Annotated in this window: 102 protein-coding genes (2 of these 102 cut by a window edge); 75 read left to right on the forward strand and 27 right to left on the reverse strand. The window is 68.1% G+C overall.

What is annotated here, in order from left to right; all coding sequences use genetic code 11:
* Positions 1–386, reverse strand: partial view of a sirohydrochlorin chelatase gene (locus DTO57_RS00575; RefSeq protein ID WP_114116291.1) — the 5' portion only. The gene continues 277 nt to the left of window position 1, outside the view; only the first 386 of its 663 coding nucleotides appear in the window; the start codon lies at positions 384–386; the stop codon falls past the left edge of the window.
* A gap of 9 nt (positions 387–395) precedes the next feature.
* On the reverse strand, positions 396–2306 hold the full coding sequence (locus DTO57_RS00580; protein ID WP_114116292.1) for a DUF6020 family protein: 1911 nt from the start codon (positions 2304–2306) through the stop codon (positions 396–398).
* A gap of 153 nt (positions 2307–2459) precedes the next feature.
* Between DTO57_RS00580 and DTO57_RS00585 the strand changes: the two genes are divergently transcribed.
* Complete coding sequence (locus tag DTO57_RS00585) at positions 2460–2924, forward strand: GtrA family protein (RefSeq protein WP_114116293.1); 465 nt, start codon at positions 2460–2462, stop codon at positions 2922–2924.
* Here DTO57_RS00585 and DTO57_RS00590 read toward each other — a convergent pair.
* Both DTO57_RS00590 and DTO57_RS00595 read right to left on the reverse strand, forming a co-directional pair.
* Positions 2910–3863 (reverse strand): glycosyltransferase, encoded by a 954-nt coding sequence (locus DTO57_RS00590; protein ID WP_114116294.1) that lies wholly within the window; start codon positions 3861–3863, stop codon positions 2910–2912. The genes DTO57_RS00585 and DTO57_RS00590 overlap by 15 nt on opposite strands.
* A gap of 182 nt (positions 3864–4045) precedes the next feature.
* Positions 4046–6622, reverse strand: coding sequence for a DEAD/DEAH box helicase (locus DTO57_RS00595; RefSeq protein WP_162785604.1), 2577 nt, complete (start codon positions 6620–6622; stop codon positions 4046–4048).
* Between the two features lie 145 nt (positions 6623–6767).
* Between DTO57_RS00595 and DTO57_RS00600 the strand changes: the two genes are divergently transcribed.
* Complete coding sequence (locus tag DTO57_RS00600) at positions 6768–7034, forward strand: GlsB/YeaQ/YmgE family stress response membrane protein (protein WP_114116296.1); 267 nt, start codon at positions 6768–6770, stop codon at positions 7032–7034.
* 54 nt (positions 7035–7088) lie between these two features.
* Here DTO57_RS00600 and DTO57_RS00605 read toward each other — a convergent pair whose 3' ends face one another.
* Genes DTO57_RS00605 through DTO57_RS00620 form a run of 4 tightly spaced genes read right to left on the reverse strand, consistent with a single transcriptional unit; the run spans position 7089 to position 10484 of the window.
* Positions 7089–8153 (reverse strand): magnesium and cobalt transport protein CorA, encoded by a 1065-nt coding sequence (locus tag DTO57_RS00605; RefSeq protein ID WP_229730350.1) that lies wholly within the window; start codon positions 8151–8153, stop codon positions 7089–7091.
* Positions 8154–8199: 46 nt separating this feature from the next.
* Complete coding sequence (locus tag DTO57_RS00610) at positions 8200–9279, reverse strand: PLP-dependent cysteine synthase family protein (RefSeq protein WP_114116298.1); 1080 nt, start codon at positions 9277–9279, stop codon at positions 8200–8202.
* Positions 9276–10193 carry a methyltransferase family protein gene (locus DTO57_RS00615; RefSeq protein ID WP_114116299.1) on the reverse strand — a complete coding sequence of 306 codons (918 nt, stop codon included), beginning with the start codon at positions 10191–10193 and terminating at the stop codon, positions 9276–9278. Before DTO57_RS00615 ends, DTO57_RS00610 begins: the two co-directional genes overlap by 4 nt.
* Before the next feature lie 24 nt (positions 10194–10217).
* On the reverse strand, positions 10218–10484 hold the full coding sequence (locus DTO57_RS00620) for a helix-turn-helix domain-containing protein (protein ID WP_114116300.1): 267 nt from the start codon (positions 10482–10484) through the stop codon (positions 10218–10220).
* A 70-nt stretch (positions 10485–10554) separates the two neighbouring features.
* Here DTO57_RS00620 and DTO57_RS00625 point away from each other — a divergent pair, with 70 nt between their 5' ends.
* From DTO57_RS00625 to DTO57_RS00635, 3 genes are all read left to right on the forward strand, one after another.
* Positions 10555–15591, forward strand: a complete 5037-nt coding sequence (locus DTO57_RS00625; RefSeq protein ID WP_162785605.1) for a DEAD/DEAH box helicase — start codon at positions 10555–10557, stop codon at positions 15589–15591.
* Between the two features lie 119 nt (positions 15592–15710).
* Positions 15711–16964 (forward strand): exonuclease domain-containing protein, encoded by a 1254-nt coding sequence (locus tag DTO57_RS00630; protein WP_114116301.1) that lies wholly within the window; start codon positions 15711–15713, stop codon positions 16962–16964.
* Positions 16965–17102: 138 nt separating this feature from the next.
* Complete coding sequence (locus tag DTO57_RS00635) at positions 17103–18614, forward strand: HNH endonuclease signature motif containing protein (RefSeq protein ID WP_114116302.1); 1512 nt, start codon at positions 17103–17105, stop codon at positions 18612–18614.
* Positions 18615–18624: 10 nt separating this feature from the next.
* Here DTO57_RS00635 and DTO57_RS00640 read toward each other — a convergent pair whose 3' ends face one another.
* Complete coding sequence (locus DTO57_RS00640) at positions 18625–19092, reverse strand: GNAT family N-acetyltransferase (protein WP_114116303.1); 468 nt, start codon at positions 19090–19092, stop codon at positions 18625–18627.
* Positions 19093–19121: 29 nt separating this feature from the next.
* A complete protein-coding gene (locus tag DTO57_RS00645) occupies positions 19122–19766 on the reverse strand; it encodes a TetR/AcrR family transcriptional regulator (protein ID WP_114116304.1) in 645 nt (214 codons plus the stop codon).
* 135 nt (positions 19767–19901) lie between these two features.
* Between DTO57_RS00645 and DTO57_RS00650 the strand changes: the two genes are divergently transcribed.
* The 6 genes from DTO57_RS00650 to DTO57_RS00675 are packed head-to-tail and all read left to right on the forward strand — an operon-like array spanning position 19902 to position 27584.
* Positions 19902–21440 carry an ABC transporter substrate-binding protein gene (locus tag DTO57_RS00650; protein ID WP_162785606.1) on the forward strand — a complete coding sequence of 513 codons (1539 nt, stop codon included), beginning with the start codon at positions 19902–19904 and terminating at the stop codon, positions 21438–21440.
* A 55-nt stretch (positions 21441–21495) separates the two neighbouring features.
* Complete coding sequence (locus tag DTO57_RS00655; protein ID WP_114116306.1) at positions 21496–22437, forward strand: ABC transporter permease; 942 nt, start codon at positions 21496–21498, stop codon at positions 22435–22437.
* Positions 22434–24185, forward strand: a complete 1752-nt coding sequence (locus DTO57_RS00660) for a dipeptide/oligopeptide/nickel ABC transporter permease/ATP-binding protein (protein WP_114116307.1) — start codon at positions 22434–22436, stop codon at positions 24183–24185. The genes DTO57_RS00655 and DTO57_RS00660 overlap by 4 nt, the downstream gene beginning before the upstream one ends.
* Positions 24182–25009, forward strand: a complete 828-nt coding sequence (locus DTO57_RS00665) for an ATP-binding cassette domain-containing protein (RefSeq protein ID WP_114116308.1) — start codon at positions 24182–24184, stop codon at positions 25007–25009. The genes DTO57_RS00660 and DTO57_RS00665 overlap by 4 nt, the downstream gene beginning before the upstream one ends.
* 14 nt (positions 25010–25023) lie before the next feature.
* Positions 25024–26157 (forward strand): serine hydrolase domain-containing protein, encoded by a 1134-nt coding sequence (locus tag DTO57_RS00670; RefSeq protein ID WP_114116309.1) that lies wholly within the window; start codon positions 25024–25026, stop codon positions 26155–26157.
* Positions 26154–27584: a DUF1593 domain-containing protein gene (locus DTO57_RS00675; RefSeq protein ID WP_187346600.1), complete on the forward strand. Its 1431-nt coding sequence runs from the start codon at positions 26154–26156 to the stop codon at positions 27582–27584. Before DTO57_RS00670 ends, DTO57_RS00675 begins: the two co-directional genes overlap by 4 nt.
* 64 nt (positions 27585–27648) lie before the next feature.
* Here the strand turns inward: DTO57_RS00675 and DTO57_RS00680 are convergent, their stop codons facing one another.
* Positions 27649–30156, reverse strand: coding sequence for a rhamnogalacturonan lyase (locus DTO57_RS00680; protein ID WP_162785607.1), 2508 nt, complete (start codon positions 30154–30156; stop codon positions 27649–27651).
* Positions 30157–30374: 218 nt separating this feature from the next.
* Here DTO57_RS00680 and DTO57_RS00685 point away from each other — a divergent pair, with 218 nt between their 5' ends.
* The 6 genes from DTO57_RS00685 (at position 30375) to DTO57_RS00710 (ending at position 35556) form a co-directional block, all read left to right on the forward strand.
* Positions 30375–30977: a hypothetical protein gene (locus DTO57_RS00685; protein ID WP_114116311.1), complete on the forward strand. Its 603-nt coding sequence runs from the start codon at positions 30375–30377 to the stop codon at positions 30975–30977.
* A 75-nt stretch (positions 30978–31052) separates the two neighbouring features.
* The gene (locus tag DTO57_RS00690; protein WP_114116312.1) at positions 31053–32528 is read left to right on the forward strand and encodes an MFS transporter; all 1476 of its coding nucleotides are present in this window, start codon (positions 31053–31055) and stop codon (positions 32526–32528) included.
* Entirely contained in the window at positions 32521–33087 is a 567-nt protein-coding gene (locus DTO57_RS00695; RefSeq protein WP_114116313.1) for a TetR/AcrR family transcriptional regulator, read from the forward strand. Before DTO57_RS00690 ends, DTO57_RS00695 begins: the two co-directional genes overlap by 8 nt.
* Positions 33084–33695 carry a flavin reductase family protein gene (locus DTO57_RS00700; RefSeq protein ID WP_114116314.1) on the forward strand — a complete coding sequence of 204 codons (612 nt, stop codon included), beginning with the start codon at positions 33084–33086 and terminating at the stop codon, positions 33693–33695. The genes DTO57_RS00695 and DTO57_RS00700 overlap by 4 nt, the downstream gene beginning before the upstream one ends.
* 149 nt (positions 33696–33844) lie before the next feature.
* Complete coding sequence (locus DTO57_RS00705; RefSeq protein WP_162785608.1) at positions 33845–34570, forward strand: hypothetical protein; 726 nt, start codon at positions 33845–33847, stop codon at positions 34568–34570.
* Complete coding sequence (locus DTO57_RS00710; protein ID WP_162785609.1) at positions 34546–35556, forward strand: hypothetical protein; 1011 nt, start codon at positions 34546–34548, stop codon at positions 35554–35556. The genes DTO57_RS00705 and DTO57_RS00710 overlap by 25 nt, the downstream gene beginning before the upstream one ends.
* A 222-nt stretch (positions 35557–35778) precedes the next feature.
* On the opposite strand, the gene pgi is transcribed toward DTO57_RS00710, so the two are convergent.
* On the reverse strand, positions 35779–37437 hold the full coding sequence (gene pgi / locus DTO57_RS00715; RefSeq protein WP_114116317.1) for a glucose-6-phosphate isomerase: 1659 nt from the start codon (positions 37435–37437) through the stop codon (positions 35779–35781).
* Positions 37438–37582: 145 nt separating this feature from the next.
* Here pgi and DTO57_RS00720 point away from each other — a divergent pair, with 145 nt between their 5' ends.
* From DTO57_RS00720 to pepN, 3 genes are all read left to right on the forward strand, one after another.
* On the forward strand, positions 37583–38095 hold the full coding sequence (locus DTO57_RS00720) for a flavin reductase family protein (protein WP_114116318.1): 513 nt from the start codon (positions 37583–37585) through the stop codon (positions 38093–38095).
* A 126-nt stretch (positions 38096–38221) separates the two neighbouring features.
* Positions 38222–39322: a fatty acid desaturase family protein gene (locus tag DTO57_RS00725; RefSeq protein WP_373285632.1), complete on the forward strand. Its 1101-nt coding sequence runs from the start codon at positions 38222–38224 to the stop codon at positions 39320–39322.
* Positions 39323–39354: 32 nt separating this feature from the next.
* The gene (gene pepN, locus DTO57_RS00730; protein WP_114116320.1) at positions 39355–41844 is read left to right on the forward strand and encodes an aminopeptidase N; all 2490 of its coding nucleotides are present in this window, start codon (positions 39355–39357) and stop codon (positions 41842–41844) included.
* Between the two features lie 201 nt (positions 41845–42045).
* Here pepN and DTO57_RS00735 read toward each other — a convergent pair whose 3' ends face one another.
* Positions 42046–42642, reverse strand: coding sequence for a TetR/AcrR family transcriptional regulator (locus DTO57_RS00735; RefSeq protein ID WP_162785610.1), 597 nt, complete (start codon positions 42640–42642; stop codon positions 42046–42048).
* An 87-nt stretch (positions 42643–42729) separates the two neighbouring features.
* On the opposite strand from DTO57_RS00735, the gene DTO57_RS00740 reads away from it, so the two are divergent.
* From DTO57_RS00740 to DTO57_RS00775, 8 genes are all read left to right on the forward strand, one after another.
* Positions 42730–44370, forward strand: coding sequence for an ATP-binding cassette domain-containing protein (locus DTO57_RS00740; RefSeq protein WP_162785611.1), 1641 nt, complete (start codon positions 42730–42732; stop codon positions 44368–44370).
* Positions 44367–45986: an ATP-binding cassette domain-containing protein gene (locus DTO57_RS00745; protein WP_114116323.1), complete on the forward strand. Its 1620-nt coding sequence runs from the start codon at positions 44367–44369 to the stop codon at positions 45984–45986. Before DTO57_RS00740 ends, DTO57_RS00745 begins: the two co-directional genes overlap by 4 nt.
* Positions 45987–46034: 48 nt before the next feature.
* Positions 46035–46976 carry a cell division ATP-binding protein FtsE gene (ftsE, locus tag DTO57_RS00750; RefSeq protein WP_114116324.1) on the forward strand — a complete coding sequence of 314 codons (942 nt, stop codon included), beginning with the start codon at positions 46035–46037 and terminating at the stop codon, positions 46974–46976.
* A complete protein-coding gene (gene ftsX / locus DTO57_RS00755) occupies positions 46973–47884 on the forward strand; it encodes a permease-like cell division protein FtsX (RefSeq protein WP_114116325.1) in 912 nt (303 codons plus the stop codon). Before ftsE ends, ftsX begins: the two co-directional genes overlap by 4 nt.
* A 50-nt stretch (positions 47885–47934) precedes the next feature.
* Entirely contained in the window at positions 47935–48411 is a 477-nt protein-coding gene (smpB, locus tag DTO57_RS00760) for an SsrA-binding protein SmpB (protein ID WP_114116326.1), read from the forward strand.
* A 54-nt stretch (positions 48412–48465) separates the two neighbouring features.
* Complete coding sequence (locus DTO57_RS00765; protein ID WP_114116327.1) at positions 48466–48930, forward strand: prepilin peptidase; 465 nt, start codon at positions 48466–48468, stop codon at positions 48928–48930.
* A 10-nt stretch (positions 48931–48940) separates the two neighbouring features.
* Positions 48941–49981 (forward strand): YihY/virulence factor BrkB family protein, encoded by a 1041-nt coding sequence (locus DTO57_RS00770; protein WP_114116328.1) that lies wholly within the window; start codon positions 48941–48943, stop codon positions 49979–49981.
* A 631-nt stretch (positions 49982–50612) separates the two neighbouring features.
* Entirely contained in the window at positions 50613–51212 is a 600-nt protein-coding gene (locus DTO57_RS00775; RefSeq protein ID WP_114116329.1) for a CYTH domain-containing protein, read from the forward strand.
* A 335-nt stretch (positions 51213–51547) separates the two neighbouring features.
* Here DTO57_RS00775 and lpdA read toward each other — a convergent pair whose 3' ends face one another.
* Both lpdA and DTO57_RS00785 read right to left on the reverse strand, forming a co-directional pair.
* Entirely contained in the window at positions 51548–52945 is a 1398-nt protein-coding gene (gene lpdA, locus DTO57_RS00780) for a dihydrolipoyl dehydrogenase (RefSeq protein WP_114116330.1), read from the reverse strand.
* Between the two features lie 54 nt (positions 52946–52999).
* Positions 53000–53773 carry a copper resistance CopC family protein gene (locus tag DTO57_RS00785; protein WP_114116331.1) on the reverse strand — a complete coding sequence of 258 codons (774 nt, stop codon included), beginning with the start codon at positions 53771–53773 and terminating at the stop codon, positions 53000–53002.
* A 203-nt stretch (positions 53774–53976) separates the two neighbouring features.
* Here DTO57_RS00785 and DTO57_RS00790 point away from each other — a divergent pair, with 203 nt between their 5' ends.
* The 3 genes from DTO57_RS00790 (at position 53977) to DTO57_RS00800 (ending at position 55768) form a co-directional block, all read left to right on the forward strand.
* Positions 53977–54417, forward strand: coding sequence for an FHA domain-containing protein (locus DTO57_RS00790; protein WP_244909098.1), 441 nt, complete (start codon positions 53977–53979; stop codon positions 54415–54417).
* A complete protein-coding gene (ftsR, locus tag DTO57_RS00795) occupies positions 54417–55115 on the forward strand; it encodes a transcriptional regulator FtsR (protein ID WP_114116333.1) in 699 nt (232 codons plus the stop codon). The genes DTO57_RS00790 and ftsR overlap by 1 nt, the downstream gene beginning before the upstream one ends.
* Before the next feature lie 110 nt (positions 55116–55225).
* Positions 55226–55768, forward strand: a complete 543-nt coding sequence (locus DTO57_RS00800; protein WP_114116334.1) for a MerR family transcriptional regulator — start codon at positions 55226–55228, stop codon at positions 55766–55768.
* 172 nt (positions 55769–55940) lie between these two features.
* On the opposite strand, the gene DTO57_RS00805 is transcribed toward DTO57_RS00800, so the two are convergent.
* Entirely contained in the window at positions 55941–56756 is an 816-nt protein-coding gene (locus tag DTO57_RS00805; RefSeq protein WP_114116335.1) for a ParA family protein, read from the reverse strand.
* 154 nt (positions 56757–56910) lie between these two features.
* On the opposite strand from DTO57_RS00805, the gene DTO57_RS14605 reads away from it, so the two are divergent.
* Positions 56911–59163: a MinD/ParA family ATP-binding protein gene (locus tag DTO57_RS14605; RefSeq protein ID WP_229730349.1), complete on the forward strand. Its 2253-nt coding sequence runs from the start codon at positions 56911–56913 to the stop codon at positions 59161–59163.
* A complete protein-coding gene (gene def, locus DTO57_RS00815; RefSeq protein WP_114116336.1) occupies positions 59160–59651 on the forward strand; it encodes a peptide deformylase in 492 nt (163 codons plus the stop codon). The genes DTO57_RS14605 and def overlap by 4 nt, the downstream gene beginning before the upstream one ends.
* 49 nt (positions 59652–59700) lie before the next feature.
* Here the strand turns inward: def and DTO57_RS00820 are convergent, their stop codons facing one another.
* Positions 59701–61530: an AMP-dependent synthetase/ligase gene (locus tag DTO57_RS00820; RefSeq protein ID WP_114116337.1), complete on the reverse strand. Its 1830-nt coding sequence runs from the start codon at positions 61528–61530 to the stop codon at positions 59701–59703.
* 180 nt (positions 61531–61710) lie between these two features.
* Here DTO57_RS00820 and DTO57_RS00825 point away from each other — a divergent pair, with 180 nt between their 5' ends.
* Positions 61711–62391 carry a lysophospholipid acyltransferase family protein gene (locus DTO57_RS00825; protein WP_114116338.1) on the forward strand — a complete coding sequence of 227 codons (681 nt, stop codon included), beginning with the start codon at positions 61711–61713 and terminating at the stop codon, positions 62389–62391.
* A gap of 43 nt (positions 62392–62434) precedes the next feature.
* On the forward strand, positions 62435–63772 hold the full coding sequence (locus DTO57_RS00830) for a class II 3-deoxy-7-phosphoheptulonate synthase (protein WP_114116339.1): 1338 nt from the start codon (positions 62435–62437) through the stop codon (positions 63770–63772).
* A 70-nt stretch (positions 63773–63842) separates the two neighbouring features.
* Here DTO57_RS00830 and pknB read toward each other — a convergent pair whose 3' ends face one another.
* Entirely contained in the window at positions 63843–65861 is a 2019-nt protein-coding gene (gene pknB, locus DTO57_RS00835; protein WP_114116340.1) for a Stk1 family PASTA domain-containing Ser/Thr kinase, read from the reverse strand.
* A 106-nt stretch (positions 65862–65967) separates the two neighbouring features.
* Here pknB and DTO57_RS00840 point away from each other — a divergent pair, with 106 nt between their 5' ends.
* Entirely contained in the window at positions 65968–66300 is a 333-nt protein-coding gene (locus DTO57_RS00840) for an Rv2175c family DNA-binding protein (RefSeq protein WP_114116341.1), read from the forward strand.
* Positions 66301–66402: 102 nt separating this feature from the next.
* Here the strand turns inward: DTO57_RS00840 and DTO57_RS00845 are convergent, their stop codons facing one another.
* Positions 66403–67497 (reverse strand): polyprenyl synthetase family protein, encoded by a 1095-nt coding sequence (locus tag DTO57_RS00845; RefSeq protein ID WP_229730348.1) that lies wholly within the window; start codon positions 67495–67497, stop codon positions 66403–66405.
* 69 nt (positions 67498–67566) lie between these two features.
* Here DTO57_RS00845 and DTO57_RS00850 point away from each other — a divergent pair, with 69 nt between their 5' ends.
* The 24 genes from DTO57_RS00850 to DTO57_RS00965 all read left to right on the forward strand — a co-directional run bounded on the left by DTO57_RS00850 (position 67567) and on the right by DTO57_RS00965 (position 93267).
* A complete protein-coding gene (locus DTO57_RS00850) occupies positions 67567–67944 on the forward strand; it encodes a DUF3040 domain-containing protein (protein WP_114116342.1) in 378 nt (125 codons plus the stop codon).
* Positions 67945–68198: 254 nt separating this feature from the next.
* A complete protein-coding gene (mraZ, locus tag DTO57_RS00855; RefSeq protein ID WP_114116343.1) occupies positions 68199–68630 on the forward strand; it encodes a division/cell wall cluster transcriptional repressor MraZ in 432 nt (143 codons plus the stop codon).
* Between the two features lie 103 nt (positions 68631–68733).
* Positions 68734–69678 (forward strand): 16S rRNA (cytosine(1402)-N(4))-methyltransferase RsmH, encoded by a 945-nt coding sequence (gene rsmH, locus DTO57_RS00860; RefSeq protein ID WP_114116344.1) that lies wholly within the window; start codon positions 68734–68736, stop codon positions 69676–69678.
* Positions 69675–70241 carry a cell division protein FtsL gene (gene ftsL / locus DTO57_RS00865; RefSeq protein WP_114116345.1) on the forward strand — a complete coding sequence of 189 codons (567 nt, stop codon included), beginning with the start codon at positions 69675–69677 and terminating at the stop codon, positions 70239–70241. The genes rsmH and ftsL overlap by 4 nt, the downstream gene beginning before the upstream one ends.
* A gap of 21 nt (positions 70242–70262) precedes the next feature.
* The gene (locus DTO57_RS00870; RefSeq protein WP_114116346.1) at positions 70263–72059 is read left to right on the forward strand and encodes a peptidoglycan D,D-transpeptidase FtsI family protein; all 1797 of its coding nucleotides are present in this window, start codon (positions 70263–70265) and stop codon (positions 72057–72059) included.
* Positions 72060–72087: 28 nt separating this feature from the next.
* The gene (locus DTO57_RS00875) at positions 72088–73500 is read left to right on the forward strand and encodes a UDP-N-acetylmuramoyl-tripeptide--D-alanyl-D-alanine ligase (protein WP_114116347.1); all 1413 of its coding nucleotides are present in this window, start codon (positions 72088–72090) and stop codon (positions 73498–73500) included.
* A complete protein-coding gene (gene mraY, locus DTO57_RS00880; RefSeq protein ID WP_114116348.1) occupies positions 73497–74615 on the forward strand; it encodes a phospho-N-acetylmuramoyl-pentapeptide-transferase in 1119 nt (372 codons plus the stop codon). The genes DTO57_RS00875 and mraY overlap by 4 nt, the downstream gene beginning before the upstream one ends.
* Positions 74612–75727 (forward strand): Mur ligase family protein, encoded by a 1116-nt coding sequence (locus DTO57_RS00885; protein ID WP_114116349.1) that lies wholly within the window; start codon positions 74612–74614, stop codon positions 75725–75727. The genes mraY and DTO57_RS00885 overlap by 4 nt, the downstream gene beginning before the upstream one ends.
* Positions 75699–76901: an FtsW/RodA/SpoVE family cell cycle protein gene (locus tag DTO57_RS00890; RefSeq protein ID WP_114116350.1), complete on the forward strand. Its 1203-nt coding sequence runs from the start codon at positions 75699–75701 to the stop codon at positions 76899–76901. Before DTO57_RS00885 ends, DTO57_RS00890 begins: the two co-directional genes overlap by 29 nt.
* A 9-nt stretch (positions 76902–76910) precedes the next feature.
* Positions 76911–77993, forward strand: a complete 1083-nt coding sequence (locus DTO57_RS00895; RefSeq protein ID WP_114116351.1) for a UDP-N-acetylglucosamine--N-acetylmuramyl-(pentapeptide) pyrophosphoryl-undecaprenol N-acetylglucosamine transferase — start codon at positions 76911–76913, stop codon at positions 77991–77993.
* Positions 77990–79378: a UDP-N-acetylmuramate--L-alanine ligase gene (gene murC / locus DTO57_RS00900; RefSeq protein WP_114116352.1), complete on the forward strand. Its 1389-nt coding sequence runs from the start codon at positions 77990–77992 to the stop codon at positions 79376–79378. Before DTO57_RS00895 ends, murC begins: the two co-directional genes overlap by 4 nt.
* A gap of 3 nt (positions 79379–79381) precedes the next feature.
* Positions 79382–80386: a cell division protein FtsQ/DivIB gene (locus tag DTO57_RS00905; protein ID WP_114116353.1), complete on the forward strand. Its 1005-nt coding sequence runs from the start codon at positions 79382–79384 to the stop codon at positions 80384–80386.
* A gap of 168 nt (positions 80387–80554) precedes the next feature.
* Positions 80555–81712 (forward strand): cell division protein FtsZ, encoded by a 1158-nt coding sequence (gene ftsZ / locus DTO57_RS00910; protein WP_114116354.1) that lies wholly within the window; start codon positions 80555–80557, stop codon positions 81710–81712.
* A complete protein-coding gene (locus DTO57_RS00915) occupies positions 81712–82386 on the forward strand; it encodes a YggS family pyridoxal phosphate-dependent enzyme (protein WP_114116355.1) in 675 nt (224 codons plus the stop codon). Before ftsZ ends, DTO57_RS00915 begins: the two co-directional genes overlap by 1 nt.
* A 38-nt stretch (positions 82387–82424) precedes the next feature.
* Positions 82425–82907 (forward strand): cell division protein SepF, encoded by a 483-nt coding sequence (locus DTO57_RS00920; RefSeq protein WP_114116356.1) that lies wholly within the window; start codon positions 82425–82427, stop codon positions 82905–82907.
* A 71-nt stretch (positions 82908–82978) separates the two neighbouring features.
* Positions 82979–83284, forward strand: coding sequence for a YggT family protein (locus DTO57_RS00925; protein WP_114116357.1), 306 nt, complete (start codon positions 82979–82981; stop codon positions 83282–83284).
* 38 nt (positions 83285–83322) lie between these two features.
* The gene (locus DTO57_RS00930; protein WP_114116358.1) at positions 83323–83922 is read left to right on the forward strand and encodes a DivIVA domain-containing protein; all 600 of its coding nucleotides are present in this window, start codon (positions 83323–83325) and stop codon (positions 83920–83922) included.
* An 11-nt stretch (positions 83923–83933) separates the two neighbouring features.
* A complete protein-coding gene (gene lspA / locus DTO57_RS00935) occupies positions 83934–84494 on the forward strand; it encodes a signal peptidase II (protein WP_229730347.1) in 561 nt (186 codons plus the stop codon).
* Complete coding sequence (locus DTO57_RS00940) at positions 84487–85416, forward strand: RluA family pseudouridine synthase (RefSeq protein ID WP_114116359.1); 930 nt, start codon at positions 84487–84489, stop codon at positions 85414–85416. The genes lspA and DTO57_RS00940 overlap by 8 nt, the downstream gene beginning before the upstream one ends.
* A 57-nt stretch (positions 85417–85473) precedes the next feature.
* Positions 85474–88986 carry a DNA polymerase III subunit alpha gene (gene dnaE, locus DTO57_RS00945; RefSeq protein ID WP_114116360.1) on the forward strand — a complete coding sequence of 1171 codons (3513 nt, stop codon included), beginning with the start codon at positions 85474–85476 and terminating at the stop codon, positions 88984–88986.
* Positions 88987–89059: 73 nt separating this feature from the next.
* Positions 89060–90310, forward strand: a complete 1251-nt coding sequence (locus DTO57_RS00950; protein WP_114116361.1) for a hypothetical protein — start codon at positions 89060–89062, stop codon at positions 90308–90310.
* A 135-nt stretch (positions 90311–90445) separates the two neighbouring features.
* Positions 90446–91747, forward strand: coding sequence for a histidinol dehydrogenase (hisD, locus tag DTO57_RS00955; protein ID WP_114116362.1), 1302 nt, complete (start codon positions 90446–90448; stop codon positions 91745–91747).
* Between the two features lie 34 nt (positions 91748–91781).
* Positions 91782–92243 (forward strand): transcriptional regulator NrdR, encoded by a 462-nt coding sequence (nrdR, locus tag DTO57_RS00960; protein ID WP_114116363.1) that lies wholly within the window; start codon positions 91782–91784, stop codon positions 92241–92243.
* Positions 92244–92250: 7 nt separating this feature from the next.
* Positions 92251–93267: a quinone-dependent dihydroorotate dehydrogenase gene (locus tag DTO57_RS00965; RefSeq protein ID WP_114117233.1), complete on the forward strand. Its 1017-nt coding sequence runs from the start codon at positions 92251–92253 to the stop codon at positions 93265–93267.
* A gap of 171 nt (positions 93268–93438) precedes the next feature.
* Here DTO57_RS00965 and DTO57_RS00970 read toward each other — a convergent pair whose 3' ends face one another.
* Positions 93439–94002 carry a DUF3043 domain-containing protein gene (locus tag DTO57_RS00970; RefSeq protein WP_114116364.1) on the reverse strand — a complete coding sequence of 188 codons (564 nt, stop codon included), beginning with the start codon at positions 94000–94002 and terminating at the stop codon, positions 93439–93441.
* A 48-nt stretch (positions 94003–94050) separates the two neighbouring features.
* On the opposite strand from DTO57_RS00970, the gene DTO57_RS00975 reads away from it, so the two are divergent.
* The 6 genes from DTO57_RS00975 to DTO57_RS01000 all read left to right on the forward strand — a co-directional run bounded on the left by DTO57_RS00975 (position 94051) and on the right by DTO57_RS01000 (position 99553).
* Positions 94051–95475 (forward strand): dipeptidase, encoded by a 1425-nt coding sequence (locus DTO57_RS00975; RefSeq protein WP_114116365.1) that lies wholly within the window; start codon positions 94051–94053, stop codon positions 95473–95475.
* Positions 95476–95533: 58 nt separating this feature from the next.
* On the forward strand, positions 95534–95899 hold the full coding sequence (erpA, locus tag DTO57_RS00980) for an iron-sulfur cluster insertion protein ErpA (RefSeq protein ID WP_114116366.1): 366 nt from the start codon (positions 95534–95536) through the stop codon (positions 95897–95899).
* Positions 95900–96058: 159 nt separating this feature from the next.
* Complete coding sequence (ctaC, locus tag DTO57_RS00985) at positions 96059–96970, forward strand: aa3-type cytochrome oxidase subunit II (protein ID WP_114116367.1); 912 nt, start codon at positions 96059–96061, stop codon at positions 96968–96970.
* 2 nt (positions 96971–96972) lie between these two features.
* A complete protein-coding gene (gene ctaD, locus DTO57_RS00990; RefSeq protein WP_114116368.1) occupies positions 96973–98691 on the forward strand; it encodes an aa3-type cytochrome oxidase subunit I in 1719 nt (572 codons plus the stop codon).
* The gene (ctaF, locus tag DTO57_RS00995; RefSeq protein WP_114116369.1) at positions 98692–99117 is read left to right on the forward strand and encodes an aa3-type cytochrome oxidase subunit IV; all 426 of its coding nucleotides are present in this window, start codon (positions 98692–98694) and stop codon (positions 99115–99117) included.
* A gap of 100 nt (positions 99118–99217) precedes the next feature.
* The gene (locus tag DTO57_RS01000; protein WP_114116370.1) at positions 99218–99553 is read left to right on the forward strand and encodes a DUF6804 family protein; all 336 of its coding nucleotides are present in this window, start codon (positions 99218–99220) and stop codon (positions 99551–99553) included.
* A 1264-nt stretch (positions 99554–100817) separates the two neighbouring features.
* Here the strand turns inward: DTO57_RS01000 and qcrB are convergent.
* The 4 genes from qcrB to ctaE are packed head-to-tail and all read right to left on the reverse strand — an operon-like array spanning position 100818 to position 105081.
* The gene (gene qcrB / locus DTO57_RS01005; protein ID WP_114116371.1) at positions 100818–102491 is read right to left on the reverse strand and encodes a cytochrome bc1 complex cytochrome b subunit; all 1674 of its coding nucleotides are present in this window, start codon (positions 102489–102491) and stop codon (positions 100818–100820) included.
* Complete coding sequence (qcrA, locus tag DTO57_RS01010; protein WP_114116372.1) at positions 102488–103546, reverse strand: cytochrome bc1 complex Rieske iron-sulfur subunit; 1059 nt, start codon at positions 103544–103546, stop codon at positions 102488–102490. Before qcrA ends, qcrB begins: the two co-directional genes overlap by 4 nt.
* A gap of 35 nt (positions 103547–103581) precedes the next feature.
* Entirely contained in the window at positions 103582–104391 is an 810-nt protein-coding gene (qcrC, locus tag DTO57_RS01015) for a cytochrome bc1 complex diheme cytochrome c subunit (protein WP_114116373.1), read from the reverse strand.
* A 21-nt stretch (positions 104392–104412) separates the two neighbouring features.
* Positions 104413–105081, reverse strand: coding sequence for an aa3-type cytochrome oxidase subunit III (gene ctaE / locus DTO57_RS01020; protein WP_114116374.1), 669 nt, complete (start codon positions 105079–105081; stop codon positions 104413–104415).
* A 176-nt stretch (positions 105082–105257) separates the two neighbouring features.
* On the opposite strand from ctaE, the gene trpD reads away from it, so the two are divergent.
* Genes trpD through ilvA form a run of 3 tightly spaced genes read left to right on the forward strand, consistent with a single transcriptional unit; the run spans position 105258 to position 108214 of the window.
* Complete coding sequence (trpD, locus tag DTO57_RS01025) at positions 105258–106319, forward strand: anthranilate phosphoribosyltransferase (RefSeq protein ID WP_114116375.1); 1062 nt, start codon at positions 105258–105260, stop codon at positions 106317–106319.
* Positions 106320–106376: 57 nt separating this feature from the next.
* On the forward strand, positions 106377–106943 hold the full coding sequence (locus DTO57_RS01030) for a LemA family protein (RefSeq protein WP_114116376.1): 567 nt from the start codon (positions 106377–106379) through the stop codon (positions 106941–106943).
* Positions 106944–106972: 29 nt separating this feature from the next.
* A complete protein-coding gene (gene ilvA, locus DTO57_RS01035; RefSeq protein ID WP_114116377.1) occupies positions 106973–108214 on the forward strand; it encodes a threonine ammonia-lyase in 1242 nt (413 codons plus the stop codon).
* 64 nt (positions 108215–108278) lie between these two features.
* On the opposite strand, the gene greA is transcribed toward ilvA, so the two are convergent.
* Both greA and DTO57_RS01045 read right to left on the reverse strand, forming a co-directional pair.
* Positions 108279–108764, reverse strand: coding sequence for a transcription elongation factor GreA (greA, locus tag DTO57_RS01040; RefSeq protein WP_114116378.1), 486 nt, complete (start codon positions 108762–108764; stop codon positions 108279–108281).
* Between the two features lie 53 nt (positions 108765–108817).
* A complete protein-coding gene (locus DTO57_RS01045) occupies positions 108818–109210 on the reverse strand; it encodes a DUF4307 domain-containing protein (RefSeq protein ID WP_162785612.1) in 393 nt (130 codons plus the stop codon).
* An 83-nt stretch (positions 109211–109293) separates the two neighbouring features.
* On the opposite strand from DTO57_RS01045, the gene DTO57_RS01050 reads away from it, so the two are divergent.
* Positions 109294–109527: a hypothetical protein gene (locus DTO57_RS01050; RefSeq protein WP_114116380.1), complete on the forward strand. Its 234-nt coding sequence runs from the start codon at positions 109294–109296 to the stop codon at positions 109525–109527.
* Here DTO57_RS01050 and trhA read toward each other — a convergent pair.
* Entirely contained in the window at positions 109514–110203 is a 690-nt protein-coding gene (gene trhA, locus DTO57_RS01055) for a PAQR family membrane homeostasis protein TrhA (protein WP_114117234.1), read from the reverse strand. The genes DTO57_RS01050 and trhA overlap by 14 nt on opposite strands.
* A gap of 101 nt (positions 110204–110304) precedes the next feature.
* On the opposite strand from trhA, the gene DTO57_RS01060 reads away from it, so the two are divergent.
* The 5 genes from DTO57_RS01060 to DTO57_RS01080 form a co-directional block, all read left to right on the forward strand.
* Entirely contained in the window at positions 110305–111123 is an 819-nt protein-coding gene (locus DTO57_RS01060) for an isoprenyl transferase (protein ID WP_114116381.1), read from the forward strand.
* 143 nt (positions 111124–111266) lie between these two features.
* Positions 111267–112610: an RNA 5'-3' helicase PhoH2 gene (gene phoH2 / locus DTO57_RS01065; protein ID WP_229730375.1), complete on the forward strand. Its 1344-nt coding sequence runs from the start codon at positions 111267–111269 to the stop codon at positions 112608–112610.
* A 110-nt stretch (positions 112611–112720) separates the two neighbouring features.
* Entirely contained in the window at positions 112721–113614 is an 894-nt protein-coding gene (locus tag DTO57_RS01070) for a MetQ/NlpA family ABC transporter substrate-binding protein (RefSeq protein ID WP_114116383.1), read from the forward strand.
* A gap of 75 nt (positions 113615–113689) precedes the next feature.
* Positions 113690–114718, forward strand: coding sequence for a methionine ABC transporter ATP-binding protein (locus DTO57_RS01075; RefSeq protein WP_114116384.1), 1029 nt, complete (start codon positions 113690–113692; stop codon positions 114716–114718).
* Positions 114718–115343, forward strand: the 5' portion of a protein-coding gene (locus DTO57_RS01080; protein ID WP_114116385.1) for a methionine ABC transporter permease. It continues 43 nt past the right edge of the window; only the first 626 of its 669 coding nucleotides appear in the window; its start codon is at positions 114718–114720; its stop codon lies off the right edge, out of view. The genes DTO57_RS01075 and DTO57_RS01080 overlap by 1 nt, the downstream gene beginning before the upstream one ends.

A 115343-nucleotide genomic window follows, 5' to 3' on the forward strand; every position in this document is an offset into this window, starting at 1 on the left:
GCGAGCGAGCGCGGATCCCGGGATCCGGCGACCGCGAGGACGACGCTCTCCGCGCCCTCGGGGAGCCGGTCGGCGAGCACCTCCGCGAGCCGCGGATCCGGGCCGAGCGGGTCGGCGATCCGCGTCTGCGGGCGGGTCTTCGCGATGCCGTGCAGGTCGTGGTGCACGTGGAAGCCGCTCGACAGCAGCAGCGGCACGATCACGAGGGGCCCGTCGATCGTCGGGGCGAGTACGGCTGCGTCGGGCTGCTGCACGTCGACGAACGCCTCGCGCACGTCGACGTCGGGAAGCGCCTCTCGCACGCGCGCGACGAGGGCGGCGATCGCGGCGGCGCCGTGGGTATTCGCGGTGCCGTGCGAGACGGCGAGCAGAACGGGGCGGGGCATGTAGCGACTCTAATCGCGCGTGGGCCCGCCCTGATCCGCCGACGCCTCCGCCCGAGGCAACACCGCAGCTCCCACCGCGATCGGCAGCGCCGCGACGAACACGAGCATGTACCGCATGCCTCCCGACACGGGGCCGGCGAGGAACGTCAGCATAAGTACCCCGATCGGAATATAGAGCGCCAGGCGGCGCCACGCGCGCTTGCGCGCGATCACAACCAGGGCCAGCAGCCACAGCCACGTCACCGTGCCGGGCGACATCGCCTGGCCGAGAACCGGTACGTCGAGCGACGCCTTCGTGTTGAAGTAGCCGACGAGGTGGTTGTCGTGCAGGTAGCGCTGCACGCCGGTGCGCTCGTCGTCGCGGTCGGGGATGTCGAGCGTGATGGTGCGGACGTCGTTGTGCGATTCGGCGACGAGCCCGTCGTACGACGGGGCGCCGGGGGCCCAGTAGCCGACCGTGTTGCCGAGGGTCGCGACGATCGCCGAGGCGGGGTACTCGCCGACCATGCGCGCCCAGCCGCTCAGGAACTCGCCGGTGGTGAAGTTCGGCCACTTGTCGCGGGCGTCGAGCTTGATCGGATCCGCGAACTGAGGGATGTAGTGATCGCCCACGTCGTCGACGTCCCACTTCGTGAAGATCGAGTCGACGAACGCGCGATCCTCGTCCGAGAGCTCGTCGTGGTGGTCGAGCGAGATGCGCGCGATCTGCTGCAGCGGGATCGACCACATCTCGGTCTTCGGGCCGGGCCCGATATTCATCACCGCGGCGAGCGGGCTCATGTAAGCGACGATCGCGACGACGATCGCGGCAGACGTCGCGAGCAGCTTCTTCCAGTGGCGCCGCAGCGGGATGAACAGCAGCGGTAGCGCGAGCAGGATGACGTAGATACCGTTGCTGCGCAGCACGGCGACGGCGATGGCCGAGGCGCCGAGCGTCCACCACATCCACCGCGAGGTCTTCTCGCCGCGCGCGAGGTCGACGATCGTGACGGCGAGCACGAGGAACGCCGACATGAACGGAATGTCTTTCACGACCGTGATTGACGACAGAGACAGGATCGGCACGAGCGCGATCCACGCGAGCGCCGCGCCCCAGACGCGCCGGTCGATGCCCCAGGCTGCCATGCGCACGAGTACGAACGTGAACGCGGCGGTGCTCGTGAGCATCTGCAGGGTCGCGGCGAAGGCAAGGGCGGCCTGGTCGCTCCAGCCGAAGAACTGCCAGAGCCCGTTCCAGCCAGCGATGAGCAGCGAGTGCCCGACGGGCTCATATGCGTCCCACGGCATGATGCCGCGGGCGTACGACAGGCTGCGGTACGTATCGAAGAAGATCAGCCCCGGCCACCAGATCACGAGGTACGGGATCCGCGCGAGCGCGATGACTCCGAAGGTCGCGCCGATGAGGCCCCAGCGGGCGCGCCCGCGGCCGGATCCGAGCGTCGCGAGGCGGCCGGTGGCCGGCGCCGCGAGGGATCGATCGGTGACGACGAGCACGAGCGCGACGAGCATCGTCGCGGCGTAGGCGACGCCGAGAAGGTGCACCGCACCCCATGCCGACGGGTGCAGCACGAGGGCGAGGTCGGCCTCGCGGCGCGTGAGCGAGAGGCCCGCGAGCTCCGCGATCGCGAAGAGCACGCCGAACGGAATCCCCCACGCGAACACGGGCCGCGCCGAGCGGCCCGCGGCCGCGAGAAGCCAGGATCCGCCCGCCCAGAGGGCGGCGAACGACGCGACCGCGGCGATCGAGTTGCCGTCGAACGCCTGGAACAGCGGCAGCGGATCTGTGCCCGCCGCGAACGACGCGACGGTCGCGAGCGCGCCGAGCGCGGCAACGATGTGATGCCAGCGCGGCCCCGCGTTCGAGCGGGTTCGGGTGGGGCGCTGCCCGTCGGTGTGAGCGGGCTCTGCGCGCAAGGTCATAAATGCATACTAGGTGAGGCCGGCCTGCGGATATGCCGGTTTCCGCGCGCCACGCCGCATCGACGAAAGCCCGAGTTTCGCCCGATAAACTTCAGGCACGAAACGGGGAGGTCCGCACGCACGCGCACCGTCCGCAGCGAGAACGGGGACCCCATGTCACAGAACACGCGCCTGAAGAAACTGCGCCAGGCGAGCGCGTTCCTCGTCATCGGCGGACTGGCCTTCGTCGTCGACGCCCTGACCTACAACCTGCTGGTGTTCTGGGTCGATGGCCGTGGCCCCATGTTCGACGCCCCGGTGCCGGCGAAGATCATCGCGATCGTCGTCGCCTCGATCGTCACCTACATCGGCAACCGGTACTGGACCTTCAACGACCGACACCTGCCGCCGAAGCTCTCGCGCTACGTGCTCTTCGTGGTGTTTAACCTCATCGCGATGGGCCTGCAGCTCGGCTGCCTGTGGTTCTCCCGCTACGTGCTCGGCCTCGACAGCGTGCTCGCCGACAACATCTCGGGCACGATCATCGGCCAGATCCTCGCGACGGCGTTCCGCTTCTTTACCTACGACCGCTTCGTCTTCCCCCACGAGGAGAAAACGCCGGTGTCAGAGAACGCGTGAGCGCGCCTCGCTCGGCGCGCTGAGCTGCAGGTAGAGCAGGCGGCTCATCTCGCGGCGCGCCTTCAGCACGCCGTCGAGCACGAGGCCCACGGCCCACGCCAGGGCGCCCAGGATGCCGAAGGTGACCGACAAAACGGCGGTCGGGAAGCGCGGCACGAGACCCGTGTGGGCAAACTCGATGACGAGCGGCAGTCCCAGAACGAAACCGACCAGCAGTAGCACGCTGCCGATGATGCCGTAGAAGAAAAGCGGGCGCTCGTGGCGCATGAGCTGCACCACGAGGTTCAGGATCCGGAAGCCATCGTGGTAGGTGCGGAGCTTGCTCTCGCTGCCCACCGGGCGATCCTTGAACCCGACCTCGACCTCGGCCTGCGGCACGCGCAGGCTCATGACGTGCACCGTCAGCTCGGTCTCGATCTCGAACTCGCGCGACGCGGCGGGGAAGCTCTTCACGAAGCGGCGCGACATGACGCGGTAGCCGCTCAGCATGTCGCTGACCTCGTCGCCGAAGACATTGCCGACGAGCCAGTTGAAGCCGCGGTTGCCGAGCTCGTGGCCGGCGCGGTACGCCGTCGCCGTCGGGTCGACCTCGGTGCGCACGCCGAGCACGTGGTCGTAGGGACCCTCGCGCAGGGTGCGGATCATCTCGGGGAGCGCCGCGGCGTCGTACGTGTCGTCGCCGTCGATCATCACGTAGATGTCGGCGTCGATGTCGGCGAAGGCGCGGCGCACGACGTTGCCCTTGCCCTTGCGCTTCTCGGTGCGCACGATCGCGCCGGCCGCGGCCGCGACCTCAGCGGTGCGGTCTGAGCTGTTGTTGTCGTAGACGTAGATCGCCATCTCGGGGACGGCTGTGCGGAGATCGGCGATGACCTGCCCGATCGCGATCTCCTCGTTGTAGCAGGGAACGATTGCCGCAATTTCGTGCGAGGTCGGCATCGGTGTGGAGTCCTTTTGCGCAGATACCCATGACGGTCTTATGAGCCGTTAATGCCGATGTTATAGGAATCGTGGCTGGGAATTCGACGCCCGTATATGGGTCTCATGTGCGGTTGCTATCGCGCGGATCTCACCGGGATAGGCGACACCGAACGGCGGTCGCCTGCAGGATGAGGAGTCTGTCAGACGGACTCGACCGCGATCTGCCGCACCTCGAACCCATCGCGGCCCTCGAGCGCGGCGATCGCCCGCATGCCGGGTGACGGGTGGGTGCGCACAAACGACCAATCGCCGATCACGTAGAGCGTGTTCTTCGCGCGCGTGAGCGCGACGTTCAGCAGCTTTGCGGCGGCGACGGCGTGCGGGGATCCGGCGAGGTCGGCGGCGGCGACCCAGCGCGGGCGGTCGTCTTGCATGAGGTCGACGATGACGGTGCCGAACTCGCGCCCCTGGAAGCGGTGCGAGGTGCCCGCCTCGAGGATGACGCCGGCCTCGCGTGCGCGTCGCTCGACGGCCGCGGCCTGTGCGGCATACGGGGTGACGAAGCCGACGTCGCCGTCGATCTGCGCGGCGAGCTCGACGGCCGCCGCGGCGGTCTCGGGGCAGGCCCAGCTCGTGCCCGCGCGCTCGAGCGTTCCCGAGATGTCGAGGAAGACGATGCGGCCCGGGGCGTCGTTCGCCGAGCGCAGGAGGCCGTCGTAGCAGAAGTCGTTCACGGCGTCGGCGACGAGCGTGGGGAAGCGGTACTGCAGCGAGAGCGCAACACAACGCGGGTGGGCCTCGGCGCTCGCGCGGTCGGTGATGCCTGCGACCTCGAAGATGTCCTTCGGCGGCGCGCCCTCCGCGATCGGCGCGTTCTGCAGGAAGTCGCCGACCACCGCGAGGGTCGTGTCGGCCTTCGCCGCGGCGTAGACGATCGTGTGCGGCTCGGCGCTCGCTGCCTCATCGACGATGACGACGTCGAAGCGGCGCCCGCGCAGGATCGGGGTGAACGCGAGCGCCGTCAGCGTCGTCGCGACGCCCGGTGCGTGCGCGAGCAGGTTCCGGTGCGTGTGGCGGAACTCCTCGTCGAGGTTCTCCTTCGCGCGGGTGAGGGCGGCCTGCTCGGCATCGAGGTTCTGGATTCGCGTGAGCAGGCGATCGTATTCGCCCATCGCCTGCCACAGGCGGGTATTGCGCAGCGCGCGGAACTCGTCGAGCCGCGAGACAGCGTCGCCGGCGGCCTCGCGTAGCAACGCTGCCTCGTGCGAGAGCGCCTGCACGCGGTTGATGCGAGCCTGGCGCAGCCGCTTCTTCTCGTTGATGCGCTCCTGCAGCTTGTCGCGCGCGGCCTCCTCCTCGCGGATCCCGGCGACGCGCGTGTCGAAGCGGCGCAACCGCTGCGCGATCTGGGCGAGCATGTCGTCGGCCCGGCGCACCTCGGCCTCCGCGGTCGAGCGCGCAGCGGTCAGGTCGCGCACGATGAGGCGCGCCTCATCGATGTCGCGGCGCCGCTCGCGAGCGACCCACGGCAGGCGGGATCCGGGGCGCGACTCGACCTCGTCTGACGACGAGCGCGCTTGCGCGAGCGCGGGACCGATCTGGTCGAGGATCTGCGCCTGGCGTTCGCGGTGCGCGGCGAGGCGCTTGCAGGCCGCGTCGAGCCCGCGTGCCTCGGCCTCGATCGCCTCGAGCGCCGTCTCGAGGCCCTCGAAGTGCGACGCCTGCTGTGTGAGGGCGAGGATCTCGCGGTCGGTCACGACGGTCGCGTCGCGCAGCTCCTCGATATGGGTGAGCACCTCGTCGAGCTTCGCGAGCTGCGACTCGGCGTCGCGGGCGTGGCGCAGCCGGTCGAAACCGACCTCGGATCCGGTGAGGTAGGCGTGCAGTTCGCGCTCGCGCGCGCGATCGGCGTGCTCGGCGTTGACGGCGAGGGCGCTATCGATCTCGCCGGCGCGCTCCGAGAGACCCATCGCGATGCCCGCAGCCTTGCCCGAGAGGAAGAATGGATGCTCGCGCACGTCCGCGCGCACGCGCTCTGTCGTGGATCCGCTGTACCGCACCACCTGGCCCGGCGCGAGCTCGTCGGACGGCAGCGCCGCGAGCGCCGTGTCGACGGCCGCGTTCGTGTGCGAGACGAGCAGCACGCTCTGGCCGCGCGCGATCGCCTCGCGCACCGCGCGGGCGATCACGGTGGTCTTGCCGGTGCCGGGCGGGCCCCAGACGAACCACCCGCCGGGCGACGTCAGGGCGCCGAGCGCGCGGGCCTGCTCGGCGTTGAGAGACGGATCCGCCGCCGGCGCGATCGAGGCCGGCTCCGATGAGAAGAGGTCGGCGACGCGCGGGCCGCGATCCATCTCGCCGAGCGCCTCGCGCCAGCGCACGGCGAGATCCATCGCGACGGGCTCGGCGCGGAAGACGTTGACGGTGCGGGTGTGGGTGAGCGCTCGCCGGGTCTCGTCCGACACCGACAGGATCAGCACGCCCGTCGTCGGGTTATAGGCGTGATACTCGGCGACGTGCCGGTGGGCCTCGTCGCTCTGCTCGGCAGAGTCGACGAGGTAGAAGTGCGACTGCTTCCAGTAGATGCCGCGCGGGGCTCCGACGTCGACGGTGATGCCGCGGCCGAACGGATCCCACGCGATGGGACGCTCGGAAATGAGGGCGCCGCGCGTCTTCCGGATCTCGTGATCGAGGTTTTCCTGCGCGGCGGCGACCGCTCGGCGCCGGATCTCTTCCCAGGAGAGCGGCATCGAGAAGAGCTCCACGTCGCCAGTCATCACCATTCGACTCTACTGGGGTATGTCGCCCGCACCGCGTAGACGGTCACCGTTTCGTAAAGGGGGTTCCGCTGAAAACCGAGTTCTCATAGTGTGGGTTTCCCAACCGTACGAGCTTTCTCGTCCGAGAAGAGAGGAACACATCATGGGATTCTTGGGTTTTCTGCTTCTGGGTTTGATTGCCGGCGCGATCGCCAAGGCCATCCTCCCGGGTAAGCAGGGTGGCGGCTGGATCGCGACCCTCGTGCTCGGCGTCATCGGTGCGGTCATCGGTGGCTGGCTGGGCAGCATCATCTTCAACACCGGCGTGAACGAGTTCTTCTCGTTGTCGAGCTGGCTGCTCGCGATCGGCGGCTCGCTGATCGTGCTCCTCATCTGGGGCGCGATCACCGGGCGCAAGAAGGCCGACTAATTACAGCGAGCGAGTGGCCCGCGGGGAATCATCCCCGCGGGCCACTTTTTCGCGCTAGAGCCATTTCTTCCACTTAAAGACGAGGTAGAGGCACCCCGTGAGCAGCAGCATGAGGCCGATCGCGAACGGATAGCCGAACTCCCAATCGAGCTCGGGCATATTACGGAAGTTCATGCCGTAGATCGCCGCGACGAGAGACGGGACGAAGAAGATGGCCGCCCATCCCGAGATCTTCTTCATGTCTTCGTTCTGGCGCTGCGCGACGAGCGTCGAGTTGACGTCGAGGATCTGCGAGAGCGCCGCGCGATACTCGGCGACCCGAGAATTGGCGCGGGCGAGGTGGTCGGACACGTCCTGCAGATAGGTCTGCAGGCGCTCGTCGACCCCATACTTGCGGAAGCCGGCGCGCAGCGAGTCGATGACCTCGTCGAGCGCAGCCGTCGTCTGTTGCATCTCGATGACCTCGAGGTTCAGGCGGTAGATGCGCTCGGTCACCGAGCGCTCGCCGCTGAACACCTGCCGCTCGATCTGTTCCTTATCGATCGCGATGCCCTGCAACACCGGGATGTAGCCGTCGACGATCGCGTCGATCAGCCGGTAGACCACGGCCTCGGGGCCGCGGCGGAGGAACTCGTCGTCGCTCAAGAGCGCGCGGTCGTGTTCGTCGGCGACGAGCAGGTTCACGCCGTCGGATCCGTCGATCCAGCGCCCGTCCTGGCACAGCACCGCGACGGCGCCGTGCTTCACGAGCACGTGAAACTCGGCGAAGTCGACCTCCTCGGTCTCGTCGACATAGTGCGCCGAGCGGATCACGAGGAACATCACGTCGCCATACCGCTCGAGCTTCGGCCGCTGGCCGGCGTGCACGAGGTCTTCGACGAGCACGGGGTGCAGCTCCCACGCCGACGCGAGCTCGGCGATCTCCTCCGGGGTCGGGGCCGCATAGAGGAAGAGCGCCATGCGGCCCTCGCCGGCGGCCGCGAACGCGAGCCCGTCCGCGACGCTCGCTCCCGGATCCGGTATCGATGCGCGACCGTCGGCGACGTAGCGCGTGAGCCGGGTGGATCCGGTGGGCACCTCCGCGGCGCGGTTCGCGCGGCGGAAAGCGTTGCGGGGCATGGACATAATGCCTCCTCTCGACCTCTCGACTACGAGCGTATCCGCGTTACGCGAGATCCCACTCGCCCGTGGCGAGGAAGCGGTCGATGCGCGCGCGTTCGGGGGCGAGATCGAGGCCCTGCGAGGTGATCCACTCGTCGTTGTAGTGGGTGGCCTCGTAGCGCGCGCCGCCGTCGCAGATGAGGGTGACGACGCTGCCGCGCTCGCCGGCGGCGAGCATGCGCGCGATCAGCTGGAACGCGCCGACGAGGTTCGTACCCGTGGATCCGCCGGCCCAGTGCCGGGTGCGCTCGCGCAGCACGCGGATCGCCGCGAGCGACGCCGCGTCTCTCACAGGAAGGACCTCGTCGATGACGTCGCCGATGAACGAGGGCTCGACGCGTGGGCGGCCGATGCCCTCGATGCGGCTCGGCTTGCCGGTCGTGTAGTCGGTGCGGCCCGACTTCCAGCCCTCGTAATAGGCCGAGTTCTCCGGATCCACGACCGCGACCCGCGTCTCGTGGCGGCGGTATCGCACGTAGCGGCCGAAGGTCGCGCTCGTGCCGCCCGTTCCCGCGCCGACGACGATCCACGTCGGGATGGGGAAGCGCTCGGCGACGAGCTGCGCGAAGACGCTCTCGGCGATGTTGTTGTTGCCGCGCCAATCGGTCGCGCGCTCGGCGAGGGTGAACTGGTCGAGGTAGTAGCCCGAGCACTCCGACGCCAGGCGCTCGGCCTCGGCATAGATCTGCGTCGGGTCGTCGACGTAGTGGCAGCGCCCGCCGTAGAACTCGATGAAGCGGATCTTCTCGGCGCTCGTCGACCGCGGCACCACCGTTACGAAGTCGAGCCCCAGCATCTGGGCGAAGTACGCCTCCGACACGGCGGTGGATCCGCTCGACGCCTCGATGAGCGTCGTGCCCTTGCGGATGCGGCCGTTCACGAGGCCATACAGAATGAGCGAGCGCGCCAGTCGGTGCTTCAGCGACCCCGTCGGATGAACCGACTCGTCCTTCAAATAGAGGTCGATGCCCCACTCGGGCGGCAGCGGAAACACGTGCAGGTGCGTGTCGGCGCTGCGATTCGCGTCGGCCTCAAGCACGCGAATCGCATCGCGGCACCACTCGCGCGGATCAGGGGTCGTCATGTGTCCACGATACGGGGCCAGACGTGGCGCGGCACCCAACAGCTCACGCGGTCGCGGTACGCGACGAAGGCGTCACCGAAGCGCTCTTCGAGGTCGCCCTCCTCGATGGGGCGGATGAGCCAGTTCCACACGAGCGAGCCGCAGAGTGCCCACACCACCACGAGCCAGGATCCGAGCAGCAGCCCGACCGCCGCGCCCTGCGCGATACCGGCGACCGCCATCGGGTTGCGAACGAAGCGGTAGGGTCCCGCGATCACGAGGCGCCGCGCGGTGGCCGATGGCAGGGGAGTGCCGTCGCCGCGCGACGCCATCGTTGCGCCCGACCAGAGGCCGAGGGCGCTCGCCGCGCCGAGCACCACGAGTCCGGCGATGCGCACGGCCGCGGGCACGGGCAGGTCGACCTGCCAGCGGCGCTCGAACCAGGTGAGGACCACCGGGATCACGACGAGGAACAAGCCCCAGAACACCGTGATCTGCCCCGCGGTCGCGAGCAGGTTGCGCGCCCGCGTCGCCGGCCGCGCCTCGCGCATCCCGAGCGGGCCGAGCAGGATCCAGTGCGCGGGGAACGAGCCGCGCGCGATCACGATCGCCGCGATAGCGGATCCGATGGTCGCCGCGATCATCGCGAGCGCGCCCCAGCCCGCCTGCGTCGTGACCGTCGCGTAGGCGGCCATCGCGAGCGTGACGAGGGTCGTCCACCCGGCCGCGACCCAGGCGGCCCAGGCGATGTTGCACGCCGCGAGCGCCGACGCGCCGACGAAGAGCGGTAGATCGGCGAGCGCGATGGGGAGGGCGGGGAGGCCGCCGAGCGTGAGCTCGCGGACGAGCGGGACGGTGGCCACGAGGATCCACCAGACCGCGCCCGCGAGCGCCTGCAGCGCAAAGTAGGCGCGCGCGACGGGCGGTTGTTGCATGGGATCACCCTATGCGGGCGGCGACTACCGGGTGACGCGCGTGAGGTGGGTGTCGAACATCTCGGGCGTGAGCTCGTCGATGAGCTCGCCCGGGGCGACCTCGAGTGCCGTCGCGATGCGCACGAGCGAGCGCACATTCATCATGGCTCGGCCTGATTCATAGGAGCGAATGTTCGACGAATCGATGTCGGCGGCGACCGCCAGCTGATCCTGCGTCATGCCCTGCCGAGCGCGGAAATGAGCGATCCGCGTGCCGACAAAGGCGGCGGCAGCGGAAGGAACGCGGGGCATCCCTCAAGCGTTATAGGCACCGGAAGTTTGCACCAGGGTAGAGATGCCCGGGTACTTGTACACTCGGGGCATGCGCAAGATTTCGGCGACCGATTCTCACCGCTCCGACTCGCCGGCACCGAAGCGCGGACCGCGCTTCGAGCCGTCGGAGACCGAGGCCGCTTTGCCCTTCGATGCACTGCTGGAGGAGTTCCGCGCTCTCTCCGACAGCGAGCGGATGAAGGGCAACTATCTCGAGCAGGTGGCGCGCCACTTCCTGACGATCGACCCGTTGTGGGCCGACCAGCTCGGAGCCGTGTGGCTCTGGAAGGACTGGCCCGGGCGCGGATCGCGTCCTGACACCGGCATCGATCTCGTCGCCGAGACGCAGACGGGTGGCCTCCTGGCGGTGCAGGTGAAGTTCTTCGCGGCGGATCACCGAGTGCAGAAGAGTGATCTCGACTCGTTCTTCGAGGCGATGGGTAAGGAGCCCTTCACCGAGGGCCTCGTGATCGACACGACCTCGGGGGATTGGTCGGTCAACGCGCTCGAAGCGTTGAAGAACCGGACGAAGCCGGTGCGGCGCGTGGGGCTGGATGAGCTCCGTCACAGCCAGATCGACTGGTCGAGCTACACCCTCACCACGCCGGCCAAGGCGCCGGTGCGCCATGAGCGCAAGATGCCGCGCACGCACCAGCACGACGCGATTACTGCTGTGATGGAAGCCTTCTCGGCGGTGGGCGACGACGCCATCGACCGCGGCAAGCTGATCATGGCCTGCGGCACGGGAAAGACCTTCACCGCGCTGAAGCTCGCCGAGCGGTGGACGCGCGAGCGCGCCAGCGGTGCGTCGACGATCCTCTTCATGGTGCCGTCGCTGGCGCTCTTGCAGCAGTCGCTCACCGAATGGAGCGCCGAGCGCGACCCTGAACTCGACTTCCAGGCCTTCGCCGTCGGAAGCGACGCGAACGTTGGGCGCGTCAAGAATGGCGACATCACGAGCGTAATGCTCGAGGACCTGGGCGCGCCGGCGACCACGGACGGCGCCAAGCTGGCCGAGTATCTGGACGCGCGGGCTGAGGTCGACGAGGGCATGACCGTCGTGTTCTCGACGTACCAATCGATCGACGCGGTCGCCGAGGCTCAGCAATTGGGCGGCGCACCGACGTTTGATCTCGTGATCTGTGATGAGGCGCACCGCACGACGGGCGTGACGCTCGCGGACGAGGATGAGTCGCACTTCGTCAAGATTCACGACGATGCCGTCATCTCGGCCGAGAAGCGTGTCTACATGACGGCGACGCCCCGCATCTTTGCGCCCGAGGTGAAAAACACCGCGCGTGAAAAAGACGCGGTGCTCGTGTCGATGGACGACGAGTCCCTCTTCGGGCCCGTCCTCTACCGGATCGGTTTCGACGAGGCCGTGCGGAAGCAGCTCCTGACCGACTACAAGGTCGTCGTTCTCGGAGTGAGCGAAGACCAGGTGATCGAGGGGCTTCAGCGCGAGCTGAGCGAAGACGGTCACGAGTTGCAGATCGGCGATGTCGCGAAGCTCGTCGGCTGCTATAACGCGCTCGCGAAGCGCGGGGGACAGCAGATCGAGGGCGACTTCGGTGCCGACTCCTCGCCGATGCGCCGGGCTGTCGCATTCGCACGCGATATCAAGACGTCGAAGAAGATCTCGAGCGACTTCGAGGCGTTGGTCGACGAGCACCTGTCCGACTGGACAAACGACGACTCCACCGACGACCTGACGGTGCAGAGCAGGCACGTCGACGGCACGATGAATGCCGCCCAGCGCGGCGAGCTACTCGACTGGCTGAAGGCAGAAGAGACCGCGGATCGGCACGGTCGCCCCGTGGCGCGCGTGCTGACCAACGCGCGGTGCCTCAGCGAGGGCGTGGACGTGCCGAGCCTCGATGCCGTGCTCTTCCTGCACCCGCGCAAGAGCCAGGTTGATGTTGTGCAGGCGGTTGGACGCGTGATGCGCCGTTCCGAGGGCAAACGCGTCGGATACATCGTGCTGCCGATCGCCATCCCTGCTGGCGTGACGCCCGAGGAAGCGCTGAACGACAACGAACGGTACAAGGTCGTGTGGCAGGTGCTCCAGGCGCTCCGTGCGCACGACGAGCGCCTCGACGCCGCGATCAACCAGGCGAAGTTGACCGGCACCCTGCCCGAGCAGGTCACGATCACCTCGCTCGACCTCACCTCAACGAAGGGAACCGGCGGCCACGGAATCGGCACCGACGGCGGATCCGAGGGCGGGCCCGAGGGCGGCGACGGTACATCGGCACCGACGTCGCCCAGCCGTCCGCAGGCGCTGTTCTCGATGGGCGATGCCTCGCAGTGGAAGGACGCCGTCTACGCCAAGCTCGTCGCCAAGGTTGGCGACCGCATGTACTGGGACGACTGGGCGGCCGACATTGCCGACATCGCCAAGCGATTCATCGCGCTGATCCGCGCGCACGTCGATGCGCCCGACGCCGACCGGGCACCGTTCGAGCAGTTCCTGACGGCGCTCCGCGCGACGGTCAACCCCGAGGTGAGCGACGGCGAGGCCGTCGAGATGCTCGCACAACACCTCATCACGAAGCCGATCTTCGAGGCGATGTTCCCCGAGGGCACGTTCACTCAAGACAACCCCGTGTCGTTGTCGCTCGAGAAGGTGCTCGACACCTTCCATGACAACGCCGCCTTCGCGCGCGAACGCGAGCCGCTCGAGGCGTTCTACACGCGCGTCACCGAGCGGATCCGCGGACTCACGACGGTGTCGGCGAAGCAGCAGATGCTGGTCACGCTCTACGACAAGTTCTTCTCGAAGGCGTTCCCGATGCTCGCCGATCAGATGGGCATCGTCTTCACGCCTGTCGAGGTGGTCGACTACATCCTGCGCAGCGCGGACGATGTGTTGAACCTGCACTTCGGGAAGCGGCTGAGCGACGAGGGCGTAAACATTCTCGAACCGTTCGTTGGAACGGGAACCTTTGTCACGAGGCTCATGCAGATTGGGCTGATCAAGCCCGAGGATCTGACGCGCAAGTACTCGCGCGAGCTGTTCGCGAATGAGATCGTGCTGCTGAGCTACTACATCGCGGCGGTCAACATCGAGAGCGTCTATCGCGAGCTCTGCGCCGAGCATGGCGAGGAGCCTGTCGAGGGCGGATTCCCGGGGATCAGCCTCACCGACACCTTCGCGATGGACGAGCGCGATAGCCAGGTGTCCGGACTTGGATTCGGCGAGAACACTGAGCGCGTGGCGCGCCAGCAGGAGACGCCGCTGCATGTTGTGGTGATGAACCCGCCGTACCGATCGGGTCAGTCGAGCGCGAATGACGCGAGCCAGAATGCGAAGTACCCGGGGCTCGACGCTCGGATTCGAGCGAGCTACGTCGAGCGCTCGACGGGCACGAATAAGAACGGGCTCTATGACTCGTACTACCGCGCATTGCGCTGGGCCACCGATCGAATTGACGAGGGCGTTATCGCGTTCGTGTCGAACTCCGGATTTGTGGACGGCGGTACCGCTGAGGGCGTGCGGCTGAGCTGGATGGATGAGTTCAGCGACATCATTGTGTACAACCTGCGCGGGAACGCCCGCACTATGGGAGAGCGTCGCCGAAGAGAAGCGGGAAACGTCTTCGGAGAGGGATCGCAGACTGGTGTCGCAATCACGCTGTTGGTGAAGACCGGCGAGCCTGCTGGTCAAGCTCGAGTCCACTACCGTGACGTGGGCGACTTCCTGAGTGGGGAAGAGAAACTCGAGCGGTTGCACGATGAGGGGTCGGTAACCGGTACTGAGTTCGAAGCTATTACGCCCAACGAGGCAGGTGACTGGATTCACCAGCGGGATGAACGCTTTGCGGCGTTTGTGCCGCTCGGTGACAAGGCGACGAAGGGCAGGGACTCCACTGCGGGCGTATTTAGAGAGTTCTCAAACGGCCTAAAAACTAACCGTGATTCGTGGACATTTGGTTTCAGTCGCCCCAAGCTTGAGGCCAATATTCGCCGGCATGTCGATCACCTCAACGCCGAACGCGAACGTGTGTATGCCCTTCGCGAAGCAGGCGCGACAGAACTCGTCGAGAACCTCATTGTCAGAGACGACGCGCTGGGGTCGTGGTCGCGTCCCAATATCGCTGACCTTAAGAAGAACGTGCCGACGGTGTTTGATCCCGCCGGATTCCGTTCCGCCGCATACCGGCCATTCATGCGACAGTACGTGTATTTCGATCGGACCGCGAAGCTGAATGAGATGCTCTACCTGACGCCCAAAATGTGGCCAATGGCAGCGCACGAAAACGTCGCGCTCGCGGTCGGCATGGACGGCCGAAAGCCCAGCCCGCCGCTGATCGTCGATCGCCTCGCCGACCTCCACGTGAACGGTGACGCGCAACTCTTCCCGCGCTACATCTGGGAACCCGTCGTCGACGGCACCGCTGGCGGCCTCGACTTCTCCTCGCTGAGCGACGAGTCCGGCGAGGTCGTGAACGGCTATCGCCGCGTCGACAACATCACCGACGCGACGCTCGCCACCTATCGCAAGGTGCACGGCGACGAGGTCACGAAGGATGACATCTTCTACGGCATCTACGCGTTGCTGCACCACCCGACCTACCGCGAGACCTACGCGGCCGATCTGCAGAAGATGCTTCCGCGGATCCCTCAGGTGACGGGCTTCCTCGACTATGCCCGCATCGGGCGGGCGCTCGCCGAACTTCACCTGCGCTACGAGGATGCTCCGGCGGATCCGGGCGTGCAAGAAGAATGGTCGCTCGAGCCGCCTGCCGACGAGCTCGAGCGCTACCGCATCGAGAAGCTGGCGTGGGGTGCACGCAAGGATCGCACGAGCCTGCGATACAACGCGCACCTGACGCTGACGGGGATCCCTGAAGAAGAGGCGCTCTACACGGTCGGCGGTCGAAGCCCGCTCGACTGGATCCTGGATCGATACCAGGTGAAGATCGATAAGAAGAGCGGCATAGTCAACGATCCGAACGACTGGCTGCGCGAACAGAACGCTCCGCGGTACGTCGTCGACCTCATCAAGAGTCTCGTCACGGTGAGTCTCTCCACGCAGCGATTGATTGAGGAGTTACCGGACTTCACTGTCATCGACGGGTACTAATACACGGGTACTTGTCTTTTTTCGGGTGCTCCGGTAGGCCGATATGGTGGTGGTGATGCGCAACGAACGCGCATCGCCACCACCGCCTTCGTCTACGAGGGTGTTCGATCGGAGCTTCCATGTCGTTTGCCGTGATTGACCTCGAGACGACGGGTTTCTCGCCCGCCCGCGGCGACAAGATCGTCGAGATCGGTGTTGTTCTTGTCGATGACGCAGGTGTGATTGAGCACGAGTGGGGAACGCTCATCAATCCGCGGCGCGACGTGGGGCCGACGCACGTGCACGGAATCCGCGCAAGCGATGTTGTCGCCGCGCCGCTGTTCGCCGATGTTGCGGCGCACGTTGCGACGCTGCTGAGTGGCCGCACTCTCGTGGCTCACAATCAGGCGTTCGACGTGCGCTTCTTGCGCTCGGAACTAGCCGCCGCCGGGATCCAGATTCCCGCGGACTATTCCGCACTGTGCACCATGGTGTGGTCGAAGCGCGAGTTCGGTGCGGCAAAGCTCGGTGACGTGTGTGACGTGCTCGAGATCGAGAACGCGAACGCTCACGCTGCACTGGATGACGCTCGCGCGGCGGCCGAGATTGTTGCGACGTTGATCCGCCTGGTCGGCGACGACCGCACATGGGGTAGCGACGTCAGCCGGGCGCGTTTTCCTCACGCGCTTGACGGATCCGGTGCCGCGGCCGACGTTGTTTCGCGCACTGCGGCGCCAAAAGGAGACGGGGGCTATATCGACACGGCCGAACTTCCGCTCTGGCAACGCGTAACGGTCGTCTCCGACGCTCGAGACGTTAGTGCGACGGTTTACCTGGAGCTGCTGGCGAAGGTGATGGAAGACGGCCTGATCTCGCGATCGGAGTTCTGGCAGCTCTCGTCGATGGCTGAGGTCGCGCAGATTGCGCCTCACCGCCTGCCCGAGTTGCACCGCATGTATCTCGACGCCGCAGTTGCCGAGGCGGCGGCCGATGGCCGTGTGACCGACGCGGAACTGCGAGAGCTTGAGCAGATCGCCACCATCCTCGACCTCGAGATGCCCGCCGGCATCGCGGCGAGCCAGGCGCCGGTCTCGGTCTTTCGACCGCTGGAGCCGGCCGAGATCGGCCCCACGGGGCGAACCTTCGAGCTCGCAGTCGGCTGCCGCGTGGCGCTCACGGGCACGCTTAATCTGCCGCGCGAGGAGTGGGCGAGCAGGATCTCAGCCGCGGGTATGACCACCGGTAGCGTGACGAAGACGTGCGTCGTGCTCGTCGCGGCGGATCCGGCCAGCCAGTCGGGCAAGGCGAAGACGGCCGGGAAGCACGGGATCCCGGTCGTAACCGAGGCCGAGTTTGCGCGGTCGTTCGAGGAGTTCCTTCTGGCCGGAGCCTGATGCGTTTCGCGGGTTGTTGTGCCAGAAAAGAGTGCGATCTCGCGGAGATGAGTGAGATCTCGTCGGGAAAGTGATGAATCGAAAGAATATTCGAGTCTCGATCTTGTCTGATTCGAAGTTTCTTACTAAAATGAGTGTATGGCAACGACGTCTGGCACCCCACGCGACACGCACTCGTTCAGCGAGCGCGCGTCGAAGGTGGCCTCGTTGCTGGCGGGCCTCCTCGAAGATTTCGAGGGCCTGCCCGAGGCTGAGGTTGTTCACGCTCTGGGCCCGCTGGAAGACGTCGGGCGCAGGGCCGACGCGCTCCGGGTGCGGGCCGCGGGCGAGATCGACGCGCGTTCCGGTCGCGATCGCGAGTCGTCCCTCGCCCGCCGGTACGACTTCGCCTCGGCCGTGGGGCTGCTCGAACACGTCACCCACGTCGCGCCTGCAGAGCTCCGGGCGCGGATCCGCCTCGATCGGCTCACGCGACCCGAGACCTCGCTCACGGGGGAGGAGCTCCCGCCGGATTACCCGGTGGTCGCGGCCGCCCTCCGTGCGGGCGTGCTGGGCGTCGACGTCGCCACCCATCTAACCGACACGTTCGAGCGCGCATCGCGCGTGGCCGTGATTGATCCGGTCGAGGCCGCGACCGCCGAACGCGAGATCGTGAACGCCACCGTCGCGGGCTTCTACGGTACTGGGCCCCTCGCCGACTCCGACGACGCTCTGCCGCAGACGTTCGATGACTACCGTGCGATCGAGGGTGCGTGGATCGAGTTCCTCACGCGCAACGGCCTCGAGCCGGCGGCCGAGGAGGTCGCGAGGCGCCGCATGTTCTCCGTCGGCCGCGTCCGCCCCGACGGCCTCGCACACATCTTCGGCCGCGTCACGCCCGAGGTCGCGGGCGCCATGACGCGGCTGCTCGACGCCTACACGGGGTCGACCGCCTCCACCGGATCCCCGGTGACATTTCGCACATTGCCCGACCAGACTGAGCCGGGCGAACCGTGGGCCGATAATGAGCTGGTGCACGACCCGCGCACGATGCCGCAGATCCGGCACGACGCGCTGATGTCGATGATCCAGGCCGCCGCCGCGTCGGCCGACGCGCCCACGATCGGTGGTGCCGCGCCGACGCTCGTCGTCACGGTCGATGCCGAACATCTCGTCAGCGACGGCGGTGTCGCCGACATCGACGGCATCGACATCTCCGTTCCCGCCAGCGTCGCCCACCGCATCGCCTGCACCGGCGCGGTGCAGAAGGTGGTCTTCGGTGCCGACGGTCAGATCATGGCCCTCGGCACCCCGCAGCGCCTCTTTACATCCCACCAGCGCCGGGCGATCGCCGCCCGCGATGGTGGATGCATCATCCCCGGTTGCCACATTCCGGCCGCGTGGTGCGAGATCCACCACGTCGAGGAGCACTCCAAGGGCGGCCCGACGCACACCGATAACGGTGTGCTTCTCTGCTGGGCCCACCACCACGACATCGATTCGTCGGGGTGGGAGATCCGGATGCGCGATGGGGTCCCATACGTGAAGGCCCCGCACTGGATGGATCAGCGAGACCAGTATCGGCCGGTCGTGAACCGGCGGTCGATCCGCAAGAAGGTGCGGCGGCGAGCCGAGATCGCGGATCCACCGGCGCCGGTGCGCAGGGTGTGACCCTGCGCAGCTAGAGCTGCTTCCGCATCTTCACCGTCGTGGTCTCGAACCCGATGGACTCGTAGAGCCTGCGCGCCGCATTGTTGTGCCCGAACACGCTCAGCCCCAGCGTCTTGGCGCCCGCGCCGCGGGCATGCTCCTCCGCGAGCCGCATCGCCGCGCGCCCATATCCCTTACCGCGGTGCTCCGGCTCGACCACAACATCCCACACCCACCACGAGGTCGCGTCACCCGAATTGTCGCGGCCGATCCAGAGGTAACCGACGGCGCCGTCCACCTCGTGGACGAGATCGAACACCGCGTTCTCCGTGGTTACGGATCCGCCCGGGAAAGCGCGCTCGAGCGACTCTCTCGCGTGCCGATCGGCCGCCTCCGGATCCTCACCCGCGGCGATCAGATCGGCCGTGTACTCCGCATGGCAACGCTGCCGCCACGCGGGGAAGCGCTGCGTGTCAAGAGGGACGAGAGCGGTCGTCATGAAACCAGTCTGACAGCGCGGGGCGCGAATTACTCGTGACGCGCACCGAGCCGCTCGAGCATCCCCTCGTAGAGATGCTCGGCGCTCGCCTCGAGATCCATCGTCGGGTCGATGAGCCACTGCAGGCCGAGACCGTCCATCATGGCGATGTAGCCGCGCGCCTCGTGTTCGATCTCCGCCTCGGTGAGGGGGCGGAGATCGCCGTCTTCGCACGCGTCGCGGAACGCCTGGCTGAGGTCCTCGAGCAGGTGGGCGTATCGGGTAGTGATGAACTCGTGCGCGGGGTGTGACGGATCCGTCGACTCGCTCGCCGTGCTCAGCAGTAGCTGCACGAGACCGCGGTTGTGCACGTTGACGTGCGTAACGGCGGCGAAGCTTCGGAGCGCCGCGATGCCACGGTTCTCGGTGATCGAGACCTTGGTCTTGTCCGAGTCGGAATGATCGAGCACCGCGGTAAAGAGTTCGGCCTTCGTGCCGAAATGGCGGATCAGCGCCGACGCCGAAACGCCGATCTCGTCGGCGATCTGGCGCAGGGATCCGCCGTGGTATCCGTGCTGCCCGAAGACCTTTGTGGCCGTCTCGATGATCTGGCGGCGCCTCGCGATGCCATTCGAGTAGGGGCCTCGCGGGGTTCCTGAGGCGGGCGTAATCGGCGTGACATCGGTGGCAGACATACCCCGATTATGCCGTCGTCGACCGCCGTAACCGCATCGTGACTCACGAAAAGTTAGCAAGTGTTCTGGTTTGGTGCTAATTTTGTCGCCAAGAGGCGGCACGACGACGTATCGCTCACGATGAAAGGACCAAAGATGGCCCGTTGGAAGACTGCTGGCATCGTGCTTCTGGCCGGTGCACTCACCCTGGCCGGTTGCTCGGGTGATTCCGGATCCGGCTCGTCCGGGGGAGCGGATTCGATTCTGAGCATCGGCTCGACGACCGGCCCGCAGTCGTGGGATCCGGCCGACATCGGCGATGCGAACTACAAGCCGTATGCACAGGCGGCCTACGACACGCTCATCCTTCGTCAGCCCGATGGCGAGTACGTGCCGATGCTCGCGAAGTCGTGGGAGTTCAGCGACGACAACCGCACCATCACGCTCGAGCTGCGCGACGACGTGACCTTCTCCGACGGCGCCGCGTTCAACGCCGAGGCCGTCGTGGCAAACTTCGAGCACTTCTCCTCGGGAACCGGCCCGCTCAACACTCAGCTCACCGGTCTCGAGTCGGTCGAGGCGACGGGCGAATTCACCGTCACGGCGACCTTCGCCGAGCCGATTCCCGACCTCGTCTACAACCTCTCCGACGCGGCCGGCCGCATGGCGAGCCCCGACAGCCTCGACGGCGGCGGCCTCGCGACGGTACCGGTCGGATCCGGCCCCTACGTGATGAGCGAGACAGACACGGTGCAGGGCTCCGTGTACACGCTCACGGCGCGCGACGACTACTGGAACCCCGATCTGCAGGAGTTCGACGAGGTCGAGTTCCGCGTCTTCGAAGACGAGTCGGCGCTGTTCAATGCGCTCCGCTCGGGCCAGATCGACGCCGGCAACCTCACGAGCCCCGACACCGTGCAGAACGCGACGGCCGCCGGCTACACGATCCTGAAGCCCGAGGCCCACATCTCGTGGTTCGGTCTGATCCTCTTCGATCGCGACGGCACCATGGTGCCGGAGCTCGCGGATCCGCGGGTGCGCGAAGCGCTCGCATGGGCCATCGATCGCGAGACGCTCGCGAGCGTGACGCTCGGCATCGATGACGGCACGATTGACACGCAGATGTTCAACGAGGGTTCGCCCGCGTGGTCGTCCGAGCTCGCCGACGCCTACCACTACGACGTCGACAAGGCGAAGGCGCTCATGGCCGAGGCCGGCGTCGACGGTTTCACTCTGACGCTGCCCGCCTCGGGCCTCTTCACCCAGGGCATGATGACCGGCGTTCAGAACAACCTGGCCGAGATCGGCGTCGACGTGGTGTGGGAGGACGTGCCGTCGCAGGCCTTCATCAGCGACATGCTCGGCGGCAAGTACGCCGCGAGCGTCATGGTGCTCGGTGCTGTGCCGACCGACTGGTCCGTCGTGCAGAACTACCTCACCCCGACGTCGGCGTGGAACCCGCTCGGCACGACGAACGACGATCTTCAGGCGCTCATCGACGCGATCCCCGGCGAGACCGACGACGAGCGCGAGGCCTCGTTCCGCGAGATCAACCAATTCGTCATCGACAACAACTGGTTCCAGCCGTGGTTCTGGGCCGAAGAGAACTTCGCCGTCAACGAAGACACCGTGAAGGTCGAACTGCAGCTCCAGCAGAACGTGCCGTCGATCTACAACTACTCGCCCGCAGCCTGATCGCGCGTGGCCCGGCGCAGCCGTGCCGGGCCACGCCCTATCCACGGAAGCTCACATGCTGACATTTCTTGCGAAACGAGTCCTCTCGGGGCTCGTCCTGATCGCGCTGATTCCGTCCCTGGCGTTCGTACTCATGCGCGCCGGATCCGCCGACGTCGCCCGCCAGATCCTCGGGCAGACGGCCTCGGAAGAGCAGGTCGCTGCGCGCGCCGAGGCGCTCGGCCTCGACCGTCCCCTCCTCACCCAGTACCTCGATTGGGCGGGCAACGCCCTCCGCGGCGACCTCGGCGTCTCGTGGTTCACGAACGAGCCAGTCTCCCAGGCGATGGCAACGCGCGTGCCCGCCACGCTGAGCCTCGTCATCGTCACGACGATCGTCGCCGCGATCATTGCTGTCGCGCTCGGCCTCGCCGCCGCCTACTACGGCGGCTGGCTCGATAACGTGCTCCAGGTCCTCTCGATCGTCGGCTTCGCGTTGCCGGGCTTCTGGCTCGCGCTCATGCTCGTGCTGTGGTTCGCGATCGACAACCCGATCTTCCCGGCGACCGGCTACGTCTCGATAACCGACGGCATCGGGGGATGGGCGCGGTCCATCACGCTGCCGGTCACCGCGCTCGCGGTCGGTGCCGTCACGGCGACGGCGCAGCAGGTGCGCGGCGCCGTGCGCGATGTGCTGCAGCAAGACTGGGTGCGCACGCTCCGGGCCCGCGGGATCTCCCGCGGATCCCTCATCTTCAAGCACGTGCTCCGGAGCGCGGGCGTCGCGGGCCTGACGGTTCTCGGCCTGCAGTTCATCGGCCTGCTCGGTGGCGCGGTGTTCGTCGAGCGCGTCTTCGCGATTCCCGGCATGGGCCAGGTGCTCGTCACCTCGACGTCTCAGGGCGACCTGCCCCTCGTGCTGGGCGTCGTGCTGGTGACGACGGTGATCGTCGTCATCGTCAACATCGTCATCGACCTCGGGGTCGGCTTCTTCAACCCGAAGGCGCGTCTGTCATGAGTAGTGAATTCACCGCAGTCCTCCCGACCGGAAAGCCGGCGCGAAAGCGCGGATCCGTCGTCGTCCGCGCGCTTCGCAACCCCGCCGGGCTCGTCGCCGGCATCGTCATCGCGATCGTGTTTATCGTCGCGATCCTCGCCGACGTCATCGCCCCGTACGGCGCACAGGAGAGCGACCTCTCGCGGCTGTTCGAGCACGGCGGCGGCGGCCACCTGCTCGGCACCGACGGCGCCGGGCGCGACGTGCTCTCGCTGCTGATCTACGGAGCCCGATCATCGCTGATCGGCGCCGCGATCGCGGTGGGCGTCTCGATGCTCGTGGGCATCCCGACGGGCCTCATCGCCGGCTTCTACGGCCGCTGGTTCGACACGGTCGGCACGTGGATCTCGAGCGCGATCCTCGCGCTTCCCGGCATCGTCGTGTTGCTCGCGTTCCGCGCGTCGGTCAGCACGTCGATGTGGGCGGCGATGCTCGTCTTCGGTGTGCTGCTCGCGCCGTCGTTCTTCACTCTCGTTCGCGCGGCCGTGCGCTCGGTGCGCAACGAGCTGTACGTCGACGCGGCGCGGGTCACGGGCGTCTCTGACGCGCGGATCATCTCGCGCCACGTCCTCACGATCGTGCGCGCCCCGATCGTCATCCAGGCGGCCATGGTCGCGGCCCTCGGCCTCATGATCCAGGCGGGCCTGGAGTTCCTCGGAATGGGCGACCGCGAGACCGCCAGTTGGGGCCAGTCGCTCAACGAGGGCTTCCAGAACATCTACCGCGCCGATCATCTCATTCTCTGGCCTGGCCTCGCGCTCGGCGTGACGATCGCGGCGTTCGCGCTCTTCGCCAACGCTCTGCGCGACGCGCTCGACGCCGCCGACGCGCCGCGCACTCCGCCGGCGCCGCCCGCGGCGAACAGCGTGGATCCGTCGGTCGTCCCCACCGCCGCCGGCGAGCTGCTGAGCATCCGCGATCTCCGCGTCGCATACGGATCCGGCGACGACGCATCGGAGGTCGTCCACGGCATCGACATCGATCTCGACGCGGGCAAGGTCGTCGGTCTCGTCGGCGAATCCGGATCCGGCAAGACGCAGACGGCGCTCGCCGTGCTGGGTCTCCTCCCGGACGGCGGCCACATCACGGGCGGAACGATCTCCATCGACGGCCGCGAGACGACGCTCGCACAGCGCGTCGCCATGCTCGGGAGCGACATCGGGTACATCCCGCAGGAGCCGATGAGCAACCTCGACCCGGCGTTCACGATCGGCAGCCAGCTCATAGAGCCGCTGCGCCGTCACCTCAAGATCGGCCGCCGCGAGGCGGAGGCTCGCGCGATCGCGCTCCTCGACCGCGTCGGCATTCCCGATCCGAAGCGCCTCATGCGCTCGTACCCGCACCAGATCTCGGGCGGCATGGCACAGCGCGTGCTGATTGCCGGCGCCGTGGCCTGCGAGCCGCGCCTCCTGATCGCGGACGAGCCGACGACCGCCCTCGACGTGACGATCCAGGCCGAGATCCTCGATCTGCTGCGCGATCTGCAACAGGAGCGCGGCATGGGCCTGCTCATCGTCACGCACAACTTCGGCGTCGTCGCCGACATCTGCGACGAGGTCTACGTCATGCAGATGGGCGTGCTCGTCGAGCACCAATCCGCCGGCAACCTGTTCGCCGACCCCCGGCACGACTACACGAGGGCGCTTCTCGGCGCCTCCCTCGAGGGCGGCCCGTCCCGCCGCCAGCGCGAGAAGGAAGGCCAGCGATGACCGAAGAGCTCCTCAGAGTCGACGACCTCGTCGTCGAGTTCCCTCAGGCCGGATGGCGGAAGCCCCCGTTCCGCGCGCTGAAGGGCGTGTCCGTCGCCGTGAACGCGGGGGAGACCCTCGGCATCGTCGGCGAATCCGGATCCGGAAAATCGACCCTCGGGCGGGCCGTCCTCGGCCTCGCACCCGTGACCTCGGGATCCGTGACCTACGACGGCCGCGACATCTCGCACCTGTCGCGGCGCCAGCGGCGCGGGCTCGGCCACGACATCCAGGTCGTCTTCCAGGATCCGTACACCTCGCTCAACCCGTCGCTGACGATCGGCGACACCCTGAGCGAGCCCCTGACGCAGGCGGGCATCGCGGGCGCTGACGCGAGGCGAAGGGTGAAGGAACTCCTAGACCGCGTCGGCATGCCCGCGGACTCGGTCGAGCGTCTGCCGAAGGAGTTCTCGGGCGGCCAGCGCCAGCGCATCGCGATCGCGCGTGCGCTCGCGCTCGAGCCAAAGCTCATCGTGTGCGACGAGCCCGTGTCGGCGCTCGACCTCACGACACAGCAGCGCGTGCTCGACCTGTTCATCGAGATTCAGGAGCGCACCGGCGTCGCCTACCTCTTCGTCTCGCACGACTTGAGCGTGATCCGTCACATCAGCCACCGCGTCGCCGTCGTTTATCACGGTGAGATCGTTGAGCAGGGCGACGTCGATAAGGTCACGACCGACCCCGATCATCCCTATACCCAGCGACTGCTTCTTGCATCGCCCGTGCCCGACCCGACCGCGCAAGCGCGGCGTCGCGCCGAGCGCCAGGCAGTCATCCGAGCGTGAAAAGAGGAACCCACATGCACGAACTCACCGATGGCCTTGTCCGCGGATCCGCCGACGAGGCGCTCGCCGACATCGTCGAACGCTTCGAGGGATACCTCGCCGCCGACCCCGACTACTCCTTCCAAATGTCGGCGTACGTGGACGGGCGCCTCGCGCTCGACATCAACGGCGGCCCGCACCTCGGCGCCGAATCGCTCATGGTGCCGTACTCAACCTCCAAGAACTCGCTCGGCCTGTCGCTCGGGCTGCTGATCCAGCAGGGAAAGCTGGATCTCGACGCGCCGGTGGGCGAGTGGTGGCCCGAATTCGCGACGAACGGTAAAGAGCACGTCACGGGACGGCAGCTGTTCTCGCACCAGGCGGGAGTTCCGGGTACCGAGCCCGGCCTGCGCTGGGACGAGCTGCTCGACCACCACCGCGCCGCCGACCGGCTCGCCGAGGCGCGCCCCTTCTGGCGCCCCGGATCCGCCTTCGGGTACCACGCGATCACGATCGGCAACCTGGTCGACGCGGCCGTGCAACGCTTCGACGGGCGCACGGTCCACGAGTTCTTCGAGCAGGAGATTCGGGGCCCGCTCGGGGCCGACTTCTACCTCGGCCTCCCGCCCGAGCTCGACGACCGCCTCGTCCCACTGCTACCGATGGTCCCGCCCCTCGGGGAGCGGCCGGAACGCACGAGTCACAACCCCATCGGCGACGCGGTCTTCGGCCCCGCGCCGGGCCCCGCCGTCGACCTCGCCCTCTCGGAGGAGTCGTATCGCTTCGGGCACCCCGCCGGATCCGCCACGGTATCGGCGCGCGGAATCGCGACGGTGCTCGCCGGATCCGTGACCGGCATTGACGGCGCTGCGCCGATTCTCACCGCCGACACCGTCGCCGTCATCGGCGAGCAGCAGGTTCGCGGCTTCGACGAGGTGCTCTCGCAGCACGACCGCGCGCACGCGATCATCTTCCAGAAGCCGAGCCAGCAGCTCGCGTTCGGCGGCCCGCGCAGCTTCGGGCACGACGGGGCGATGGGCGCGCTCGGATGCGCCGACCCCACCTCCGGGGTGGCGTTCGGCTATACGGTCGCGCGCGGCCCGTGGCCCGGTGGCGCGGATCCGCGTGCCGTTCGCGCGGCGCGCGAGATCGGTCAGCGCGGGCTGTGACGCATTACGACCCGAACGCACGGCCGCGCGTCATCGTGACGACGGATCCGGAGCTCGACGACCTCAACTCGATGCTGCGGCTCGTGCTGTACAGCAACGAGATCGACATCGCGGCGCTGGTGTATTCGTCGAGCCAGTTCCATCACGCAGGCAGCGCCGATCTCGGGATCGCGCCCCACCGCTGGCCGGCGCCCGGCGACCGCATGCACATCGACATCGCGGTCGACGCGTACGAGAAGGCGTATGCGAACCTCGTCCGCCACGACGCGCGGTACCCGGATCCGCAGGACCTTCGCGCGCTCGTGCGCGTCGGTAACGTCGTCGACGTCGGCGACGTGAGCGCGCCGACTCCCGGATCCGACCTCGTCCGCGACGTGCTCTTGGGCGACGCCCCCGGCAAGGTCTTCGCCGAGGCGTGGGGCGGGACAAACACGATTGCCCGGGCGCTGATGTCGATCGAAGAGGAGTTCGCCGGCACCGATCGGTGGCGCGAGATCTACGAGCTCATCACGCGCCGCACCGTGATCACGGCCTTCGCGGAACAGGATCCGACCTTCGCGGAGTACATCCGGCCGCACTGGCCGGAGCTCGAGTTCCGCGATGTCGCAACCGTGGCGTGGGGGTACTTCGCCTTCGCGGTGGTGTCGGACGAGGACCGCGAGTACTTGTCGCCGGACTGGATGCGCGAGAACATCACGGGCGTCGGCCCGATCGGCGCCGAGTATCGCGTGTGGGGCGACGGCAAGCAGATGGCCGCCAGCTTCGACGAGGAGGACTACTTCGGCATCGCTGACGCGACCGAAGGGGAGCTGGCGAGGCTCGGGTACCGCGTGTGGTGCCCCGTCCAGCCCGCCGGATCCTGGCTCTCCGAGGGTGACACCTCGACGTTCGCGATGCACATCGATAACGGCCTGCGCAATTGGCGGGATCCGTCGTTCGGCGGGTGGGGCGGGCGCCAGGTGCGCGACGACGCGGATCCGTACCGCTGGCGCAGCGTGGGGGACTGGGGTCTCCAGACCGAGGGACCGGTCGTCGATCGAGGCGAGGCGGCGCAGTGGTTCGGCGCCTACCAGCGCGACCTCGCGGCCCGCCTGCGCTGGAGCGTGACCGACACCTTCGAGGGCGCGAACCACGCGCCGCGCGTCATTCCGCGTGGGGGTCTCGCTCTCGCGGCGTCGCCGGGGGAGTCGCTCGCGCTCGCGTTCGATGTCGAGGATCCGGACGGCGACGCGGTTGAGGTGCGCGCCTGGATCGACGCCGGCCCGTCGACGGCGACGGCCGAGGTGTCGGCATCGCCAGACGGCGTCCGCGTGCGGGTATCGCCCGACGCGCTCGCCGCCGACGTGATCCACGTGCTCGTTGAGGCACAGGACGACGGCGCGCCGCGCCTCTCGGGGTATGCGAGGTACGTGCTGACGGTGGGGTGAGGGGCGCGGCGCCGGAACGGATCCGGCGCCGCACGCCTCACTGTTTCGTTGCGGTGCTCACTGTTTAGTTACGGTGCGACCCCGCCTGGAAGCTGTACTCCCAGGTCGCGTCGCCCTCGGTGCGGAACCACGGATCCGCGACCGCGGTGACCCCGACGGACCACTTTTCGCGGTGGAAACCGGGCTCGACCGGCTCGCCGTCGACGTAGTAGGTGACGTGCTCGGTGTCGGGGATGACGTAGCCGTCCTGGCCGCGGCCGGGCTTTTCGACGAACTGCGGCGCCTCGGCGGTGACGGGCGTCGTGTAGACCGGCACGTCCGAGTAGTCGATGTCGCTCGCGAGCATGTAGCTCGTGTAGCTCGGCTGGTTGTATGCGGTGTTCTGGCGGGCGACCTCGACGCGGTACTGCGGGTCGTGCATGAGGGTCGTCAGCTTGCGGTCGGTGACGTCTGTCGCCGTGTAGATGCGGATCTCGGTGCTATCGGTGTCGCGCACGAGGAGCTCCTCGCGCCAGTCGCCGAAGACGTCGGCGACGAGCGACGGGTTGCCCTTCGTGCCGTTGTTCGTACTCGTGCCGGCGACGTCGAGCAGCACGTTGCCGCGGCCGTCCTGGATGCTGACGGGGGATCCCTCGCCGCCCGCGACGAGCTGGGTCGTCATATCGCCGGTCCAGCGGATCGACATGTTGGTGCCCGCGGTGTAGCCGCCGAAGTCGGGGCCGGGCCAGTACTCGAGCCCCGGGTTCTCGGGATTAATGTCGCCGACCATGCCGCGGCCGGTGTCGCGGCCCGAGTAGGCGCCGTCGATGAGCACACCCGTCGCGGCGTCGCGCAGCGCCCAGCCGTAGGGAGCCCATACGCCGCCCTCGTGAACCGAGTAGATCTCGAGTCCCGGGCGATCGGGGAGGATGTCGGTCACGTGCATCGCGTCGCCGTGGCCGAGCTTCGCGTAGGCGCCGGGATCGGCGCTCTGCTCGGGCAGCGTGTCCCACGAGCTGTAGAGCAGCGATCCGTCGTCGTCGACGGTGGCGGATCCGTAGACGATTTCGTGCTTGCCGTCGCCATCGACGTCGGCGGCCGACAGCGAGTGGAAGCCCTGCCCGGCGAGCGTGCCGAGTTCCGGATCCGAACCGACGCCGCCGTGCGGGCCGTCGTTGAACGGGTTCGACATCGCGACGTGGCCGCTATCGGCGACCCACCGCGTGGTGAGGTCGGTGCCGTCCCAGTCGTACGCGGCGATGACCGCGCGGGTGTAATAGCCGCGCGCGAAGATCGCCGACGTCGAGTGACCGTCGAGGTTCGCGACGCCCGCGAGGAAGCGGTCGACGCGGTTGCCCGGCTCGATGCGCGCCATCGCGTAGTCGCCCCACAGCAGGCCGTCGTCGCCGCGCTCGGGCGTGTAGTCGACGGTGTCGAGCTCGGCCCCGGTTTCGCCGTCGAACACCGTCAGGTATTCGGGGCCGTCGACGATGAAGCCCTCGAACTCGCGCAGCTTGTTGTTGCCGCTGCGGCCCGGCGCCCAGACGCCGATGAAGTAGTCGGCGAGCTCGGCCGCGTCGCTCTCGGAGAGCGGGTAGTCGTAGCGGTCGTCGATGCCGAGCGCCGCCTCGACGGTCGCGGGCCACTGGCCCGAGCGCACCTCCTCGCGATCGGCCCAGCCCGCGAAGATGCCAGCGAGGTGATCGGCGTAGCCATCGGCCGAGAGGCGGTAATCGTCGTGGTTCGTGACGCCGGCCGCGACGTCGTCGGCGGGCAGGGTGATGGGCGAGGTCTGCCCGTTCGACGTGACGGTCGTGCCCGGAGCCGTCTTCATCATGATCTCGGCCTTGCCGTCGCCGTCGAAGTCTTTAACCATGAACTGCGTGTAGTGGGCGCCCGAGCGCACGTTAACGCCCAGGTCGATGCGGTGCAGCAGCGTGCCGTCGGCCTCGTAGGTGTCGATGATTGTGGATCCGGTGTACCCGCGCTGCGAGACGTCCTTCGCGTTCGACGGATACCACTTGACGACGTACTCGTACTCGCCGTCGCCATCGACGTCGGCGACCGACATGTCGTTGGCGGCATACGTGTACTCCTCGCCCTCGGGGAAGAGTACGCCGGCGGGCATGCGCCCGCCCTCGGGCTTCTGGATCGGGATCGACGCGTACTGCCCGCCCCACGGCGTTACGGCCGCGCTCTGCTCGAGCTCGACGCCGTTGACCATCGCGGCGACGGTGTAGCGCGAGTCGGCTGCGCCGGTCTCGTCGAGGTAGTTGGTGCTGTCGGTGATCGTGGCGATCTTCTCGCCGTCGCGGTAGAGCGCGAAGTCGGCGCCCGTCATGCCCTCGTTGGTGCTGCCGGTCGTCTCGCTGCCGAGCAGCCGCCAGCTGACGAACACGCCGTCGCCGGTCGTCGCGGCGACGAGCCCGCGGTCGAGGTTCTTCTCGAATTGCGCGGGGATCTCGAGGGAGGTGACCCCCGGATCCGCCTGCGCGGCGCTCGCGATACCCGGCAGCGCGACGGCGAGCGAGGCCGCCACCGCGCACGCGCCGAGGCGCGTCGCGCGCCTGGTCCAGAATGTCGAATTCCTCATCGAATCTCCGTTCAGTCTGCCCCGGCGGCATCGCCGGGCGTCGTCGCGCGCGGTCCGGCAGGCGCCGCTCGCACGCTTTTGGAACGTTACAAGACCCGGATGCGCCGGGCAACCGCTTACCCCCGCGAGATCGCACTCTTTTCTCGACGGGATCCGCAATATTCTTTCGCTCGAAAACCCGCGCCACGGCCTCGCCCGCGCCGTGTCATGATGGCCGCATGACGATGATCAAGACGTATCGGCGCGACGACGAGGGCGTGCTGTGGTACCGCGAGATCTGGCGTGATGCAGCCTTCATGGTGACCCACACGGGGAAGGTCGGCACCAAGGGGAAGGTGTCGAGCGAGCGGTTGCACTCGAGCGACTGGCCCAATAAGGCAACGGAGGATCAGCAGCTCGCGGCGTTCCGCGAGGGCGCCGCCGCCGACGGCTATGCCGAGATCGACGAAGACGACATGGGCTGGGCCGTCCTGCAGTACTGGACGGCCTCGCCCGACTTCTCCGACCCGGCCGACGCGAGGTTCCTCGACGAGGCCGAGATCGCCCTCGACACCCGCCTCGGGTGGCTGGGGCTGGGGCACTGCGACGGAAACGACATCGGCGGCACGCCGCCCGAGGCGTCCGGCCGCGAGGAAACCGTCGTCAACCTGTTCTGCCCCGTAGTCGACACGGCCATCGCCGCGCGCGCACTCCGGCGCTTCGCGACGGAACAGGAGCTCGCGCCCCACTGTGCCGTCGCGACGCGCGAGTCCGCGCCTGACGCCGACTACGAGCTCGCGTGGACGCCCAAGCGTAGCGTTCTCAAAACGTTCACCTTGTAACGCGGGATTGCCCAGCTTTTGCTCAACCGTTTCCGTCAAACTGTACCGACTGGACGGTTAAGTAAAGGATTCTTCATGCGACGTTGGCTCAGCCTTGCGGTACTCACCGGTGCCGTGCTGCTCCTCGCAATCGATTCGACGGTGCTGTACCTCGCGGTGCCCTCGCTCACCCGCGACCTCGACCCCACCGCCACCCAGGTGCTGTGGATCGGCGACATCTACTCGCTCGCGATCGCGGGCCTGCTCGTCACCATGGGCAACGTCGCCGACCGCATCGGCCGCAAGAAGCTCCTGCTCATTGGATCCGCCGCCTTCGGCATCGCGTCGATCGTCGCCGCCTTCGCTCCGAGCGCCGAGGTGCTCATCGCGGCGCGACTCGTGCTGGGTATCGCGGGCGCGACGCTCATGCCGTCGACGCTGTCGCTGATCCGCAACATCTTTACGGATCCGACGGAGCGCACCCGCGCGATCGCGATCTGGTCGGCGGCGGCCGCGAGCGGCATCGCGCTCGGCCCGATCGTGGGCGGCGTGCTGCTCGAACACTTCTGGTGGGGATCCGTGTTCCTCATCAACATCCCCGTCATGCTCGTGATCCTCGTCGCCGGCGCGATCCTGCTGCCCGAGTCGAAGAACCCGGATTCGGGCCGCTTCGACCTGCTCTCGAGCGCCCTGTCGATGCTCGCGATCGTGCCGTTCGTCGCCCTGATCAAGCGCGTCGCCGGCGGCACGTTCGACCTGTTCGCGGCGGCACTCGTGATCGCCTCGGTCGTCGGCGCGTGGCTATTCATCCGCCGCCAGCGGCGCTCGAGCCACCCCATGATCGAGGTCGACCTGTTCAAGAACGGCGCGTTCTCGGGCGCGGTCGTGGTCAACTTCATCTCGGTGTTCGCGATGAGCGGCGCGCTGTTCTTCTTCTCGCAGTACCTGCAGCTCGCGCGCGAGCTCGGGCCGCTCGAGGCGGGGCTCGCGCAGCTCCCCGCGGCGCTCGCGTCGATGGCCGCGATCACGGTCGTGGGCATGCTGCTGCGCCGGCTTGGCCGCGGCCGGGCGATCGCGCTGGCGCTGACGATCGGCGCCGTGGGACTGCTGCTCGTCGGCACCCTCGAGCAGGCCGAGAGCGTGCTCTGGGTCGTGTTCGCGCTCGTGCCGCTGGGCTTCGGCATCGGCATCTCCGAGACGCTCAGCGTCGACGCGGTCGTGTCGGCCGTTCCGTCGGAAAAAGCCGGCGCAGCGTCGTCGATCTCCGAGACGGCATACGAGCTCGGCGGCGCCCTCGGCATCGCGATTCTCGGATCCCTCATGACCGTCCTGTACCGCGCGCAGCTGGTGCTCCCCGCCGGATCCGAGGGCTCGGAGGCCGCCCGCGACTCGCTCGCGAGGGCCATGGCCGAGCTCGACGCGTCGAGCCCCGCGCTCGCGGCGGCGCACGACGCGTTCGTCGCGGCGATGCAGACGACGACCTTCGTCGCGGCCGGCGTTATGGCGGTCGGCGCGCTGCTCGCCTGGCGCCTGATCCCGAACTCGCGCGCTACCGTGGATGCTCATGGGTAGGACGACGGGCCGAGACGCCGACGACACGCGGCTCCAGATCATCGACGCGGCGGCGCGCCTCATCAGCCGCCGCGGATCCGGGGTGCCGATCTCGGCGATCGCCGAGGCCGCGGGCGTCTCGAAGGGCGGCCTGCTGTACCACTTCGCGAGCAAGGACGACCTGCTCGAGGCCGTCGCGCGGCGCCTGTTCGATGCGTTCTACGACGCCGTCCACGACCTCGCGGCCGCGGATCCGGACCCGGGGCGCCTGCTCCGCGCCTATGTGCGGGTGAGCTTCGCCGACGTCGCCGACGAGGCGGCGACGCGAGACATGATCTCAGTCGCGGCGCAGCTCATCCACGAACCGCGGATCCAGCAGATCGCCGCCGACGACGGCGCCCGCTGGCACGACGAGCTGTTCGCCGACGGACTCGACCCGGCCGTCGTGCGGCTCGTGCTCACGGCGACCGACGGCGTGAGCGCCGCCCCGCTCTGGGGCACCGTGCTGACGCGCGACGACGTGGACGCGCTCGAGGCGCAGCTCCTCGAGCTCGCGGCCGCGCCTACGATCGAGGTATGAATTCCGCCGCGCCGTCGCACGTCATCGCCCAACCCGAAACCCTCTACGTCGGCAGCTCGGCCTATCTCATCGCGACCGAAAACCCCGACGGATCCACGAACCTCTCGCCCGCGTCGAGCTACTGGGCCCTCGGATCCACGATCGTTTTGGGCCTCGAGGGCGCGGGCAAGACGGTGCAGAACCTGCTCGTGCGACCCGACCTCACGGTGAACTTCCCGTCGGGAGACCTCGTCGACGCCGTGCTTCGGCTCGACGGCACGACCGGCGCGAACCCCGTGCCGGAGGGCAAGGGACGCTACCGCCACGAGGCCGACAAGTTCGGCGTCGCGGGCCTCACGCCGCAGGGTTCCGACCTCGTGGCGGTGCCGCGCGTCGCCGAGTGCCAGCTGCAGTTCGAGGCGCGCGTCATCCGCGCGACGCCCGGCCACACGGGGGAGTGGTTCATGGTCGAGGCCGAGGTGCTGCGCGTGCACGCGGATCCGCGGATCCTCAAGCCCGGCACCGCCCTCCCGGATCCCCGCCTCTGGAGCCCCCTCGTCTACGAATTCCGCCACTTCTTCACGACGGGCGAGGAAGTGGGTCACCTCCCGGCGTCGCTGACGGCTTGAGGGATGCGTTCGTGTCGTTCTGCGCGCTGAGAACGACCTAACGCCATCCCTGGGGCGCGTAATCGCACGACGGCATCCCTGAAGACGGGGTTATCCACAGATTTGGCGATCTTCGAATCGACGCCGCGATTGGCGTCAGACTCGTCGCCATGGATGACGTACTGATTGACGAAGCCTCGAGCGTTTATCTTCGTGAAGCCCCTCCCGATGATGCGCGCGCTGCGATGCGCAAGGTTCACCAACTCGCGCTGGACACGATCGACGCCCTGGACGCGGGTGACGATGACGACGAAGAATCCGGCGTGCTTGATCTCGCGGGATCGCTAGTGCTGATGGTGCCGATGGTCGAAGCCCTGCTCGGATCGGACGAGGATCCGAGCCCCGAAGAGTGCGGCGTGCTGGCGCACATGCTGAGCTTTCCGGTTGTCCCTGAGCTCGTTCTGATCTGCACGGCGTTTGGTCGTCGCATCGCGGAGGAACATCTGCGGGAGATGGTCCGGACGAACAAGCGGGTCATTCAACGTGGCGCAACGACGGCTGCCGAGATCGACGCTATCCATTCTGAGCGGAGCCGTGTCTATGAACGCACGGCTCAGATGCTCTGGGGGAAGGTGCGTCGACAGCCCGACGAGGAGCGGCTCGTATCCCTTGCCCGGATCCTTCGGCGCGTGGCATCGCACCTTCCGCACAACATGCGCTGCGAGACATTCTCAATGCTCGGCTGGATCTTCTGGGCGCGAGGAAAGCGCGCGCTCGCCGCGGCCTACTCCGAAGAAGGACGCTGTGCCGACGCGAGCAACCTGATCGCGCAGTTCGTCGGCGAGCTGATCGACGTCGTTGCCTCCCCGCAGTGGCTCGACCGCAAGGCGCGATGATGCGCCTGCCCGCGCCCCTACCCGAGGGGCTCAGTACGTGTTTCTCGCTGGCCGACGCGATCGAGCAGGGCGCGACGGTATCACGCCTGCGACGCGACGACCTCGAGATTCCGTTTCGCGGCGCGCGGGCCCGCGTGGGGACGGATCCCGAGGGACTCAGCCGCGCGGAGGCGGAGGAAGCAGACGCGTGGCGGCGGATCCGCGCGTACGCCGCGATCATGCCCGACCACGCGTTCTTCGTCGGGCCGACCGCGGCGCTCATCGCGGGGCTGCCACTTCCCGCGGGCCTGCACCGTGAGCTGCACGTCGGCGTTCCCAGTCCGCGGACTGCGCCGCACCGTCCGGGAATCGCCGGTCACCGCGTGCGCGACGCAGCGGTGCGGGTCGTCAAGGGCGTGCGCATCGCGGATCCGGTAGCGACGTGGGTGAGCCTCGCGCCGTTTCTCGACGAATACGATCTCGTCGCGGCAACCGACTACCTCCTGCGCGTTCCGCGGAGCCCCGGGAACATCGTTCCGCTCTCGCGCACGGCGCCGTTTGCGACGAGGGAGTTGCTGACCCGCGCACTCACTCGGCGCAGGCGGAAGGACGCGCCGAAGCTACGTCACGCGCTGTCGCGTGCGCGCACCGGTGCGTCGTCGCGCCCCGAGACCCACATGAGGCTGATCGGCATCGACGCCGGCCTGCCTGAACCCGAACTCGACTACGACATTGTTGTCGACGGCGGGTTCGTCGCATGCAACGACATGGCCTACCCCGATCTGCGACTCGCCTTCGAGTACGACGGAGCGGTGCACCGCGACAAGGATCGCTTCGTGCACGACATCGATCGCTCCACCCGCATGCACGACGTCGGGTGGGAGGACATGCACCTCGCGACGCCGCACGTTCTCGGCGATCCCGACGAAGGCGCACGCCGCATGGTCGCGGCATACACCCGCCGCTCAACGCTGACCCTCACCCCGGCGCCCAGGTTCTACCTGTGACGCACGCCTTAGGGATGCGTTCGTGTCGTTCTGGGCGCCGAGAACGACACGACGCCATCCCTAAACGCGCACATGCCCCCGAAACGTGCCTCAAGGATGCCATCACGTCGTTTTGTCGCGCGAGAACGACACAACGGCATCCCCAAAGGCACCCCGCGACGCCCACGAACGTAACAACACAAAAGGGCCGCCCCGACGGGGCGGCCCTTCGCGTGAACGCGATTACGCGCGGTGCGCCTGGTAGTACGCGAGGAGGGCGCGGGTCGAGGCGTCCTGTGTCTCGACGGCCGACTCGTCACCCTCGATCGCCGGGGCGATCTGCAGGGCGAGCTGCTTGCCGAGCTCGACGCCCCACTGGTCGAACGAGTTGATGCCCCAGATCGTGCCCTGCGTGAAGGTGATGTGCTCGTACAGCGCGATGAGCTGGCCGAGAACCGACGGGGTCAGCGACGGCGCGAAGATCGACGTCGTCGGGCGGTTGCCCTCGAAGGTGCGGGCGGCGACGAGCGCGCCGGTCGTGCCCTCGGCCTCGACCTCTTCGGCCGTCTTGCCGAACGCGAGGGCCTTCGTCTGCGCGAGGAAGTTCGCGAGGAACAGTCCGTGCACGTCGCGGCCGCCGTCCTCGAGGGGGTAGGCGGGGTTCACGAACGCGATGAAGTCGGCGGGGATGAGGCGCGTGCCCTGGTGGATCAGCTGGTAGAACGCGTGCTGGCCGTTGGTGCCAGGCTCGCCCCAGAAGACCTCGCCGGTGTCGGTGGTGACGGGCGTGCCATCCCAGCGCACGGACTTGCCGTTCGACTCCATCGTGAGCTGCTGCAGGTACGCGGGGAAGCGGTGCAGCTGCTGGGCGTAGGGGAGCACAGCGTGCGACTGGGCGCCGAGGAAGTTGGTGTACCAGACGTTCAGCAGGCCCATCAGCACGGGCAAGTTCTGCGCGAGCGGCGTGGTGCGCACGTGCTCGTCGACGGCGTGGAAGCCCGAGAGCAGCTCGCGGAACACGTCCGGGCCGAGCGCGATCGCGAGCGAGGTGCCGATGGCCGAGTCGACCGAGTAGCGGCCGCCCACCCAGTCCCAGAACCCGAAGGCGTTGGCGGGGTCGATGCCGAAGTCGGCGACCTTGTCGAGGGCCGTCGAGAGCGCGATGAAGTGCTTCGAGACGGCGTCCTTCTGCGCGGCCTCGTCGGTCAGGCCGAGGCCCTCCCACAGCCACGTGCGGGCGAGGCGCGCGTTCGTGAGTGTCTCGAGTGTCGTGAAGGTCTTCGACGCGACGATGAACAGCGTCGTCTCGGGGTCGAGGTCGGCCGTCTTCTGCGCGAGGTCGGTCGGGTCGATGTTCGAGATGAAGCGTGCCTCGATGCCCGCGGTCGCGTAGGGCGCGAGGGCCTCGTACACCATGACGGGGCCGAGGTCGCTGCCGCCGATGCCGATGTTGACGACGTGCGTGACGCGCTTGCCGGTCGCGCCGGTCCACTCGCCGCTGCGCACGCGGGTCGCGAACTCGTCGATGCGGCCGAGCACCTCCTGCACGTCGCCGGCGACGTCCTGGCCGTCGACCGTGAGGGCGGATCCGGCGGGCGCGCGGAGCGCCGTGTGCAGCACGGCGCGGTCCTCGGTCGTGTTGATGTGGTCACCCGCGAGCATCGCGGCGAAGCGCTCGGCGACGCCGGTCTCCTCCGCGAGCTTCACGAGCGCCGCGAGGATCTCGTCGGTGACGAGGTTCTTCGAGAGGTCGACGTGCAGGTCTGCGAGGCCGAGCGAGAGGCGCTCGGCGCGCTCCGGATCCTCATCGAACCACGCGCGAAGATCGGGGGAGAAGCCGTCACCGAGCTCGAGCAGCTCGTTCCAGGCAGAGGTCTGAGTGGGATCCACAGGAGAGGTCATGGCTCAAATCTACCCGGCCAGGAATCGCCGAGGGAACCTCCGCCCACATCCGAAGATGACGTTGTATGACGCGTCGCGCGAGCGAACGTGACGCAACGTGACGCTCCGATGGGCGTCGGAGGCGGACCGGCGGTACCTTCGAGGAATGGCACACACCGACCCCGCCCCCGAACTCGTCGATCGCTTCAAGCTCGCGTTCCGCGATCACCCGCTGGCGGTCACGCTCATCACGGCAGAAACCGCCGAGGGTCCCGTCGGTCTCACCGCCTCGAGCGTCTCGTCGGTCGCGATCGACCCGCCCGCCGTGTCGTTCTCGGTGACCCGCGCGACGGGCACCGCCGGCGCCCTGCTTCGCGCCGACAACCTGCAGATCCACTTCCTCGCACCCGAGCACGTCGAGACGGCCCGCCAGTTCTCCTTCACGGGCGGCGAGCGGTTCACCGACGTGCAGGGCTGGTCGCACGACGACGCGGGCGCGCTGCAGCTCGCCGGATCCCGTGGTCGCCTGACCGGCACGATCCGCGACACGGTCTCGGTCGGCGGATCCGTGCTGGTGGTCGCCGAAATCGACGGCGTCGAGCCCGGATCCGTGGCGCAGCCGCTCATCTACTCGGCGCGCACCTTCCACGCGTTCGACGCGGATCACGCCGCTCTCTAATCGGATTCATTAGATACATGGGCCTTGGGGCATATGTCCCCACGTAGCCTCGTGAGGGCGATGGGCATTCGCCTGCTGCACTGACGAAGGCGTGCGATGGCACGCCACAACCGAACGGCGGCGCCCATGCCCCTCGAAACTTCCGCCACGCTCGGTCCGGTCCGCCGGACGTATTCGCGCACAGAAGACTTCCCTCCCATGGCCAAGGCCTACTCGGAGGTCTCGCGTGTCGCGCGGGAGACGGGGCTGTATGCGCGCGCCCCGCGCTTTTATGCCGCTGTCGGCATAGGTCTCACCCTCGCGTTTGGCGGGGCGGTCACGGGCTTCATCTTGCTCGGTGCGAGCTGGTTCCAGCTGCTCATCGCGGGCGCGCTCGGCATCATCTTCACGCAGGTCGCGTTCCTCGCTCACGAGGCGGCGCACCGCCAGATCCTCACGGGCGGCCCCGCGAGCGACCGCCTCGCCCGCGTGCTCGCCGCCTCCATCGGCCTCAGCGCCTCGTGGTGGAACAACAAGCACTCGCGGCACCACGGCAACCCGAACCGGGTGGCGAAGGATCCGGACATCGAGATCGATACGATCTCGTTCCTCGAGGACGACGCGGCGACGGCCCGCGGCCTGCGGCGCGCGATCACCCGCAAGCAGGGCTGGCTGTTCTTCCCACTGCTGATGCTCGAGGGGCTGAACCTCCACTTCCGCAGCCTGCAGTACCTGCTCACGCCCGGGAAGGTGAAGGGGCGCTGGATCGAGCTGTCGCTGATCGTTGTGCGGTTCGCGCTGTATCTCACGCCCATCTTCCTGCTTCTGCCGTTCGGCATGGCGTGCGCCTTCCTCGGTGTGCAGATGGCCGTGTTCGGTGTGTACATGGGAGCCTCGTTCGCGCCGAACCACAAGGGCATGCCGATCATCGCGCCCGACGCGAAGCTCGACTTCTTCACGAAGCAGGTGCGCACCTCGCGCAATATCCGCGGCGGATGGTGGGCGACGGCCCTGATGGGCGGCCTGAACTACCAGATCGAGCACCACCTGTTCCCGAACATGGCGCGGCCCCACCTCGCCCGCGCCAGCCAGATCGTGCGCGAGTTCTGCGCGAGCCGCGGCGTGCCGTACACCGAGACGTCGCTCGGCCGCTCCTACGTCATCGTGGTGCAGTACCTCAACCGGGTGGGGCTCGCGGCGCGCGATCCGTTCGACTGCCCGGCTGCCGCACAGTTCGGTCGCGGCTAGCGCGGAGGCGCGGGTTTCGTACGATGGATCCTATGAGTACGAATCTCGCCGCCAACCTTTCCCGCGAAGAGACGGCGGCGCGATCCGCGGCCATCTCGCTGCACAGCATCCGGGTCGAGCTCGACGTCACCAGCGCCACGCGCGCCGACGAGTCCGGGTTCCTGACGAGCACGACGCTGCGTTTCGACGCAACGACTGACGAGACGTGGATCGACTTCATCGGCGAGGCCGTCGAGAGCGTCACCCTCAACGGCATCCAGCAGGGCGTCGCGTGGGACGGCGCTCGGATCCGCGTGAGCGGCCTGCAGCAGAGCAACGAAGTGCGCATCGACGCGGTCGGTTCGTACAGCCGCTCGGGCGAGGGCCTGCACCGCTTCACGGATCCGGTCGACGGCGCCACCTACCTGTACACGCAGTACGAGCCGGCCGACTCGCGCCGCGTGATGGCCTGCTTCGAGCAGCCCGATATGAAGGCCGAGTACACCTTCGTGATCACGGCGCCCGCCGGCTGGCACGTGCTGAGCAACCAGAGCGCCGTCGTCACGACGGGCGGCGGGGCGAGCCAGACGGTCGAGTTCGCGCCCACGAAGCGCATCTCGTCGTACATCACGGCCGTTGCGGCGGGCCCGTACCACCGCGTCACGAGCACGTGGACGAAGAACGAACGGCGCGTCGACCTCGGCGCCTACTGCCGCGCCTCGCTCGCCGAGCACTTCGACCACGACGAGATCTTCGAGATCACGCGCCAGGGCCTCGACTTCTTCGACGAGGCGTTCGCGTTTGCGTACCCGTGGGGCAAGTACGACCAGATCTTCGTGCCCGAGTACAACCTCGGCGCGATGGAGAACCCGGGCCTCGTGACGTTCACGGAGGCCTACGTCTTCCGCGGCGCCGCGACGGAGGCCCAGCGCGAGGGCCGGGCCAACACGATCCTGCACGAGATGGCCCACATGTGGTTCGGCGACCTCGTCACGATGACGTGGTGGGACGACCTGTGGCTCAAGGAGTCGTTCGCCGACTACATGGGCTCGCACGTCTCGGCCGCCGCGACCCGCTTCACCGACGCCTGGGCGTCGTTCGCGAACCGCCGCAAGGCGTGGGCCTACGAGCAGGACCAGCTGCCGACGACGCACCCGATCGTCGCCGACATCCCCGACCTCGAGGCCGCGAAGCTCAACTTCGACGGCATCACCTACGCCAAGGGCGCGTCGGTTCTGAAGCAGCTCGTCGCCTTCGTGGGCGAGGACGCGTTCTTTGAGGGCGCCCGCGCGTACTTCCGCGATCACGCCTACGGCAACACGACGCTGAACGACCTGCTGGTCGCGCTCGAGGCCTCGTCGAGCCGCGACATGCGCGCCTGGTCGACGGCGTGGCTCGAGACGACGGGCGTTTCGACCCTGACGCTCGACGACGACCGCTCGACGCTCGTGCAGACGGATCCGCGTCCGCACCGCCTGCGCGTGGGTGCGTTCTCGCTCGAGGACGGGGCGCTCGTGCGCACCGCCACCGTCGAGCTCGACATCGAGGGCGAACGCACGCCGGTCGAGCTGCCGGACGCCGATCTCATGCTCATCAACGACGGCGACCTGACCTACGCCAAGGCGCGCCTCGACGAGCGCTCGCTCAAGGCGGCCGAGCGCGGCCTCTCGACGATCGATGACGCCCTCGCCCGCGGCATCATCTGGTCGTCGCTCTGGAACGCGACGCGCGACGGCGAGCTGCCGGCGCTGCGCTACCTCGAGATCGTGCGCCGTCATGCCCCGGCGGAGGGCCACGTCGGCATTCTCGCGGGCGTCCTCGGCAACGCGGCCTTCACGGTCGAGCACTACGTGGCCGATGAGGTGCGCGCCGACGCCCGCGCGATGTGGCTCGAGACGGTGTGGGAGGGCCTTGAGCAGGCCGAGCCCGGCTCCGGATCCCAGCTGTCGTGGGCTCGCGCGCTCGGTCACGCGGCCTCTGTGCACGACGCCCGCTCCGGATCCATTGCCGGCATGCTCGACGGCAGCATCGACGCACCCGAGGGTCTCCCGCTCGACGCGGATCTTCGCTGGCTGTGGGTCGAGGCTCTCGCGGCGGTGGGCACGTGGGGCAAGGATCGGATCCGCGAGGAGCTCTCGCGCGACGACACCATGTCGGGCCGCACGGCGTCGGTCGAGGCGCTCGCCTCGCGTCCGAAGCCCCGCGTCCGCGAGGAGGCGTGGCGTGCCGCGTGGGAGGACGAGTCGCTGACGAACGACCACCTCGCCGCGACGATCGCGGGCTTCCGCGCGGGTGGGCGCCGCGATCTGATCGAGCGTTTCGACGCCGATTACTTCGCGCGGATCCGTCCGGTGTGGGAGGCGCGTTCGATCGAGATCGCGCGCCGCCTGGTGCGCGGGCTGTTCCCGGCAACGCCGACGCTCGACGCGGTCGACGCGTGGCTCGCAGCGAACGAGGACGCCCCGGCGTCCCTCCGCCGCATCGTCATCGAGCAGCGCGACCACCTGGCCCGCGACCTCAGCGTGCGATCCCGCAACAACTAACAGGCTCCCGAGCACGCCCGCCAAGCGGCCGCCGCTCGCTCGCAAAGGTAACGACAACTGAGGCCCGAGCGCGCCCGCCCTGGCGGGCGCCGCTCACCCCAAAAATAACAACGAGCTCAACCCAAGCGAGCCCGCAAAGCGGGCGCAGCTTACCCGAGCGAAGCGAGCAAGGATACGAGTCGGTTCGTAAGGGCGATGCCCTTACGAACCGACGGGCCACCAACTGGGCATACTCCGGTACATGCGCGCGGCGAAGGCGGTGGCGTCGTCGCTGTCGGTGTGTGCCCAGAGTTCGATGACGCTGACGATGCCGCCGGCGACGAAGGCGGCGCCCACGTCGGTGTTTTCGGGGAGCGTGGGGTTGTGGGCGCGCATGGCGTCGATGGCGCTGGAGGCGTGTTCGAGGAAGTGTTCGCGGAGGCGTCCGCGGAAGTCGAGCGACATGGGCGAGTCGAGCAGTGACCGGATGGCGCACCGGTCGCGGGCGACGGCGGCGAGCACGTTTTCGGCGGCGGAGAGGTAGGTGCGCGAGATCTGTTCGACGGTGTCGCCGGGCTGCGGGCACGCGGCGGCGGCCGCCGTGATGATCTCGGCGAAGGTGTCGGCGGCGAGTTCGCCGATGCTTTCGTAGTGGCCGTAGAAGGTGGTGCGGTGGATGCCGGCCTCGCGGCAGAGTTCGGCTACGCCGATGCTGCTTAGCTCTTCGCCGGCGAGCATGCGCATGAGGGCTTCCTGCATGCGCTCGCGGCTTCGGACGGCTCGGGGATCATCTGACGTCGTCGTCGTGATACTGCTCATCTCCCAAGTGTGCCGCATGTGTAGCCGACCGGTCGGCATCCGCACAGCATGACGCGAGATAATGACGCTCCTATGGTGCTCCGTTTGTTGCGGGACGTACCCACGTCCGGGTGGCTTCTCGTCGCCTTTTCGGCCCTCCGCGCCGGTTTTCTCACCGCGGCCGTCCTCATGATCGCCCGCGGTATCGATCTGGTCACGACGGGCGATGTCGCGCGCGGGCCGTGGCTCTGGGCGCTTGTCTTTGCGCTTGCGGCGGGGCTCGCCGCGGCGGCGGAGACGTGGATCCCCTCGCTCGCGCAGCCGGTCGAGGAGCGCCGCTGGCGCGCCCGCGCCTGGCGCCGCACGCTCGACGACTCGATCGATTCCGAGGTGCCGGCGGGCGAGCGCATCTCGCGCGCGTCGGAGGAAGTAGAGCGGTTCGCGCACTATCGTGCGACGTTCCTCGGCCCGCTCGTCGCGGGCGCGGTCGTGCCGCTCGTCGTGCTCATCGCGATCGCGGTGTACGTCTCGTGGGGCGTCGCGATCGCCCTCGCCGTCGGCACGGCGCTCGCGCCCGTGCTGATCGCGGGCTTCCTCGCGCGCGTGCGCTCGTCGAGCGGGCGCTATCGCGCCGTCTCGGGCCGCCTCACCGGCATGTTCCTCGAGACGATGCGCGTGCGCCACACCATGCGCATGCTGGGCGCCGAGGCCTCGCGCCGCGCCGCGATCGCGCACCAGGCGCGGGCGCTGCGAGACGAGGTCATGGCGCTGCTGCGACGCAATCAGCTCGTCATCCTCATTACCGACGCCGTGTTCGGGGTGCTGGCGCTCGTCGCGAGCGCGGTGTTCGCCGTCGCGGGCGTCGCGTACGGCTGGCTGACGCCGGGAATCGGCGTCGCCCTCGTGCTGCTCTCGGCGCTGTTGCGCGAGCCCGTCGACCGGCTCGGGCGCTCGTTTTACGTCGGCCTCGCGGGCCGCGCGGCGGGCGAGCGCGTGCGCGCGGCGCTGGCGCCGGATCCGGATCCCGCCCCCGCGATCGACCTCGCGGCGCCCCCGCTCAAGACCTCTTCCGACGCGATCCTCACCCTGCGAGGGGCGAGCATCGTCCGCGGATCCGCGACCCCCGTCACCGGCGTCGATCTCGAGATCACGGCCGGCACGCTGATGGCGATCGTCGGCACCTCGGGCGCGGGGAAGTCGACCCTCGCCCTGGCGCTGGCGGGGCTCGTGCCCGCGAGCGGCGTGCTGCTCGGCAGCGCCCCGGCGTCGCGCGAGGCGCTCCATGATTCGGTCGCGTACATCCCGCAGCGCGCGGTGCTGTTCCCCGGATCCGTGCGGCAGAACCTCGCGCTCGCCCGCGAGGGCGCGAGCGACGACGACATGCTCCGCGCCCTCTCGCGCGCCGGCATCGACGCGCGGAGCGAGCTCGCGCGCGGCCTCGATACCGTGCTCGGCGAGGGCGCCGGGGGAGTCTCGGGCGGCCAGGCGCAGCGCATCTCGATCGCCCGCGCGCTCCTCACGAAGCGCCCGCTGCTGATCGCCGACGAGGCGACGGCGCACCTGGATCCGGCATCGTCCGCGCGGGTTATCGCCGCTCTCCGCGACGCGACGCGCGACCGCACGGTCGTGATGATCACACACCGCCACGACGAGGCCGCGGTCGCCGATCGCGTCGTCCGCATGTCGGGCGGGGCGATCGTGGGCGACGGATTGCCCGCCGAGGTTCTCGAGGAAGGGGGCGCCCGATGATCGCGCGCCTGGGACGCATCGCGCGGCCCGCCTGGCTGTGGCTGGCCGGATCCCTCCTCGCCCGCGTCGTTAACCTCGCGGCGGCGATCGCGCTCGCGGCCCTGCCGGTCTGGGCGATCGCGCGCGTGTGGGGCGGGGGAGAGGTCTCGCTGATCCTGCTCGCCGCCGCGCTGATCGTCATCGCCGTGCTGGCGGGGGCCGCGCGCTACCTCGAGCACTACCTCGGCCACCGCGCCGCCTTCGACCTCCTGGCGCGCATGCGGCTCGACTTCTTCGACGCCATCGCGCCGCTCTCGGCCGACGACGAAGACTCGGCGTCGGCCGACCTCACGACCGTCGCGACGCGCGACATCGACCGCGTCGAGGTGTTCTTCGCGCACACGATCGTGCCGGCGGTGACGGCCCTCGTCGTGCCCATCGCCGTGATCGCGGCGATCTGGGCGGGCGCCGGAACCCCCGCCGGCCTCGTCGCCGCGGCGGCCTTCGCTGTCGGCGTCGTGGTCGTCCCGCTCGTCGGGGCGCGCGCGTCGTCTCGGGCGGCGGGCCAGACCGCGTCGGTCCGCGCCCGCATCGCCGACCACCTTGCGAGCGACGTCGCGGGCCTCGCCGAGATCCGCACCCTCGGCGCCGAGGACAAGCGCATGGCGGCCCTCGCGGCGCTCGACGGCCAGCTCGCCGACGCCTCGCGGCGCGGCGGCGCCGTGCTCGCGATCCGTCGCGGGCTCACGATCGCGTGGCCGTTCGCGGCGGCGATCGCGATCCTCGCGCTCGCGGATCGCGCGAGCCTCGCCTCGCACCTCGTCGCCGCCGTCGCGGTGATCGCGGCGGCCCCCGCCGCCACCGCCGTCGAGGCCTTCGCCCGAAGCCTGCCCGCGGCCCTCGCCTCGGCGCGCCGCTACCTCGCGATCGTCGACCGCGCGCCGAGCATCGCCGACCCCGCGGATCCGGAATCGATCCCCGAGGGACCCCTCGGCCTGCGCGTCTCGGGCGTCAGCTACGGCTACGGCGACGCCCTCGTGCTCGACGGCGTCGACGCGGAGGTCGCGGCCGGCGGATCCCTCGGCATCGTGGGCGCCTCCGGATCCGGAAAGTCGACGCTCGCGTCGCTCCTCGTGCGCCAGCGCGACCCGCGGGCCGGATCCATCGAGCTCGTGGGCGGGGAACGCGCCGTCGGCATCTCCCGCGTGCGCCTCGCCGACCTCCGCCGCGCGATCGCGCTCGTCGAGCAGCGCCCCGTGCTCGTGTCGGGAACCGTGCTCGCGAACCTGCGCTTCGGCAACCCACAGCTGAGCGACGACGACGCCTGGCTCGCCCTCGAGCGCGCCGCGCTCGCGGACGACGTGCGGGCACACCCCGACGGCCTGAACGCGCGGCTCTCCGAGGACGCGCTGTCGCTCTCGGGCGGCCAGCGTCAGCGGCTCGCCCTGGCGCGCGCGCTCGCGCGTACCCCGCGCATCGTGATCCTCGACGAGGCGACCAGCCACCAGGATCCGCAGACCGCGCGCGCCGTGCGCGCCGGCGCGCAGAGCCTGCCGGGCGTGACGCTCATCGTCATCGCGCACCGCAGCGCCGCCCTCGAGGGCATCGGATCGGTCCTGCGAATGGGCGCGGCGTGACGTGTCGATCCGCGCTCTCATATGTGCGGCGCGTACGCTCGAGACGACATGATTCGGTTTGAGAACGTCACCCAGCGCTACCGTGGCACCCCCCAGCCCGCGCTCGACGGCGTCGACTTCGAGGTGGAACGCGGCGAGTTCGTGTTCCTGGTCGGCGCTTCGGGATCGGGAAAGTCGTCGTGCCTTTCGCTCATCACCCGTGAGATCACGCCGAGCGAGGGCCGCGTGCTCGTCCTCGGCCGCGATACGCGCACGCTGAGCGACCGCCGCACGCCGTACTTCCGGCGCAACATCGGCACGGTCTACCAGGATTTCCGGCTGCTCGAGAAGAAAACGGTGTCGCAGAACATCGCCTATGCGCTGCGCGTCATCGGCCGCTCGCGCGCCTTCATCAAGCACGCCGTGCCCGAGGTGCTCGAGCGCGTGGGCCTCGGCGGCAAGGGCAAGCGCCTGCCGTCCGAGCTCTCCGGTGGTGAGCGTCAGCGCGTCGCGATCGCCCGCGCGATCGTCAACGGCCCGCAGATCCTCCTGGCCGACGAGCCGACCGGAAACCTCGACCCGACGACGTCGGTCGAGATCATGCGCCTGCTCGAGCAGATCAACGCCGACGGCACGACCGTCGTCATGGCGACGCACGAGGCGAGCTTCGTCGACAACATGCGCCGCCGGGTCATCGAGCTGAGCGACGGAAACCTCGTGCGCGACGAGATGGGCGGCGCCTACGGCGACACGTCTGCGCTCGCGACGCTGCGCCCCGAGGTCATTCGAGGCGTCTCGGCCCAGCTGGCCTTCACGGCCGCGACCGAGCTGCGTCGCGACGTCGAAGAGGGCCGCGTCGAGCCCGTCACCGCGGCCGACTTCCCCGAGCAGAAGGCGGATCCCGAAACCGCCACCACGGTCCCGCCGATCGAGGTTGAGGTCGAGGAGGCCGGCATGGCCGACCGACTCGGTATCGCCGGATCCGACGACGAAGTGGGCCCCACCTCATGAAGCTTTCCCTCGTTCTCTCCGAGGCGTTCCAGGGGATCCGTCGCAACCTCGCGACCGTCATCTCCGTCATCCTGGTTACGTTCGTGTCGCTCACCTTCGTGGGCGCCGCGATCCTGCTCGGCGCGCAGCTGCAGCGCACGAGCGACTACTTCCAGGATCGCGCCAAGGTGGACATCTACATGTGCTCGGAGATCTCCGACACCGACACCTGCCTCGACGGCGTCGCGAGCGACGAGCAGGTCGCCGCGGTGCAAGACAAGCTCGACTCCGACGTGCTCGCCCCGCTCATCGACGGTGTCACCTTCGAGACGCAGCAGGAGGCGCACGACTCGATGCTCGAGACCTTCGGCGACGAGCTCGCGGGCCTCCTCACCGTCGAGCAGACGAGCGCGGTCTACCACGTCGATTTGAAGGATCCGGATCAGACCGCCGTCATCACCGACGCGTTCGCCGACGTCGCCGGCGTGGAAGAGGTCACCGATCAGCTCGACTACCTCGAGCCGATCTTCCGCGGCCTGACGATCGCCGCGTACGTTGCCGTCGGCATCGCCGCGATCATGCTCTTCTCGGCCGTGCTGATGATCGGCACGACGATCCGCATCTCGGCGATCACGCGCGAGCGCGAGGTCGAGATCATGCGCTTCGTCGGTGCCTCGAACGGCACGATCCGCACGCCGTTCGTGCTCGAGGGCGTCATCGCCGCCCTCATCGGTGGACTCCTCGCGAGCGGAACGCTCATCGCGGGTGTGCACTTCGGCGTCGACGGCTACCTCGCGCGCGAGGTCACGGCCGTGCCGTGGGTCGACCTCACCGACACCTGGTACGTGATCCCCGCGATCATCCTTGTCGGCGTCGTCTTCGCGGCCATCTCGGGCTCGGTCGCCTCCAGCCGCGCGCTGCGCCGCTAAGAGGCAGTAGACTGTAAGGCTGTTGCCCAAACACTGACAGGAGGTGCGCGATGGCACGCGAAAAGGGCGAAAGAGTCGTGGCCACGAACCGCCGCGCACGTCATCTGTACACGATCGAGAAGACCTACGAGGCCGGTATTGCCCTCATGGGCACCGAGGTGAAGTCGCTCCGCGAGGGGCACGCGAACCTCGGCGACGGCTACGCCTTCATTGACAAGGGCGAGGCCTGGCTCGACCAGGTCAACATCCCGCAGTACTCGCAGGGCACCTGGACGAACCACGCCGCGAAGCGCCAGCGCAAGCTTCTCCTGCACAAGGAAGAGATCGCGAAGCTCGCCCAGAAGGTCTCCGTGGGCGGATACACGCTCGTGCCGCTGAAGCTCTACTTCTCGAACGGCCGCGCCAAGGTCGAGATCGGTCTCGCCAAGGGCAAGACCGAGTACGACAAGCGTCACACCCTGCGCGAACGGCAGGACAAGCGCGAGGCCGAACGCGCCATGCGGCTCCGCAACCGCATGGGCGAGTGAGTCGTTACTCACAGGCATAAACGCTAACTCGGCAAAACCCCTAGCCTGGGGCGCATGTCGCATGCGCTGATGATTGTCGCCCAGGTGGGCTTCGTCGTCGTGGGTGCCTGGTTGACGCACGTCGATATCCGCGAGCACCGGATCCCGAACCGCATCGTCGCCCCGCTCGCGGGCGGGATGCTCGTGCTCTGCGCCGCGGACGCTGCGGCGAGCGAATCCCTCGAACCGCTCGCGCGCGGGGTCGCGGGTGCGCTCGTTCTCGGATCCGTCTACGCGATTCTCCGCGCCGCGAGCCGCGGGGCGCTCGGCGGAGGCGACGTGAAGCTCGCCGTTCCCACCGGCATGCTCCTCGCCTGGGAGGGCTGGATCCCGCTCCTTGCGGGCGGCGGGCTCGCGTTCCTCATCGGGGGTGTGTGGTCGATCGGGATCCTCGTGTCGCGGCGCGGAAACGCCGCGACCGCCGTCGCGTTTGGCCCGTTCATCGTGCTCGGCGCGGTCACGGGCCTCGCGATCACGTAACGTATTGGGCATGGTGAGGATCCTCGGCCTCTTTGACGCCGCCGTGAAACGAGTACTGCGATTGCGCCTCGCGCGCGCCTTCTTCCTCTTCGTCGATCACCGCGGCGGGCTGCTCGCGGCGGCGATCACCTACCGCATGCTCTTCGCGATCTTCGCGGCCGTGCTCATCGGATTCTCCTTCGCCTCTGTCTGGCTCGCCTCGCGCAGCGACCTCCTCGAGGCGCTCGTCGAGACCGTCGACCAGGTGGTGCCGGGCCTGCTCGGCACGGGCGACGACGACGTGCTGATCAACGTGGAGACCGTGTTGGACTCACGCATCAGCTTCACCTTCGCCGGCGCGATCGGCGCCGTGGCCCTGGTCATCGCGCTCCTCGGAGCCGTTGGCAACGTGCGCCTCTCGCTGCGCATCATCGCCGGGACGCGGCAGGACACGTCGAATGCGCTCGTCATGAAGGCCGTCGACCTGCTCTTCGCCCTCTCGATCGGCGTGCTCATCGCCGCCTCGGCCGTCGCGAGCTTCCTCGGATCCTCGTTTGTCGACCTCGTCCTCTCGTGGACCAACTTCAACCCCGGCGGGCTCGCCGAGGTCGTCGCCCGTCTCAGCACGATCGTCGTGACGTTCGTGCTCGACGCGATCATCATCGCGTGGCTGTTCTGGCTGCAATCGGGCATCCGTCCCGGCATCCGCGCGATGCTTCCCGGATCCCTCCTCGGCGGCGCAGGGCTCGTCGTCCTGCAACAGGCGTCCGGACTCTTCGTCGGCGGCGCCGACAACAACCCGCTCTTCGGCGTCTCGACCTCGCTCATCGCGCTGCTGCTGTGGTTCAATTTCTCGGCGCAGGTGGTGCTCATCTCGTGCGCCTACATCGTCACGACGATCGAGGAAAAGCACGAGCGGGTCGGCACGGTCTACGGCGTCGAGACGCTCGCCCAGCGCAAGATCCGCGCCGCGGAGCGCGATGTCATCGTGGCTCAGGACGCCCTCGTCGCCGCCCGCGACGCCGAGCTCGCCGACCGCGAAAAGCAAGCGGCCCGCCGCGCGCGTGCATGACGCGCCCCTTCGGGGATGCGTTCGTGTCGTTCTGGCGCGCGAGAACGACACGACGCCATCCTTCAAGCGCCCTGCGTTCGTGTTGCGCGCCTTCAAGGATGTCATCGTGCCGTTCTGAGGCGCGATAACGACACAATGCCATCCCGCAGGCACCTCGCGCCGTGTCGCACGTCTTGGGGATGCGTTCGTGTCGTTCTGGCGCGCGAAAACGACACGAGGCCATCCTTGAAACTTCGTGCGTTCGTGCTGCGCGCCTTCAAGGATGTCGCCGTGCCGTTCTGACGCTCCGTAACGACACAATGCCATCTCTCAGCGCCTCGCACCGTGTCACGCGCCCCTGGAGGATGCGTTCATGTCGTTCTGAGGCGCGATAACGACACGAGGCCATCCTTCAGGCGCCTCGCCCGTGCCACGCGCCCTGAGGGATGCATTTGTACCGTCCTCACGCGTAAGCACGACACGACGCCATCCCGCAAGCACCACATGCCGTGCCGCACGTCTTGAGGGATGCGTTCGTGTCGTTCTGGCGCGCGAAAACGACACATCGCCATCCCGCAAGCGTTCTCGCGCTTCGCGGGGCGGCGGGAGACCCGCGGCGGGTTCTCGGAGTCGAGCTGAGTAAGCTTGCGGTATGGCCGCTGAGCGCTCCGTGGAGATCGAGAAGAAGTTCGACGTCGAGGCCGGGACTCCTGTTCCTGACTGGACGCGTGCGCCCGGTGTCGCGAGTGTGAGCGAGGCGGAGGAGCGTCACCTCGACGCGGGATACCTGGATACGGCCGACGCGCGCCTCGCGAAGTTCGGTGTCGCGGTGCGTCGCCGCGTGGGTGGACACGACGCCGGATGGCACATCAAGGGTCCGCTCGTGAATGGCGGACGCGTCGAGCTTGGCTGGCCGCTGACCGATGATGTTCCCGACGAGCTCATGGCCGAGATTTCGCAGTGGACCGACGAGCGGCTGTCGCCGCTCGCTCGCATCGTGAACGACCGCACGGCGTACAATCTGCTCGACGAGAACGGCGAGGTGATCGCTGAGTTCGTCAACGATCGCGTAAAGGCGAGCGACCTGCGTCGCGGCGTCGACCGCGAGTGGTGCGAGTGGGAGATCGAGCTCGGCCCCGCTGCTCCCGAGGATCACGAGGCATTCTTCGCCGAGATCGAGAAGATCGCGCTCGAGGCAGGTGCGACGAAGCCGTCGTCGGCGTCGAAGCTCGCCCGAGCCCTCGGCCGCTAACCGCCACACCCCGCGCGAAGCGGACGTAACCGCCTTCATTCCCACGCAAAGTGGGACATGCCCTGGAGCGTGTCCCAGTTGTGGCGGGGATAACGCCGTCTTTCCCACGCAAAGTGGGACACACCTCGAGGCGTGTCCCAGTTGTGGTGGGAATGGCGCCCGTATTCCCACCCAAAGTGGGACATGCCCTGGAGCGTGTCCCAGTTGTGGCGGGAATAGCCCCGTCATTCCCGCACAAAGTGGGACATGCCCCGAGCGCGGTGCACCCGCAACACTCCACGAAACGGCGGAAGCCCGGACCGAGTGGTCCGGGCTTCCGCCGTAATCGGGGGAGATCACATGTTGATCATGTGGCCGGCGAGGCCGTGGAAGGCCTCCTGCAGCGCCTCCGACAACGTCGGGTGGGTGTGCACGTTGCGGGCGGCCTCGGTTGCGGTGAGGTCCCACTTCTGCGCGAGCGTGAGCTCGGGCAGGAGCTCCGAGACGTCGGGGCCGACCATGTGGCCACCGAGCAGCTCGAGGTGCTCCGCGTCGGCGATGAGCTTGACGAAGCCGATGGGCTCGCCGAGGCCGTTGGCCTTGCCGTTCGCGCTGAAGGGGAACTTCGCGACCTTGACGTCATAGCCCTCGGCCTTGGCCTGCTCCTCGGTGAGACCGAAGCTGGCGACCTGGGGCGAGCAGAACGTGGCGCGGGGCATCATGCGATAGTCGCCGAGCGTCTGGGTCTCGGCGCCGGCGATGGTCTCGGCGGCCACGACGGCCTGGGCCTCGGCGACGTGCGCGAGCTGCAGCTTCGCGGTGATGTCACCGATCGCGTACACGCCGGGAACGTTGGTGCGCATGTAGTCGTCGATCGCGACGGCGCCGCGCTCGGTCAGCTGAACGCCGGTGTTCTCGAGGCCGTAGCCCTCGGTGCGGGGGGCGAAGCCCACCGACATGAGCACCTTGTCGGCGTCGAGGGTGCCCTCGGTGCCGTCCTTCTGCTTGTACGTGACGTGAACGCTCGTGCCGTTGTCGTCGGCCGAGGTGACGCCCGTCGAGGTGAGGATGTCGATGCCGTACTTCTTGTACTGCTTCGCGATTTCCTTCGACACGTCGGCGTCTTCGTTGGGGAGGACGCGGTCGGCGAACTCGACGATCGTGACCTTCACGCCGTAGTTCGACAGCACGTAGGCGAACTCCATGCCGATGGCGCCGGCGCCGACAATGACGATCGAGCCGGGAAGGTCGCGGTCCATGATCTGCTCTTCGAACGACACAACGTTCTTCGAGAGCGAGACACCGGGCAGCGAGCGCACAACGGATCCGGTCGAGATGATGACGTTGTCGGCGGTGACGCGCTCGACGGATCCGTCGGCCTTCGTCACGTCGATGGTCTTCGCGTCAACGAAGGATCCGCGACCCTCGTATTCGGTGACCTTGTTCTTCTTCATCAGGAAGTGGATGCCCTTGACGTGGGTCTCCGACACCTTGCGGCTGCGATCAAACGCCGAGCCGAAGTCGAAGGTCACGTCGCCCGAGATTCCGAAGAAGTCGGCCTTGTGGTTGAAGGTGTGGGCGATTTCCGCGTTCTTGAGGAGCGACTTCGAGGGGATGCAGCCCACGTTGAGGCAGACACCGCCCCAGTACTTCTCTTCAATGATCGCGGTGTTGAGACCGAGCTGTGCGGCGCGGACTGCGGCGACATAACCGCCGGGGCCGGCACCGAGAATGACGACGTCGTGATGAGCCATGGTTTAAGCCTAATACCTGTGCGATGTAGGGATCTTGACGGTTTTGGGCGCCGACTATTGACGCCGCGCGCGGGCGATCATCACGACGATGAAGATGACGAGGAGCAGCACGAGGCCGCCACCGACGATCGCGACGACGGCGGGCGTCGAGAGGGGGCTGCTGTCCGAGAGGATCCCCGGCGTCTCGGCGCTGCTACTGGGCGTCTCGCTGTCGGCCGAGTCGTCGGAATTGTCGGCCGAGTCGCCAGGAGCGGCGGTCGCCGACGGGGTCTCCGTGGCGGGCTCCGACGGATCCGTCGACGGCGATGCGGTCTCGCTCGGCTCGTCAGTCGGGGTCGCCTCGGCGCCCACGGCGTTCTCGGCCGTGAAGGTAAACATCTGGCTGTCGGCGTGGCCGTCGCCGTAGACGACCTGCCACACGACCGTGTAGGCGCCCGCGGGGGCTCCGACGTTGTCGACCTCGGTCGAAACGGTCGGGCCGTCGACGGTCGCCTCGCCGGTAGCGTAGTCGGTGCAGTCGCGCGTATCCGCGCGTCCCGGATCCGCGATGAGCAGCGCCGCGTCGGCGCAGGTCTCGTCGTAGACGCGGATCTGCGTCGTCGACTCGCCGCCGGACTGCTGTTCCGCGGGGAGCGGGGGAGTGAGGTCGTCGCTGAACGTGAGCGAGACGTGATCGGGCAGCGCGTCGATCACGCTGTCGCCGTTCGGTCCGTCGCCCGTGGGGTCCGTCGACACCAGCTGCGAATGCGCAGACGCGGGCGCCGCAACTGCGAGCGGCACGATAAAGGCCGCGGCACCAATGGCCGCGACCGAGAGAGCGCGCATCATGCGCGGGGACCTGGAAGGGAAGGCGCGAGTGTTCACGTGCGTCACCGTACGCCGTTGATGTTTGGATCCCGTGAGAATTCGCGACCTTCGATAACGGCGCGTCGCGGGGGCCGGATCCGATAGGCTGGATCGAAACGGGAGGAGTGCGCGTGTCAGATCACTTGGGAGATTCGGTCTCAGACGCAACGCGTCACATTCCGCGCTTGGGCGGACACGATGGTAGTGGCGATCGCACGCAGACGTTCGGACATGATTCCGATCTGTCGTTCGTGCCGTTCCACGGCGATCTGTCGACGGCCGAGCTCGATGCGGTGGCGGCGCTCCCTTCGGGTGCCGCGCTTCTTCTCGTCCGCGAGGGTGCCGGCGCCGGCGCGCGCTACCTGGTCGACGGCGACCGCACGATGGTTGGCCGCCACCCGAACGCCGCGATTTTCCTCGACGACGTGACGGTGTCGCGTCGTCACGCCGAGATCGTCCGCACCGGCGCGATCTTCGAGCTGGTCGATCAGCGATCGCTCAACGGCACGTACGTGAGCGGTGAGCGCGTCGAGCGCTCGCAGCTGCGCAACGGCGACGAGCTGCGCATCGGCAAGTTCCGGTTGACGTTCTTCAGCTCGCCGCGCGATCTGCAGGCGAACTCCTAATGGTGGCGGCGGCCGCGGCAGGCGGCGCCGCCGCGTCACCGACGCGATCGCTGCTGTCGATCGGGCAGGTTCTGTCGAAGCTCTCCGGTGAGTTCCCCGGCCTGTCCTCGAGCAAGCTCCGCTTCCTCGAGGTGCAGGGCATCGTGAGCCCGCAGCGCACGTCTTCGGGCTACCGCAAGTTCTCGCCGGCCGACGTCGAACGGCTGCGCCTGGCGCTCACCCTGCAGCGCGACCACTACCTGCCGCTCGGCGTCATTCGCGACCACCTCGACGACGTCGAGGCGGGCCGCGAGTCGTCGCTGACGCAGACCCCCGAGTCGATTCACCCGCAGGAGCGCAGCTTCTCGCGCGCCGAGCTGCTCGCCGAGGCGGGCGCGCCCGCGCGGATCCTCGACGAGGCGCAGGCGCTCGGCCTCGTCCGCGCGGACGGCGGTTACGGATCCGCGCACGTCGCGTTGCTGCGGGCGCTCGTGGCGCTCGAACAGTACGGCATCGACCCGCGCCACGTGCGCTCGCTCAAGCAGGGCGCCGAGCGCGATGTGGCCCTGATCGAGACGGCGCTTGCGCCGCTCCTGCGCCGTTCCGACGCGCCCGCGCGGGCGCAGGCGAGCGAGGTCGGACCCCGCCTTGCCGAGCGGCTCGACGAGGTCCGAGGCATTTTCGTGCGGCAGGCTCTCGGGCAGATTCTGCCAGACTGATCACGATTGATAACGCTTCATCGACACGCCGCCGGTGTTGCGACGAATGTCATTGATGGCGGCGTGATCCGACCTTACTGTGGGAGAAAGCCCTGCTCGAGAGGAACCACATGAACGCGGGAAGCACACCCGACAGCGACTTCGCCGTCGACCTGCTGTTCACGGATGGTCTTCCGCAGGTAAACGCCCAGAAGGGTTATCGCGGAAACGTCGCGGCCAAGGCCGCCGGCATCACCTACCGCCAGCTCGACTACTGGGCCCGCACCGAGCTCGTCGTCCCGACGATTCAGGACGCCCGCGGATCCGGCACGCAGCGGCTCTACGGCTTCCGCGACATCCTTGTGCTGAAGCTCGTGAAGCGCCTGCTCGACACGGGCATCTCGCTGCAGCAGATCCGCAAGGCGGTCGAACAGCTGCGCGCAGAAGGTATCCGCGACCTCGCGTCGACGACCCTCATGAGCGATGGCGCGTCGGTCTACCTGTGCACGTCGAGCGACGAGGTCATCGATCTCGTCAGCCGCGGCCAGGGTGTCTTCGGCATCGCCGTCGGCAAGGTCCTGCGCGAGGTCGAGTCGACGCTCATCGCGTTCGAGCCCGCGAGCCCCGAGCCGGTCGACGAGCTGGCCATGCGCCGCGCTCGGAAGACCGCCTAAGGTCGGTACACACGAAAAAGCCCCGCCGGAGCGGGGCGTTTTCACGTGAGCTTTGCTCACTTCGGTACGCACGAAAAAGCCCCGCCTACGCGGGGCATTTTTCACGTGAGCTACGCTCACCTCGGCACATACGAAAAAGCCCCGCCCAAGCGGGGCTTGTTTCGTATCGCCGTCAGTGGGCCTGCGGGCCCTCTTCGGGAACCGGAATGTTTCCAGCATCGACGATGTGGTCGAGAAGCTGGTCGAAGTCGGTCGCGAGCTCCTGGGCCGACTCGCCGGGCCAGACGTGCAGCGGCTTCGCCGCGCCCTGGGCCTGCTGCAGCGAGGTGCGCTCGGGGAGCTGCGGCTCGAGCACGAGCTCGCCGAACATGTCGCGGAGCTCCTTGATGCGGAACTGGTGCTCGACCGACTGCGGGCGCACGCGGTTCACGATGATGCCGAGGGGCTGAAGTCGCGAGGAGAGGCCGCGGCGGATCTCTTCGATCGCTCGCAGCGCGCGGTCGGCGGCGGCGACGGAGAAGAGGCCGGGCTCGGTGACGACGGCGACGCGGTCGCTCGCGGCCCACGCCGTGCGCGTCAGCGCGTTGAGCGACGGGGCGCAGTCGATGAGGACGAGGTCGTACTCGTCCTCGACGAGGGCGAGCGCCTCTTCCATCTTCCAGACGTCGCGCACCGAGGGGTGCGGGCCGTCGTAGTTGATGGCCGACGGGCTACCGAGCATGATGTCGATCTTGCCGGGGTGCACCTTCGTCCACCCGCTGGAGGCGATCGCCTGACGGACCGTCTTCTCCTTGGGGTTCTCGAGAACGTCGGCGACGTTCAGGCGACCGGCGGTCGAAACATCGAGGCCGGTCGAGACATCCGACTGCGGGTCGAGGTCGACGACGAGCGTGCGGATACCACGGGCGAACGCCGCGGAGGCGAGGCCCAGGGTGACGGTGGTCTTGCCGACACCGCCCTTGAGAGAGCTGACGCTAAGTACGTGCACGTTCCTACGCTACCGTCCTTACCGCTGAGAGCCACTCAGGCACGGAGGGAAAAGTCAGCCTTTTTGCTCGGGATCAGGCATGCCGAGTACGATTCCGGAGGGGCAATCATGCCCTCAGGCGGCCGGCCGGTCGCGTTTCGATCAGGAGTACGACTTGGCAGAAGACCGCAACTCGACGTCTGACGAGGGCGTCGACCACGGCGTTCTCGACGAGGTCAGCACCTCGACGACGGCAATCGACCTCGGTGCAACCGCACAGGTAAACGTCATCCTTCCCGTGGGTTATCGCGACGATGACCGCGACGATGACGACGTCATCGCCGATGAGCTCTCGGCCGACGAGATCGCGCGGCACGAGCTGGAGGCCGACGCATCCGTCGTCGATGACGCTGATCCGGGCGACGAGGTCGCCGACGCGGATCCGGAAGCCGGCGCGGATGCGGCCGGCGGCTTCGACGCGCAGGACGAGGGCGACGAGCCCGAGCCTGACGAGGCCAATGACGCCGAACCCGCCGACGAAGACGACTCCAATGCCGAGGACTCGGATGCGGCGGACGACGACGCGACACACGCCGACGCGGCAGAGGACGACGCGGCCGACGAGGCGGAGGCTGAGGAGCCCGCGGACGGCGCGGATGACGACGCACTGGCGGACGCCGACGAGGCCGACGAGGCCGACGAGCCCGCCGACGATGCGGATGCCGTCGAGCTGACGGACGACGCTGAGGCCGACGAGCTGGCTGGCGATGCTGAGGCCGACGAGCCTGCGCTCGATGCCGATGCCGATGCCGATGCCGATGCCGATGCCGATGCCGATACAGGTGCAGACGAGCCGGCGGCCGACGCCGACAGCTCGGCAGAAGACGCCGAAGAGCTGGCGGTTGACGAAGACGAGGTTGCCGAAGACGAGGACAACCTCGAGGCACCCGCCGATGACGAGGACACAGAAGACATCGACGAGGCCGAGGCAGAAGACGCCGCCCTCGAAGACGTCGCCCTCGAAGAAGGTGCGGTCGAAGAGCCCGAGCCCGAAGAGCCCGCCCTCGAAGACGCCGCCCCCGAAGAAGACCCGACCGACGCCCCGGCAACCGGCGACGCGGCATCCGCCGACGCATCCGACGAGGACGCGACCGACGGATCCGCGCAGGGCGCCGAAGACGACGACACTGCTGAATCGCGCGATGACGAGGTAGTGGCGAAGGAAGACTTCGCCGAGCACATCGACGAGCTGATGGCGACCGCCACCAATACCGTCACCCTCGAGGCCACCGCGACCGACCCGAGCATTGCGATTCTCCGCGAGGCAGCGACGACGAAGGAACCGCTTATGGTGAAGGAACACAGCCCCATCCCGGCCGCCGTCTCGGCGGACACGGCGTCGCGCGTCGAGGAGGCCGCCCGCACGGGCCGCCCCTCGTTTATCAAGTCGCACGCCCGCGGTGGCGCGAGCGAGCAGGCGGCGCCGCAGAGCGCCCCCGAGGAGAGCGCCGTGCTCACCGACGCGCGCCTGCTCGAGACCGGCGCGATCCGCAAGCCCGTGCCCGTCGACCCGTGGCGCCGCATCCTGCACTCGATCACGGGTGGCGTCATCAACCTCCGCGACGGCAAGGCCACGCGCGAGCGCGCCGCGGTCAAGGCCCGCATCGGCGCCCGCATCGACGGCCGCGCCCGCTTCGTGCCCGTGATGAGCCGCAAGGGCGGCGTCGGCAAGACGACCGTCACGGCGCTGCTCGGCATGGCCCTCGCCGACGCGCGCGACGACCGCGTCGTCGCCGTCGACGCGAACCCCGACCGCGGCACGCTCGCCGAGCGCATCGCCAAGCCCTCGGGCAAGACGGTGCGCGACCTGGTGCGCGACAGCGACCAGATCCACGGCTATGGCGACATGTCCGCCCACGTCACGCGCGACGAGACACGCCTCGACGTGCTCGCGAGCGACACGGATCCGCACGTCGCCGACGCGTTCAGCGACGACGACTACCGCGCCGTCGCCGACATCGCGCAGCACTACTACTCGCTCGTGCTTACCGACACCGGCACCGGCATCGTGCACTCGGTCATGTCGGCCACGCTCGACCTCGCCGACCAGCTCGTGATCGTGTCGGGCGTCAGCATCGACGAGGCGCGCCTCGCGTCCGAGACGCTGACGTGGCTCGAGGCCAACGGCCGCGGCGAGCTCGCGCAGAACGCGATCGTCGTCATCAACCAGGAGGCGGCGGGCAAGACCCACGTGCGCATCGACGAGGTCGAGTCGCACTTCCGCAGCCGCGTGCGCGACGTTGTCCGCATCCCGTACGACCCCGCCATCGCGACGGGCAGCGCGATCTCGTTCCACGAGCTCGCCCAGCCGACGCGCGACGCCGCTCGCCGCCTCGCGGCGCTCGTCGTCGAGGGGATCCGTGCATGACGGTCCGCGATATCCGCTTCTACGGGGATCCGGTTCTCCGCACCCCGTGCGCCGAGATCGAGACGATCGATGACGGGATCCGCGCCCTCGTGGTCGACCTGATCGACACCGTCATGGTGCCGGGTCGCGCGGGCGTCGCGGCGCCGCAGATCGGCGTGGGCCTTCGCGCCTTCAGCTACAACGTCGACGGCCGTATCGGCGCGATCCTCAACCCGCGCGTCGTCGAGGTCACGGGCGAGAAGCAGCCGACGGGGGAGGGTTGCCTGTCGGTGCCGAACCTCTGGCACGACACGCCGCGCCACCCGTACGCGCGCGTCGAGGGCATCGACGTCGACGGCAACCCCGTCACGCTCGAGGGCGATGGCGTGTTCGCGCAGATGCTGCAGCACGAAACGGATCACCTCGATGGCATCGTCTACCTGCACCGCCTCGAGAAGCCCGAGCGCGCCGTCGCGATGCGACAGGTGCGCGAGAGCGACTGGTTCTAGGTTCGAAAACGAGTAACGCCCCTCCTCGGAGGGGCGTTACTCGTTGGCGCTAGCCGATGGCGATTGTCGAGGTGCGGTCGCCCGGCGCCGCGTAGATGTCGTCGACCGCCGAGGCGAAGTCCTTCATGATGACGGAGCGCTTGATGGAGAGCTTCGGCGTGAGGTGGCCCGACGCCTCGGTCCACTCGGTCGGCAGGATCCGGAACTCGCGGATCGACTCGGCGCGCGACACGAGGGTGTTGGCGTGGTCGATCGCGCGCTGCACCTCCTCGCGCACCGCGGGCGTGGCGGCGGCCTGTTCGAGCGTGAGGTCGTCGGGCTGGCCGTGGGTCTTGAGCCACGCGGGGAGCATCTCGGGGTCGAGCGTCACGAGCGCCGCGATGAACGGCTTCTGGTCGCCCACGACGACGACCTGACCGACGATCGAGTTCGCGCGGATCGGGTCCTCGAGCATCGTCGGCGACACGTTCTTGCCGCCGGCGGTGACGATGATCTCCTTCTTACGGCCCGTGATACTCAGACGGCCCTGGTCGTCGAGCGCTCCCAGATCGCCCGTGCGGAACCACTCGCCGTCGAAGGCTTCCTCGGTCGCTTCGGCGTTACGCCAGTACTCGCGGAAGACGTTGACGCCCTTGATCTCGACCTCGCCGTCGGAGGCGATGCGGATCCCGACGCCGGGCAGGGCCGGTCCGACCGTGCCGACCTGGATGTCACCGGGGCGGTTGACGGACGCGGGCGCCGTCGTCTCGGTCAGGCCGTAGCCCTCGAGGATCTTGACGCCGAGGCCGCGGAAGAAGTAGCCGAGGTGCGGGCCGAGCGGCGCGGATCCGGACACGGCGTAGGTGACGCGCCCGCCCATGAGCTCGCGGAGCTTGCCGTAGACGAGCTTGTTGAAGAGCTTGAACTGCAGCGCGAGCAGCGGGCCGATCTTCTCGCCCTCCTGCTCGCGGCGCGAATACTCGATCGCGACCTTGGCGGCGCGCTGGAAGATCGCGCCCTTGCCCTCTGCCTGCGTCTTCTGCTCGGCCGAGTTGTAGACCTTCTCGAACACGCGGGGGACCGCGAGGAGCAGCGTCGGCTTGAACGAGCCGAGCGTCTTCACGAGGTTCTTTGTGTTGGGCTCGTGGCCCGTCTTCACGCCGCCGCGAATATAGAGCACCGACATGAAGCGCGCGAACACGTGCGCCGTCGTGATGAAAAGCACCGTCGACGCGCCCGGCTGATCGATGACCTCACGCAGCGCGACGGCCGCGTTCTCCGCGGTATCGACGAAGTTGCCGTGCGTCAGCACGCACCCCTTCGGGCGCCCCGTGGATCCGGAGGTATAGATGATCGTCGCGATGTCGCTCGAGCGGGCGAGCGAGCGGCGGCGCTCGATCTCGGCATCCTCGACCTCGCGGCCCTCCTCGATGAGGGTCGCGAGCGCGCCCTCGTCCATGCGCCAATAGGTGCCGATGAGCGGGAGCTCCCCGCGCACCTCGGCGAAGCGCTCGTGGTGCGTGTCGTTCTCTACCATGAGGGCGACGGAACCGGAGTCGGACAGGATCCAGCGGATCTGCTCGGGCGAGCTGGTCTCGTAGACGGGGACCATGATGACGCCCGCGTAGTAGAGCGCGAAGTCGACGAGCGTCCAGCGATAGGTCGTCGAAGCGAGGAAGCCGATCTTGTCGCCGGGGCGGAGGCCCGCGGCGACGAAGCCCTTCGCGAGGGCGATCACCTCGTCTTCGAACTCGCGAGACGTCTTGTCTTTCCACCCGTCGCCGTCAGGGACTGCGAAGAGGGGGCGGTCGGGGGTTTCCCGCACGCGATCGACCAACAGATCGCTGATGTTGCGCTCTGGGTCGTTCGGTACGAGGGGTTCGACGTAAGTTTCGTTCACGGCAACTCCTTTGACACCGGACGTTGAGAATGTGCGCTCCCGCGCTTCGTTCGAGTCTATGGTCTGGCGACCGCACGGGGTGACATCCGCTGTGCGCGTTCGACAAAGTTCGAGCCCCTGACCGGGTCGCCGCGTGAGGTCGCTTCATCGTGTGCCGCGCGTGTGGCCTAAACTCGTGGCGTGTTCTATTGGATCCTCAAGTACCTGGTCGTCGGACCGGTGCTCAAGGCGATCTTCCGACCGTGGATCGTCGGCGCGAAGAATGTGCCGAAGACGGGCGCCGCGATTCTCGCGAGCAACCACCTCTCGGTCATGGATTCGATCTTCCTGCCGCTCATGATCGAGCGCCCCATGTCATTCCTCGCGAAGTCCGAGTACTTTACGAGTAAGGGCCTCAAGGGCTGGGCGACGAAGTGGTTCATGAAGGGCACCGGCCAGATCCCGATCGACCGCTCCGGCGGATCCGCGTCGGAGGCCGCGCTGAACACGGCCCTGCAGGTAATCGGCAGGGGAGACCTGCTCGGCATCTACCCCGAGGGCACGCGCAGCCCCGACGGGCGCCTCTATAAGGGCCGCACCGGCCTTGCGCGCATGGCGCTCGTCGCGAAGGTACCCGTCATCCCCGTCGTGATGGTCGACACCGACACGATGCTGCCGATCGGATCCAGCCGCCCGCGCCTCGTGCGCGTCGGCATGGTGATCGGCGAGCCGCTCGACTTCTCTCGTTACGAGGGCTTCGAGGACGACCGCTTCGTGCTGCGAAGCGTCACCGACGAGATCATGGTCGCCCTGCAGCAGCTCGGTGGACAGGCCTACGTCGACGAATACGCGTCGAAGTTCAGGCAGCAGGCGGGCTCCTAGGCGCCGTGTCCGGGGCGCCATGTCCACCCGATAGAATCGTGGAATGGAGCAGAACCTGGACGCGCTCGACGCATGGCGCGAACTCCCCATCAAGCAGCAGCCCGCATGGCCTGACCAGGCAGAGGTCGAGCTGGTTTCCGCAGAGCTCGCGGCCCTCCCGCCGCTCGTCTTCGCAGGCGAGGTCGACGAGATGCGTCAGCGCCTCGGCGAGGCGGCCGCCGGCCGCGCCTTCCTGCTCCAGGGCGGCGACTGCGCCGAGACCTTCGCGGGCGCGACGGCCGACAAGATCCGCAACCGCGTCAAGACGGTGCTGCAGATGGCGGTCGTCCTGACGTACGGCGCCTCGATGCCGATCGTGAAGATGGGCCGCATGGCGGGCCAGTTCGCGAAGCCCCGCTCGAGCGACACCGAGACGCGCGGCGACGTGACGCTCCCCGCCTTCCGCGGCGAGATCGTCAACGGCTACGACTTCACCGAGGGCTCGCGCACGGCAGACCCGCGCCGCCTGCTCCAGGCGTACCATACGTCGGTCAGTACGCTGAACCTCATCCGTGCCTTCACCCAGGGCGGCTTCGCCGACCTGCGCGAGGTGCACGCGTGGAACAAGGGCTTCGCCGCGAACCCCGCGAACAAGAAGTACGAGCAGATGGCGATCGAGATCGACCGCGCCGTGAAGTTCATGGAGGCGGCGGGAGCCGACTTCGACTCGCTGAAGCGCGTCGACTTCTTCACGGGCCACGAGGGCTTGCTCATGGACTACGAGCGTCCGCTGACGCGCATCGACTCGCGCACGGGCGACGCCTACGACACCTCGGCGCACTTCATCTGGGTCGGCGAGCGCACCCGCGAGCTCGACGGCGCGCACATCGACTTCGTGTCGAAGATCCGCAACCCCATCGGCGTGAAGCTCGGCCCGACGACGACGCCGGAGACGGCGCTCGCGCTCATCGACAAGCTCGATCCCGAGCGCGAGCCGGGCCGCCTGACGTTCATCACCCGCATGGGCGCCGGCAAGATCCGCGACGCGCTGCCCCCGCTCCTCGAGGCCGTCAAGGCCTCGGGCGCGCAGCCGCTGTGGGTCACCGACCCGATGCACGGCAACGGCTTCGCCACGCCGAACGGCTTCAAGACGCGTCGCTTCGATGACGTCGTCGACGAGGTCCGCGGCTTCTTCGACGCGCACCGCGCCGTCGGCACCCACCCGGGCGGAATCCACGTCGAGCTCACGGGCGACGACGTGACCGAGTGCCTCGGCGGATCCGAAGAGATCGACGAGGCGGGCCTCGCGACCCGCTACGAGTCGCTGTGCGACCCGCGCCTCAACCACATGCAGTCGCTCGAGCTGGCCTTCCTCGTGGCCGAGGAGCTCGAGAAGCGCTAAGCGTCGCCGACGCGACATCGCCGCCCCGGACGAGTTCCGGGGCGGCGATGTTTCGTTCGCGGGCGGGCCGCTAGTCGATGAGGCTCGCGAGCTTCGCGTTGAGCGTCACGGTAGAGCCCGGCAGCACGCTCTCGCCGGCGCCCGGCGAGGTCGACTGCACGACCACGAAGTTGCCGAGGCCCGCGTTGAGGAACGCCGACCACTTGCCCGTGTCGTACTCGGCGACGAGGCCCGCGGCCTCGATCGCCGCGATCGCGTCGGGAAGCGTCGTGCCCTCGGCGATCTCCGGAACCGGGATCGGCTGAGGGCCCTGCGACTCGACGAGGGTGACGGTGTCGCCGGGGTGCAGCGAGGCGTCCGGATCCGCGACGTCGTATCGAATGGCGACGCCCGCCGCGACGGTGTCGCTGTACTCGAGCGTGTTCGTCTCGGCGACCTCGAGGCCGGCGTCGGTCAGGCGCGAGCGCGCCTCGTCTGCCGAGAAACCGGCGATGTCGGGGACGGGGCCCGCGGAGGTCGTGAGCGTCAGCGAGTAGCCCTGGTAGGCGTTGCAGCCGTCGAGGCACCCGTAGCCGTCGCCGCCGGCCTCCTTCGACACGCGCGCGCCGATGACGGTGCCGGCATCACGGGAGTCGTAGTTCTGCGGCGCGTCGTCGGTGAGCGTGAGAACGGCGTCCTTCGCGTACTGCTCCACCTGCGCGTGCGACATGCCGCGGAGGCTGCCGATCGTCACCTCGGCGGGACCGAGCGACGTCGTCACGGTGACGGTGTCGCCGGGGTAGACGCGCGTGCCGGGCTCGGGGGAGACCGACAGGATCCGCCCCTCCGCGACCGTCAGGCTGTTCTCCGTCTCGTGCGCCGGCACCAGCTCGAGGTCGCGCAGCTGCACCGCGACGTCGGCGTAGGGCGTCGTCGTCGCGATGACGGGCACGGCGACCATCGAGCCGGGGCCGGATCCGAACCACCAGCCCGTGCCGCCCGCCGCGACCGCGAGCACGATCGCCATGACCGCCGCCCACCAGCCGCGCATACGGCGGCGGCGCGTCTTCACGCGCAGGCGTTCGGCGTTGCCGTCCGAGGTCGCGGAGGTGTCGCTCTCGTCGGTCGTCACGGCGCCGGGGAGCACGCTCGTGATGCGGCCTGTGTCCATCGAGGGCGGGAGGAGGGCGGTCTCGCTGTCGTCCGGCGCGTCGTCGAGCTCGGCCGTCGTCCGCGCGCGCCCCTGGGGCACGAGCGGCTGGATCCCGAGCTGAGATTCGATCTCGCGGAGCCGCTCGAGCATGACGCCCGCGTCGGCGGGCCGCTCGTCGGGCTCCTTCTCGGTCGACCACAACACGAGCTCGTCGAACTGCTCCGGCACCGCCGGGTTCTTGATGCTCGGGCGCGGAACTCTCTCGGTGGCGTGCTGATACGCGATCTGCATCGGCTGATCGCCGCGATACGGCTGCTCGCCCGTCAGCATCTCGTAGAGCATGATGCCGATGGCGTAGATATCGGCGCGCGCGTCGGCGGTCCCCGGCTTCATCAGCTCGGGGGCGAGGTAGGCGATCGTGCCGAGCAGCTGCTGACCCGTCGCCGTGTTCGCGCTCGTCGCGCGCGCGAGGCCGAAGTCGCCGATCTTGATCCGGCCGTCCTCGGCGATCAGCACGTTCTCGGGCTTCACGTCGCGGTGGATATATCCCGCCTCGTGCGCCGACGCCAGGCCGGCGAGAACCGCGTGCATGACGGTGATCGTGTGCTCGATCGACAGCCGGCCCGTCTCGTTGATGAGATCGCGCAGCGTCACGCCGGGCAGGTGCTCCATCACGAGGTAGGCGACGTCGTCGTCCTGCCCCTGATCGAACACGCTCACGACGTGCGGATCGCTCAGGCGGGCCGCCGCGCGGGCCTCCTGAATAAAGCGCGCCTGGAAGCGATCGTCGTCGCTCAGGTGGTGGTGCATCACCTTGATCGCGACGCGGCGCTCGAGCCTCAGATCCGTCGCCAGGTACACCGTCGCCATCCCGCCGCGCGCGATCCGCGAGCGCACGCGATATCTGCCATCGATCAAGCGCCCCACGAGGGGGTCGGTGGCAGGACGAGAAGACACCGGATCAGTCTACGGAAACCACGCCCTGCGAACCGTGAGGACGCTCCGGGCAAAGCGCGAACGCCCCCACCGCCGTCCAGGCTCGGCGTGAGAGGATCGACGGGTGATGAACGAAACGATTGAGTGGCTCAACATTCCCGACGTCGCCGAGCGCCTCGGCGAATCCCTCGGGCGCGTCAGCCGCCTCCTCGACGAGCGCGCGCTCCTCGCGGTGCGCCGCGACGGGATCCGCGTCGTCCCCGCCGACTTCATCGACGGCGACCGTCCGCTCGCCTCGCTGCGCGGCACCATCATCCTGCTCGGCGACGCCGGCTTCGACGACGAAGAGATCCTCACCTGGCTCTACACCGACGAGCCCGAGCTTGGCCACCCGCCGATCCAGTCGCTGCTCGCCGGGCGTAAATCCGAAGTCCGCCGCGTCGCCGCCGCCCTCCTCTAACCGCCCCCGGGCACGCAGATCGCGGCGCCTCGTCGGTCAGCGGGCACCCGGCCCGCCTCCCTCCTCCGCCTTGCGCTCGACGCACCCGGGCGGGTTAGAACCTTAGAACACCCGCACGGTAGTCGCGGTCACGAGTTCCTGCAGCTCGGCGACGGTGGCCTCGTCGAAGCCCGCCGCCGAGATCGCGTCGCGGGCCTGCTGGGCGTAGGCCGCGATCTCGTTCTCGACTCGGTCGAGGGCGCCCGTTCCGCGGAGGAGCTCCTGCATCCGCGCGATCTCGTCGTCCGAGAGGGCGCCGCCGAGGCGCGCGTCGAGCGCGGCGCGCTCCGCCGGATCCAGTTCCTCGCGCGCGTACGCGATGAGCAGCGTGCGCTTGCCCTCGACGAGGTCGTCGCCCGCGGGCTTGCCGGTGAGCTCCGGATTCCCGAACGCGCCGAGCACGTCGTCGCGGAGCTGGAACGCCAGCCCCAGCGGGTGCCCGATCGCGGCGAGCGAGTCGAGCACGCCGGCGCCCGCGCCCGCGATGCGGGCGCCGAGGAGCAGCGGCTGCTGCACGCTGTACCGGGCCGACTTCAGCACGGCGACGCGCTGCGCGCGGTCGGCGTGGAGCTCGTCGGGGGTCGCGGGCCAGGCGGCCTCGCCGGCAACGTCGAGGAACTGGCCGAGCGTCACGTCGCGGCGCATCCGCGCGTACTGCGCGCGCGCCGATCGGGCGGCCCCGGGGGAGAGCGCCTCGAGCGCCTCCTCGAAGAGGTCGTCACTCCAGCCGAGCAGCAGGTCGCCGAGCAGGATCCCGCCGGTGCGGCCGAACTCCTCCGCGGATCCGGACCAGCCGCGCTCGCGGTGCGCGGCCTCGAGGGCGCGCCACGCGGAGGGGGCGCCGCGGCGGGTGTCGGAGTTGTCGACGATGTCGTCGTGCACGAGGGCCGCGGCCTGGAAGATCTCGAGGGCGGCGCCGAGCGCGATCACGCTCTCGGGCGACGACGCGGCGCCCGCCGCGCGCCAGCCCCAGAAGGCGAACCGCGCGCGCAGGCGCTTGCCGCCTGCGAGCGTCGCGGCGGCGTGCTCGAGCATCAGCTCGACGACGGGATCCGAGGCGTCGAGGGCCGCGTCTCGGGCTACCTCGTCGCGGCGATCCTGAAGGAACTTCTCTAGCCGCTCGGAGATGTCTGTGATGATGTCCTGAAGGGTCGACACACACCTAGCCTAGGCTGGCGAAACGGCGATAAGATAAAAGCCGACCTTGATACCCGAGGGGGTTACACCATGCCACTCTCCGAGCAGGAGCAGCGCCTTCTTGATGAGATGGAACGTCATCTCATGCATAACGACGCCGATGTCGTTCACGCGGGCGCTCCCCGCACGCTGAGCTACCGCAATCTTCTGGTGGGCGCGTTGCTCGTGCTCGTCGGCCTCGGGGCGGTCCTCGCCGGAATCGCGCTGTGGTCGGCAACCGCCGTCGTCGCCGTGATCGTCGGCGTCCTCGGCTTCGCCGCCATGGTGTTCGGCGTGATCGCCGCCTTCGCCCCGGGGAAGGGCTCGGCCCCGGTCGAGCAGCAGTCCTCCAGCCGCGCCCCGCGCGGCAACGACTCGTCGTTCATGGACAAGATGAACGACCGGTGGGATCGCCGGCAGCAGGGCTGATCCGCCCCCACAACGCTTAAGCGCCGCTCCTTCGGGAGCGGCGCTTTTTTGCGTTTGGGCGGCGACACGCCGCGTTTTCTCCGCGAACCGCCACTTTCCCTCCACTCCGCTCCACCGGGCGAATTCCGCGTGATTACCGTGCTCAAAAGTGTGATATCGCGCGGATCCTCAGATTTATTCCTCGAAAGTGGGGGAAAGTGGAGTAATGTGGGGCCCACCTCGCAGAGGGCCATCGCAAAGGGGGTGACGGGCCGATGCTTCTTGGAACACATACTCCGAAGCTCGACGACAAAGGCCGCGTCATCCTGCCCGCGAAGTTCCGTGAGGAGCTCGCGGGAGGCGTTGTGATCACCCGCGGGCAGGAGCGATGCCTTTACGTCTTCTCGACGGCCGAGTTCGAACAGGTCCACGAGAAGATCCGCCAGGCACCGCTCAGCAACAAGCAGGCGCGCGACTTCATGCGCCTGTTCCTCTCGGGCGCGAGCGCCGAGGCCCCCGACGGTCAGAACCGCGTCACCATCCCCGCCCACCTGCGTCAGTACGCGGGCCTGGGGAAGGAACTCGTGGTGACGGGCGTCGGCGCACACGCCGAGATCTGGTCGGCCGAGGCATGGGACGCATACCTCGCCGGCAACGAAGACGCATTCGCCGAGATGCAGGAGGAGGTGATTCCGGGCCTCTTCTAGCGCGGAGGTCGTGACTCCCAGCCGTGACCCTGTCTCCACTTCCCCGGAGACAGGTCGCGCGGATGGGGATCAGGGCCTCCGACATCGAACACCCGGAAGTGACATGGACCCCCGAGACATCCACACCCCCGTCATGCTCGAGCGCTGCCTCGAGCTCCTCGCGCCCGCCCTCGAGCGGCCCGGCGCGACGTACGTCGACGGCACGCTCGGCATGGGCGGCCACTCCGAGGCCGTTCTCACCCGCTTCGCCGGCGTCAACCTCGTCGGCCTCGACCGTGACACCGACGCCCTGCGCATCGCGGGGGAGCGGCTCGCGCCGTTCGCCGACCGCATCCGCCTCGTGCACACGGTGTACGACGGCATCCTCGAGGCGCTCGGCGGCACGCGCGCCGACGGCATCCTCTACGACCTCGGTGTCTCGTCGCTGCAGCTCGACGAGGCCGATCGAGGCTTCGCCTACGCGCAGGACGCGCCGCTCGACATGCGCATGGATCAGACGACCGGCATCACGGCGGCCGACGTGATCGGCACCTACGGCGAGGGCGACCTGCGCCGCATCTTCGAACGCTACGGCGAGGAGAAGCTCGCGGGCCGCTACGCCCGCGCCATCATCGACGAGCGCTCGCGCTCGCCGATCACGCGCTCGGGCGAGCTCGTCGACGTGCTGCAGAAGGCCACCCCGGCCGCGCTGCGCAACGCCGGCCACCCCGCCAAGCGCGTCTTCCAGGCGCTCCGCATCGAGGTCAACGGCGAACTGGCCGCCCTCGAGCGGGCGATCCCCGCGGCGCTCGAATCGCTGAGCCTCGGCGGGCGTCTCGTCGTTCTCAGCTACCAGTCGCTCGAAGACCGATTCATCAAGCGCCTCTTCACCGAGGCGACCCGCTCGACGGCCCCCGCGGGGTTGCCGGTCGAGCTCCCCGAACACCAGCCGAAGTTCCGACTGCTCGTTAAGGGCACCGAGCTCGCCTCCGACGAGGAGGCCGCGCGCAACCCGCGCGCGAAGCCGGTGCGCCTGCGGGCGATCGAAAGGATCCGGGAAAGCGCATGAGCACCGCACACGCACAGCTGCTGCCCTTCGACCAGCCGGTTCGCCGCCAGGGCCCCCAGCTCGAGGCACTTCCGTCGCGCCGCCGCAAGCCGCGGCTGACCTACGCGCTCGTGGCGATCGCCGGCGCGGTGCTGATCGCGCTCGCCCAGCTCGGCATGACGATTCTTACGGCGCAGTCGAGCTACGACCTCGCCGCCGTCGAGCAGCAGCAGCGCCAGCTGACGCTCGACCAGCAGGAGCTGACGGAGGACCTCGCGGGCCTCTCGTCGCCGCAGTACCTCGCGGCGAACGCGTCGGCGCTCGGCATGGTGATCGACTCGACGCCGAGCTACCTGCGGCTGAGCGACTCCGCGATCCTCGGATCCGGTGCCCCCGCGGGCGACACGTCGACGGTCAACGTGCAAAACGGCAACGCGGCGGCCAACGCGCTCATCGCGCAGACTCCGCTCGTGACCGACGAAGATATGACGATCGCGGATGTCACGCCGCAGCAGGATGTGCCGGAGACTGTTACCGAGGCCCCGGTGCTCGAGGGCGGGCTTCCCGCCCCGAACACCCACTGACGATCCCCGAGAAGGATGCGAATGAGCAAGGCTGAGGCGCGCACGGCGAGACGACGCAGCGGCATCGCCGCCGTCATTGTGCTCGCGATCATCGCGGTATTCGTGGTCCGGCTCTTCGACATCCAGGTGGTGAGCGCCGACTCGCTGCGCGCCGATGCCGAGAAGCACGGCAACTTCACCGGATCGGCCGTGCTGCCGGGCATCCGCGGCTCGATCGTCGACAGCGAGGGCACGACGCTCGCGGTCAGCTCGGTCGCGTACGACGCCGCGCTCGACCCGGCGCTCGTCGAGGAGGTCGAGCGGATCGACGACGCGGGTAACAAGTATGTCGAGTCGTGGGGCCGGCTCGCCGAGCGCATCGGCGCGATCATCGACATGTCGGGTGCCGACGTCGAGAAGGTGGCATCCGACGCCCTCGAGGCGAACCCCGACAGCCGCTATGCGGTGCTGAAGAAGGGGCTCTCGACCGAGCAGTACCGCGCGCTCGTCGACCTCGACGCGCCCATGCTGGCGCTGTCGAGCGAGAAGACCCGCACCTACCCGAACGGCGCCGTGGGCGGCAACCTCGTGGGCTTCCTCAACGCCGAGGAGGAGCCGCAGGAGGGCTACGAGCAGATCGAGAACGCCTGCCTCGAGTCGACCGACGGCAAGCTGACCTATCAGCGCTCGGGTGACGGCGGCGTGAAGATCCCCGGCACGACGAAGGAAGACCCCGCCCCGCACGACGGCGGCACCCTCCAGCTCACGATCGACAGCGACCTCAGCTGGTACCTGCTGCAGATGCTGAAGGAAGAGGTCGAGACCCAGAAGGCCGAGGCCGGCTCGATCATGGTCGTCGACGTCAAGACCGGCGAGGTCAAGGCGGCCGTCGACTATCCGACGCTCGACCCCAACGACCCCGCGGCATCGGATCCGGAAGACCGCGGCGCGCTCGTCCTACGCCGCCAGTTCGAGCCGGGCTCGACCTTCAAGGCGATCACGGCCGCGACCCTCCTCGACGTCGGCGCGGTGACGCCGCTGACCGAGGTGCAGGCGTCGAGCCACGAAGTGTTCCCGAACGGCGCCGTCGTCGGCGACTCGTTCAACCACCCCGTGTACAACTACACCGTCGCGGGCGCGCTCATCGACTCGTCGAACGTCGCGCTGTCGAAGCTCGGCGAGCTCGTGCCCGACCAGACCCGCTACGACTACCTGAAGAAGTTCGGCGTCGGCGAGGGCAGCTCGATCGGCTACACCTACGAGCCGAGCGGCGTGATCCACCCCGTCGACGAGTGGGACAACCAGACCCACTACGCGACGAGCTTCGGCCAGGGCCTCGCGGTCACGATGCAGCAGGTCGTCGGCGCTTACCAGGCGATCGCGAACGGCGGCGTCAAGAAGCCGCTCCACATCGTCGAGAGCTGCACGAGCTCCGACGGCGAGGTCACGACGCCCGACCTGCCGGACGACGAGCAGATCATCAAGGAGTCGACGGCGGAGGACGTGCTCGACCTGCTCGAGAACGTCGCCACGCAGGGCACGAACGCCGACGCGATCGCGATTCCCGGCTACCGCATCGGCATCAAGACCGGTACCGCTCAGGTCGCCAACGGACAGGGCGGATACAAGTCGGGCGTGTACTTCACCAGTATGATCGGTGTCGCACCCGTTGAAGATCCCCAATACGTCGTGATGGTCAGCCTCGACCAGCCGCGCAGAGAAACGTCGTCGGCCGCGAACGCACCCGCGTTCCAGAAAGCCATGACTCACGTGTTGCAGTACTACCGCGTGCCACCGTCGACCGAACCGTACGAACCCCTTCCTAAGTTTGCCGAATGACGCGCGAAACCTCGCGCGAAGGATCCCCATGATCGCACTTTCACTCGCCGAGATCGCCGCCGCCACAAGCGGTCGCGTCGTTCTCGCGGGGGACGATACCCCCGACACGCTCGTCGACGGATACGTCGACACCGACTCTCGCAAGATCGCGCCGGGCGACGTCTTCGTCGCAAAGCCCGGAGAGGTCACCGACGGGCACAACTTCGTGGGCACGGCCCTCGAAGCGGGCGCCGCGCTCGCGCTCGTCGAGCGCGAGGTCGACGTCGCCATCTCGCAGATCGTCGTGGCGGACGTCGTCGTCGCGATCGCCGAGCTCGCCCGCGAGGTCGTCGCGCGCGTGCGCTCGCGCGGCGAGCTGCGCGTGATCGGGATCACCGGATCCAACGGCAAGACCACGACGAAGAACATGCTGCGCCGGATCCTCGAAGACGAGGGCGAGACGGTCGCGCCGGTCGCGTCGTACAACAACGCCGTGGGCGCCCCGCTCACGATGCTGCGCGTGCGCGAGTCGACGAAGTTCCTCATCTGCGAGCTCGGCGCCGACGCGCCGGGCCAGATCGCGCGCCTGGCCGGCCTCGTCACGCCCGACGTGGGCGTCGTCCTGATGGTGGGCCTCTCGCACGCCGGCGGATTCGGCGGCATCGAGCACACCGCGCGCGCGAAGCGCGAGCTCATCGAGCAGGTGCGGCCCGGCGGCGTCGCCGTGCTGAACGCCGACGACCACCGCGTCGCGGCGATGGCGGACACCGCCCGCGAGCGCGGCCTGGGCGTGCGCTTGTTCGGCGAGTCCGCGGACGCCGCCGTGCGGGCGACCTCGATCGCCGTCTCCGCGAGCGGCACCGACTCGACCCTCGACGTCGACGGCGCGCAGTTCCCCCTGCACCTCCGGGTGCTCGGCGCGCATCACGTCAAGAACGCGATGGCGGCGCTGACCGCCGCGATCGCCCTCGGGGTGGACCCGTCGGACGCGATCGCGCGGCTCGAGACGATCGATCTCGCCGAGCGCTGGCGCATGCAGGTCATGGGATCCGAGAGCGTGCGCATCATCAACGACGCGTACAACGCGAGCCCCGACGCGATGCAGGCGGCCCTCCGCACGCTCGCCCAGATCACGGGCGAGGGCGAGCGCATGGTCGCCGTCCTCGGCGCGATGAGCGAGCTCGGCGAGCACGACGTTGAGGAACACAACAAGATCGGACTTCTCGCGGTGCGCCTGCGGATCCCGCGCATCGTCGTGGTCGGTCGCGAGGCCAGGGCCCTCTTCCTCTCGGCGATCGCCGAGGGCAGCTGGAGCGACGAGGCCGTGTTCTTCGAGACCGCCGACGAGGCGTACGACTACCTGAAAGACGAGCTGCGCGACGGCGATCGCGTGCTCGTGAAGAGTTCGAATGCGGCGGGACTCAGGTTCCTCGGCGACCGTCTGGGAGAATTGTTCTCGTGAGATCACTGTTGGCCGCCGGAGCGATCTCGCTCGCGTTCACCCTTTTGCTGACCCCCGTCTTCTTCCGCATGTTCCGTGCGTGGGGCTGGGGACAGGTCATCCGTACCGACGGCGAGGGCTTCAACGCCCCGAAGCACGAGACGAAGCGCGGCACCCTGACCATGGGCGGCGTCATCTTCATCGTCGGCACCGTCGTGGGCTATGTCGCGGGCACATACGCGGGCGGAAACCCGCCGACGCTCTCGGGCTGGCTCGTTATCTGGACCATGCTCGGCTTCGGCACCGTGGGCTTCATCGACGACTATATGAAGGTCAAGATGCAGCACTACGCGGGCCTCTCCGGCTGGAAGAAGATCGTCGGCCAGATCCTCGTGATGGTGCCGTTCGGCATCGTCGCGCTCAACTTCCCGAAGGGCGACATCACGCCGGGCTCGCCGTACATCTCGTTCATCCGAGACATCGACGTTCTGAGCTTCGCGACGCTGATCACGACCGTGCCGATCATCGGCTGGTTCCTCTACCTGCTCTGGATCTCGCTGCTCGGAACGGGCTTCAGCAACTCGGTGAACCTCACCGACGGCCTCGATGGCCTCGCCGCGGGAGCTGGAATCTTCGTCGTCGGCGCCTACAGCCTCATCGCCTTCTGGCAGTTCAACCAGGCCTGCGCGGGCGCCGGAACGTCGCCCGATAACATCACCGCCTGCTATTCGGTGAGGGATCCGCTCGACCTCGCGATCGTGTCGGCGGCGTTCGTCGGCTCGCTCGTCGGCTTCCTGTGGTGGAACGCCCCGAAGGCGAAGATCTTCATGGGCGACGTCGGATCGATGTCGATCGGTGGCGTGATCGTCGCGATGGCGATCCTCACCCGCACCGAACTCCTCGGCGTCCTGATCGCCGGCCTCTTCGTGATGTCGAGCGGATCCGTGATCCTGCAGCGCCTCTACTTCAAGCTCACGGGCGGCAAGCGCCTGTTCCTCATGAGCCCGATCCACCACCACTTCGAGCTTCGCGGGTGGCAGGAATCGACCATCGTGGTGAGGTTCTGGATCATCGCGGCGCTGTTCGCGATCACCGGCATCGGCGCGCTCTATATCGAATGGCTCTCTCGGGTATGACCTCGCGGCTCTCCTCGCTCACCAGCTGGCACGCCGACTGGAAGGGGCTCAAGGTCGCGGTCCTGGGCCTGGGCGCCGCCGGCTTCTCTGCCGCCGACACCCTCACCGAGCTCGGCGCGCAGGTGCTCGTCGTCACGGAACACGCGCCCGACGAATACGCCCGCCTGCTGCCGGTCATCGGCGCGCAGCTGATCGAGACCGACCGCGAGAAGGTCGCGCCGACGGTCGAGGGCTTCGCCCCCGACGTCATCGTGGCCTCGCCGGGCTTTGCGCCGTCGCACCCCGCGGTGCGCTGGGCGATCGAGTCGGCCACCCCGCTGTGGGGCGACGTCGAGCTCGCGTGGCGCGTCCGCGACAAGGTCGTGCGCGAAGACGGCACGCCCGCCGAATGGATCCTCGTCACCGGCACCGCCGGGAAGACGACGACCGTCGAGCTCGCCTCGCTGATGCTCGTCGAGGGTGGCCTGCGCGCCGCCCCGTGCGGGGCGAACGGCGTTCCGGTTCTCGACGCCGTGCGCGACCCCGCCGGCTTCGACGCGTTCGTCGTCGAGCTCTCGAGCGCGCAACTCTGGTACCTCGGCCTCGCGCGCGAGGAGGGCGCGCCGCGCCCGCTCGCGAGCGTGTGCCTGAACCTCGGCGAGGTGCAGCTCGACTGGCACGAGAGCGAGGCGCAGTACCGCGACGCGAAGGCCGTCGTCTACCGCCACACCCGCATCGCCTGCGTCTACAACAAGCACGACGCCGCGACCATGCGCATGGTCGAGGACGCCGACGTGACCGAGGGCGCCCGCGCCGTCGGCATCGACCTCGGCGTGCCCGGCCCGAGCGACCTCGGCATCGTCGACGGGATCCTCGCGGATCGCGCGTTCGTCGAGAACCGGCGCACCTCCGCCGCCGAGCTGACGACCCTCGAGCACCTCGCCTCGCGCGGCCTGCTCGCGCCCGAGCTCGTGCTCGACGTGCTGGCGGCCGCGGCGCTGTCGCGGTCGATGGGCGTAGAACCCGCGTCGATCCATCGGGCGCTTGAGGGCGTCGAGTATGGTCAGCGGGGTCAGGTCACGGCCGAGCGGGAGGAGAGCGTCGATGACGACGAAGGCCCCGACAACGGCTAGTTCCCGCTCGCTCTCGGTGCGGATCGGCCTCGGCCGGCTCGCGAAGCCGCCGTCGCTCGAGTTCCTGCTCATCGGATCCGCGGCGTTCTTGCTCACGGCGTTCGGCGTCGTGATGGCGTTCTCGGCCACCACGGTCGAGTCGCTGAAGAACTCGGGAACCCCGTACAGCGGCGGCATCACCCACCTGGTCTACGCCGCCGTCGGCATTCCGCTCATGCTCGTCATGAGCCTGTTCTCGGTGCGCTGGCTGCAGCGGCTCGCATGGCCCGCCCTCATCCTCGGCGTCGGGCTGCAGCTGATCGTGTTCACGCCGCTGGGCGACGCCCAGGGCGGTAACCGCAACTGGTTCTACATCGGCGGCCTGTCGATCCAGCCCTCGGAGTTTCTGAAGGCCGGCCTCGTGCTGTGGCTCGCGTACATCCTGTTCCGCAAGCGCGCGCTGATCGACAAGTTCTGGCACTTCGCGATCCCGGCGCTTCCCGCCGCGGGCCTCGCGATGGCGACGGTGCTCGCGGGTGAAGACCTCGGAACCGTGCTGGTCATGGTGGTCATCACCTTCGGCACCATGTACTTCGCGGGCGTGAAGATGCGCTTCCTCGCGCCGATCGTGCTTGCGGGCGCGGCCGTCGTGACGGTCTTCGTCGTCACGAGCCAGAACCGCATGAGCCGCCTTCTCGCGGTCTTCGACCCCAATTGCGACCCCGCGGGCCAGTGCTACCAGCCGTACCACGGCCTGTGGGGCCTCGCGGGCGGCGGCATCTTCGGCCGCGGGCTCGGTAACTCGCACGAGAAGTACAACTGGCTGCCCGCCGCGGCCGACGACTACATCTTCGCGATCGTGGGGGAGGAGCTGGGCCTCGTCGGCTGCATCGTGCTCCTCGCGCTCTTCGTCCTGCTGGGCGTCGGCATCGTCCTGATCCTGCGCCGCACCGACTCGATGTTTGTCCGCACGCTCGCCGGCGGAATCGGGGTCTGGATCCTCGGCCAGGCGCTCATCAACATCGGCGTCGTGCTGCGCCTGTTCCCGACGCTCGGCGTGCCGCTGCCGTTCATGTCGTCGGGTGGCTCGTCGCTCATCGCCGTGCTCATCGTGACCGGCGTCTTGCTGGCTCTGACCCGAACGCTGCCTGAGACCGAGCGCGCCGGACGCCGGGCCCAGGCGCCCTCGAAGTAGGATCGTTCGGTGACGACGTACCTTCTTGCCGGCGGGGGCACCGCCGGGCACGTGAACCCCATGCTCGCCGTGGCCGATGGCCTGCGCGCGAGGAACCCGGAAGACACGGTGCTGATTCTGGGCACCGCCGAGGGCCTCGAGTCGCGCCTCGTCCCCGAGCGGGGCTACGAGCTGCTCATCGTGCCGAAGGTCCCGTTCCCGCGCCGCCTGAACGGCGCGGCCCTCCGCTTCCCGGCGCGCTACGCCGCCGCGGTGAAGACGGTGCGCCGCTACATCCGCGACCGCGGCGTCGACGTCGTGCTCGGCGTCGGCGGTTACGCCTCCGCGCCCGCCTACTCGGCGGCGAAGAAGGAGCGGATCCCCTCGGTCGTCCACGAGGCCAACGCCCGCCCCGGCATGGCAAACGTCCTCGGCGCGCGCTCGGCCGCGGCCGTCGGCGTCGCATTCGAGGGCACGCCGCTGCGGGGCGGCGAGTTCGTCGGCATGCCGCTGCGCCCCGAGATCGTGAACCTCGACCGCGCCGGCTCCCGCGAGGAGGCCGCCCGGCACTTCGGGCTGGATCCGCACCGTCCCGTGCTGCTCGTCTTCGGCGGATCCCTCGGCGCGCGCCGCATCAACGGCACGCTCGCCGAGTCGTGGCAGGACATCGTTGCGGCGGGCTGGCAGATCCTGCACGCCACGGGCGAGAAGAACGAGACGCCCGAGTCGAGCGACCCGAGCTACGTCACCGTGCCGTACCTCAACCGCATGGACCTCGCCTTCGCCCTCGCCGACATGATCGTCGCGCGCTCGGGCGCCTCCACCGTCTCGGAGGTCTCGGCGCTCGGGATCCCCGCGATCTACATCCCGTACCCCGTCGGAAACGGCGAGCAGCGCTTCAACGCCGCCTCGGCCGTGAACGCGGGCGCCGCCCACATCGTCGACGACGCCGACTTCACGCGCGGCTACGTGACGCACTCGCTCGTCCCGCTGCTCGGCGACCGCGCCGCCATCGACAAGATGGCCGCGGCGGCCGACGGCGTCGGAACGCGCCGCGGCACCGAAAACGTTATGGCGCACCTCGACTGCGCCCTCAAGGAGAACCGCCGATGATCGCCCCCGACCTCACCGTTCCGATCCCCGACGAGATCCGCGCCGTGCACTTCATCGGCATCGGCGGATCCGGCATCTCGGGTCTTGCGCGCATGTTCCTGAACGCGGGCATCCCCGTCTCCGGATCCGACCGGGCCGAGAGCCAGAACACCCGCGACCTCGCCGAGCTCGGCGCGCAGGTATTCATCGGGCACGACGCCGCGAACCTCGACGCCGTCGAGGGCCTCGACACCGTCGTCTACACCGGCGCGATCTGGCCCGAGAACCCCGAGTTCCTCGTGGCAAAGGAGCGCGGGCTGTCGGTGCTGCACCGATCGCAGGCGCTCAAGTACCTCATCAACTCGCGCCGCCTCGTGTCGGTCGCGGGCGCGCACGGCAAGACGACCTCGACGGGCATGATCGTGTCGGCCCTCGCCGAGCTGGGCGCCGACCCGAGCTTCGTCAACGGCGGCGTCATCCAGCAGTACGGCGTCTCGAGCCGCGCGGGCCGCGACGACCTGTTCGTGGTCGAGGCCGACGAGTCCGACGGCACGTTCCTCATCTACGAGACGTCGATCGCGCTCATCACCAACGTCGACGCCGATCACCTCGACCACTACGGCTCGCACGAGGCGTTCGACGACGCCTTCGTGACCTTCTCCGACGCGGCCCGCGAGGCCGTCGTGATCTCGTCCGACGACCCCGGCGCGCAGCGCGTCGCGGCGCGCCTGACCCACGACAACGTCGTCACCTTCGGCCTCGCCGAGGACGCTGACGTGCGCCTCGTCGACGACAACGGATCCGCGTGGCTCGTGCGCGGCGACGAGCGCGCGCCGCTCGAGCTCGCCGTTCCCGGTCAGCACAACCGCATCAACGCGGCCGGCGCCGTCGCGGTGCTCGTGAGCCTCGGCCACGACTTCGTCGCGGCGACCCACGCCGTCGCGAGCTTCGGCGGCACCGTGCGCCGCTTCGAGCTGCACGGCGTGCGCCGCGGCGTCAGCGTCTACGACGACTATGCGCACCACCCGACCGAGGTCGCCGCGGCACTCGCCGCCGCCCGCACGGTCGTGGGGGAGGGGCACATCATCGCCCTGCACCAGCCGCACACCTACTCGCGCACGAAGCTCATGGCGGGCGAGTTCGCGCAGGTGCTCGAGGAGTACGCCGACCACTCGGTCGTGCTCGACGTCTACGGCGCCCGCGAGGATCCGATCCCCGGCGTGACGGGCGAGCTCGTCGAGAAGGGCTTCGCGGATCCCGCGCACGTCTCGTACGTTCCGGACTGGCAGGCGGCCGCCGAGCGCGCCGCCGAGGTCGCGAACGAGGGCGACTTCATCGTCACGCTCGGCTGCGGCAACGTCTACCAGATCATCCCCCAGGTGCTCGACGCCCTGCAGCCGGAGTAAGCCATGAAGCGCCCCGGACCGCTCCCGCCGCAGCCCTCCCGCCGCCCGGATCCGATCGAGGATCCGGCGACGGACGAGGCCGGCACCGGCGAGCCCGAAAGGGCGCGCCGCGCGCCGCTGCTGCCCTTCGGGCGGCGGAAGCCGCGGGGGACGGATCCGGGCGAGTGGCCCGAGAACGACGAGGGCTTCGGCGACGACCCCGATGAGCGGGGCGACGCCCCGCCGGACGCCGCCGGCGAGGCGAAGCCGCTATCGGAGTGGCGCGCACGCCGCAGGCAGAAGCGCGCCGAGCGCGCCGAGGTGCGCCGCTTCACCGAGCGGTCGCGCCGGCGCCGCGCGCTCTGGCTCGGATCCATCGGCGCGATCGTGCTGCTCGCGATCGGCACGATCGGCGCCGCGTACAGCCCGCTCTTCGCGGTTGAGACGATCGAGGTGCAGGGCGTCTCGACGCTCGATCCGGCCCGGGTGCAGGAGGCCCTCTCCGAGCAGACGGGGCGCGCGCTGCCGCTCATCGACCGCGACGAGATCCGAGCGAAGCTCACTTCGTTCCCGGAGATCGAGACGTACACGGTGCAGTCGCGGCCGCCGCACACCCTCGTGGTGTCGATCGTCGAGCGCACGCCCGTCGCGGTTGTCGCGACCGACGCGGGGTTCACGACGGTCGATGCCGCCGGCGTCGCGCTCGCGACGAGCGAGGCGCAGCCGGAGGGGCTGCCGCTCGCGGAGGTCGACGCGGGGCTGACGTCCGACGCGTTCGCGGCCGTCGGCCAGGTGCTTCGCGCGCTGCCGGAGAATCTCCGCAGCCGCATCACGCGGATCCACGCGACGAGCCGCGAGGACGTGACCTTCGAGCTCACCGATGGCGACGGCGTGACCGTCATCTGGGGGAGCCCCGGCGACACGGCCGAGAAGGTCAGGGTTCTCACCGCGGCCTTTACCGCGACCCCGCCCGACACGGTATCGAGCTACGACGTGTCGTCGTCGGGCGTGTTGGTCGTGACCGAGTGACGACACGAGATTTCTTCTGACACGCCCCGGCGAGTCACGGCCATCTTGGGGCCGGCGACCCGTAGCGTCAGTACGAGCAAATTATATGCCGGTGAATACTTTAACCCTCTTGTAGAACTTGAAGGTTGACATTCCCGGTACAGCCCAGGTTCCGTCTATGGAGGCAGCATGAGCCAGAACCAGAACTACCTCGCCGTCATCAAGGTGGTCGGTGTCGGTGGCGGCGGCGTCAACGCCGTCAACCGCATGATCGAGCTCGGGCTGCGTGGCGTCGAGTTCATCGCCATTAATACCGACGCGCAGGCGCTGCTCATGAGCGAGGCCGACGTCAAGCTCGACGTGGGGCGCGACCTCACCCGTGGGCTCGGCGCCGGTGCCGACCCCGAGGTCGGTCGCCGCGCCGCGGAAGACCACCAGGAGGAGATCGAGCAGGCCCTCGCCGGCGCCGACATGGTCTTCGTTACCGCGGGTGAGGGTGGTGGCACCGGTACCGGTGGCGCGCCGGTCGTCGCACGCATCGCCAAGTCGATCGGCGCGCTGACGATCGGTGTCGTCACGAAGCCCTTCTCGTTCGAGGGCCGCCGCCGCCAGCAGCAGGCCGAGCAGGGCGTCGCCGTGCTCAAGGAAGAGGTCGACACCCTCATCGTCGTCCCGAACGACCGCCTGCTCGAGATCAGCGACCGCGGCATCTCGATGGTCGAGGCCTTCGCGACCGCCGACCAGGTGCTCCTCGCCGGTGTGCAGGGCATCACCGACCTCATCACGACGCCGGGTCTCATCAACCTCGACTTCGCCGACGTCAAGAGCGTCATGCAGGGCGCCGGTAGCGCCCTCATGGGTATCGGATCCGCTCGCGGTGCGGACCGCGCGATCAAGGCGGCAGAGCTTGCCGTCGAGTCGCCGCTGCTCGAGGCATCGATCGAGGGCGCGCACGGCGTGCTCCTGTCGATCCAGGGTGGATCCAACCTCGGTATCTTCGAGATCAACGACGCGGCCCGCCTCGTGCAGGAGGCCGCTCACCCCGAGGCCAACATCATCTTCGGTACCGTCATCGACGACACCCTCGGCGACGAGGTGCGCGTGACGGTCGTCGCCGCGGGCTTCGATGGCGGCGAGCCGCAGCCTCGCGTCGAGGTTCCCTCGTTCCCGGTGCGCAGCGAGCCCGTCGCCCGTCCGTCGCTCCCGGGCGACACCGCGCCGGAGAAGGCCCCCGAGCTGCCCGCGCAGATCTCGGCGCCCCAGACGACGAGCGCCCCCGCGCTCAACGAGTCGAGCGGATTCGATGACGACGAGGACGGCATCGACATCCCGGAGTTCCTGAAGTAATGACCCTCGCATCCCGTCTCGCCACGGTCGACGAGCGCATCGCGGCTGCCGCGCGCGCCGTCGGCCGTGACGAGGCTGGGATCACGCGGATCGTTGTCACGAAGTTCCACCCCGCATCGCTCGTCCGCGAGCTCTACGCGCTCGGCGTCCGCGACATCGGCGAGAATCGCGGCCAGGAGCTCATCGCGAAGCGCAAAGAGCTCGCTGACCTCGATGGCCTCCGGTGGAACTTCATCGGCCAGCTGCAGTCGAAAAAGGCCAAGGGCGTCCGCGCCGCGGCCGACGCGGTGCACTCGCTCGACCGCGACAAGCTGGTCACGGCGCTCGAGGTGCCGGGGGAGGATCCGCTCGACGTGCTCGTGCAGATCAACCTCACCGACGACCCCGCGCGGGGCGGCGTCGCCCCCGACGCGATCGAGGCCCTCGCCGAGCGGGTGGAGAGCGCAGAGTCGCTGCGATTGCGCGGCGTCATGGCGGTCGCGCCCCTCGACGAACCGGCGGTGCCCGCCTTCGAGCGGCTCGCCGGATACGCCGAGCGGGTCCGCGCCATTTCCCCCGATGCCACCTGGATCTCGGCGGGCATGTCGCACGACTTTGCGGAGGCGATTGCGCACGGCGCGACACACCTGCGAATCGGAAGCGCAATAACCGGTCCGAGGCCACCACAGGTTTAGCCTTCACACAAGACGAGCCATTACACCCGGAGGACGCTATGGCCAACCCGCTGAAGAAGACGATGGTCTATCTCGGCCTTGCAGACGAAGAAGAATTCGTCGAAGAGGAGTTCGAGACGGCCCCCGTCCAGAACACCGCGCCGCACCGCGAGCCGCGCCGCGAGGAGACTCACGATGAAGAAAAGACTGCTCCCGTGACGCCGCTTCGTCGTCCGGCCGTCGTGCGTCAGCCCGCAACCGACGCCGTCAACGAGATCGTGACGGTTCACCCCAAGCAGTATCGCGACGCCCAGACGATCGCCGAGCAGTACCGTGACGGCCTGCCCGTGATCATCAACGTCTCGCAGATGTCCGACGCAGACGCCCGCCGCCTGATCGACTTCGCGAGCGGCCTCGTGATGGGCCTCTACGGCCGCATCGAGCGTGTCACGAGCAAGGTCTTCCTGCTCACGCCCGAGAACATCGCCGTGACCGGCGACGGCGGCATCGCGCCCGCAGACGACGCCTCGTTCGCCGGCTGAGTCGTATGCGCTCGTCGGGCCCGGTGTGCCGTTTCGGTCTCGCCGGGCCCTTTCGCGTAGGCTGAGGTCTTGTGGCTGTCATTGGATTCGTCGCAGCTGTTCTGCACGTGCTGCTCTCGTTGTACGTGTTGGTGCTGTTCGCTCGCGTAGTCCTCGATTTCATTCCGATGTTTAATCGCGAGTGGCGGCCCCAGGGCGCGATGCTTGTCATCTGTGAATTCGTCTACACGATCACCGATCCTCCCCTGAAGTATCTCCGCCGCCATCTCCAGCCGATTCGGCTCGGACCGATCGCGATTGATCTGGCTTTTCCGCTCACGATGATCTGCTGTTTCATCGCGCTGTCAATCCTCCGAGCAATCGCTATCTTGTTCTGAAGTATCATGAGTTCACCATCGAAAGAGGGGGCCACACCATGGCACTGACGCCGGAAGACGTCGTTACCAAGCAGTTCCAGCACGTCCGCTTTAAGGAGGGCTTCGACCCCGACGAGGTTGACGACTTCCTGGACGAGATCGTCGTCGAGTGGCGTAAGACGATCGAGGAGAACGAGCAGCTCAAGGCGCGTATCGCCGAGCTCGAGGGCGGCGCCCCCGCGGCGGCTCAGGCCCCGGCTCCGACGCCCGCCCCCGAGGCGGCTCCCGCTCCCGTCGAGACGCCCGCTCCCGCCGCGGAAGCCGGTGTCTCGGCAACGGCGTCGAACGCTGCCGGCATCATCGCGCGCGCCGAGCGCCTGCACGACGAGCACGTCGCCGAGGGCCAGGCCACCGCGAAGAAGCTCGTCGACGACGCCGAGGCCAAGGCCTCCGGTATCGTCGCGGCCGCCGAGGCCAAGCAGCGCGAGATCTCGCAGAAGCTCGACACCGAGCGCAAGAGCCTCGAGGGTCGCATCACCGAGCTCCGCCAGTTCGAGCGCGACTACCGTCAGCAGCTGCGCGGCTACTTCGAGCAGAAGCTCGCCGACCTCAACGCACCCGAGTCCGGCAGTCAGCCCGCCTCGACGGTCGGTCTCTGAGTTCACTTTCCGTGACGGGACATCGACCCTACTCTGCGCCGGCGGCCGGCATCACGATCGCGATTCTCGCGATCCTGGTGTTGGCCGCCGACCAGTTGAGCAAGTTTTTCGCCCTGCAACACCTGGAGGAGCGCACGACGGTGAACGTCGTGGGCGAGCTGCTGCAGTGGCACCTGGTTTTTAACCCGGGCGCGGCCTTCTCCATGGGCGAGGGCGTCACCTGGGTCTTCACGATCATCCTGGGCCTCGTCGCCCTCGTGATCGTCTATCTCGGCATCACACGGATCCGCTCGCGCGCCTGGGCGATCGTGCTCGGCCTCGTGCTGGGTGGCGTTCTCGGTAACCTCACCGACCGCCTCGTCCGCGAGCCGGGCTTCGCCGTCGGTCACGTCGTCGACTTCATCCTGACGCCGTGGATGTGGTTCTGGACCACGCCCGCGATCTACAACGTCGCCGACATGTTCATCGTCTGCGGCATGATCTCCGTGGCCGTACTGGTCCTCATCGGCATCAACTTCGACGGAACGCGCGGCGCGAAGAAGGCCGAGGTCGAGGAGAGCGTCGATGAGTGAGTCGCGACGCATTCCCGTTCCCGACGGCCTCGAGGGATCCCGCGTCGACGCGGCCCTCGCCAAGATGCTCGGCTTCTCGCGCACCTTTGCGGCCGAGGTCGTCGCCGCTGGCGGCGTGCGGATCGACGGCCGCGAGGCCGCGAAGTCCGATCGCGTGCCCGCGGGCGCCTGGCTCGACGTCGAATGGACCCCGAAGGCGGATCCGCAGGTCGTCGCGGTAGAGGTGCCGGGCCTCCGGATCGTCCACGAGGACGACCACATCGTTGTCGTCGACAAGCCCGCAGGCGTCGCCGCCCACCCGTCGATGGGCTGGGACGGCCCGACGGTTCCCGGCGCGCTCCTCGCCGCCGGTGTCGAGATTTCGACGTCGGGCGCCGCGGAGCGCCAGGGCATCGTGCACCGACTCGACGTTGGCACGAGCGGCCTCATGGTCGTGGCGAAGAGCGAGCACGCCTACACCGTGATGAAGCGGGCCTTCAAGGACCGCACGGTCGAGAAGATCTACCACGCGATCGTGCAGGGGCACCCGGATCCGTTCTCGGGCACGATCGACGCGCCCATCGGGCGCCACACGAACCACTCGTGGAAGTTCGCCGTCACGCCCGACGGCAAGGACTCGATCACCCACTACGACACCGTCGAGGCCTTCCCGCGCGCGACGCTCGTCGAGGTGCACCTCGAGACCGGCCGCACCCACCAGATCCGGGTGCACATGGCCGCGCACCGCCACCCGCTCGTCGGCGACCCGCTCTACGGATCCGACCCGACGCTCGCGGAGCGGCTCGGCCTGAACCGGCAGTGGCTGCACGCCCACCGGCTCGCGTTCGAGCACCCGGCGACGGGGGAGTGGGTGTCGTTCGAGTCGACCTACCCGGAAGATCTCCAACACGCCTACGACCTCCTGGAGGACGGGCTGTTCTGACCGCCGATTTGGGCGGTTCCGGAGTCGGATGTCAGGGGTCCAAATTAGACTGGACCCATGGCATCCGACTCCTTCGTGCATCTTCACGTCCATTCCGAGTACTCGATGCTCGACGGGGCCGCGAAGCTCACCGAAATGACGAAGGCCGCCGCCGAGATGGGCATGCCGGCGATCGCGGTGACCGACCACGGCAACAACTACGCGTCGTTCGAGTTCTATAAGGCGGCGAAGGCCGCGGGAATCAAGCCGATCATCGGGCTCGAGGCCTATCTCACGCCGGGAACCCACCGCAGCGACAAGACGCGAGTGGCGTGGGGTACGTCCGAGCAGAAGCGCGACGACGTCTCCGGATCCGGTGCCTACACGCACGCGACGATGTGGGCCGAGACGACGCAGGGCATGCACAACCTGTTCCGGCTGAGCTCGCTCGCGAGCACCGAGGGCTACTACTTCAAGCCGCGCATGGACCGCGAGCTGTTGCAGACCTACGCGAAGGGCATCATCGCGACGACGGGCTGCCCGTCGGGCGAGATCCAGACCCGCCTGCGCCTCGGCCAGTACGAGGCCGCGCGCGAGGCCGCCGCCGAATTCCAGGACATCTTCGGTCGCGACAACTACTTCTGCGAGCTCATGGATCATGGGCTCGACATCGAGCGCCGCGTTCGCGAAGACCTGCTGAAGATCGCGAAGGACCTCGGGATCCCGTTCGTCGCGACGAACGACTCGCACTACACGCACCAGCACGACGCGAGCGCGCACGAGGCGCTGCTCTGCGTGCAGTCGGGCTCGACGCTCGACGACCCGAATCGCTTCAAGTTCGACGGCGACGGCTACTACATCAAGACGGCCGCCGAGATGCGCCAGATGTTCCGCGACGTCGAGGGCGCCTGCGACAACACGCTGCTCATCGCCGAACGTTGCAACGTCGAGTTCGACATGGCGGCCAACTACATGCCGCGCTTCCCGGTTCCCGAGGGCGAGACCGAGGAGAGTTGGTTCATCAAGGAGGTCGAGAAGGGCCTCCACTACCGCTACCCGAACGGCATCTCGCAGGAGGTGCGCGACCGCGCCGAGTACGAGATCGGCATCATCACGCAGATGAAGTTCCCCGGCTACTTCCTCGTCGTCGCCGACTTCATCAACTGGTCGAAGAACAACGGCATCCGCGTCGGTCCGGGCCGTGGCTCCGGTGCGGGCTCGATGGTCGCCTACGCGATGCGCATCACCGACCTCGACCCGCTGCCGCACGGCCTCATCTTCGAGCGCTTCCTCAACCCCGACCGCGTCTCGATGCCCGACTTCGACGTCGACTTTGACGACCGTCGCCGCGGCGAGGTCATTGAATACGTGACCGAGAAGTACGGCGACGCCCGCGTCGCGCAGATCGTGACCTACGGCACGATCAAGTCGAAGCAGGCACTGAAGGACGCGGGCCGCGTCCTCGGCTTCCCGTTCAGCATGGGCGAGAAGCTCACGAAGGCAATGCCGCCGGCCGTGATGGGCAAGGACATGCCGCTCGGCGGCATGTTCGACCCGGATCACGCGCGCTACAAGGAGGCGAGCGAGTTCCGCGCGACGATCGAGTCGGATCCGGAGGCCCGCACGGTCTTCGACCGCGCGGTCGGCCTCGAGGGTCTGAAGCGCCAGTGGGGCGTCCACGCCGCCGGCGTGATCATGTCGAGCGACCCGCTGATCGACATCATCCCGATCATGAAGCGCGAGCAGGACGGCCAGATCGTCACGCAGTTCGACTACCCGGCGTGTGAGTCACTCGGCCTCATCAAGATGGACTTCCTGGGGCTTCGCAACCTCACGATCATCTCGGACGCACTCGACAACATCCGCACCAACCGCGGGGTCGAGCTCGACCTCGAACAGCTGACGCTCGACGACCGCAAGGCATACGAGCTCCTCGCCCGAGGCGACACCCTGGGCGTGTTCCAGCTCGATGGCGGCCCCATGCGTGCGCTCCTGCGCCTCATGAAGCCCGACAACTTCGAAGACATCTCGGCCGTTATCGCGCTGTACCGCCCGGGCCCCATGGGCGCCAACTCGCACACGAACTATGCGCTGCGTAAGAACGGCGAGCAGCCGATCACGCCGATCCACCCCGAGCTCGAAGAGCCGCTGAAGGACATCCTCGACACCAGCTACGGCCTCATCATCTACCAGGAGCAGGTGATGGCGATCGCGCAGCGCGTCGCGGGCTTCTCGCTCGGTCAGGCAGACATTCTGCGCCGCGCGATGGGTAAGAAGAAGAAGTCCGAGCTCGATAAGCAGTACGAGGGCTTCCACCAGGGCATGGTCGACCGCGGCTACGGCGAGGGAGCCGTCAAGGCGCTGTGGGACATCCTGCTGCCCTTCTCGGACTACGCCTTCAACAAGGCCCACTCGGCCGCGTACGGCGTGGTGTCGTACTGGACGGCCTACCTCAAGGCGCACTACCCGGCCGAGTACATGGCGGCCCTGCTCACGAGCGTCGGCGACTCGCGCGACAAGCTTGCGCTGTACCTCAACGAGTGCCGCCGCATGGGCATCAAGGTGCTCCCGCCCGACGTGAGCGAGTCGATCGAGTACTTCGCCGCCGTCGGCGAAGACATCCGTTTCGGCCTCGGCGCGATCCGCAACGTCGGCCACAACGTCGTCGAGGGCATCATCGCGGCGCGCGAGGAAGGCCCCTACAAGGGCTTCCACGACTTCCTCGACCGCGTGCCCGCGCACGTGACGAATAAGCGCACGGTCGAGTCGCTCGCGAAGGCCGGCGCCTTCGACACGATGGGCAACACGCGCCGCGCGCTCGTCGAGATCCACGAGAGCGCCGTCGAGCAGGCCGTCGCCGACAAGCGCAAGGCGGCCAACGGCGAGGTCGGCTTCGACTTCGACTCGCTCTTCGGCGACGACGAGCAGGTCTCGAAGGTCCCGGAGCGCCCGGAATGGACGAAGAAAGACAAGCTGGCATTCGAGCGCGACATGCTCGGCCTGTACGTCTCCGACCACCCGCTCGCGGGGCTCGAGGTGCCGCTCGCGAAGCACCGCACCGTCACGATCAACGACCTCATCAACGCCGAAGACCTCGAGGACGGCCTGCAGGTCACGATCGCGGGCCTCGTCACAACCGCCCAGCACCGCGTGGCGAAGTCGAGCGGAAACCCGTACGGCATGATCACGATCGAAGACTTCGAGGCCGAGGTCACCGTCATGTTCATGGGCAAGACGTACCAGGAGTTCCAGCCGGTCCTCGTGCAGGACTCGATCCTCGTCGTGCGCGGCCGGGTGTCGAAGCGCGACGACGGCCTGAACATCCACGCGCAGGGTGCGTTCGCGCCCGACATCGCCGACTTCGACGAGTCGGGCCCGCTGACGCTTCTCCTGCCGGAGCAGCGCGCGACCGAGCGCACCGTCGGCGACCTCGCCGACGTGCTGCGCCGTCACAAGGGCGACACCGAGGTGCGCCTCAAGATGCACCGCGGCCGCCAGGCGAAGGTATTCGAGGTTCCGCTTCCGGTGCGGGTGTCAGCCGAGCTCTTCGGAGACCTGAAGGCGCTTCTCGGCCCGCAGTGTCTCGGGTGATGCGAGGCGTCACCCGGCGCGCATAAGATCAACACTGTGCGGGTGTCCGCACAACAGGGAGAGGAACGCACCAGTGACCGACCAGAACGCCCCCTATCCCGGACCGGACGCGCAGAACGCGCCCCGTTTCGTCGCGCAGGCGTCCGCCGAATCGACGACAACGGTTACGCCGCAGCACGGTATCGGTCCCTACACCCTCCGCGAGTGGATCGTGTTGGGCGCGGCCGCGCTCCTCCTGATCTTGTCGTTCTTCTCGCGCGCGCAGGGCTCGACGTTCATCGGCTACGCGCCCGTGTGGACCCTCGGTATCGCCTGGGTTCCCGCCGTCGTGCTGCCGCTGCTGTCGGCCGCGCTCATCGCGCTCCGCCGCACCAACAACGTGACGAACTTCGGCTCGCTGAGCGTCGACCAGCTCGCGTCGGTGTCGTTCGTCGGCGCCGCGATCACGTGGCTGCACGTGGCCGTGACCCTCGGCTCGATCGCGAGCTGGGTGACCTGGGTCGCCCTCATCGTCTCGCTCGGCGGCGTCTTCTTCACCGTCTTCGCGCGCTTCGTAGCCCCCTTCTCGGAGGACTTCACCGGTCGCGAGGCCGTCGTCGCCCACGTCGCGGCGCGCCCCGTGCGCCCCGTGATCGAGGCCCCGCGCCCCGTCGCCCCGGCCGCGGCACCCGCCGGCGCCGCCGCGTACGGCGCGGCGCAGCCAAACCCGTACGCGGCGCCCACCGGCCAGCAGGCCGACCCGTTCCAGGCGCCCGCGGCGCAGGATCCGTTCCAGGCCCCGGCCGCGAACGACCCGTTCCAGGCGAACTCCGGCGAGACCGCCGGTTACGACCGCTTCGCCGCCCCGGCGGCGGCCGAGGCGACCGCCGCTCCCGAGGAGGCTGCCGCTCCCGAGGCGACCGCCGAGGCCGCCGCCGCCTCGACCGACGACAGCGCTGGCACCGAGGCCTACCCGGCGACGCAGGTCGTCGACGCGATCGACGCCGAGCAGCTCGCGGAGGCCGAGGGCGCCGCGCCGATCGAGGGCGCCTCGTCGACCGAGAACGCCCCTTCGACGGAGAACTCCGCCGCGCCCGCCGAGGAGTCGGTCGTCGCCCCGGAGGCCGCCACTCCGGAGGCCACGCCCGCCGCGAGCCAGCAGCCCTTCTGGGCGCTCGTTCCGGAGGAGCGCGACGTGCACGACTTCGAGGGCCACGCGATCTACAAGATCGGCCCGACGGCCTGGGCCCTCGTGCTCGAAGACCGCGGCACCTACTTCGTCATGCGTCACGATGACGGCCGCGTCGGCTACCTCCACAACGTGCAGGGCGTGACGCGCAGCTAATCGGGCACCGGATAACTCCGCCCCGCTCGGCCCGCGCCGCGTGGGGCGGAGTTTTTTGCGCCCCGACGCCGCGGGTTCCGTACCTCCCGCCGGGCGGGCCGTGGCCTCGAACCCCGTATCCTTGAGGGCATGAGTATGCGCACGATCGATCTTCGCGGCCAGAGCCTGACCGCTGCCGAGCTGCTCGCGGCTGTGCCGCGCGCCACGGAGGCCCGCGCGGCCGCCCTTGAGGCCGCCGCAGAGATCGTTCACGCCGTCGCCCACGAGGGCGAGGCGGCGCTCCGCGACCAGGCCGAGCGCTTCGACCGCGTGACGGGCCACGAGATCCGCGTGCCGCAGTCGCACATCGACGAGGCGGTCGCCTCGCTCGCCCCCGAGGTCCGCACAGCCCTCGACGAGGCGATCGCGCGCGTGCGCGAGGGATCCGCAGCCCAGGTGCCGGATCCGCGGGTCACCGACCTCGCGCCCGGCGCGCGGGTCTCGCAGCGCTGGCAACCCGTCGGCCGCGCGGGCGTCTACGTGCCCGGCGGCAAGGCGGTCTACCCGTCGAGCGTGATCATGAACGTCGTTCCGGCGCAGGTCGCGGGCGTTAAGCGCATCGCGCTCTGCTCGCCGCCGCAGGCGGGCTTCGACGGCCGCGTGCACCCGACCATCCTCGCCGTCGCGGGCCTGCTGGGCGTCACCGAGGTCTACGCCATCGGCGGCGCCGGCGCCATCGGCGCGCTCGCGCACGGCGTCGCGAGCCTCGGGCTCGACCCCGTCGATGTCGTGACGGGCCCCGGCAACAACTTCGTCGCCTCGGCCAAGCGCGTCGTCGCGGGCCTCGTCGGCACCGATTCCGAGGCCGGCGCGACCGAGATCCTCATCGCCGCCGACGACACCGCCGACGCGCGCCTCGTCGCCTACGACCTCATCAGCCAGGCCGAGCACGACGAGCAGGCCTCGGCCGTTCTCGTCACGACCTCCGCGGGCCTCGCCGAGCGCGTCGCCGCCGAGGTCGCCGAGCTCGCGCCGAAGACGCGCCACGCCGGGCGCGTCGCGGTCGCGCTCGCGGGGGAGCAGTCGGCGATCGTGCTGGTCGACGACGCCGCCGCGATGGCTGACTTCAGCAACGCATACGGCCCCGAGCACCTCGAGCTGCACGTCGCCGACGCGCGCGAGGCCGCGGACGACTACACCAACGCCGGCGCGCTGTTCGTCGGATCCGCGACGCCCGTGAGCCTCGGCGACTACATGGCGGGAAGCAACCACGTGCTGCCGACCGGCGGCCAGTCGCGCTACGCGTCGGGCCTCGGCGCGTACACGTTCCTGCGCCCGCAGCAGGTGATCGAGTACGACCGCGACGCCCTCGCCGTCGTCGCCGACCGCATCGTCGCCCTCGCCGAGTCGGAGTCGCTTCCGGCCCACGGCGAGGCAGTCACGGCTCGTTTCAAGTAAACGGGGCGGGGCCACCGATTAGGCTGACGACGTTATGCACTGCCCGTTTTGTCGCAATCCTGACTCGCGCGTTATCGATTCCCGCACCTCCGACGATGGCCTGTCCATCCGTCGCCGTCGGCAGTGCCCGAAGTGCAATGGCCGCTTCTCGACCGTCGAGACCGCGAGTCTCAGCGTCGTGAAGCGCTCCGGCGCCGTCGAACCGTTCTCGCGCGACAAGGTCATCGTCGGCGCACGCAAGGCCTGCCAGGGTCGGCCCGTGACCGACGGCGACCTCGCCATCCTCGCCCAGAAGGTCGAGGAGGCGCTCCGCCAGACGGGCCAGAGCACCTTCGAGGCGAACGAGATCGGCCTCGCGATCCTGGATCCGCTGCGCAACCTCGACGAGGTCGCGTACCTGCGGTTCGCGAGCGTGTATCGCGCGTTCGAATCGCTCGAGGATTTCGAGGCGGCCATCGCCGACCTGCGCGCCGACCGACACCCGAATGAGGACTGATCACGTGATCTACGACCTGCTGTTCCGCAACGTGCTGAAGCGCATGGAGCCGGAGTTCGCGCACCACGCGGCGATGCTCGTGATCCGCGCCGCCGGATCCGCGCCGATCGCGCCGGTCGTCCGCGCGCTCACGAAGCCGGATCCGTCGCTCGAGGTGCGCACCCTCGGCCTCACCTTTCCGTCGCCCTTCGGCGTCGCGGCCGGCTTCGACAAGAATGCCGTGGGCGTGCGTGGGCTCGAGGCGCTCGGCTTCGGCCACGTCGAGATCGGCACCGTCACGGCGATCCCGCAGCCGGGTAACCCGAAGCCCCGCCTGTTCCGCCTCGTCGCCGACCGCGGCCTCGTGAACCGCATGGGCTTCAACAACCGTGGCGCGCGCGCCGCGGCGAAGCGCATCGCGAAGCTGCGCCGCGGGGGAGCGGTCGTCGGCGCGAACATCGGCAAGAGCCGCGTCGTCGAGGTCGACAACGCGATCCCTGACTACGTGACGAGCGCGCGCGCCCTCGCGCCGCTCGCCGACTACCTGGCCGTCAACGTCTCGTCGCCGAACACGCCGGGCCTCCGCGGCCTGCAGGCCGTCGAGACGCTGCGCCCGCTGCTCGAGGCGGTCCGCGAGGCCGCCGGATCCACCCCGCTGCTCGTGAAGATCGCCCCCGACCTTCCCGACGACGAGGTTACCGCGATCTCGCAGATGGCGGTCGAGATCGGGCTCGACGGCCTGATCGCGACGAACACGACGATCTCCCGCGAGGGCCTGTCGACCGATGCCGCCGCCGTCGAGGCGATGGGCGCGGGCGGCGTCTCGGGCCCTCCCGTGAAGGCCCGTTCGCTCGAGGTGCTGAACCTCGTGCGCGCCGCGGTCCCGGATCCGCAGTTCTGCGTGATCTCGGTCGGTGGTGTCGAGACGGCCGGCGACGTGCGCGAGCGCCTCGACGCCGGCGCGACCCTCGTGCAGGGCTACACGGGCTTCATCTACCGCGGCCCGCTGTGGGCGCGCGAGATCAACCGCGGCCTCCGCAAGTAGCAGACACGAAAAAGGCCGCTCCCGTAGAGCGGCTTTTTCGGCACCTACGCGAAGCACGCGACCTACACGGCTATCGAAAAGGCCGCTCCCTCGGGAGCGGCCTTTTTCGACGTCGCGCGAAGCGCGCCAACGGCACGGCTCTGAAAACGCCGCTCCTTTGGAGCGGTGTTTTCAGAGCTCGGGGTACTGCCCGCGCTTGACCTGAGCCTTCGGCATGCGCATGAAGCGCATCTGCACGGAGCGCATGGCGGCGTACCAGCCGAGGCCCTTTTCGCGTCCGGAGCCCCACTTGGCGGCCGCCTTCTTCTTGACGCGGTTGGAGAGCAGGATCATGTCGATGATCGCGAAGATGATGTAGACCCAGAGGGCCGCGAAGGCCCACATCTGGGCGAACGCCATGGGCAGCATGCTCGCGACGAGCACGACGATCATCATCGGCATGAGGAATTCGGCGAGGTGCCAGCCGGCGTCGGTCCAGTCGCGGGCGAAGCGGCGCTGCGGCCCCTTGTCGCGCGGGCCGAGGAAGCGCTCCTCGCCGTTCTGCATGCCGACACGGGCGCGCTCGCGACGGGCGTTGAGTTCGGCGCGCGCCTCCTTCTTCGCCTCCTTCGTCGTGGCGACGAGGGGGCGGATGCGCTTCGCCTCCTGCTCGGCGCGCGTCGGCGTCGGGCGGCCCTTGCCGATCTTCGGAGCGTCGCTGCTCTGCTCGTCGGCGGGGGAGGAGTTCTTGGCCATCGGTTACCTCTGATAGGGAAATGAGGGGATCCACCTAAGATTACCCGCATGACTTCTACGGCACCTGACGAGCGCCTCTCCGAACCAGACAAGAACCTCCTCGAGGCCGTCGCGGGCGGGTTCCCCGCCGCGATCGACGACCTCGGATCCCTCGTGAAGATTCCCGGTATCGCCTGGCCCGCGTTTGACCAGACGCAACTCGAGCGCAGCGCGGATCGCGTCGCCGAGCTCGCCCGCGCAACCGGCCTCTTCGACGACGTGCGTATCGAGCGCGCGCCGGTCGCCGACGGCGACGGATCCGAGCTCGGCCAGCCCGCGGTGCTCGGCCTTCGCCGCGCGAAGCCCGGCTATCCGACCGTGATGCTCTACGCGCACCACGATGTCCAGCCTCCCGGATCCGACGAACTGTGGGAGACGCCCCCGTTCGAGCCGACCGTCAAGGACGGCCGCATCTACGCGCGCGGCGCCGCCGACGACAAGGCCGGCATCATGACGCACATCGCATCGCTGCGCGCGCTCGCCGAGACGGTCGGATCCGACGAACTCGGCATCGGCATCGTGCTCTTCGTCGAGGGGGAGGAAGAGTACGGCTCGCGCTCCTTCGTGCCGTTCCTCGAGGCGCACCTCGACGAGATGCGTTCCGACGTTATCGTCGTCGCCGACTCGAGCAACCTCGACGAGAACACGCCGGCGGTGACGGTGTCGCTGCGCGGCAACGCGAAGTTCCACCTGACCGTGACGACGCTCGACCACGCGTCGCACTCCGGCATGTTCGGCGGCGCGGTTCCCGACGCGACGATGGCGGCGATCAAGCTGCTCGCGACGCTGTGGGACGAGAACGGATCCGTCGCTGTTGAGGGGCTCTCGTCGTACGAGGGCGCGACCCCGGAATACACGGAGGAGACGCTCCGCGACGAGACGGGCCTCCTCGACGGCGTCAGCCCCGCGGGCGACGGCGACATCCTCGGCCGCATCTGGAACAAGCCCACCGTGACCGTGACGGGCGCCGACCTCACGTCGGTCGAGGCCGCGAGCAACACGCTCTCGCCGTCGTCGACGTTCGTGCTCAGCTGCCGCGTCGCGCCGGGGCAGTCGTCGCAGGCCGCGTACGACGCCCTCGAGGCGCACCTCCGCGCGCACGCGCCGTTCGGCGCGCGCCTCGAGTTCACCGACATCGACCTCGGCGACAGCGTTCTCGTTGACACCAACGGCTGGGCCATCACCGAGCTGCGCGGCGCCCTCGCCGACGGCTACGGCGTGCCCGCTGTCGATTACGGCGTCGGCGGATCCATCCCGTTCATCTCCGACCTCGTCGAGAAGTTCGAGGGCGCGCAGGTGCTCGTGACGGGCGTCGAGGATCCGCACTCGCGCGCCCATAGCCCGAACGAATCGCTGCACATCGATACGTTCCGCCACGCGATCCGGTCGGAAGCGCTGCTTCTCGCGCGCATCAACCGCGCCGATCACAGCTAGGGCACGTAGAATCGAAACACGCCGCCGCGAGCGGAAACTTTCCTGAGAGGAGATCAGCATGACGGATACGACGCTGACTGCACCGGAGACCGACCGCGCCCACGGCGTGAGCCTCACCGACGCGGCCGCCGCGAAGGTGAAGAGCCTGCTCGAGCAGGAGGGTCGCGACGACCTGCGCCTGCGCGTGGCTGTTCAGCCCGGCGGTTGCTCGGGTCTCATCTACCAGCTCTACTTCGACGAGCGCTACCTCGATGGCGACGAGACCGTCGACTTCGACGGCGTTGAGGTCATCATCGACAACATGTCCGTGCCCTACCTCGACGGCGCTTCGATCGATTTCAAGGACACAATCTCGGAGCAGGGCTTCACGATCGACAACCCCAACGCGTCCGGTAGCTGCGCCTGCGGCGACAGCTTCCACTGATCAGACGCCAAAATGCCCCGGGTGCTTCTCGCACCCGGGGCATTTTTGCCTTGGACGCGTACTTCTCTCTCCTGCCGACCCGCTGAGAGCCTGGCATGAACTGCGTGAGCGCTTGCCATAGGATGGAGGAAGCCACATCCATGTTCGAAAGGTGAATTCGTGCCGTCGAAACGCCGAATCCGCTGGGCCGCGGTCCCCGTGATCGCCGCGGCTGCTGCTGCCCTCGCTGGTTGCACCCCCACGGAGCTTCACGGGTATATGCCTGGCTTTGACGAGTCCGGAACCCCCGCCACGAACCACACAGAGCAGATCGCATCGCTCTGGACCGGTTCGTGGGTCATCCTGCTGATTGTCGGCGTGATCACCTGGGGCCTCATGCTCTGGGCCATGGTCGTGTACCGCCGTCGCAAGGGCCAGACCGGTCTGCCCGTTCAGCTGCGCTACAACATGCCGATCGAGATCTTCTTCACTTCGGTGCCGATGATCCTCGTGATCGGCCTGTTCGCGTTCAGCTCGCGCGTGCAGAACGACATCGAGAAGCCCTGGGCCGATGACGAGGTCGACGTTCACGTCACGGCCATCGCCAAGCAGTGGGCCTGGGACTTCCAGTACAACGACGCCACGACCGACGGCGAGACCGTCTACTCGATGGGTGTCCAGGCCAAGGCTGCCGCCGACGGCACGCTTGACCGCGACGAGCTTCCGACGCTCGTCCTGCCGGTCGACCAGAAGGTCACGATCGACCTCACGTCGCGCGATGTCATCCACTCGTTCTGGATCGTTGACTTCCTGTACAAGAAGGACATGTACATCGGTCACGACAACTCGTGGTCGTTCATCCCGACGCGCGAGGGCCACTACGAGGGCAAGTGCGCCGAGCTGTGTGGCGAATACCACTCGATGATGCTCTTCAACGTCGAGGTCGTGAGCCAGAGCGAGTACGACGCGTACATCGCCGGTCTCGAGGCTGACGGCAACGTCGGCGACGTCAACGAGGAATACAACCGTCTCCAGAACCTCACGGGCACCGACGGTGTCGTGAAGGAATCTGAGACCGAGGAAGGAAACTGAGCATGGCCGGTACTGCTGGCTCCGCGCCGCTTCCTCCGCGCCAGGCCGCTCTTCTGAGCGGATCCCGCACGGAGCAGAAGGGTAACGTGATCGTTCGGTGGATCACCTCCACCGACCACAAGACGATCGGGTACATGTACCTGATCTCGTCGGTTCTGTTCTTCCTCATCGGTGGCGTGATGGCGCTGCTCATCCGCGCGGAGCTCTTCGCGCCGGGCATGCAGATCATCCCCACGCACGAGCAGTACAACCAGCTGTTCACGATGCACGGCACCGTGATGCTGCTGATGTTCGCGACGCCGCTCTTCGCGGGCTTCGCGAACGTGATGCTGCCGCTGCAGATCGGCGCCCCCGACGTGGCCTTCCCGCGTCTGAACGCCTTCGCGATGTGGCTCTTCCTCTTCGGTTCGATCATCGCCCTCGCCGGCTTCCTCACCCCGCAGGGTGCGGCGTCGTTCGGTTGGTTCGCATACCAGCCGCTCGCTAACGCCTCGTTCTCGCCGGGTGTCGGTGGAAACCTCTGGATGGTCGGCCTCGGTATCAGCGGTTTCGGTACCATCTTCGGCGCGGTGAACTTCATCACGACCATCATCACGATGCGCGCCCCGGGTATGACGATGTGGCGTCTGCCGATCTTCTCGTGGAACACGCTCATCACGAGCCTCCTCATCCTGATCGCGTTCCCCGTCCTCGCCGCCGCGATGCTGGCTGCCGCGAGCGACCGCATCTTCGGTTCGCACGTGTACGACCCCGCCAACGGCGGCGTCCTGCTGTGGCAGCACCTCTTCTGGTTCTTCGGCCACCCCGAGGTGTACATCATCGCGCTGCCGTTCTTTGGCATCGTGTCGGAGATCTTTCCGGTCTTCAGCCGTAAGCCGATCTTCGGGTACAAGACCCTCGTCTACGCGACCATCGCGATCGCCGCGCTGTCGGTTTCGGTGTGGGCTCACCACATGTACGCAACCGGCGCCGTCCTGCTGCCGTTCTTCTCGCTGATGACGATGCTCATCGCCGTTCCGACGGGTGTGAAGATCTTTAACTGGATCGGAACGATGTGGCGTGGCTCGCTCACGTTCGAGACGCCGATGCTGTTCTCGCTCGGCTTCATCGTGTCGTTCGTCTTCGGTGGTCTCACCGGTGTCATCCTCTCGGTGCCGCCGTTCGACTTCCACGTGACCGACTCGTACTTCGTCGTCGCGCACTTCCACTACGTGGTGTTCGGTACCGTCGTGTTCGCGATGTTCGCCGGCTTCTACTTCTGGTGGCCGAAGTTCACAGGCAAGATGCTCAACGAGCGTCTCGGCTACGTGCACTTCTGGATGCTGTTCATCGGCTTCCACATGACCTTCCTCATCCAGCACTGGCTGGGTGTCGACGGCATGGTTCGCCGCTACGCCGACTACTCGCCGGCCGACGGTTACACCTGGGGTAACGAGGTGTCGACCATCGGTTCGATGATCCTTGCCGCCTCGATGATCCCCTTCTTCCTCAACGTGTGGGTCACCGCGCGCAAGGGCAAGAAGGTCACGGTCAACGACCCCTGGGGCTACGGTGGCTCGCTCGAGTGGGCGACCAGCTGCCCGCCGCCGCGCCACAACTTCACGTCGATCCCGCGCATCCGTTCGGAGCGTCCGGCGTTCGACCTGAACCACCCCGAGTCGCTCGACGACTACGATCCGAGCCGCGCTCCCGAGCGTGTTCTCGAGGGAGAGGCGAAGTAAATGAAGTCTCAGATTGGTATCTGGTGGTTGCTCACGGGCTTCTTCCTGATCGTCTCGGTGGCCTACACGGTCTGGAGCATCGTTGACCCGAACCACGGTCGCGTGGAGTGGATCGGTACGATTACCCTGCTGTTCGCCGCGTTCATGTGTGCGCTCATCGGCTTCTTCATCTCGCTGGCTCACAAGGGCCAGAAGGGTGTCGACCTGCTCGAGGACCGCCTCGACGGTGAGATCGACGACGCCGACCCCGAGATCGGACACTTCGCCCCCTGGTCGTGGTGGCCCATCGTTCTCGCGGCGGCTCCCGCGGTTGGCGTGCTCTCGCTCGCTACCGCCCACTTCCTGATCCCCGTCGCCATCGGCCTGCTGGTCGTCGGTCTGGTCGGTTGGGTCTACGAGTTCTACCGCGGTAACTTCGCCCGCTAAGCCTCGTTCCTGTCACAGCGGCCTCGGTCTTCGGACCGGGGCCGCTGTTGCGTTGTCTGCTGTTGTGCGTCTGCAAAGCATTGAATGATGGAATAGTGGCATGGCCTCGCGCGATCAGAACACCCCCGCCTTCCAGCGAAACGCACTGCTGCCCTCGTTCATCGCGGCGGCCGTGCTGTTCCTGGCCCCGGTGATCCTCAAAACCGACTGGTCGGCGATCGTGCTCTACGTCGTGGCGATCGGAGCCCTCATCGTGGGCTGGTTTGGCGTGCAGGCGAAGCAGTGGTGGTGGGGGATCATTTTCCTGGCCATCGCCGTGCTGTGGAACCCCGCGTTCCCCTTTGGCTTCGATGGCACGCCCTGGATGGTCGCCCAGTTCGCCGCCGCGGTCGTCTTCCTGGTTGCCGGCATCCTGATCAAGTCCCCGGCGGAGTAGCCGCGCGGCGGCGCCGCGGCTGCCTTCGGCGCCACGAATCTCGGAGATGTCACGAATCTCGGATCCGCCCCACGAATCCCCCCGACTCTCGTGATTCCTCCGATTCTCGTGCCGCGCAATCCACGCATCGGCACGCAGCCAGAGGCTCTGAACACGGCGACGGCCGAAATCTGACCCCCGATACCTCCGCGGATCCGCGCGCCCTGTCTCGACACGGCCGGTTCCGGATCCATATCTGCACCCGTGGGCGATGGTGCCGCGTGCGAGGCACACGCATCCAACGCCGAGCGGCCCTCACGGGCGCCTTAGCGGCCTGTGGAGCCTTAGAGCATACCAGCGGAGCCTCTGGGGACCTTGAGGGCGCTGACGGCGCGCACAGCCATCACGAGGCGCGGAGAAATCACGAGAATCGGAGCCTTGGCGCCGATAGGTCCGAGCCTCGTGATTTCTCCGACTTTTGTGACGTGCACTGCCGCGTTGCCGCAGGGGAGTAGTGGGTTCCCGCTGCGCCCGCCCGACGCGGCTGGACGAGGTATCCGCCAAGGCAGTCGGCAGGCGTCACAAGACTCGGAGAAATCACGAGAATCGGAGCCTTGGCGCCGATACGTCCGAGCCCCGTGATTTCTCCGATTTTCGTGCCGCGCACCACCGCGTTGCCGCGCACCACCGCGTTGCCGCGGGGGAGTAGTGGGTTCCCGTCGCGCCCGCGCGATGCGGTCGGACGAGGTATCCGCCATGGTCGCCGGCAGGCGTCACAAGACTCGGAGAAATCACGAGAATCGGAGCCTTGGCGCCGATAGGTCCGAGCCTCGTGATTTCTCCGACTTTCGTGCCGCGGGTGGTGAGCGAGCCCGCGGCGCATGTGTAGCGGCGCTTCCTGGCCAGTAGTGGCGCGTGGAGGGCTCCATCCCGGCTTACCGGGAGTAGAAGCGAGTATCGAGGCCTGAGGGGGCTGTGGCGTGCCTCGTGCGGGGCGTCGTTGAAGCGTCAGAGACTCGGAGAAATAACGAGGATCGGAGAGATAGCGCTCACAGTGCCGGGATCCGTGACTTCTCCGACTTTCGTGGGGCGGGGCGTCGTGCTGCGGGGGAGGGGAGGGCCGCGCACGCGTCACGAGGATCGGAGAAATCACGAGGATCGGAGGTCTGGCGCTCAGGCGGCCGAGACCCGTGATTTCTCCGACTTTTGTGGCAGGCACCCACGCATAGCAAAACGACTGGGCCCCGATCCAAGAAGGATCGGGGCCCAGTCGTAGGAGAGCGGCTTAGTGCTTCGAGTCGCCCGACTCGATGGCGTCGTGGCCGTGGTCGTCGTCACCGAGCTCGTGGAGCGCGTGCTCCTGGTGCTCGAGCGAGGCCTGGTACTCCGCGTTCGTGAGCGGCTGCAGGCGGTCCTCGAAGAACCAGCGCGACATGGCCGCACGGAACTTGCCCTTGATCTTGCCCTCGTCGTTCGGGCGAACGATGAGCGGCTCGAAGGTCTCGTCGGCAACGAGCTTCCAGCGCTCGTACTCGTCGACGGGCTTGTGGACTTCCTGGAACTCGCCACCGGGGAGGCGGACGATGCGGCCCGACTCGTAACCGTGGAGGACGATCTCGCGGTCCTTCTTCTGGAGCGCGATGCAGATGCGCTTCGTGATGAAGTACACGAGGATCGTGCCGAGGATCAGGCCGGCCTGCAGCGCGTGGATCACGCCCTCCATCGTGAGGCGGAAGTGCGTCGCGATGAGGTCGGACGATGCGGCGGCCCAGAGCATGGCGTAGAACCAGACACCGGCGGCACCGATCGCGGTACGCGTCGCGGCAGCGCGCGGGCGCTGGGCGATGTGGTGCTCGCGCTTGTCGCCCGTGATCCAACCCTCGATGAACGGGTAGATGGCCACCAGGATGATGAACACCACCAGGACGATCAGCGGGATGAGGATACCCATCGGGTAGACCTTGCCGGCGATGACCCAGTCGAGGTGCGGCGGCGCGAGGCGCAGCGCACCATCGGCAAAGCCGATGTACCAGTCAGGCTGGGTACCCGCGGAAACGGGGGAGGGGTCGTACGGGCCGTAGCCCCAGATCGGGTTGATCTGCACCAGCGACGCGATGAGCACGAGCGCACCGAAGACGATGAAGAAGAATCCACCCATCTTCGACATGTACACGGGCATCATCGGGAAGCCGACGACGTTCGTGTTCGTGCGGCCGGGGCCGGCGAACTGCGTGTGCTTGTTCACGATCATGAGCACAAGGTGAACCGCGATGAGCGCGATCACGATGAGCGGCAGGACCAGGATGTGCAGCGCGTAGAGGCGGCCGACGATGTCGTGGCCGGGGAACTCGCCGCCGAAGAGGAGGTACGAGATCCAGGGGCCGATGACCGGAACGGCCTTCAGCATGCCGTCGATGATGCGCAGACCGTTACCGGACAGAACGTCATCGGGGAGCGAGTATCCGGTGAAGCCCTCGGCCATGGCCAGGACGAACAGGATGAAGCCGACAACCCAGTTGAGCTCGCGCGGCTTGCGGAACGCACCGGTGAAGAACACGCGGAGCATGTGCACGCCGATACCGGCGACGAAAGTCAGCGCGGCCCAGTGGTGCAGCTGACGCACGAGCAGACCACCGCGGAGGTCGAAGCTGATGTGCAGCGTCGACTCCATGGCGACCGACATCGGGATGCCGCGCATCGGGTCGTAGGCGCCCGTGTAGTAGGTCTCGACCATCGAAGCCTGGAAGAAGAACGTCAGGAACGTTCCCGAGATCAGGACGACGACGAACGACCAGAGGGCGATCTCGCCGAGCATGAACGACCAGTGGTCGGGGAAGACCTTGCGTCCGAGAGCCTTAACGAGTCCCGACAGGCTGGTGCGCTCGTCGAGGTAGTTCGCGGTTGCTCCGACGAAGCGACCGCCGAGCGGTGCCTTCTTTTCTTCGGTAGCGGTACTCAACGGATCTCCCAGAAGCTCGGGCCGACGGGTTCGTGGAAGTCGCTCTGCGCGATCAGGTAGCCCTCGGCGTCAACCGTGATGGGCAGCTGGGGGAGCGGACGCGAGGCGGGGCCGAAGACAACCTTCGCCTCGTCCGACACGTCGAACTGCGACTGGTGGCAGGGGCACAGGAGGTGGTGCGTCTGCTGCTCGTACAGAGCAACGGGGCAACCGACGTGCGTGCAGACCTTCGAGTAGGCGACGATTCCGTCGTACGACCAGTCCTTGCGCTCACCGCGCTCGGTGAGCTGCTCCGGAGGCATGCGGACCATGAGGACCATGGCCTTGGCCTTCTCGTTGAGCATGCCGTCGTCGTGGCCCATCTCGAGGAGGGACTCGGGGATGACGTGGAAGGCGCTACCGAGCGTGACGTCCGAAGCCTTGATGCGCGTGCCGGAGGGGTCGCGGGTGAGGTGCTCACCCTTCTTCCACATCGTCTGCTTCAGCAGGTCAACGGGGCTGTTCTCGGCGTCGTGCGGTGCGAGACCGCGGAAGAGCGTGATGCCGGGGAGGACCGAGGCGATGACGGCTGCGAAGAGCGAGTTGCGGATCATCTTGCGACGACCGAAGCCCGACTCCTCGTCGGCGGTGCGGAACGCCTCGACGACCGCTGCGCGAGTCTCCTCGGAGCCGCGAGTCGTGTGACGCTCCTCGACGTGCTCCTTGTCGCTCATGAGGGTCTTCGACCAGTGGATCGCGCCGATACCGATCGCGAGCAGGGCGAAGGCGATGCCGAGACCGATGAACAGGTTGTTCTGACGGATCGACGTCATTTCCTGATCTTCGATCGGGAAGAGCATGTATGCGGCGACGGCCCAGATGCTCGCGGCGACCGAGATGTAGAAGAGCGTGTAAATCGTGCGCTCTGCCCGCTTCGCGGCCTTCGGATCAACGTCCGTCAGGCGTTCGCGGTGCGGGGGCAGACCCGGGTTCTGAACCGGATCGTCGATCGATACGGCGAGACCCGAAGAAGGAGTGAACTCCTTCAGGGCACCCTTCGAATCGTCGTGTTCCATCGTGCTCCTTGTCACGTCAAGATCTTCCGACATGCTTAGTTCGACTTCGCCGTGATCCAGACGGCAACGGCGATGAGACCACCGATACCGAAGATCCAGATGAACAGGCCCTCAGAGACGGGGCCGAGCGAGCCGAGCGTAAAGCCACCGGGGGCCTGCGCTTCCTGCTGGTAGAGCAGCGCCGAGATGATGTCGCGCTTGTCTTCCTCGGTGAGGTTCTGGTTGTTGAACACGGGCATGTTCTGGGGACCGGTCACCATTGCCGCGTAGATGTTCTCCGGCGTGGTGTCCATGATGTCCGGGGCGAACTTGCCCTGCGTCAGCGCACCACCGGCGGCGGCCACGTTGTGGCACATCGCGCAGTTGATGCGGAAGAGCTCGGCGCCGTGCGAGACGTCGCCGTTGCCGTCGGTGATGCGCGCGCTCGGCATCTCGGGGCCGGGGGCCACGGACTGCACGTAAGTCGCGATCGACGCGATCTGGTCGTCGGTGAACTGAACCGGCTTCTGATCGGCCTGCGGGCCGTTCATCTGCATTGGCATACGACCGGTCGACATCTGGAAGTGAACAGCGAGCTCACCGACGCCGTTGAGCGACGGGCCGTAGCCTTCGCGCCCCTCGAGGTCCATGCCGTGGCAGGTCGCACAGTTCGCCTGGAAGAGCGTTTCGCCCTCTTCGGCGGTTGCCTGGGTGGTCGTCGCGGTGGACTCGCCGGTCGCTGCGACGGCGGCGGACGCACCCGCGTAGATGCCTCCTGTCGCCAGGAGGCCAACGCCGATCAGAATCGCAGCGGCGAACGGGCTGCGGCGACCGCGGGCGCGGCGCTTCAATTTCTCTCGTGCCATGACGGTGGTCTAGCTCCGCTCTTACTTGATGAAATAGATGACGGCGAAGAGGGCGATCCACACGACGTCGACAAAGTGCCAGTAGTACGACACCACAACTGCGGTGGTGGCTTCCTTGTGCGTGAAGCGGCGCACAGCGAAGGCGCGGCCGAGCGTCAGCAGGAAGGCAATCAGACCGCCGGTGACGTGAAGGGCGTGGAAGCCGGTCGTCAGGTAGAAGGCGGATCCGTAGGGATCGCTCGACAGCGTGACACCCTCGGTGACGAGCTGGGCGTACTCCCAGACCTGACCGGACACGAAGATCGCGCCGAGCGCGAACGATGCCCAGAACCACGGGATCATGCCGATGCTCTTCCAACCCTGGCCCTTGATCGTGTGGGGCTGCAGGCGCTCTGCGGCCCAAACACCGAACTGGCAGGTCACGGAAGAGAGCACGAGGATGATCGTGTTCACCAGTGCAAAGGGCACGTTCAGGTTCGAAGTCTGCTCTTCCCAGAGACCGGGAGAGGTGCTTCGAAGCGTGAAGTAAATGGCAAAGAGGCCCGCGAAGAACATCACTTCAGAGCCGAGCCACACGATGGTGCCAACAGCGACACTGTCGGGGCGCTTCACCGTTCTGGGCGCAGGGGCATACGTAGCTGGGGTCGTCACCCTTTCATTATGGCCGATAACCCGCGCGTTTTTTTGCATCAAGGGGGAAGGTAGGCGACCCTTACCAGCTATGTTCTGGCCGTGAATGCCCTTGGGAGAGGGTGCGAAATGGCAGGTCACACCGAGAGAATGAGCTATCGGCCGGGTGAATCTGATCGCCTCCTGACAACTTCTACGACGTGTCGAGAAGTTCGTGGTGCCCTACTGTTACCTATATGACGCAGTCGACCTGGCCCGAGATTCTGACAACCGCGCTCTCTGGTGAGGACCTCACCGTGTCGCAGGCCGAGTGGGCGATGCGCCAGGTGATGCAGGGCGAGGCAACTGACGCGCAGCTCGGTGGTCTGCTGATGGCTCTGCGCGCCAAGGGCGAGTCGGTGACCGAGGTGATTGGATTCCGCGACGCGATCCTCGACGCGGCCATCCCGCTGCCCGTGGATCCCAACGTGCTCGACATCGTCGGCACGGGCGGTGACCGCTACGGCACGTTTAACATCTCGTCGACGGCATCGATCATCGTCGCCGCGTGCGGGATCCCCGTCGTGAAGCACGGAAACCGCGCCGTGAGCTCGAAGGCCGGATCCAGTGACGTGTTGAGCGCGCTCGGGATCGACTTGCGCCTCGCGCCGGAGGCGGTCGCGCGAGTGCTCGACGACGCCGGCATCACCTTCGCGTGGGCCGCCGCGTTCCACCCGGGCTTCAAGCACGCTTCGGGTGTGCGCGCCGAGCTCGGCGTGCCGACCGTCTTCAACTTCCTTGGCCCGCTCGTCAACCCCGCCCGCGCCGAGGCGAACGCCGTCGGCGTCGCGTCGCTCGACGTGGTGCCGATCATCACGGGAGTCTTCCGCACCCGCGGCGCCACGGCGCTCGTTTTCCGTGGCGAGGACGGCCTTGACGAGATGACGACGACGGGCTACAGCCGCATCTGGCAGATCGCCAACGGCGACATGCACGAGTTCGACATCCACCCGCGCGACCTTGGGATCCCGACGGCCAAGATTGACGACCTGATCGGCGGCACGCCGGACGAGAACGCCGAGACGCTGCGCCGGATCCTCGCGGGGGAGCAGGGCCCCGTCCGCGACATCGTGCTGCTGAACGCGGCCGCCGGCATCGTCGCATACCGCCTGTCGCAGGATCCGGCGCAGGCCGATCGCAACATGATCCAGCGCCTGGCGGAGGCCCGTGACGAGGCGGCCGCCGCGATCGACGACGGCCGGGCGACGGCGAAGCTTGAATCTTGGATCACGGCATCGACGAGCGCGGGCGCGGCTTGAGCCAAGCGCTCAGGCGCCGTGCATACGATGGTTTGACGTGATTCGAGAGGACTGCGCATGGAGTGGCTCGTACCGGTAGCGATCGTCGTTGCCGTCGTGGTGATTGCCGGAATCTATCTCTGGGCGACGTACAAGTCGCTCGTGTCGCTCGGCGCCCGCGTCGACGACGCGTGGGGTGATATCGAGGCGCAGTTGCGCACGCGCGCGGATCTCGTGCCGGGCCTCGTCGAGTCGGTCGAGGGGCACGCATCGCACGAGCGGGCCCTGCTCGATAACGTGACGCAGGCGCGTTCCGATTCGCTCGGCGCGACGACGCCCATGGCCGCAAGCCGGGCCGAGAGCCGCATGCAGCAGTCGCTGCAGGGGCTGTTCGCGGTCGTCGAAGGCTATCCGGCCCTGCAGTCGAGCCAGAACTACCTGCAGCTCCAGGGCAAGCTCGTCGAGACCGAGGACGAGATCCAGGCCTCCCGCCGCGTGTACAACGGCGGCGTGCGCGAGCTCAACGTCAAGATCAAGCAGTTCCCCAACACCCTCTTCGCCAAGGGGCTGGGGCTCACCGAGCGTGAATTCTTCGAGGACGAAGATGCCGCCAGCGTGCGCCAGCCGCCTCGCGTGCAGTTTTAGTACCGGCATCACGACACCGAGGAGGATGGATGACGAACGTCGAGCTCCCGACGCTTGCGGAGTTTGAGGAGGCGGCCGCGGGCCTGGCCCCGGTGATCGAACGCACGCCGATTCAGTTTTCGCAGCACCTGACCGACCTGCTCGGTCAGAGGGTCGTCATGAAGCTGGAAAACCTCCAGCGAACCGGATCCTTCAAGGTGCGCGGTGCGACCCACCGGCTTTCACGGCTCACCGAGAGCGAGCGCGCCCGCGGCGTGGTGGCTGCCTCGGCCGGCAACCACGCGCAGGGTGTCGCGCTCGCGGCCCAGCAGCTCGGGATCAAGGCGACGATCTACATGCCTCTCGGCGTTCCGGTGCCGAAGCTTCTCGCGACGCGCGGCTACGGGGCCGAGGTCGTCCTCGCGGGCGATGGCGTCGAGACGGGCCTCCAGCTTGCCCTCGAGCACGCCGAGCGCGAGGGTGCCGTGATGATCCACCCTTACGACCACCGCGACATCATCGTCGGCCAGGGCACCCTGGGTGTCGAGTTCCTCGAGCAGGCTCCCGACCTCGAGACGCTCGTCGTTGGCATCGGGGGCGGCGGCCTCATCGCGGGCGTCGCGGCTGCGGCGAAGGCGAAGGCCGCCGCGCAGGCCGAGGGGCGCGAGGTGCGGATCATCGGCGTGCAGGCGGAGAACGCGGCGCCCTATCCCGTGTCGCTCGAGGCCGGCGAGCCCATCACCGTGACCGTGGAGCCGACGATCGCCGACGGCATCAAGGTCGCCCGCCCTGGCGACATCCCGTTCTCGATGATCCGCGGCCTCGTGGACGAGGTCGTGACGGTATCGGAGGACGACATTGCCCGCGCACTACTCGCCCTGCTCGAGCGGGCGAAGGTCGTCGTCGAGCCAGCGGGCGCCGTGGGCGTCGCCGCGATCATGGCCGGGAAGATCCGCGCTAAGGGCACGACAGGCGTCATCCTCTCGGGCGGCAACATCGACCCGCTCCTGATGCAGCGAATCGTCGCGCATGGACTCGCGGCCGCCGGCCGCTACCTGACCGTCCTGATCCCGCTGCCGGACCGCCCCGGCCAGCTCGTGCACGTCTCGGAGACGCTGGCACAGGCCGGCGCGAACGTCATCGAGGTCTCGCACACCCGCCACGGACAGGGCCTGCAGATCAGCGAGGTGATGCTGCAGATCTCGGTCGAGACCCGCGGTGAGGAGCACCGCCAGCTTGTGCTCGAGGCTCTGCGCTCCGCCGGCTTCCGCCCGCAGGTCGTGCAGGACTAGGGCGCAAAAAGCCGGGGGCCGGATCCACTGGATCCGGCCCCCGGCTTTTTGGTGCGCGGCTTGTTTAGCCAGTGAACGTCTCGACGGCGACGATCTCGACGGGGATCGACTTGCCGTTGGGGGCCTGATAGGAGCCCTTTTCGCCGACCTTCATGCCGTTGATGGCGGTGCCGAGCGGGCTCTGCTCGCTGTACACGTCGAGGTCGGTGCCGCCGGCGATCTCGCGGCTACCGAGCAGGAACTTCTCCTCGTCGCCGAAGATGATCGCCGTGATCACGGTGCCGGGGCGCACGACGCCGTCGGCCTCGGGCGCCTCGCTGATCTTCGCGTCCTTCAGCATGGCGGTGAGCTGGCGGATCCGCATCTCCTGCTTGCCCTGCTCGTCCTTCGCGGCGTGGTATCCGCCGTTCTCACGGAGGTCGCCCTCTTCGCGAGCCGCCTCGATACGCTTCGCGATCTCCTCACGCCCGGTCGTCGAGAGGTGCTCGAGCTCGGCGGCGAGGCGGTCGTATGCCTCCTGGGTGAGGAAAGGCGTGGTCTCATCAGACACGATGAATCTCCTTACACAGATCTACTGATCCGATGGTGGGTATCCGGGTGAATCTACCGGACGAAGCAGGAAACGACGTGACCGGTCGTGGCCGTGTCGACGGTGCGGACCGTCGTGGAGTGCTCGCTCGACAACGAGTCCGACTCCGGCACATCGACGATCTCCCAGCCGACCTTCGCGAAGCTCTCGTCGAGCGCCTCGATGACGCAGACGGCCTCATCGTCGGTCGGGATCGTGACGCGGTAGTGCACGTCGACGTGTCCGCTATCGACGACCTCGAAGCCGAGATCATCGAAGCCCACGTTGGCGCGGGACTTCTGCACGACCGTCCACCCGATGCCCACGACAGCGACGAGCCCGATGATCGCGGCGATGCCGATCCACAATCGTGTCGTGGATCGCTTCGTGCGCCCGTATCGGTCGTCGAGCTCTGCCTGGGTGGTCACGCGCACCTCTCAGCCGGTGGGGAAGGGGGAGGAATAGGGTAGTACTGTTCCAAGATTAGCCGTCGTAAACCAGGAGTTCCTCGATGTCGTTCCTTTCCAGCACTCCGGTTCCGACACCGTCGCCGACGATTGACCCCGCGCTCGTGACGCCGGGAACGGCGGGCTGGATCGTCGTTGTGCTCCTCGCGGTCGCCGTCGCGCTGCTTGCGATCGACATGCTGCGACGCGTGCGCCGCGTGAAGTACCGCGAGGAAATCAACGAGGCCCTCGACGCCGAGCAGGCTGCCGCCGAGGACGGAGACGTCAGCCCGCGTTAAACGCGGGGTTGAGCGCGATCAGCAGTGCGCCACTCCAGTGGCAGAGGAATGCCAGCACGGTGCACACATGGAAGATCTCGTGGAAGCCGAAGTGGTTCGGCCACGGGTTCGGCTTCTTGAGCGCGTAGACGACCGCGCCGCCCGAGTAAAGCACTCCGCCGATGACGACCAGAATCATCATGGGCAGGCTCGCGCGGAACAACTGCGGCATGTACATCACGGCGGCCCAACCGAGCACGAGATAGAGCGCGACGTAGAGCCAGCGCGGCGCGCCGATCCATAGCACGCGGAACAGGATCCCGAGGATCGCGCCGCCCCAGACGAGGCAGAGCAGCAGGAAACCCTCGCTCGGCGGGAGCGCGAGCACGCCGATGGGCGTGTAGGTTCCGGCGATCAGCAGCAGGATGTTCGCGTGGTCGATGCGCTTGAGGATGGCCTTCGTGCGCGGCTTCCAGTTGAAGCGGTGATAGACGGCGGAGTTTCCGAAGAGGAGCAGCGACGACGCCATGAAGACCGCCGATGCCCACTTCGCAGGCGTGCCGTGCGCGAGGCAGATCAGCACGATTCCGGCCGCGAGCGCGACGGGCGCCGTTCCGGCATGGATCCAGCCGCGCCAGCTCGGTTTGATCTCGGCGGCGAGCGGCGCGTCGGCCTCGATGAGCGGAAGACGGGGCATGCGGGCGCCGTCTGCGGGGGATTCGGGCGTCTCGTGGCTCTCCATCTGATGAGCGTACGACGCCTCGTATGCCCCAAGCGACACATGCGGCCTCTCGACTGATGTCCGGCGAACGGGGGTATCGTCAAGGAGTGGTTAGCAGCTCGGGTTCTAACGAGGGCAAAGGTCCCCTCTACCGCCTCTATGGCTCGCGTCTTCGACGCCAGATTTCTCCCGAGCGCGTGCCACAGCATGTCGCGATGATGATCGATGGCAATCGGCGCTGGGCACGCCAGCTGGGCTTCGAGACGGCGGCGCACGGACACCGCGCGGGCGCCGAAAAGATGGTCGAGTTTCTCAATTGGTGCGACGAGCTCGGCATCAAGGTCGTCACGCTCTACCTGCTGTCGAACGACAATGTTCTGAAGCGCGATCGCGCCGAGCTGCAGGATCTGATCCAGATCATTAGCGACCTCGCGGGTCGCCTCGCGCGGCGGGGCGAGTGGCGCGTGCAGCACGTGGGCCGTGAGGACAACCTGCCGGCGTCGCTCCTCGAGTCGCTCCAGGAGGCCGCAGAGCTGACCAAAGGCAATGGTGGCCTGCACGTGAACCTCGCGGTGGGCTACGGCGGCCGGTACGAGATCGTCGACGCCATGCGCAAGATCATCGCGAAGCACGCCGACAACGGAGGAACGCTCGAGGAACTCGGCGCGACCCTCACGCCCGAGATCATCGGCGAGCACCTCTACACGGGCGGGCAGAAGGATCCGGATCTCGTGATCCGCACCTCGGGGGAGCAGCGGCTCAGCGACTTCCTCCTGTGGCAGAGCGCGCACAGCGAGTTCTACTTCCTCGAGGCTCTCGGGCCCGACCTGCGCAAGGTCGACTTCCTGCGCGCGATCCGCGATTACGGATCCCGCGACCGCCGATTCGGGAAGTGACCGGGCCGACCCCGGCCGCGCCGAAGTAAACGGCGCGTGAAGTTTCACCGCACCCCGTTCCGAATCACACCGGTGTGATTTACGTTCGAGTCATCAGGCACGGCGCCCGATGAAGGGATGTGGAAATCATGACCACAGACACCATGAAGACCGGCCGGAGGCGCGCGTCGACGGCGAGCCGGGAGTCGAAGAGTGTGCTTCGCACTTACGTGCTGGATACCTCGGTTCTGCTGAGTGATCCGCGCGCGCTGTTCCGCTTTGCGGAGCACTCGGTGGTGATTCCGATCGTGGTGATCACCGAGCTCGAGGGCAAGCGGCACGACCCCGAGATCGGCTACTTTGCGCGGCAGGCGCTGCGCCACCTCGACGATCTGCGCGTCGAACACGGCCGCCTCGACTTCGCGGTGCCGACCGATGGCGGCGGCACGATCCGCGTCGAGCTGAACAGCTCGGATCAGTCGGTGCTGCCGAGCGGCATGCGACAGGGCGACAACGACGCGCGGATCCTCGCCGTCGCCGCGAACCTCGCGGGCGACGGGCAGTGGGTCACGATCGTGTCGAAGGATGTGCCGATGCGCGTCAAGGCCGCATCTCTCGGTCTCGAGGCGGAGGAGTACCTCGCTGAGCAGGCCGTCGACTCGGGCTGGACCGGCACGGCAAACCTCGCGATCTCGGCCGACGAGATGAGCGACCTGTACGAGACCGAGATCGGCCGCCACGACGACGTGCGCGACCTGCCCGTGAACACGGGCCTCGTGATCTCGTCCGAGCGCGGATCCGCCCTCGCCCGCATCACGGGAACGGGCGGCGAGTTCAGCCTCGTCCGCGGCGACCGCGACGTCTTCGGCCTCAACGGCCGCTCGGCGGAGCAGCGGATCGCGATCGACCTGCTCCTGGATCCGTCGATCGGGATCGTGTCGCTCGGCGGGCGCGCCGGAACCGGAAAGTCGGCGCTCGCGCTCTGCGCGGCGCTGGAGGCGGTGCTCGAGCGTCAGCAGCAGAAGAAGATCATCGTGTTCCGCCCGCTTTTCGCGGTCGGCGGCCAGGACCTCGGCTACCTGCCGGGTGACCAGGGCGACAAGATGAGCCCGTGGGGGCAGGCGGTCTTCGACACGCTCGGATCCGTCGTGTCGGACAACGTCGTCGACGAGGTGATGCAGCGCGGCCTGCTCGAGGTGCTGCCGCTCACGCACATCCGCGGTCGCTCGCTCCACGACGCGTTCGTCATCGTCGACGAGGCGCAGTCGCTTGAGCGCAACGTGCTGCTCACGGTGCTCAGCCGCATCGGCCAGAACGCGCGCGTGGTGCTGACGCACGACGTGCAGCAGCGCGATAACCTGCGCGTCGGTCGCCACGACGGCATCGCGAGCGTTATCGAGACGCTGAAGGGGCACGAGCTGTTCGGGCACGTCACGCTCACGCGATCCGAGCGCAGCGACATCGCGGCCCTCGTCACGAGCCTGCTGGAGGAGGGCGAGCTCGGCTGACAATTGCGTTCTGTGTCGATCGATGTCGCTCTGTGTCGGTCGATTCCTCGTCAGGTGTGCGCGGTGCTTACCGTAGATCTACACAGCACACTTGACGAGGAGAACTCATCATGGCCCGTTTCACCCGCGCTCTTGCGCCGCTCGTAATTCTTGGCGCCCTCGCTACCGCCGGCTGCGCCGGAGGCGACGACAGCGTCGCCGAGGGCACCAGCGACGACCCGATCAAGCTCGGTGTCGTTGGTGCGTCGGATCCGTACTGGGCCCTCTACGAGACGGCCGTCGAGGATGCGGGCATCGACCTTGAGATCGTCGACTTCTCGGACTACGCGCTGCTGAACCCGGCGCTGAGCGACGGTGAGCTCGACATCAACCAGTTCCAGCACATCCAGTACCTCGCCGACTACAACGTGCACAACGACGATGACCTGCAGCCGATCGGCGCGACCGCGATCTACCCGCTGGGCCTCTACTCGACGCAGTACGACTCGGTCGACGCCATCCCGGACGGCGCCACCGTCGTCGTGCCGAACGACACCGTGAACCAGGCGCGCGGCCTGCTCGTGCTGCAGAGCGCCGGCCTCATCTCGCTGAAGGACGGCGGAAACGCCACCTCGACGCTGCAGGACATCGAGGACGGCTCGCGCGTCGAGGTCCAGGCGCTTCAGGCCGACCTGACCGTGACCTCGCTCAGCGATGCCGCCGCCGCGATCGTCAACAACGACTTCCTCGACTCGGCCGGACTCGAGGGCGGCGACGCGCTCTTCGCCGACGACCCGAGCGACCCCAGCGCGCTTCCCTACGTCAACGTCTTCGCCGTCCGCAGCGCCGATGTTGACAACGAGACGCTGAACCAGCTCGTCGACATCTACCAGTCGACGCAGGACGTTCTCGACGCCGTGCAGGAGCAGTCGGGCGGCACCGCGGTGTTCTCGACGACGCCGCGCGAAGACCTGCAGGCTTCGCTTGAAGAGACCGAGAAGGCAATCTCCGAGCTCGACAAGTAATCTAGTATCGTGCGCGGACCGATGGTGTCGGTCCGCGCACGACGCGTTTATGCACGACAAATCACCCAGGATCGCATGGCCTACATCGACATCTCCAACGTCTCGAAGACGTATCCCCCTCAGAACCGCCGCGGCAGCTCCGTCACGGCGGTCGACGACGTCTCGCTCGGCATCGAGCGCGGAGACATCTTTGGGGTGATCGGCTATTCGGGAGCGGGTAAGTCGACGCTTGTGCGTCTCATCAACGGCCTCGAGCCGGTGACGAGCGGCTCGATCTTCATCGACGGCGTCGACGTCGCGCGCCTCTCGGGCCGTGAGCTGCGCGAAACGCGCCGGCGGATCGGGATGATCTTTCAGCGGTTCAACCTCCTGCGTTCGCGCACCATCCGCGGCAACGTCGCCTATCCGCTCGAGGTCGCGGGGCTCTCGCGCGCGGAACGCGACGCGCGCACCGACGAGCTCCTCGCGTTCGTGGGTCTGGCCGACAAGGCCGACGCGTATCCGGAGCAGCTCTCGGGTGGCCAGCAGCAGCGCGTGGGAATCGCGCGTGCGCTCGCGGCGCACCCCGACATCCTCCTCGCCGACGAGGCGACGAGCGCGCTGGATCCGGAGACGACCGACGAGGTTCTGGACCTGCTCGCGCGCGTGAATCGCGAGCTGGGAGTGACGATCGTCGTCATCACCCATGAGATGGACGTCATCGCGCGAATCGCGAATCGCGTGGCGGTCATGGAGAAGGGCCGGGTCGTCGAGCACGGCGAGACCTACGACGTCTTCACGCGCCCGAAGACCCAGACGGCGCGCAAGTTTGTCGGCACGGTCGTGCGGGCGCTGCCCGAGGGCGACGCGCTCACGGCGCTGCGCGCGAAGCACGACGGGCGGCTGTTCACGATCTCCTTCACCGACGAGGGAGTGTCAGAGGCCCGCGTGTTCGGAGCGCTGGCCCGTGCCGGCATCGACTTCAATCTCGTTCACGGTGGCGTCGACGACATTCAGGGCCGGGTATACGGCCTGCTGACGATTGCCGTGCGCGGCGACGCGGCGGCCGTGCGCGAGGCGATGGCCGGAATCGGGCCAGCCGTGACGATCGCGGAGGTCGCGTGATGGATCTGCTCAACGACATTCTCGATAAGGCACCCCTGCTGCTGCAGGAGACTGGCACGACACTCTGGCTCGTCGCGGGCGGCCTGCTCTTCGGCGGTCTCGCCGGCCTCATCATCGGCACCGCGATCACGGTGACGCGGCGCGGCGCGATCCTCGAACAGCCGATCGTGTTCTGGATCCTCAACATCCTGGTGAATACGTTCCGCCCGGTGCCGTTCATCATCCTGCTGGTCGCGCTCCAGCCGCTCGCGCGAATCATCATCGGCAAGGGCATCGGCAACGAGATGATCATCTTCTCGGTGTCGATCGCCGCGACCTTCGGCATCGCGCGCATCGTCGAGCAGAATCTCGTGACGGTGGATCCCGGCGTCATCGAGGCCGCTCGCGCCATGGGAGCGGGACCCTGGCGCATCATCCGCACCGTGATCCTGCCCGAGGGGCTCGGCCCGCTGATCCTGGGCTACACGTTCGCGACGGTCGCGATCATCGACATGACCGCGGTCGCGGGCATCGCCGGTGGCGACGGCCTCGGTAACTACGCCCTCACGTACGGCTTCCGCCAGTTCGACAACGTCGCCATGTTCAGCGCGCTCGTCGTGATCATCATCATCACGCAGGTCGTTCA

This window comes from Microbacterium sorbitolivorans (genome assembly GCF_003327285.1).
In the GTDB taxonomy this organism is placed as follows: domain Bacteria; phylum Actinomycetota; class Actinomycetes; order Actinomycetales; family Microbacteriaceae; genus Microbacterium; species Microbacterium sorbitolivorans.

What these genes read in the sequence shown, in the direction of transcription:
- DTO57_RS00620 (WP_114116300.1), bottom strand. Translation starts at nt 10,484, where the DNA reads ATGCCCCGCGTTCCTTCCGCTGCCGCCGCCTTTGTCGGCACGCGGATC.
- DTO57_RS01060 (WP_114116381.1), top strand. Translation starts at nt 110,305, where the DNA reads ATGTCCGGCGAACGGGGGTATCGTCAAGGAGTGGTTAGCAGCTCGGGT.
- DTO57_RS00595 (WP_162785604.1), bottom strand. Translation starts at nt 6,622, where the DNA reads ATGACTGGCGACGTGGAGCTCTTCTCGATGCCGCTCTCCTGGGAAGAG.
- ftsZ (WP_114116354.1), top strand. Translation starts at nt 80,555, where the DNA reads ATGAGCCAGAACCAGAACTACCTCGCCGTCATCAAGGTGGTCGGTGTC.
- ftsE (WP_114116324.1), top strand. Translation starts at nt 46,035, where the DNA reads ATGATTCGGTTTGAGAACGTCACCCAGCGCTACCGTGGCACCCCCCAG.
- DTO57_RS00975 (WP_114116365.1), top strand. Translation starts at nt 94,051, where the DNA reads ATGACTTCTACGGCACCTGACGAGCGCCTCTCCGAACCAGACAAGAAC.
- DTO57_RS00695 (WP_114116313.1), top strand. Translation starts at nt 32,521, where the DNA reads ATGGGTAGGACGACGGGCCGAGACGCCGACGACACGCGGCTCCAGATC.
- DTO57_RS00905 (WP_114116353.1), top strand. Translation starts at nt 79,382, where the DNA reads ATGAAGCGCCCCGGACCGCTCCCGCCGCAGCCCTCCCGCCGCCCGGAT.
- DTO57_RS00725 (WP_373285632.1), top strand. Translation starts at nt 38,222, where the DNA reads ATGCCCCTCGAAACTTCCGCCACGCTCGGTCCGGTCCGCCGGACGTAT.
- DTO57_RS00650 (WP_162785606.1), top strand. Translation starts at nt 19,902, where the DNA reads ATGGCCCGTTGGAAGACTGCTGGCATCGTGCTTCTGGCCGGTGCACTC.
- DTO57_RS00660 (WP_114116307.1), top strand. Translation starts at nt 22,434, where the DNA reads ATGAGTAGTGAATTCACCGCAGTCCTCCCGACCGGAAAGCCGGCGCGA.
- mraZ (WP_114116343.1), top strand. Translation starts at nt 68,199, where the DNA reads ATGCTTCTTGGAACACATACTCCGAAGCTCGACGACAAAGGCCGCGTC.
- lpdA (WP_114116330.1), bottom strand. Translation starts at nt 52,945, where the DNA reads ATGGCTCATCACGACGTCGTCATTCTCGGTGCCGGCCCCGGCGGTTAT.
- DTO57_RS00645 (WP_114116304.1), bottom strand. Translation starts at nt 19,766, where the DNA reads ATGTCTGCCACCGATGTCACGCCGATTACGCCCGCCTCAGGAACCCCG.
- def (WP_114116336.1), top strand. Translation starts at nt 59,160, where the DNA reads ATGACGGTCCGCGATATCCGCTTCTACGGGGATCCGGTTCTCCGCACC.
- DTO57_RS00920 (WP_114116356.1), top strand. Translation starts at nt 82,425, where the DNA reads ATGGCCAACCCGCTGAAGAAGACGATGGTCTATCTCGGCCTTGCAGAC.
- hisD (WP_114116362.1), top strand. Translation starts at nt 90,446, where the DNA reads ATGCGCACGATCGATCTTCGCGGCCAGAGCCTGACCGCTGCCGAGCTG.
- smpB (WP_114116326.1), top strand. Translation starts at nt 47,935, where the DNA reads ATGGCACGCGAAAAGGGCGAAAGAGTCGTGGCCACGAACCGCCGCGCA.
- DTO57_RS00610 (WP_114116298.1), bottom strand. Translation starts at nt 9,279, where the DNA reads ATGACGACCCCTGATCCGCGCGAGTGGTGCCGCGATGCGATTCGCGTG.
- DTO57_RS00665 (WP_114116308.1), top strand. Translation starts at nt 24,182, where the DNA reads ATGACCGAAGAGCTCCTCAGAGTCGACGACCTCGTCGTCGAGTTCCCT.
- pepN (WP_114116320.1), top strand. Translation starts at nt 39,355, where the DNA reads ATGAGTACGAATCTCGCCGCCAACCTTTCCCGCGAAGAGACGGCGGCG.
- DTO57_RS00685 (WP_114116311.1), top strand. Translation starts at nt 30,375, where the DNA reads ATGACGATGATCAAGACGTATCGGCGCGACGACGAGGGCGTGCTGTGG.
- DTO57_RS00690 (WP_114116312.1), top strand. Translation starts at nt 31,053, where the DNA reads ATGCGACGTTGGCTCAGCCTTGCGGTACTCACCGGTGCCGTGCTGCTC.
- DTO57_RS00590 (WP_114116294.1), bottom strand. Translation starts at nt 3,863, where the DNA reads ATGCCGACCTCGCACGAAATTGCGGCAATCGTTCCCTGCTACAACGAG.
- DTO57_RS00970 (WP_114116364.1), bottom strand. Translation starts at nt 94,002, where the DNA reads ATGGCCAAGAACTCCTCCCCCGCCGACGAGCAGAGCAGCGACGCTCCG.
- DTO57_RS00765 (WP_114116327.1), top strand. Translation starts at nt 48,466, where the DNA reads ATGTCGCATGCGCTGATGATTGTCGCCCAGGTGGGCTTCGTCGTCGTG.
- DTO57_RS00785 (WP_114116331.1), bottom strand. Translation starts at nt 53,773, where the DNA reads ATGATGCGCGCTCTCTCGGTCGCGGCCATTGGTGCCGCGGCCTTTATC.
- qcrA (WP_114116372.1), bottom strand. Translation starts at nt 103,546, where the DNA reads ATGGAACACGACGATTCGAAGGGTGCCCTGAAGGAGTTCACTCCTTCT.
- DTO57_RS00720 (WP_114116318.1), top strand. Translation starts at nt 37,583, where the DNA reads ATGGCACACACCGACCCCGCCCCCGAACTCGTCGATCGCTTCAAGCTC.
- phoH2 (WP_229730375.1), top strand. Translation starts at nt 111,267, where the DNA reads ATGAAGACCGGCCGGAGGCGCGCGTCGACGGCGAGCCGGGAGTCGAAG.
- DTO57_RS00745 (WP_114116323.1), top strand. Translation starts at nt 44,367, where the DNA reads ATGATCGCGCGCCTGGGACGCATCGCGCGGCCCGCCTGGCTGTGGCTG.
- DTO57_RS01050 (WP_114116380.1), top strand. Translation starts at nt 109,294, where the DNA reads ATGTCGTTCCTTTCCAGCACTCCGGTTCCGACACCGTCGCCGACGATT.
- DTO57_RS00840 (WP_114116341.1), top strand. Translation starts at nt 65,968, where the DNA reads ATGAACGAAACGATTGAGTGGCTCAACATTCCCGACGTCGCCGAGCGC.
- murC (WP_114116352.1), top strand. Translation starts at nt 77,990, where the DNA reads ATGATCGCCCCCGACCTCACCGTTCCGATCCCCGACGAGATCCGCGCC.
- ctaF (WP_114116369.1), top strand. Translation starts at nt 98,692, where the DNA reads ATGAAGTCTCAGATTGGTATCTGGTGGTTGCTCACGGGCTTCTTCCTG.
- DTO57_RS00655 (WP_114116306.1), top strand. Translation starts at nt 21,496, where the DNA reads ATGCTGACATTTCTTGCGAAACGAGTCCTCTCGGGGCTCGTCCTGATC.
- ftsX (WP_114116325.1), top strand. Translation starts at nt 46,973, where the DNA reads ATGAAGCTTTCCCTCGTTCTCTCCGAGGCGTTCCAGGGGATCCGTCGC.
- DTO57_RS00770 (WP_114116328.1), top strand. Translation starts at nt 48,941, where the DNA reads ATGGTGAGGATCCTCGGCCTCTTTGACGCCGCCGTGAAACGAGTACTG.
- DTO57_RS00705 (WP_162785608.1), top strand. Translation starts at nt 33,845, where the DNA reads ATGGATGACGTACTGATTGACGAAGCCTCGAGCGTTTATCTTCGTGAA.
- DTO57_RS01000 (WP_114116370.1), top strand. Translation starts at nt 99,218, where the DNA reads ATGGCCTCGCGCGATCAGAACACCCCCGCCTTCCAGCGAAACGCACTG.
- DTO57_RS00585 (WP_114116293.1), top strand. Translation starts at nt 2,460, where the DNA reads ATGTCACAGAACACGCGCCTGAAGAAACTGCGCCAGGCGAGCGCGTTC.
- trhA (WP_114117234.1), bottom strand. Translation starts at nt 110,203, where the DNA reads ATGCCCCGTCTTCCGCTCATCGAGGCCGACGCGCCGCTCGCCGCCGAG.
- DTO57_RS00700 (WP_114116314.1), top strand. Translation starts at nt 33,084, where the DNA reads ATGAATTCCGCCGCGCCGTCGCACGTCATCGCCCAACCCGAAACCCTC.
- DTO57_RS00885 (WP_114116349.1), top strand. Translation starts at nt 74,612, where the DNA reads ATGACCTCGCGGCTCTCCTCGCTCACCAGCTGGCACGCCGACTGGAAG.
- erpA (WP_114116366.1), top strand. Translation starts at nt 95,534, where the DNA reads ATGACGGATACGACGCTGACTGCACCGGAGACCGACCGCGCCCACGGC.
- DTO57_RS00930 (WP_114116358.1), top strand. Translation starts at nt 83,323, where the DNA reads ATGGCACTGACGCCGGAAGACGTCGTTACCAAGCAGTTCCAGCACGTC.
- DTO57_RS00850 (WP_114116342.1), top strand. Translation starts at nt 67,567, where the DNA reads ATGCCACTCTCCGAGCAGGAGCAGCGCCTTCTTGATGAGATGGAACGT.
- ftsR (WP_114116333.1), top strand. Translation starts at nt 54,417, where the DNA reads ATGGTGGCGGCGGCCGCGGCAGGCGGCGCCGCCGCGTCACCGACGCGA.
- DTO57_RS00635 (WP_114116302.1), top strand. Translation starts at nt 17,103, where the DNA reads ATGGCAACGACGTCTGGCACCCCACGCGACACGCACTCGTTCAGCGAG.
- DTO57_RS00800 (WP_114116334.1), top strand. Translation starts at nt 55,226, where the DNA reads ATGAACGCGGGAAGCACACCCGACAGCGACTTCGCCGTCGACCTGCTG.
- ctaD (WP_114116368.1), top strand. Translation starts at nt 96,973, where the DNA reads ATGGCCGGTACTGCTGGCTCCGCGCCGCTTCCTCCGCGCCAGGCCGCT.
- dnaE (WP_114116360.1), top strand. Translation starts at nt 85,474, where the DNA reads ATGGCATCCGACTCCTTCGTGCATCTTCACGTCCATTCCGAGTACTCG.
- DTO57_RS00890 (WP_114116350.1), top strand. Translation starts at nt 75,699, where the DNA reads ATGACGACGAAGGCCCCGACAACGGCTAGTTCCCGCTCGCTCTCGGTG.
- DTO57_RS00670 (WP_114116309.1), top strand. Translation starts at nt 25,024, where the DNA reads ATGCACGAACTCACCGATGGCCTTGTCCGCGGATCCGCCGACGAGGCG.
- DTO57_RS00600 (WP_114116296.1), top strand. Translation starts at nt 6,768, where the DNA reads ATGGGATTCTTGGGTTTTCTGCTTCTGGGTTTGATTGCCGGCGCGATC.
- DTO57_RS00615 (WP_114116299.1), bottom strand. Translation starts at nt 10,193, where the DNA reads ATGCAACAACCGCCCGTCGCGCGCGCCTACTTTGCGCTGCAGGCGCTC.
- DTO57_RS00630 (WP_114116301.1), top strand. Translation starts at nt 15,711, where the DNA reads ATGTCGTTTGCCGTGATTGACCTCGAGACGACGGGTTTCTCGCCCGCC.
- DTO57_RS00915 (WP_114116355.1), top strand. Translation starts at nt 81,712, where the DNA reads ATGACCCTCGCATCCCGTCTCGCCACGGTCGACGAGCGCATCGCGGCT.
- rsmH (WP_114116344.1), top strand. Translation starts at nt 68,734, where the DNA reads ATGGACCCCCGAGACATCCACACCCCCGTCATGCTCGAGCGCTGCCTC.
- nrdR (WP_114116363.1), top strand. Translation starts at nt 91,782, where the DNA reads ATGCACTGCCCGTTTTGTCGCAATCCTGACTCGCGCGTTATCGATTCC.
- DTO57_RS01030 (WP_114116376.1), top strand. Translation starts at nt 106,377, where the DNA reads ATGGAGTGGCTCGTACCGGTAGCGATCGTCGTTGCCGTCGTGGTGATT.
- trpD (WP_114116375.1), top strand. Translation starts at nt 105,258, where the DNA reads ATGACGCAGTCGACCTGGCCCGAGATTCTGACAACCGCGCTCTCTGGT.
- DTO57_RS00940 (WP_114116359.1), top strand. Translation starts at nt 84,487, where the DNA reads ATGAGTGAGTCGCGACGCATTCCCGTTCCCGACGGCCTCGAGGGATCC.
- DTO57_RS00625 (WP_162785605.1), top strand. Translation starts at nt 10,555, where the DNA reads ATGCGCAAGATTTCGGCGACCGATTCTCACCGCTCCGACTCGCCGGCA.
- DTO57_RS00870 (WP_114116346.1), top strand. Translation starts at nt 70,263, where the DNA reads ATGAGCAAGGCTGAGGCGCGCACGGCGAGACGACGCAGCGGCATCGCC.
- ctaE (WP_114116374.1), bottom strand. Translation starts at nt 105,081, where the DNA reads ATGCAAAAAAACGCGCGGGTTATCGGCCATAATGAAAGGGTGACGACC.
- DTO57_RS01070 (WP_114116383.1), top strand. Translation starts at nt 112,721, where the DNA reads ATGGCCCGTTTCACCCGCGCTCTTGCGCCGCTCGTAATTCTTGGCGCC.
- DTO57_RS00680 (WP_162785607.1), bottom strand. Translation starts at nt 30,156, where the DNA reads ATGAGGAATTCGACATTCTGGACCAGGCGCGCGACGCGCCTCGGCGCG.
- DTO57_RS00605 (WP_229730350.1), bottom strand. Translation starts at nt 8,153, where the DNA reads ATGCCCCGCAACGCTTTCCGCCGCGCGAACCGCGCCGCGGAGGTGCCC.
- ilvA (WP_114116377.1), top strand. Translation starts at nt 106,973, where the DNA reads ATGACGAACGTCGAGCTCCCGACGCTTGCGGAGTTTGAGGAGGCGGCC.
- DTO57_RS01075 (WP_114116384.1), top strand. Translation starts at nt 113,690, where the DNA reads ATGGCCTACATCGACATCTCCAACGTCTCGAAGACGTATCCCCCTCAG.
- DTO57_RS00735 (WP_162785610.1), bottom strand. Translation starts at nt 42,642, where the DNA reads ATGAGCAGTATCACGACGACGACGTCAGATGATCCCCGAGCCGTCCGA.
- ftsL (WP_114116345.1), top strand. Translation starts at nt 69,675, where the DNA reads ATGAGCACCGCACACGCACAGCTGCTGCCCTTCGACCAGCCGGTTCGC.
- DTO57_RS00640 (WP_114116303.1), bottom strand. Translation starts at nt 19,092, where the DNA reads ATGACGACCGCTCTCGTCCCTCTTGACACGCAGCGCTTCCCCGCGTGG.
- DTO57_RS00875 (WP_114116347.1), top strand. Translation starts at nt 72,088, where the DNA reads ATGATCGCACTTTCACTCGCCGAGATCGCCGCCGCCACAAGCGGTCGC.
- DTO57_RS00830 (WP_114116339.1), top strand. Translation starts at nt 62,435, where the DNA reads ATGGAGCAGAACCTGGACGCGCTCGACGCATGGCGCGAACTCCCCATC.
- DTO57_RS00775 (WP_114116329.1), top strand. Translation starts at nt 50,613, where the DNA reads ATGGCCGCTGAGCGCTCCGTGGAGATCGAGAAGAAGTTCGACGTCGAG.
- pgi (WP_114116317.1), bottom strand. Translation starts at nt 37,437, where the DNA reads ATGACCTCTCCTGTGGATCCCACTCAGACCTCTGCCTGGAACGAGCTG.
- qcrC (WP_114116373.1), bottom strand. Translation starts at nt 104,391, where the DNA reads ATGGCACGAGAGAAATTGAAGCGCCGCGCCCGCGGTCGCCGCAGCCCG.
- DTO57_RS00580 (WP_114116292.1), bottom strand. Translation starts at nt 2,306, where the DNA reads ATGACCTTGCGCGCAGAGCCCGCTCACACCGACGGGCAGCGCCCCACC.